Genomic DNA, 111,596 nt, shown 5'->3' with positions numbered 1-111,596 from the left:
AATCTGGACGGGGAAGCATATGGCAAGGGCCCACGGGGCCGTCCCACAGCCCAGGCACCGATCCCGACGCCGAGACTTGGAAGCGCCGGAACCTAAGGACTACAGCCTGCCGCCGGCAAGCAGGAAGGAGTCTTCAAGCAGTTCGGCGAGCTGGTCGCCGTCGATCCTTGAAAGCCGGACGAGGACCAGCTGCGGCGACCGCTCATGGTGAGGCGTCCAGAAGTACGTCTCCGGATCCGTGCCGGCCAAAGCCTCGCGCTCCGCGGTCTTGACCGTGAGCACGCCCGTTTCCCAGATGCGCGCCATCAGGGTCTTGGCAAACCAGGCGGGCTGGTTCCAGCTGGGGCGCTCGGTCACGCCTGGCAGGGCAAGGCAGATCCTGCGGACATCTGCTTCGTTGGCCATGGCCTCAGTCCGGGGTATCTGCTTTGGACAGCTCACCGGTAACCCGCTCGCCGGGCACGCGGGCGGTGCGCCAGGTGTCCACGGCAATCACGGCGCCGAGCACCACCAGGGAGAGCGCAACGGAGGCCACGGCGTCGCTCACCCAGTGGTAGCCGAGGTACAGCCGGCTGACGGACGCCAGGATCACACCGATGATGGCGCAGACAAAGCCAACCACCGTTGTCTTTGGTTTCCGGAGGCGTGAAAAGACCAGGAACGCCGTTATCAGCAGGAAGTCCGAGGCCCCCAGAACGTGCCCCGACGGAAAGGAAAAGGTGTGGTCTGCACCAAACAGCATCTGGTCCACCGGAGGGCGCTGCCGGTCTACCGACCTGCCGATGAGCTGCGCCAGCCCCACACCGGTCAGCATTGCCGCCGCCAGCAGAATCGGCCGCCAGGCATGCTTCGCCAGAATGCCCCAAGCCACCGTGACAATGAGGACGATGATGGGCAGCGCCACGGGCCCGAAGATGACGGCCAGGACAATCATCACCACGGTCAGCAGCTGCGTGCGCGTAGTCAGGAGCCACCTCCATGACGCCTCATCGGCGCTGGCCAGCCCGTCATGGTCCTGAACACCTGAGAGAGCAAAGAAAAAGACGGTTGCCCCCACCACGGCGAGGACGGTCGCCGTCACGTAGAGGCCCTTCCTGGCCCCAGGGTCCATATAACGTTCCTCGACCACGAACTTGTCATGGAAAACCCGCCACCGGCCATGCTTGTCCGCTGATTCTTCTACCACCTGAAAGACCGCCTGTGCGCTGAGGAAACTGTCTAGAAGTGAAGGTTATCCCCGGTGGCAGAAAATCCTAAGCCCCCTTACGGATGCCCTCCCGCGCTGTTACGGTGAAACTTCCAGCCCCACAAGGTCTCAGGAGTCAACATGAGCACTGAAGGAACCGGCCAGGATTCACCGCAAACCCAGGGCGACGGCGTCCCCGACGACGGCGCCGGCGTCGCGGTGGGAGCGGGCGAGCCGAACACGTTCGAGCCGGAAGAGGGCACGGACAGCACGGGAGCCAAAACCCCCAGCGACAGCCAGATTGCCACGGCGGAGGACACACCGGACGTGGAGGAAACACCGGTGGACACCACCGAACCCAGCTGACCCGGCTGGAGCCCCGGAGCCGCCCGGCAGAACCGATAGACCCGTTCCGGTAGCCCTGTCAGGAATGACAGGCGCGGTGGATAATTAGTCACACATTGAAGTGGCAACGGGGCTACGGAGGCTGCCGTGAGGATCATCGGAACGCTTGTGGTCATCTGGCTCATCGTCGGCGTGTTCGCCGCATTTCAGCGGGGCTACTTCAGCGGCTCCCCGGACTCCTGCACGGAGGCCGGAACCGTGGCCATCACCATCGCGGCCGGACCGCTGAACTACATGGGCGCCAACCCCAAGCTAACCTGCGAAGTGCCCCAGCCCTCCAAGTAGCGGCCCCAGATCGCCAAGCGGCCATCGCCGGGCGGCGTTACCGCTCACTCGCGATTCAGCGCGCTACCAAGCCTTCCTTCCGGATCGGCGACGGCGTGCCCAGCCTGCAGCCCCTCGCCTGACCATCCGCTTCCCGGGACAGCGCGAACGAACACTTCAGTCCCCTTTCAGCCTCACAGCAGGGGCCTCAAGTGTCCGTTCGCGCCCAGTCCTGCGGGCGCTCAGTCCTCCGTGGGCGTCCTGCGGTTGGAGTGGTAGGTCCGCCAGCTATGTTCGGGTGCATAGCCAAGGAGGCGCTTGGCCTTGTCGATGGACAGCAGGGTCTCGTGCTCGCCCAGCTCCTTGGTGACCTTCACCCGCGGGAACACCTCTTCCGCCAGGCTCGCACTGGAGCGGCCCATGACAGTGTCCTCATTGGCGACGATGAAGGCCTCGAATCCCGGCGTGCGGTATTCCAGCGCGCGTGCCACCGCCTGGGCACCGTCGCGCGCGTCGATGTAGCCCCAGAGGTTCCATTTGCGCAGGGCGGCGTCCGCGTCAAAGGACGGAAACTCCTCGTAGTCCTCCGGGTCCATGACGTTGGAGAACCGGAGGCCAACGATGCTCAGCTCCGGGTCCCAGCGCGTCAGCTGGATGGCCATCTGCTCCTCCAGATGCTTCACCAGCGAATAAGTGCTCTCCGGGCGGGCCGGATACTCCTCGTCCACCGGGATGTAGGGAGGGTCGACGTCGAACGGCAGTCCCAGCACGGTCTCACTGGAGGCGTACACGATTTTCTTGATGCCGGCCCTGCGGGCCGCCTGGAACACGTTGTAGGTGGACAGCATGTTGTTTTCAAAGGTGGCGGCATCGGGCACCAGGCCCGGAGCCGGGATGGCGCCCAGATGGACGACCGCGTCGAAGCCCTGGTGCCTGTCATCGAGGCCCAGGATGACGTCCACAACCTGCCCGTAATTCCTCAGGTCCACGGTGGCGAAGTCCGGGCTCCGGCTGCCTGTCCGGTCCAGGTTGAGAACCGAATGCCCGTCCGCCACAAGCCTGCGGACAACGTTCCGTCCAAGCTTTCCGCTGCCTCCCGTTACGGCAATCCTCACCGCGGCCTCCTCCTGTTGGTTGGCCGGCCCTGGCCCGGGCGGCCGTACTCCGATGGCCGCAGCGGCTTCCGCCGCCCGGCACCTTTCCCCCAGCCTAGGGCCCGAGCCCGTAACGGCAACCATGACGCAAGTGGTTGTGGTGTATATTTTCTCGGTACGGTTTAGCAGAAGGCCGTTGGATTGTTGTTCGATCCGGCACCTTGCTCGCTGCTATCCGCCCCGGCCACGGGGTCCCCCTGCGCTGCGCCCGCCGGTTCGTCTTGACCCGAGCGAAACGGTACCGAAAGATCGTGGCCAGCGAGTCGACCGCAAAACCTGAAATCTCAATCACGGAGCACCTCAACGAGCTGGTGCTCACCAGCTCCGACGTGGGCGAATTCCTTCACGAGCTTGCCCGGATTTCCGCACGCAGCCTGTCCGAACCCGGCGACGAAGTCCTCTGCGGTGTAACCCTGCTGCGGCACCGCAAGGCAGCAACCGTGGCGAGCAGCAGCCCCGAGGCGCAGGCCATGGACGAGATCCAGTACGACTTCGGTGACGGCCCCTGCATGACCGCGTCGCGCGACCAGGTCACCATCCACATCACGGATCTCGAGAAGCACGACCGCTGGGACAGCTACGCGGAGAAGGTGCTGGGGCAGGGCGTCCGCTCCATCCTCGCCATCCCGTTTGTGCTCGAAGGCGAGACCCGGGCAGCACTGAACCTTTACTCACACCGTCCGGGCCGGTTCGAGGGCCGCGTCCTGGAACTGGCGCAGGACTTCGTCAGCCAGACCTCCATGGCCCTGCGGCTTGCCGTGCGCTTCGCCCACTACAGCGACGCTGCCGCCAACCTCAAGGCCACGCTGGAAACCCGTACTGTGATCGACGTCGCCGTCGGAGTGATCATGGCGCAGAACCGGTGCAGCCAGGAGGAAGCCTTCGAGCTGCTCAAGGCAGCATCGAGCACCCGTAACATCAAGCTGCACAGCGTTGCAACCTCGATCGTTGACTCACTCGGGCAGGGCCCGGCGAGGACCCACTACGAGGGCTGACGTGGCGGCCTAGGGCCCACCAAAACTCTGGCCCTCGGGATCCTGCCCCATGGTGCGTGACGTTTCATCGGTACCTGAACTACTGGCTCCGGCGCCGCGGGAGACGCGGATCTTGTGGCCGCCCGCAGCTGGCTCCTCGGCCAACGGAACACGTACTTCGAGGACGCCGTCCGTGTACGAGGCGTGGATGTCCTCCTGGTTCACCGGGCCCGGAAGGCTTACGGTCCGCGAAAACGTGCCGAACCGGAACTCCGAACGGTACCCTTCCCTCTCCCTGTGCTCCGACTTTTCCTCACGGCGGACCGTGATCTGCAGCTGGCTGCCGGCGAGGGTGATGTCCACGTCATTGTCGGGATCGATACCCGGCGCCTCGGCCCTGACCACCAGGGAGCCTGACTCACGGTATTCCTCCACCCGCAGCCAGGCGTCCAAATCCCCCTCCAGGAACCGGCGGAAGGGTTCCGGGATATCCACACCGGCACGCCTGAATATGTTGGTCATCGCTGTTACCTCCTGTCAGCTTCCGGCCCCGTTGCAGGATGCGGAGGACCGGAGCGGGTCCCGACACCAACAAAGCTACGCCGTTGCGGAATGCTTGTCTCTTGCCGATCGCTTGTGAGCGCGGTGGTCAGGCCTTGCTGCAGCCAACCAGCCGCGGGCCCTTTCGTCCCGGTCGGATCCTGAGAGTTTCCTTGTGAAAAACCGGGAACCTCACAGGCGTCAGCGGGCCGGCCTCCGGCAGTGAGCACCCCTTTCGCTGGATGGACCCCCCATTTCCGCAGGGCGTGCCCATCAAGGGGGTCCCCCGCGACGAGTTTTTCACAGGAGACGTGCCGCACATTGGCACCATGCAAGAGTCACGCCGCCAATGAAGGAGCCGCGATGAAGAACGCAATGAAGACGCCGGCGGAAAGCGCGAACCTTTCCGGAGGTCCCGATGGACGCTAATGTCCCCACCCCCGCTGAGCCTGAATGGCTGAAGACTGCCGCCGAACCGGGACGGTGCACCCAGGATGCAGCGGACGCGCTGGAGGTTTTCTGCAGTGACTCGCTGAGGTCGATTGACCGGACCGTGATGCGGGCCCAGGTTATCGAACTCATCCTGGACATCCTCGCCACCACGGATGTGCAGTCGGAAGCCCGGCGCCGGCTGCTGCAGCATCTGGCCTCACATCCGGGTTCACCCGAGCAAGCGCTGCTGTGCCATTTGAGCGAGAACGCCTGCCTACCGCCGGCAACAGGCGGGGGCAACCTCACGGCCGGTGATTATCTTCCGGCCGGCGGGGACTACTTCGCCGCCGGCACCGCGGAGCCGTCATTGGCCGGGTCCGAGAACGCCGCTGACGGACCGAAGCCGAAGTGGCTCCCGGCTCCGCTGCGGAACCTGCTGCGGCTCGACTGAACGGGGCCGGCCTGTCAGCTTCGGTGGTGCGCGATCAGCCAGCCGGCCATCTGCTGCGCCCGCTTGTTGGCGAGGAAGTCACCTTCGGTCGCGGAAATGATGGAGCCCTTCATCAGGATGTGCCACGAGCGGGCAAATTCGTCGGGGCGTTCCAGCCCTGCCTCCTCTGCGAGCGCCTGGATGTGGCCGCGGATCCTGGCGAGGTAGCCGATGCTGGCCTCTCCCAGCGGATGCCCGGGACCCATCTCCAGCAGGACATTGATGAACGTGCACGCCTCGAAATCGTCCCGCTGGAACCAGTCGCCGAAGACGTCGAAGATGGCCAGCAGGCGTCCTTCGGGAGTGGCTCCCCGGCGCCGGGCCTCGGAGACAATCAGGTCCACGGTCCAGACCTGGTCGCGGAGTGCCAGGAATGCCAGGAATGCCAGGACCAGTGCGTCCTTGGACGGGAAGTGGCGGTAGAACGTGGACTTGGCCACTCCGGACTGCTCGATCAGTTCATTGATTCCGACGTCGCGGACACCGCGGTGGGAAAAAAGTTCGTAGGCGGTAGCGAGAATCCGGTCCACTGGTTCACTATGGCCGGTGCGCACCTCTTCAGGCAGCAAGGCATCCCCGGTTGCATCAGGAGCACTCATCAGAGATTCAGTGTACCTTGGCACTGGCAGAGACAGACTTGTCTGTCTTATTGTTTTAGGAACATGACACTTCGTCTGGGGAGCAGTTGCTGTTCTCCTGCCGCGCGTGTCACTGCAATGGGGCAGAAACAGGAGGGTACCGATGGACGACGATATCCGCGCGGTGGAAGAAGCCGTGGCGACGCTGGAATCCGCAGCAGTAGAGCATGACCCCGCGGCTGCAACCCTGCAAAGTGCGGTTGCCGCGGCCGTAACCCACGGCAAGCCAATCCGTGAAGTGGCGGCAGCCGCGCACATGACCGCGCTGGAGGTGCTCGACGCCGCCGACGCCGTCACGTATCCGCAGCACTCGCTCCAGCCCTGGATGATGGCCCCATAGCCACAGGACACCGGCCGCAGAACATCTTGCGGAAACTTGATTGGATCCCGGGGTAAACCTGCGGCAAGCCTGATCGGCCGGCGCCACCCTTAATGCATCAGCCCCTGGAGGAGCGATTTCCAGGGAAAACATGCAACGAGGACCGCAAGGAAGCCGGGGGGCCGCCATGAACCAGTCAGCAACTCTCGAGGAAGTCGTCGAGGTCGGCGGTGTCATCACCGACCGTCAGCCGCTGGACTTTTACCGGCTGGGGCTTGCCGGCTGCATCGACAGGCTCACGGTTCCCCTGCGCCGCCAGGGTACCTGCGTCCGCTGGGAGACGCCGCACCACGGCGTCGAGATCTCATCCGGCTGCGCCTCCCTGCTCTACCAGTCCGCGCAGGAGGCGCTGAGCAACACGTTCAAGCATGCGCATGCCACGGATGTGACCGTCCGGCTTGCCGCAGTCTTCCACGGCATCCGCCTCATGGTCGCGGACAACGGCACTGGGTTCGAATCGGTTCCGCCGGCGGCGGGAGAAGTCAACGGCCACGGACTGAGGACCATCTCACAGGCGGTCGAGGAGGCGGGCGGCACCGTGAACATCATCTCGTCCCCCGGTACAGGCACGGCGATCACCATCACCATTCCGCTCGACTGAACGCTCACGCGCCACAACACACTCCGGCGTCCCGGGCCTCGCCTAGGATGCTGTGCATGACCCTTCCGAACGTTGAGCCCCAGTCCCTCCTGGCTTTCGAATCCGCGGAAATCCAGCAGGCCGTCGCCCAACTGCGCAGCCGGCTGACCTCCGGAAGGCGGCTTCTCCTCGGCGTGGCCGGCTCACCGGGGTCCGGCAAGTCCACCTTCTCGGCCTGCCTCGCGGACGCGCTCGGCCCAGATACCGCCCTCGTGGTGCCCATGGACGGCTTCCACCTGGGCAACGCCATCATTGACGGCACTCCGCTGCGGCAGCGCAAGGGCGCGCCGGACACGTTCGACGTCGGCGGTTACCTTTCGCTCCTGCAGCGGCTTGCGCGCCGGGACGAGGACGTTGTGTACGCGCCGGACTTCCGGCGGACGATCGATGAGCCGGTAGCCGCATCGCTGGCCGTTCCGGCCGCCATCCCCATCATCATCACGGAGGGCAACTACCTGCTCAACGACGATCCGCGCTGGCAGCAGGTGCGGGCACAGCTGGACGAGGTGTGGTTCATCGACACGCCGCGTGAATTGCGCCTTGCCCGCCTGGTCGAACGGCACATGCTCTATGGCATGGACCGTGCGGCGGCCGAGGCCTGGGCCAACGGACCGGACGCGGCCAACGCACGCCTGATCGAAGCCACGCGCTCCCGTGCCGACAGGATCATCGCCTGGCGTTAGCTACCTGTCCCCGGCGTCCCACATGCCGGATTCGCCCGCGGCCTCTTCCGGCTTGTGGCCGCCCTCCGGCGCCCCGCTGCCCACGTAGCCGGCGGGAACTGTGCCGCCGGCCTGTGTCATCTGTTCCTCACGAATGTTGTGCGCCGTGCCAGCCTCAGGATGGGGCTGCTCCTGTTCGACGGCGTCCGGGTCGTCAGGGCCGCGAAGATCACTGGGCTCTTCCGCATTGCGCTTGCTGTCGGTCATGCCACTGCCTCTCACTGGGAAATGCCGGTCGCATCCCAGTCTAGGCACAGCCGCCGGGAGCGGCGCCGGGACTAGGGCCGCCTCAGCGAACTTGCCAGGAGCCAAAGCGTCCAGACCAGGATGAGCGCGATGCCTGCCAGCGTGGGCACGGTGTTGCTGCCGGAGAAACCTATGGCTCCGATGATCCAGCCCTGGGCCAGGTATGCGGCTCCAGACAGTCCCATGAGGTAACCCACCGGCCGCGGGAACCCGGGCGAACTGGCCACCGCGACGCCAAGCAGGAGGAGCGCCGCCCCCAGCACGAAGCTTTGGTAGCTGCGCATCCCCCACTCCAGCCAGCGGATGTCCTCCGCAGCGGCAAAGCGAACCGCTTTGTCGGCGCCCTCGGAGGCAGCCCAGGCATCCACGGAATGCTTCAGCGCCACGCCGTCCACCGCCTGCAGTGCCCCATACAGGGCCAGCGAAGCGGCCGCCGCCCAGTTGCCCAACCGCGCGGCCCATGCGGAGCGTCCGGGCGGGCCGCCGGCCACGGTTCCCAGCACCAACAGCCCGCTGACAAGGGCTGCCATGCCCACAAACTGCCCCAGGTGCACCACCGTCCACGGCTCGCTGCGGGCATACTCAGCGAAGGCCGCTGCGTGATCGTTCGGATCAGCCTCTCCCGGATGCAGGGCGCCGAAACCGAGGGAAAGCACGACGCCGGCAACCAGCAGGACAGCAGCCAGCCGCCGGACGCCCGGACCGCCGCCGGAATATGGACCGCGGCCGGAATCCCGGCTTACAGGAACGTGATTCGGGTCCATGGCAACCGCCCCCTTGGGAGGAACCGTTCAATGCCAGTAGGTTACGCCTGCTCCCGGACATTCCACGGCGTCCACCCCAGGGCCGGGGCCACATGGCGGGCGATGTTTCCCAGCAGCTTGGCGTTGTACTCCACGCCAAGCTGGTTGGGGACGGTGAGCAGGAGTGTGTCCGCGGCCTGCACCGCGGCGTCGGCGGACAGCTCCGCGGCGATGACATCCGGCTCACCGATGTAGCTCTTGCCGAAGCGGGCCAGGGTTCCGTCGAGGGCGCCCACCTGGTCCCGGCCCTCGCGGAGCGCGCTCAGCCCGAAGTACTGCCGGTCCTCGTCGTCGGCCAGGGGCAGTACGCTGCGGCTGACCGATACCCGCGGCTCGCGGCCGTGTCCTGCCGCCGCCCATGCCTCACGGAACATGGCGATCTGCTCGGCCTGGAGCTCGTGGAACGGCACCCCCGTGTCCTCGGTCAGGAGGGTCGAACTCATGAGGTTCATCCCGCGCTCGGCCGCCCAGACCGCCGTCTTCCGTGTTCCCGCGCCCCACCAGATCCGCTCGGGAAGACCCTCGGAGCGGGGCTGGACGGGCAGCAGCCCGGTGGCTCCTCCGGCGTACCGCGGGTCGGCCTCCACCACGCCGGCACCGGCGATGGCCCGCCGGAACTCCTCAGTGTGCCGGCGCGCCATGTCCGCATCGGTCTCGCCCTCCCGCGGCGCATAGCCAAAAGCACTGGCCCCGTTGCGTGCGGGCTCGGGCGAACCACGGCTGATACCCAGCTGGAGCCGGCCGCCGCTGATAAGGTCCGTGGCCGCCGCCTCCTCCGCCATGTACAGCGGATTCTCGTAGCGCATGTCGATGACCCCGGTGCCAAGCTCAATCCGGCTGGTGCGCGCTGCGGCGGCAGCGAGCAGCGGGAAAGGCGACGCCTGCTGGCGCGCGAAGTGGTGCACGCGGAAGAACGCGCCATCGATCCCCAGGTCCTCCGCGGCCACGGCCAGCTCAATCCCCTGCAGCAGCGCATCACGCGCCGTCCTGGTACGGGAACCCTGCACAGGCCCCCAGTGGCCGAACGACAGGAAGCCAATTCTTTTCATGCCCTGCACAACATTCCGGCCCCTGCCGCCATTCCTGCAGGCTACATCCTGTGACGCGCCGCGCACCGGCCCGCAACCCCGCATGACCCGCGACCCCGATAGGTTGGTACCACCGCTTGAGGACGTCCGTTCTCATGAGACCGAAGGGAATGCTGGCATGGCTTACATCACCGTTGGACAGGAAAACAGCACCGACATCGAGCTCTATTACGAAGACCACGGAACAGGGCAGGCTGTTGTCCTCATCCACGGCTATCCCCTGGACGGATCCTCCTGGGAGAAGCAGACCGCCGCCCTGCTGGACGCCGGCTACCGCGTCGTCACGTACGACCGCCGCGGCTTCGGGAAGTCCAGCAAGCCCACCACCGGCTACGACTACGACACCTTCGCAGACGACCTCAACACCGTCCTCACCACCCTGGACCTCAACGACGCGGTACTGGTGGGCTTCTCGATGGGAACCGGCGAGGTGGCCCGCTACCTCTCCACGTTCGGATCGGCACGTGTTGTCAAGGCCGCCTTCCTCGGGTCCCTGGAACCCTTCCTCCTGCAGACCGACGACAACCCCACAGGCGTGCCGCAGTCGGTCTTTGACGGCCTGACCGAGGCGGTTACAGCGGACCGGTACGCCTTCTTCACTGAGTTCTTCAAGAACTTCTACAACACCGACACTTTCCTGGGGACCCCCCGCCTCAGCGAGGAGTCCCTCAGGGCAAGCTGGGACCTCGCCGCCAGTTCCGGCGCATTCGCCTCCGTGGCCGCCCAGCCCACCTGGATCACCGACTTCCGCACCGACATCCCGAAGATCGACGTCCCGGCGCTGATCGTGCACGGCACGGCGGACAACATCCTGCCGATCGACGCCACCGGCCGGCAGTTCAGCAAGGCCCTGCCGGAGGCTGACTACGTGGAGATCGACGGCGCCCCGCACGGCCTGCTCTGGACGCACGGGGCAGAGGTCAACGAGGCGCTGCTCGCCTTCCTGGGCAAGTAGCGCGGCGCAGGGTGAGGCGGCCGCCGCCGGGACAGCCCGCCGTCGGCCCTCTTCCTGCAGCCGCCGCGGCGGCTCCCGACGGCAGTAATGCAACCGCTACCGGTTGACAATTGCGGTAAATAAGTGTTGACACCCACTTATAGGCGTACACTTTGAATCACCGGATTCCAGCAGTATCACCGAGAACGGGTCCGGTTCCAAGCCCACCCGGCACGTCCGGGTGGACGATCATAAAGCGGACATAAGTGGTTGATAGGTCTCCACGCGTCACGTGATCGGCCAATGATGCCCGAACACATCTCGCGGGAGAAACAATGAAAATCACTGCGCCAACACCCCGCCGCACGGCTAAGGTCGCGTTGGTTTCCTCCATGTCGATGGGTCTGCTTGCCGGACCGTTTGCGTTCGCTGCGCCAGCCAACGCAATGCCGGATTACGGCAATAAGGACAACTGTCACGTCACCGCCTACAAGCCGGACAAGGCCGACTATGGCAAGAAGGACCGGGACTACGGCAAGTCAGTCAAGGTCGACTTCAAGTTCAAGATCCACTGCGACAAGGGCACCAAGGTCTACTTCGACCAAAAGATGTTCCAGCGCCACGGACGCTGGGACAAAGAGATCGGGCATGACCACGGCTGGGTCTGGGTCCACGGTGACAAGTGGGTCAGCAACAAGGAGAAGGTACACGCCGACCGCGGCGACAAGGATGTCAAGGTATCCCATACCGTCAAGATCCGGTTCCAGGACAAGGACAAGAAGAACCATTGGACTTGGAAGTCGGATTCTGACCACGCCTACGCAACCATCAAGCTTGACAAGGGGCGCGGGTACTAGCGGACCACATCAGTTGATTAAGTCCTAGCAACTGTCACAGAGGCCGACGGCGGCACGTGAGTGCCGCCGTCGGCCTCCGTTTTCCCCGCCCGGGTTGTTATGGCTCAGAGTGAACCGGTGGTGAACGTCCAGCTGGCGGACTTCAGCGGGTTGCCCGCCAGGTCGCGGACCGCGGCGGCGCCGCCGGTCACGCCGGCCGTGTACACGGTCCGTGCGGCCAGGGTCGCCGACGGGTTCAGGATCCACTGGTTCGTGGTGCCGTTGCGCGACAGGGCGGCAGTCACCCGGGCGCCGGTGGCGGTGTTCTTAAGCGTGAGGGTGCCGGTCCCCGCACCCTGGATGGCCTCGCTGAACGTCACCACGATGTTGCTGGCGCGGCGAACCAGCGTGGCGCCCGGGCGCGGCGTCATGGCCGTGATGACGGGGGCCGGGCCGGTGGTGAAGGTCCAGCTGGTGGTGGCCAGCGGCGTGCCTGCGGCGTCGCGGACAGCGGCCGCTCCGCCGGTCAGAGTCGCCGTGTACTTGGCGTCGTTGGCGAGGTTGGCCGTGGGATTCAGCGTGGCGGTCCGCGTGGTGGCGCTGTAGGTGACGGCCCCCGGAACAGCGGTGCCGCCCGGGCCGTGCAGCACGAAGCTGCTGCCGCTCAGGCCAAGCATTCCGGTGCTGAAGGTGGCCGTGACGTTGCTTCCTGCCGCAACGGAGTTGGCGTTCGCGCCGGGCGTGCGTGCAGTGACCGTGGGGGCCACGGCGGTGGTGAAGGACCAACTGCCCGTCACGAACGGGGTGCCGGCGGCGTCGCGGATGGCGGCAGATCCGCCGGTCAGCGTCGCCGTGTATTTCTGCGACGCACCGAGCAGGCTCTCGGGGTTCAGGGTTGCGGTGTGCGTTGCGGCGTCGTAGCTGACTGCGGCGGGCACTGTTGCTCCGGACGCGTTCCGGAGGACGAAGGTGGAGGCGCTGACGCCCTGGACCGCGGAACCGAAGGCTGCGGTGACGTTGGCGGCCACGGCGGCGCCCGCAGAGTTGGCTGCCGGGCTGAGCGCCGTCACGGCTGGCGCGCTGAGGAGCGCGGCGGCGGGATCGGTGAATAGCAGGCGGTTGGGGGTTCCCGCGGTGGCGGCGGAGATGGCACCGGAGGTGGCCGCGGACAGCAGCCTGGCATTCACGTCCGCGGGCTGCAGGCCCGGCGAACGGGAGAGCAGCAAGGCTGCGGCGCCGGCCACGTGCGGGGATGCCATCGAGGTTCCGCTCATCAGGGCCGTGGCCGTGGTGGAGGCAGGGGATGCGGACTTGATTCCCACACCCGGCGCATACAGGTCAACGCAGCTGCCGTAGTTGGAGAAGGACGCCTGCTTGTCCGCGGAATCGCTCGCGGCGACGGTCAGCGCACCGGCAACGCGGGCCGGGGAACTGTTGCAGGCATCGGCGGCGGAGTTGCCGGCGGCGACCACGGCGGTGACGCCGTCGTTGATGATGCCCTGCACCGCGGCGTCCACCATCGGGCTGGCGGTGCTGCCAAGGCTCAGGTTGGCCACGGCCGGGGTTCCGGCCCGGTGGTTGGAGGCGACCCACTCGAGCCCGGCGATGACGTCCGAGTTGAAGCCCGATCCGCTGCAGTCCAGCACGCGGACGGGGATCACGGTGGCCGCCTTGGCCACGCCGTAGGTCTTTCCCGCGATGGTGCCGGCAACGTGCGTGCCATGGCCATTGCAGTCCCCGGTGCCCAGCCCGTCGGAAACGGCCGTCCAGCCCTGTGCGACGCGGCCGCCGAACTCCGCGTGCGCAGACAGCACGCCGGAGTCAATCACGTAGGCGCTCACGCCGGCGCCGGAGGATGCCGAGGTGTAGGTCCTGGACAGCGGCAGGGCGCGCTGGTCGATGCGGTCCAGCCCCCACGTTGCGGACTGCTGGGTGCCGGCGGCCGTCACCGGGGCATCCAGTTCGACGGCGGCGACGCCGGCCGAGCGCTTCAGTTCCGCAGCCTGCCCCGGCGTGGCCGTCACCACTGCCCCGCGGATGGCCTTGGCGAAAGTGCGTCCAACGCCGATGTTCCGCGAGCGCAGGTTCCGGACGGCCGAGGATACGTCGGTCCCGGCGGAATAGCGCACGATGTAACGGGCAGGAGCAGCCGCCTGGCTTTCCGCGGCAGTGCTTGCGGCGGCGCCGGTGGCGGCAGTGCCGGGCGAGACGCCCGCGAAGGCGGCGGCAAAGCCCGTGAGCAGCAGCGTGGCCAGGGCAGGACGGAGAACAGACGAAGAGCGAATTTTGGGGTTCCTTCGAAAGCTGAGGGGCCGGCGGGAAGAGCCAGTGGACGGCTGATTCCAGTGTATTTTCCGCGGCCCCGGGCGGGACCGCAGCTGCACGGAAGCTTCGATGAAGCTTCGGCTCCTGCGGAAAAACCGGCGTAAAACTGTGCTTTCCCTAGATCCAGTTGTTGCGTTTGAAGGCGGCATACAGGATCAGTCCCATGCCGATCATCAGCCCCAGAGCCATGGGATACCCGAAGATCCAGTCGAGTTCCGGCATCGTGTGGAAGTTCATGCCGTAAATCGTTCCGATGAGCGTCGGCGCGAAGAGGATGGCGGCCCACGACGAGATCCTCTTGACCTGCTCGCTCTGCGCGAAGCTGGACTCGGTGAGGCGGCGCATCTCGTCGTTCTGCCGCTGGGCCACGAGGGCTGCGTTCACGGCGAGCGCGTTCTGCAGCAGCGCCCGGAAGGACGCGATCCGGTCGTTGAGGCGCAGGACGTGGTCCAGCACGTCGCGGAGGTGGTCCTGGAGTTCGGGGCCGGGGTGGTGGTCCGGCGTTCCGGTGATCAGGGCCTGCAGGATTCCGGCGAGCGGTCCGGTGGCGCGCTGCACGGTGATGACCTGGCGGGAGAGTTCGTAGATGCGGCGGGACACTTCCGGGTCCGCACCGAACAGCTCGTCCTCGATCTCGTCGATGTCGTTTTCCAGGCCGGCCGCGACAGGTTCGTACTCGTCGACCACCTGGTCCAGGATGGCGTACAGCACGGCGTCGGGACCCAGGGCGAGGAACTCCGGCTGGGATTCCATGCGGCGGCGCACCCGCGCCAGGTCCGGTGATTCAGCCCGGCGGACGGTGACCACGAAATCCGGCCCGGCAAAGACGTGGATCTCGCCGAACTCCACCTTTTCGACGTCGTCGAGGTACCGCGCCGGTCGCAGGACCAGGAAGAGCGTTTCACCGTAATGCTCAAGCTTGGCGCGCTGGTGTCCGGTCAGCGCGTCCTCGACCGCCAGTTCGCTGAGTTCGAACTCGTCCGCCACCGAGCGCAACTCATGGGGGTCGGGCCGGTAGAGCCCGATCCAGGCCATGCCCTCGCGCTGCCGCAGCAGGAAGTAGGTCTCCTCCAGCCCCTCAGGATCAGCCGTCCGGCGGCCGGCCACGTACACCGCGTTATCGATAATGGCCACGACAGCGACTCCTCAGCTGGACCGGCATCCCATGGCAGTGACGTTATCCCTTCCGGGACGCCGTGCCAATAAGAGGACGCGTGGCCAAGCCGCCGCAGGGGCCCGTCAGATCCTGGCGTGGAGGCCCCGGCTGACCGGCCGCCCGAACGACGCCGCACCAAGGAATTCAACGGCCACGAACGGCTCGGAACCCGCCACCCATTCATCGTGCCCGGGCGGAATCGCATAGGTGTCGTTGGCACGGATGAAGGAGCGGGTCCCCTCCGGCGTCTCTACCTCCATGGCACCGGAGATGCAGAACCCGAGGTGGTTGTGCTCGCAGAAGGGAGTCTGTTCCGTGGGCTTGGTGCATTCGGACCAGCGCCAGCCGGGGGCAAGGATCAGCCGGGCCACGGAGAAGTCGTTGACGCTGACCAGGTCCACCTCGGCTTTGTCCGGGCACCTCTTCTTGTCCGGTTCATCGAAGGATTTGACGGCTAGGGCGGTAATGAAATTGGCGGTCATGGACTGTACCTGCAGATTTGGTTGAGACCTGGAATTTGAAGGTGGCTCCGGGGAGAAGCCCCACGCTGGCGAGGTGCGGACTGCCAACGGGGCGTGGCCGTGCAACAGCCGCATATGGTGGTGTGACTGCCCCCTCGCCGCACGCTCACGCAACAGATCAGTGTTGACGTAGTTCAACCGTAGACCTCCGCGGGCCGAAGTCAATGGGGAACGTTGACCCGCCACAGCCTGGCAGCTGACCGGAACGCTGCTGCGCTTACCTGCCGTAGAGTTTCACGAAGTTCCGCAGGATCTTCATCGGTTCGGTGGCGGTGAAGGTCCGGGCCGCCGCCATCAGCTCCTCTGCGGATTCGGGCGGGAAGTATCCGGCGTGGCGGTAGATGTCGATCCGGGTCACAAGGCCTTCAGCGTCGAGCTCGGGGTGGAACTGCGTGGCGTACAGGTTCTGCTTGATCCGGAACATGTGCACCGGGCAGGCCGCCGAGCTCGCCAGCAGGACCGCGTGCGGCGGCAGCACGGTGCACCCTTCCTTGTGCCCCGTGAAGGCGGTGAACTGCGCGGGCAGGCCGGCGAGCAACGGGTCCTCCAGGCCATCCGGGCTCAGGCTGATGGTCACGCCGCCCAGCTGCTCGCCGTAGGTCCGGTCAATCACAGCGCCCTGGTGCAGGCCAAGGGTGCCCACGCCGTAGCAGGCGCCCAGGAACGGGAAGTCCTCGGCCACGATCCGGTCCAGCAGCCCGGACAGTTCGCGTTCCACGCGGTGCTGGGCTTCGCTCTTCTTTTCGGCAGGGTCGCTCGAGGTGAAGGGGCTGCCGCCCACGATGACCCCGGAATAGCGGTCCAAATCCAGTTCCGGGAGGGGCCCGCGCTCCATCCGGATCCGTGTCAGCTGGTCAGGCTCCAGCCCGCAAAAGCGCAGGTAGGCCTCGTATTCGTCCTCCGCGGCGACGTCCTCGGCCCGCGAGGCGAGGAGCAGAAACGGCTTCACGTTCTTACTTCAGCAGGGCGACGTCGGACACGAGGGTGATGTGGTCCAGCATGGCCGCCGCGGCGGCCTCCGAATCCTGGGCCCTGATGGCGTCCGCGATCGTGCGGTGCGAAGCCAGCGACTGCTCCGGCCGGCCGGGCTGCCCCAGCGACTCGAGCCGCGTTTCGAGGATCATCCCGGCGATGAAGGTCATGAGCTGGGCCAGCACGCCGGAGTGCGCCGCCGCGGTAATGGCCTGGTGGAACAGTTCGTCGCCATGGGCCCCCTTCGCGCCCGAGGCCACCTCTTCCGCCATGACGTCGAGTGCCTTGTCGATCGCCTGCATGTCCTCGTCGGTGCGCCGCGCGGCGGCAAGCTCGGCCAGCTTGACCTCGAGCGTGCTGCGGGCTTCGACAATCTCTGGCAGCCGGCTCCGGTGCTCGCGCAGCCCCTTGAGCACGGAGGGCACGTTGGGCCGGTAGACCAGCACCGCACCCGTGCCGTGCTGGACGTCAATGACGCCGAGGACCTCCAGGGCCACCAGCGCCTGGGCAAGCGTCGCCCGCGAGACGCCCAGCCGTTCGGCCAGGTCCCGCTCGGCGGGCAGGGTGTCGCCCGGCCCCAGCTGGGCGGACTCGATGAAGTCCATCAGCTGCTCTACGAGCTGCTCGTAGAGCCGCGGGCGCGCGACGCGGGAAATCTGTTGCGTTGCGGTCTTCTTGGGCATGCGCATCCTTCCGGCGTTCTTGCATCAGCTTAGCGGAGGAGTATTGACAAAGTCACCTAGTGTCTAGGAGGCTAGGCCAGTGAGCCTGTAATCCCCATCACATCAACTCATCCCCGGAGGCACAACGATGTCCGCTCCCGTCCTTTCCATCATCATCCTGGCGGTGATGTTCCTGCTGGCCACGGTCCTGCCGCTCAATATGGGCGCCCTGGCCTTCGTAGGCGCCTTCCTGCTCGGCTCGGTGGTCCTGGGAATGTCCACCAGCGACATTCTTGCCAACTTCCCCGGCGGCCTTTTCCTGACGATCGTCGGCGTCACATATCTCTTTGCGATCGCCCAGAACAACGGGACCATTGACCTGCTGGTGCGGGGCGCGGTCCGGCTGGTGGGCAATAAAGTCGCGCTGATCCCCTGGGTCATGTTCGCCATCACCGCGCTTATCACCGCAGTGGGAGCCCTCTCTCCCGCCGCCGTCGCGATCATCGCCCCAATCGCACTGAGCTTCGCCGCGAAGCACAGGATTAACCCCCTGATGATGGGCATGATGGTGATCCACGGGGCGCAGGCCGGCGGCTTCTCCCCGATCGCCGTCTACGGCGTCACGGTCAACGGCATCATCGCCAAGACTGACCTCGAAGCCAGCCCGATGGCGATCTTCCTCGCCAGCTTCATCTTCAACCTCGCCATCGCCGTCGTGTTGTTCATCGTCCTGGGCGGCAGCAAACTGCTCTTCACCAAAACCGGCAGGCTCGTCGAGCAGGCCGCCGAGTCCCGGATGGCCGTGAGCGTCGGCGCCCGCGCCGCCGGTGTCACCCTGCAGGGCTCCGGCTCCGACATCCCGTCCTCCGGCGTTGCCCGCAAGGGAACCTCCGGTTCCACCTCATCAGCCCCTGACTCGGCCCAAACCTCCGGCGCCCGCGCCACCGTCCCGCAACTGGTCACCATTGCCGGCCTGATCGCGCTCGCCGTCATCTCGCTCGGCTTCAAGGTGGACGTCGGCTTCGTCTCCATCACCATCGCCCTGGTCCTGGCCCTCGTCTCCCCCGCCGCCCAGAAGGGCGCCATCAACAAGATCAGCTGGTCCACCGTCCTGCTGATCTGCGGCATGCTCACCTTCGTGGGCGTCCTCGAGGAAGCGGGCACCATCAAGTTCGTCTCTGACAGCGTCGCCCACCTCGGGATGCCGCTGCTGGCAGCACTGCTGATCTGCTACATCGGCGCCGTGGTCTCCGCCTTCGCCTCCTCCACCGCCATCCTGGCCGCCCTCATCCCGCTGGCCGTCCCGTTCCTGTCCACCGGCGAGATCGGTGCAGTCGGCGTCATCGCCGCCCTGGCCGTCGCCGCCACGATCGTGGACGTCTCACCGTTCTCCACCAACGGCGCGCTGGTACTCGCCAACGCCCCGGAGGACGTGGACAAGGACAGGTTCTACAAGCAAATCCTGGCCTACAGCGGCATCGTCGTCATTGCCGGCCCCGCCATCGCCTGGCTGGTCATGGTCCTCCCCGGCTGGATGTAGCCGCCGGACGTAAATGCCCGGGACCAGCACCAGCAGCCCCTCCAAGCAAGAGAAGGAACACCCAGCATGAGCCATGAATCCACGCCCCAGCCCGAAGGCCCCCTCGCCGGTTATCTTGTGGTGGACCTGAGCCGGGCCCTGGCCGGACCGCACGCCGGCATGATGCTGGCGGACCTCGGCGCCCGGGTCATCAAGGTTGAGAACCCCGGCACGGGAGACGATACGCGCGGCTGGGGGCCGCCGTTCGTCGGCCCGGAGGACGATCCCCAGGCCACGTACTTCCTCTCCTGCAACCGCAACAAGGAATCCATCGCCCTGGACCTGAAAAGCGACGACGGCCGGACGGTTCTGCGCGAACTGCTGGAACGGGCCGACGTCGTGATTGAAAACTTCCGCCCCGGCGTGCTGGACCGGCTCGGGTTCTCCGCCGCGCAGATGCACACGCTGAACCCTTCCCTGGTGGTCCTGTCCATCACCGGTTTCGGGCACGACGGCCCGGAGTCGCGCCGCAGCGGCTACGACCAGATCCTGCAGGGTGAGGCCGGGCTGATGTCCCTGACCGGCTCCGGCCCGGACGACCCCCAGCGGGTGGGCGTTCCCATCGCGGACCTCCTCTCCGGCATGTACGGGGCGTTCGGCACTCTCGCGGCGCTGCTTCAGCGCGAACGGACGGGCCAGGGGCAGATCGTGCGGACCTCGCTGCTTGCCGCCCTGATCGGTGTGCACGCGTTCCAGGGCACCCGTGCCACCGTTGCCGGCGAAGTGCCCAAGGCCCAGGGCAACCACCACCCGTCCATCGCACCGTACGGCCTGTTCCGCTGCCGGCAGGGCCGCGTGCAGATCAGTGTGGGCAGCGAGAAGCTGTGGCGCACGTTTGCCTCGGCGTTCGGCATCGACGCGGCCCGGCCGGAGTTCGCATCCAACGCCGAGCGCGTCCGGAACCGGGACAAGGTCATCGATGAGGTGGAACGCGCGTTCGCCGGGTACGAGGCGGAGCCGCTGCTCGCCATGCTGAACGAGGCCGGGATCCCGGCGGGCAAGGTCCGCACCCTGGACGAGGTCTACGAATGGGAACAGGTCCATTCGCAGGGCCTGGTGATCGACGTCGACCACAAGATCCTGGGCAACGTCACCCTGCCGGGGCCGCCGCTGCGCTTCTTCAGCGCCGCGGACACCGCGGAAACCACGCTGAAGGAGCACACGGCTCCGCCGCTGCTGGACCAGGACGGCGAGCAGATTCGGCAGTGGCTCGGCCTCGTTCCGGCAGACGCCGCTGCCGGCGTCGCCGGCTCCGCCGGGGAGGGCCGCCGAGCATGAGCGCAGCCCAGAAGGCCCGCCACCTGGACGCCACCGAACTCATCGCCGCCGTACTCGACCCCGGCTCCTACCGCACCTGGGACTCCCCCGTGGCGGACCCCGACCCCAGCCCGGAATACCGGCAGGAACTCGCGGCGGCCCGGGAGAAGACCGGCGTGGACGAGTCCGTCCTCACCGGTGAAGGCCTCATCCGCGGGCGGCGGGTGGCCGTCATCGTCAGCGAATTCCGCTTCCTGGCCGGCTCCATCGGCCTCGCCGCAGCGGAACGGATCGTGAACGCCGTCGAACGCGCCACCCGGGAGGGGCTACCGCTCCTGGCCGGACCGGCGTCGGGCGGAACCCGCATGCAGGAGGGCACCATCGCGTTCCTCTCCATGGTGAAAATCAGCGCGGCAGTCCGGGCGCACCGGCAGGCCGGCCTGCCCTACCTCGTCTACCTCCGCCATCCCACCACCGGCGGGGTCATGGCCTCCTGGGGCTCCCTCGGACACATCACCGTGGCCGAGCCGGGCGCCCTCCTCGGGTTCCTCGGGCCCCGGGTCTACGAGGCGCTGTACGGTTCCCCTTTTCCGGAGAACGTGCAGGTGGCCGAGAACCTCTTCGACAAGGGGCTCGTGGACGCGGTGGTCCCGCCGTGGCAGCTGTCCGACGTCGTCGACCGCGCCCTGAGCATCCTGGTCGCCGGCCCCCCTGCGCGGGTCCGGCCGCCGCGGACGCTGTCGGTGAAACCGTCCGGCGCCGGAGCCTGGGAATCGATCGGAATCTCCCGGAACCCGCGGCGCCCGGACCTGCGGCAGCTGCTGGCCTACGGAGCCCGTGACGTCCTTCCGCTCAACGGCACCGGCCAGGGCGAAAAGGACCCGGGACTCCTGCTGGCGCTGGCCCGCTTCGGGCAGAAGTCCTGCGTGGTGATAGGCCACACCCGGCCCCGGCCCTCGCAGCAGACGGCCATGGGGCCGGCGTCCCTGCGCGAAGCCCGCCGCGGCATGCGGCTGGCCGAGGAGCTCGGCCTGCCCCTGGTGACGGTGATCGACACCGGCGGCGCCGCCCTGTCCAGGGAGGCGGAAGAAGGCGGGCTGGCCGGCGAAATCGCCCGGTCCCTCCACGACCTCATCGGCCTGAACTCCCCCACCGTCTCCGTGCTGATGGGGCAGGGCACCGGCGGCGGCGCCCTGGCGCTGTTCCCGGCCGACCGCACCATCGCTGCACAGCATGCCTGGCTGTCCCCGCTGCCGCCCGAAGGGGCCAGCGCCATCGTGCACCGCAGCACCGAGTTTGCCCCGGCCATGTCCGAGGCGCAGGGCGTCAACGTCGCCTCGCTCTACGCCCACGGCATGGTGGAGCACATCGTCGACGAACGCGGCGACGCAGCGCTCGAGGGCCGGGCCTTCTGCCAGCGCCTCGGCCAGGCCATCGAGTACGAACTGGCCGCGCTCTCGGCCGCCGGGGTGGCGGACCTCCTCCCGCAACGGCTCGAAAAGTACCGCAACCTCGGCGGCCTGGTGCCCCTCCCCCTCTAGGAAGAACGAGGGGGCGGTTAGCGGGAGAGTTTCTGGGTGTCGGGTTCCGGGTCGCCGATGTGGCCCGGCGCGTTGGCCGCCAGGACCCGCTGGACGAAGGCGCAGTACTCCTCCATGTAGTGCCGCAGGAAGGCCTCCGTGGATTCGTCCTTGACCTCGCCGTCGCTGCCGAATACGTCCGGATTGAACTTCACGTAGGCCTCGGGCGCGTTCAGCTGCGGGGCATCGAGGAAGCTCAGTACGGCGCGCATGGAGGACTGCATCACCGCCGTGCCGATGCTCCCGGGCGAGGCGCCGATGATGCCGGTGGGCTTGCGGGCGAACGAGTTGGTGCCCCAGGGGCGTGATCCCCAGTCGATGGCATTCTTCAGCGCACCGGGAATGGAACGGTTGTATTCCGGGGAGACAAAGAGGATGCCGTCGGAGTCCTCGATGGCTTCCTTGAGGGCACGGCCTTCCGGCGGGAAGTCGGCGTCATAGTCATAGCTGTACAGGGGCAGGTCCTTGATGGGGATCTCGGTGAACTCGAGGTCCCCCGGGGCGAGCTTGATGAGGGCCTTGGAGAGCGTCCGGTTGATCGAGCCGCTGGCCAGGCTCCCTACGAAGTAGCCGATCTTAAACGTTGCCATAATGGTGTTCCTTCCCAGCAGCCGGCGCGAACCGGCTGGGCCGACGGTGCAAAGGGCGGTGCTGCGGCTGTTAGCCGCGGGGCATTCGGGTGCAACCCCAACAGTTCAACACAGAACAAAATCCACGGCCAGAGCGCGGGGCCGGTTCTTGACAGTCTGACGGGTGCGGTAGCTAGATGAACGTAAGCGATGGCACACAGCACACACCCGCAACAGAGGAGCGGCAGTCATGAGCGAGATCCCGGAACCGCTGCAGCGCATCCACAGCGAGGCCCCAGCCGAAGGGGACGAAACGGCAGACCCCACCGATATCCGCATGCATTCGCAGGATCCGGCGGAAGGTGCTGACGACGTCGTCGAACCTGCGCCCAAGCGTTCGGGGACACCCTGACGGAAGTCCCTGCCCGCCGTCGGGCAGTCCACGGCGGCTGAGAGAATAGCCGCATGGACGTCGCCCTGGGATTGCTGGCGCTCGCCGCCGTGGTATGCGCGGTCAGCGCGTTGGGCCGGAAGCTGGATGTGTCGGTCCCGCTGCTTCTGGTGCTCGCCGGGGTGGCCGGTTCCTTCCTCCCGTTCGTGCCGCGGGTGGACCTCAACCCTGAACTCGTCCTGGTGGGGCTGTTGCCGCCGCTGCTGTACGCCGCCGCCCTGCGAACCTCGCTGTTCGACTTCCGCTCCAACAAACGGGCCATCTCACTGCTCTCGGTGGGCTACGTCATCTTCGGCACCATCGCCGTTGGCCTGGTGGTCTGGTGGCTGTTCCCGGAGATACCGCTCGCCGCAGCCATCGCGCTCGCTGCCGTGGTGGCGCCGCCGGATGCGGTGGCCGCCACGGCCATTGCGCGCAAGGTGGGGATGCCGCGCAGGATCGTGAGCATCCTGGAAGGCGAGTCGCTGGTCAACGACGCAACCGCCCTGGTATGCCTCCGCGCCGCCGTGGCGGCCATCGCAGGAAGTGTTTCCGTGCTGGAGATCGGCGCCGACTTCCTGCTGGCCGCGGGCGGCGGCCTGATGGTGGGGCTCACCGCAGCCTACGTCCTCACCCAGCTGCGCCGGCGGATCCGCAACGTTGCCATCAACACCTCGACGTCGCTGATGGCACCCTTCGTGGCCTACCTGCCGGCGGAGGCAATCCACGCGTCCGGCGTTCTGGCCGTGGTGGTCACCGGCCTGATCATGGGCACCAAGGCCCCCTCCATGCCCAACGGGGCCGCCCGGCAGAGCCAGCGGAGCAACTGGGAGACCGTGCAGTTCCTGCTGGAAAACTCGGTGTTCCTCCTCATCGGGCTGCAGGTCCGGACCATCATTGACGGCGTCCAGGATGACTCCCTGGGCGCTGCAAGGACCTGGGCCGGGTGTGCGGTGATCCTGCTGGCCGTGCTCCTGCTGCGCCCGGTCTGGGTATTTCCGGCCACCTACCTGCCCCGGCTCATTCCGGCCGTGGCCCGGCAGGACCCTGCACCGCCCTGGCAATACCCGGCCATCATCTCGTGGGCCGGCATGCGCGGCGTGGTCACGCTGGCCGCAGCCCTCACGCTGCCCGAGGAGCTGGAGCACCGCACCGTCCTGATTCTGGCGGCGTTGGTGGTGGTGGCCGGCACCCTGGCGCTGCAAGGCTTCACGCTGCCAGCCCTGGTGCGGCTGCTTCGCGTGCAGGGCCCCGATCCTGGCGAGGACGCACTCTCCCAGGCCTCGCTGACGCAGCAGGCCACGGCGGCTGGAGTGGAGCGGCTGCACGAACTCCAGACCGACGATGACCCTCCGGAGGTGGTGGCCATGCTCAAGCGGAGGACGCTGGAGCGCGGACTGGCAGCGTGGGAACGTCTGGGCAGGCCGACGGCAGAAGCCGCCACCCCCAGCCAGCGCTATGCCCAGCTGCGGCTGGCCATGCTGGAGGCGGAGCGGGCGAAGGTCCTCGAACTCAGGAGCGGCGGGAACTACGCCCACGAGGTGCTCAGCAGCGTCCTGGAGCGGCTGGACGTCGAGGAGTCGATGCTGGACGCCGTCATCGAGGAGGCCGATGTTTCCGGCTCCCGCGCCGTCGCCAGGCCGGGCGGCGACTGCGAGCACCTGGAGCGGGCACACGATCCCGAGGTCCCCGGCGGCGCACGCTGTGACGCCTGCACCCGCGAGGGCACCGTCACGGTCCACCTGCGGATGTGCCTGGAGTGCGGGAACGTGGCCTGCTGTGATTCCTCGCCCGCCACCCACGCCTCCAAGCATTTCAAGGCCACCGGACACCCGGTCATGCGCAGCATCGAACCGGGCGAGGACTGGCGGTGGTGCTACGTGGACGACCTGCTCGGCTAACCACCGACACGGCCCGCTTCCTGGGACCGGAGGATGCCGGTGCGGTGGCCCGCCAGGCGGAAGTGGGCGTACCTCAGCCCGTGGGCAGGTGGTGGTCCCCCGACGTCATCGGCACGGCCGGCACCGCTTCACCGGCAATGTCCGACGCCGGGGTGAGGACCCAGCGCTCCCCGGCCTGTTCGTAGCTGATCACCATGGGCGTGGTGGCCGTGCGTGCCTCGTCGACGGCGAGCAGCAGTGCCGCCTGCATGCGGCCGGCATGCCCGAAGCGTGCGCCCGCCGTGCCCTCGAGGTCGCTGTTGTCGATCAGAATGTACGCCTTGCCTTCGGCCACGGCCTTGATCGAATACCCGCGCTCCTCGTGGACCGATCCGCGGGAGGCGGCAATCTCCGTGACCCTCTCGGCCCGCACCAGTCCATGGTTGATCGTGCGGATCCACACGTCACCCATGCCGACTCCTTTGCTGCCGTGCGGGCTGGAAATTGCCTCTACTTGCAAACGGTAGTCCGTGACAGGCCGGTTGTAAGCCCCCCAAACGGTGCAACCGCCGTCGGACTTCATCCCGGCAGCAGGTTTTCCCCAAGCTCCGGCAGGGTTTTCCCAAAGCTCGTTAGGAAATAGTAGGCCCGACCAGGGATTATCCCTGGCCGGTCTCAGAGCATCACCCAACGCACAGCGTTCGGGTGACGCCCGCGACCGCCGGGTTCTTAGGGGGAAAGATGTTTCAAACCTTTTGGCGGTTCCGCGGGGCGATAGCCCCGCATGTGTGGGCGCTTGCAGGCGGCGCCCTCCTGGTGGTGTTTGTCGCCGCCATGGAAGTGGCCCTGCCGTGGCCCATGAAGGTCATCGTCGACGACGTGCTGCAGCCGACGGGCAGCTCCAAGCTCCACGAGATGCCCTCCTTCCTTGGCCTGGCCGGCCTGAGCCAGCTCCAGCTGCTGCTGCTCGCCGCCTCTGCGCTGCTCGCCATGACAGTGCTGAATGCGGGGGCGGACTACCTCGGCACCCGCCTGCTCAACGGCGTGGGTGAGAGGGCGATGGCCACGATCCGGGCTGAAGTCTTCACCCATCTGCAGCGGCTGTCACTGGCCTTCCACGACAAGCAGCGGCTGGGCGACCTGGTCACGCGCACCACCACGGACGTCGACTACGTGCGGGCCCTCATGGTGTCCATCCTGTCGGTGCTGCTGCCCAACATCTTCATCCTCGGATTCGTCACCACCATCTGCATGCTGATCGATCCGACCTTTGCACTGATCGGCCTTGCGGTGTCCCCGCTGCTGTTCATCACCGTGCTGTTCTACCGGCGCCGCATCAAGGGTGCGTCGAAGGATGCCCGCAACAGGGACAGCGACATCGCGGCGGCGATGTCGGAGACGTTCGCCTCGGTCCGGGTGATGCAGACCTACACGAGTGAGGCGCGCCACGAAGAGGACTTCCGCAGCCGGAACGACGGACGGCGTGACGCCGGCCTGAGGGTCATCCGGCTGCAGTCCATGTTCTCGCCGCTGGTAGACATCATCGCGACCCTGGGCACGGTGCTGGTGCTCTGGATTGGCGCCCAGGGTGTGCTGGACGGATCCCTGACGCTGGGCCTGCTGCTCGTCTTCCTTGCCTACCTCAAGGCCCTGTACTCCCCCATGAAGTCGCTGGCCAAACTCACCACCGTCATCAGCCGCGGCCAGGCCAGCGCCGAGCGCATCCAGGAAATCCTGGACACCGCGCCGGCCATCTCGGACCTGCCCGGCGCCCAACCCGCTCCGCGTCTGGCCGGTGCCGTGGAGCTGCGCTCGGTAAGCTTCGGCTACCAGGGCGACCGGCACGTCCTGCACGGGATTGACCTTAAGGCGGAGCCCGGCAGCGTCGTGGCGATCACTGGCCCGACGGGTGCCGGCAAGTCGTCAGTGGTCAGCCTGATTCCGCGGCTCTACGATGCCGCCGAGGGGGAAGTTCTCCTGGACGGCATCGACGTGCGGGACCTGCAGGTGGCCTCTGTGCGCCGGCAGGTCTCCATGGTGCTGCAGGAATCCATCCTGTTCCGGGGGACCATCTACGACAACATCGCCTACGGCTCTGAGAACGTCACCCGGGAGCAGGTCCTGGCCGCGGCCGAGGCAGCCCACGTGGACGAGTTCGTCCGCAACCTGCCTCTGGGATACGACACCCCGGTGGCCGAGCGCGGCGTCACTCTTTCGGGCGGGCAGCGCCAGCGCATCGCCATCGCCCGTGCCCTCGTCCGGGACACCCCCATCGTCATCCTCGATGAGCCAACATCCGGGCTGGACGCCATCTCGGAGCAATACGTCATGCGCGGCCTCGAGCGGCTCATGGCCGGGCGCACGGTGATCGTCATCGCCCACCGGCTCTCGACACTCAAGCGGGCCGACCGGATCTACGTCCTGGACAAGGGGCGGATCGTGGAAAGCGGAAGGCATGGCGAACTCGCTGCGTCCGGCGGGCTCTACAGCCGGCTGGACAGCCTGCAACACGCCAAGGACGCCCCGGCCCTCACGCTGGTCCCTGCCGAGAACCTTCCTGCCGAGGACCTGCTTCCTGCCCAGAACCTGCTTCCTGCCGGAAACGGCAGCCTTCAGACGGAGACGAGCGCATGAGCAGGACGAAGCCCCCGACGTTCGGTGCACTGCCCTGGCGGATCGGAAAGCAAGGCACGCTTGAAGTGCTCCTGATCCACCGGCCGGCCCACGTCGACTGGTCCATTCCCAAGGGCAAGGCCGACCCCGGTGAAACCGGCCGGGAGTGCGCGGAGCGCGAGGTTCGCGAGGAAACGGGCCTGCGCTGCCGCCTGGGCGCCGAACTGCCCAGCATCCGCTACGAGGACAGCAAACGCCGAATCAAGACCATCCGTTACTGGGCTGCCGCGGCGGGGTCAGGCCGCTTCACCCCTAATGAAGAGGTCGACGCCGTCAGGTGGCTTTCGCTGCCGGCTGCCTTGCGCACGGTGACAGAACCGCGGGACAGGCCCGCCATCATCGCCCTGGGCAGCCGGCTCCAGTTGGAGCTGGGCGTCCGTCCTGCGCCGGAGCGGGAGAAAACGCTGCTGCTGGTGCGCGGGGGCGAGATGGTGGAACGGCACGAGTGGGATCCGGCAGCAGGCGTCCGGCCGCTGGCTCCTGCCGGCGTGCAGGCCGCCAGGTCGCTGGCCTCGCTGGGAGCCATGTTCGCAATCGAACGCATCGTCTCGGCGCCCTCGATCCGCTGCGTCGAAACCGTCGCTGAACTGGCACGCCGGCAATCCCTCGAAGTGCAGCGCACGGAGCACCTGACCGGCGGGAACCTGGCGGCCACGCTGGACCTCGTGGCCCAGGCCCGCGGGACGGGAACGGTTCTGTGCACGCACGAGGATGTCATGGCAGACGTTCTGGCCCACCTCATCCAACGCGACCGGACGGCCCTGACCAAGCGCTTCCGCGTCCGCAAGGGATCGGCCTGGGTACTGACCGGCGACCGCACCCGCTACCGCTCCGCGTATTACCTGCCGCTCTCCCCGGCGGACCTCAGCACCGAGCTGGATCTCAGCACGGCCGTGGACCTTCGGGCCGCCGTCTAGCCGCGTGTGCCCGCGTGGCGGCGGGCGTACGCTCAGACAGTGGACATTGTGGAGTTCCTGTCCGCGCGCATCGCCGAGGACGAAGCGGTGGCGCGCAAGCTGCTCGACGACCGCACGACGTCCGAAGCGGGCAGGTGGTACGAACGCCGCCTGCTGCTGGAATGCGAAGCCAAGCGGCGCCTGATCAGCATCGTCGAGGCGGCCAGGCAAACGGCACTGGCCACGCTTGTGAGCGATCCATTCGGGGACGAGTCCGAGTGGATCCCGCAGGCGCTGGAATGGACCACCCTGTCCCTCAATGCGCTCGCGGTCCCCTACAGCGACCATCCCGACTTCAACCGGGACTGGCTCTGGTACCCGTAGGTCCCGTCGGCGGTCGCGTCAACCGGGCGGTTCACCCACAGGGTCCGGGTCAGGTGCTGCCCAGGATGCGTCGGGCGTCAGCCTGGGCGTCCAGCTCCTGCTGTGACACCACGGATCCGCCGATGTACCCCGCCCGGGACCTCATGGCCCGCAGTTCCGCGACGGTGTAGGGGATCCGGCGCCGGTGCGCCATGGCGTGGCAGTTGGGGCACAGCGGAACGAGGTCGCCCACGGGGTCCAGCTCGTAGCCTGGCCCCAGCTGGGCTGCCGGCACCAGGTGATGGACGTGGATAAAGCCTTCGCCTTCCGGGCCGTAGGCGGCCTCGAAGGAAAACCCGCAGGCGGCGCACGAGGTCCCGTAGTGCGCCAGGCAGACGCGCCTGGCGTGGGGGTCGCGCTCGTACCGGCTTACGCCCACCCGGACCAGGGCGTCCTGCGGCAGGGTGCCCGGCACAGGCAGAACCGGATCCATCTCGTCGGCCGGCAGTTGCTCGGCCCAGACTTCCCGGATGGCGCGTGCCTGTTCCTCCGGTACCGCCTGGGAGCCAGCACTCGCGGCGGCAGACCAGTCGGTTAGCGGCGCGCGGGCTGCCAGGATATCCACCGCGATCTGGTCTCCGAGCGGCAGCAGCGCGTCGAAGTCCACGTCAACGCAGGTCCGCGGTTCGCCTTCAGGACCCGTCCCGGCAGCCAGATATGGCGCGGAGGCGACCACGCCGTGGCCAATCAGCCCGCTGCCCGTCTTTCCATGCAGCAGGAGCCAGGCGTCCGCACCCGGTTCCGGCAGGGCTTCGGCACCAGCGCCGGTTCCCGGTCCGGTGGGCCACGACCGGCGGTGCACGCCGGCAGCGCCCAGCTCATCCACCACCCGCGAATAACCCGGCCAGGTATCGCCTACGCCCGGGTTCCAGCCCAGCAGAACAGCCACCATTCCTTTATCGTGCCACCTCGCGGGGCTTCAGGGACCCCGGGGCGTCAGGACCCGCAAGGATTCAGGAGGAGCGGTTGCGCAGGCGCCGCCACCAGGGCGTCTTGGCTTCGGCAACAGGTTCCGGTGCAGCCGCGGCCGCCGCCGCCCGCCGTTCGCGCCACCGCTGCACCTCGACGTCGGCGTCGCGGGTTTTCGTCACCACCGGCGGCCCGCCCTGCAACTGGCGGCGGGCGTCGATGACACTGGCGTTGAAGTCCTCGACGATGTCGCGGACCTGCTTTTCCGTGTACTGGGCGTCCAGTCTGGCGTCCAGCTCTGCATCCTCGGTTCGCAGCAGGATCGCCTTTGGTCCCAGCCCGCTGAGGTGCTCGCGCTGGATGAGGCCCTTGACCCACCAGTCGGGGTCGTAGCCCTCGCCGAGCCCGGGAATCGGCTTGCCGGAGTATTTCAGGTTGTCGAACTTTCCCTGCGCCATCGCGTCCCGGATCAGGTAGTCGGCGCGGGCAGCGTCGCTGACCTTCCGGCGCTTTTCCCGCACTTCGGACTCGGCGGCGGACAGTTCCGCGTCTTCCTCCGCTGTCCCGCCGGCGGACCGGAGGGCACGGAGTTCGGCAGCGCGCTCCACCTTCCGCCGGAAGTCACCGCTCGTTGAGCCTGTCACCTTTCACCGCCTTGCCGCCGGACATCGTCCCGATTCCAGTATTCCGGCGCGTGCCTGACACTTCAACGGAGCGTTGCGGGGAACCGGACAGACCCCGGCAAGAACGACGACGGCGGGACCTCCCGCCGTCGTCCCCCTGCAGCGGTGCGTTCTTACGTCCGGTTCGGTTTACATCGGGTCCGGCCAGTTGCCGATATCGGCGCGCGCCGGAACTAATGCGTCGCCTTGTGGCCGCACAGCGGCAACGTCCGGGGCGGCGGCCGCAGCCAGGCCGGAAGGTTGGTCGGGGACCGCCTTCACAGGTGCCGTGTTCACAGCCGCCGTGATGACGGGAAGTTCAGACCTCGAAATGTTCATGGGGGCCCTCGCAGGTGGGGCGGCAACTTATGGCCGGAGCGGGTACTCAACCATGATTGCCGGCCGTTCGACGGGGCTTTGGCAAGCCCTGCGCCCAACTGGTCCGGCGATCACCGACGTGCCGAATCAGCCGGGGAGGACCGGCCGGTCCGACAACAACCGTGGCGGCCGTCCCAGCCCAGTGTCTGCCGGCCATTGGTAGCACCGGCACACTTTCCACCACCCAATAAAGCAACCCTATGCGCCACGGCATCGGGGGGCATCCGTAGCAGGTACTCGAATTTTCGCGGCTTCCGCTACTTGGGCACGCGCGGGCCTCCGGCAGCCCACGCCGCCGCCTGATGGAATCGTTGGGCGCAAGTCGTCTGGCGTAACGTGCGAAATACCTGCCGGCTGACCGCTGTTGGGCCAGATATGACAACAATCGGAATCATCGGTGCAGGACACATTGGAAGCCAGGTTGCGCGCAAGGCTGTGGAACTCGGCTATGACGTGGTGATCAGCAATTCGCGGGGGCCGGAAACCCTGGCAGGGCTCGTTGCGGAGCTGGGACCGCGGGCGAAGGCAGCCACCGCTGCAGAGGCCGCGGCAGCGGGCGACTTCGCGGTCGTCACCGTTCCGCTCAGGAGCTACCGGGCCGTTCCTGTGGAGCCGCTGGCCGGAAAGGTCGTGGTCGACACCAACAACTATTACTGGGAGCGGGACGGCCGCTTCCCGGCACTGGACAACGGGGAAGCCACCACGTCCGGGCTGCTGCAGGAGCACCTTCCGGAGTCCAAAGTGGCCAAGGGCTTCAACCACATCATGGCCAAAGAGATCACCTCGGACGGTACCCCGCCGGGCACGCAGAACCGCCGCGCGCTGGCCACGGCCAGCGACTACCCCGAGGCCAGTGAGCTGGTGACGAAGCTCTACGACGAGTTCGGCTTCGACACCGTCAACATCGGTCCCCTGTCCGACAGCTGGCGCGTCGAGCGCGACCGCCCGGCCTACGTGGTCCGGCAGAACGCGGCCGAGCTCGCCGAGAACCTGGCGAAAGCTCCGCGGACCATCTGAAACCGGCCATCTCAACACTCACGCAAGCGCCTCCCTGAGCCAGCGGTCCAAAACCGGGGCCGGTGCAGCGCCAGCCTGGCGGGCCGCGATCTTTCCATCGACGATCACCATCAGCGTCGGGACAGCCTGGATGGCGAAACGGGCGGAAAGCCGCGGCGCCTTGTCCACATCCACCTTCACCAGCTTCACTTCGCCCGCCCGCTCATGTGCCAGCCGGTCCAGCACGGGGCTCACCATGCGGCAGGGTCCGCACCATGTTGCCCAGAAGTCCACCAGCACCGGCACCCGGGACTGTTCGGCAATCTCGGCGAAGTCGTCGTCTCCCGCCTCCACCACCCAGGGCAGGTCACGGCGGCATTTCGCGCACCGCGGCCGGCCGCCGGCGGCAGCCGGCACGCGGTTGGCCTGGCCGCAGTGGGGGCATTTGATGATCGCGTTGTTCATGCCGTCTTGAACCTCCGTTGCCCAGTTTCCACGGCCCTTCCGCGCAAGGAAGATTGCCTTAGGAAAATTGTGCCAAAGGAAAGCGGACGACGGCGGGTGCGTCACGCCGTCGTCCTCCCGCCCCCGGCAGGTCAAGACAGGCCCGGCTCCCGGGAGCCCGGCGGCCGGAGGTCGATGATGGGCAGGTGCCCGTCCGTGCGGATGCTGTCTCCGCCGCCGTTGCGGTGGTGGTAGCCGGAGGAGAAGTGCCGGATGACATGCACTGATTCCACCGCATTGGCAGTTTTCAGCGTCCCGATGATGAAGTCGCGTTCCTCGTCGGTGCCGTCGGCGATCTTGTGCGTGATCTGGAACGTGAAGAGCGAGAGTCCCACGCTTTTGTCGTATGTTCCGGCGCCCACCCAGTCGACGGAGAAGCCGCCGGGAAGCATCCAGCCGTCCGGGCATTTCCAGAACCGCACATGGTGCCGCTTGCGCGGGTTGCCGTCGATTTCCCGCTGGAACGCCATGTCCTGCCTGTTGCCGAAAACGTACAAGGCACTGACCGGCGACTGCGGATAACTCCGGCCCAGCAGCGTCGCGGTGAGGGTGCGCCAGGCGGTGGCCGGGGTGACGGGGTCGGCCTCGATCCACCCCGCCGTGACCATCGCGGTGCGCAGCTCATCCGCCGGGCCGATCACGGCCAGATTGACCGGATCGCCCAGCACGCCGTCTCCGGTGCGGGCACGTCCGATGAAGTAGTTCGGCAGGTACAGGCCGCTGAGGATCTTGTGGACGCGCGGCAGGAAGGCATAAGCGGCAATCAGCCAGACGGGGAGGAACACCCACACCTGCTCCGGCCCCCTGGCCAGCCGGGCGAGCAGGAAGAAGTAGACGGCCCAGCCCACGGCGGCGGTGATGGCCACGTACAGCAGCCGCTGGAGGACGGCGACGACGGTGGCCCAGCGGGTGCCCCAGCGTGCCTTCCGGCTGTCCGGCCGGGAGTGCTCGGGCTCCTGGGTCGCCTCGGCTTCTTTCGGAACAGCCACTTACTTGGGCAGGTGCTCCAGCAGGTGCCCCGTGACCGCGCCGTACGCGACGTGCGGCACGATGTCACCGACCCAGTCCGCTGCACTCCAGGTCCGCGGGTCCGTCACGCCCAAGGCGGTCATGGGAACGTTCGAGACCAGCAGGGCGGCCACGGAGGCCACCGCCACCGACCCGACCGGCCCGGTGCGCACCCCCAATGATCCGGCCGCCCCCAGCACAGCGCCGAGGCCCATGCCGGTGGCGATCCCGAGCAGCGGGCCAAGGGCCTCTACCCGGTTCCCGCGCTGGGCCTCGGTCCCCGGGATGGTCACGCCTGCCCGTTCCGCCAGACGCTCCACCGAGTCGCTGGGGGTGGTGCTCGCCGCCCGGCCCCGCCACACCATGTCCAGGTAGCTCACGGCGTTCAGCGCCGTGGTTCCCGCGGCGCCGGCGAGCGCTCCGTTCACAAGTCCTTTGAACAGGCACATCCTCAACACTCCTTCTGGCCAACTCCCAAGCATGTTCTTCCCCGAAGCTACGTCAGGTCCGGTGACCGCGGCAACGGCGTGGAAGGTTGATGGCAGCCATTGTCGCCTGCGCGCTTATGCTTTGGGTGAGCCATTTCTCGCGATGGCGACGTGCAACAACCAGGGGGACACTGTTGCGTCCGGATTCCAACTGGCGGGAGGGCCCGCCCGCACCAGATTTTGGCGTGCCTGGTGGTTCTCCGATTCCCACCGAGGGACTGCAGCCGGGCGTCCGACGGTCCGCGAGCGGGCGCATTCCGCAGTGGGCCGTCGACGAGGCTTTCGGAGCGTTGCAGGACCCGGCCCCGTGGCGTACGGGACCGTCCGCCCCCATGCCGGCTCCGGCCTACGGCCGGCGCAGAAGGCGCCTCGGCAGGAAGTGGGCGATCGGTGCGGGCATCGCCCTGCTCGTGGGCCTATCCGCCGTGCCGATGGCATTCGAACGCTTTGTGCTGCCTGCAGTTCTGCCGTACCTCCCCGGAGCGCCGGTTCCGCCGCCCGGATTCGAGGCCGCCGGTGCGCCGCTCGGGCAGCCGCCTGCCAGCACAGGGTCAAAGGCGTACGCCCTGCAGGAATCCCCCGATCCCGGCCAGCTGTTCGCCGCCTACGATCCCTGCCGGCCCGTGCACTACGTGGTCCGTCCCGACAACGCCCCGCCGGGTGCCGACCAGATGATCCAGGAGGCAGTGTCCAGGGTTTCTGCCGCCACCGGGCTGCGCTTCGTTTATGACGGCCCCACGTCGGAGGCCCCCAGCGACGACCGCGAAACGTACCAGCCGGACCTGTACGGCAAGCGGTGGGCGCCTGTGCTCATTGCCTGGTCCAATCCTTCGGAGAGTCCCGACCTGGCGGGGGACGTCGACGGGCTGGGCGGCAGCGGATACGCGTACGTGGAGGGGCAGCCCTACGTTCTGGTGGCGGGCCAGGTGGCACTCGACGCCCCCGATTTCGCGGACATCCTGCGGTGGCCTGACGGATCGAAGTACGGCCGGGCCGTCATCATGCACGAGCTCGCCCACGTCGTGGGGCTGGATCACGTCAACGACCCCACCCAGCTGATGAACCCGGAAGGCACCGGCGTCACCGAATTCGCGGCCGGCGACCTCGCCGGCCTGGCCGTTCTGGGCGGCGGGGAATGCGTCCCGGAACTCTGAGCCGGCGCTAGTCCTGTCCGTTCTGTTCGGCGGAGGCGATGGCCCAGGCGGCGTTGACGAGCCCGATGTGGCTGAACGCCTGCGGGAAATTCCCCAGCAGTTCGCGGCCGTCGGCGGACACTTCCTCTGCCAGAAGCCCCAGATCCGTGGCGAAGCCGGCGGCACGGTCGAAAACCGTCCGTGCCCTTTTGGTCTGCCCGGCGAGCGCCAGGGCCTGGGCCAGCCAGAAGGTGCACAGCAGGAACGTCCCTTCCTCCCCCGGAAGCCCGTCGGCGGCCCGGTAGCGGTACACCAGGCCCCGGTCATCGGTCAGGTGCCGGTCCACGGCGTCGATGGTGGCCAGCATGCGCGGATCGTCGGCGGGCAGGAAGCCCACGATGCACAGCAGCAGGCTTGACGCGTCGAGCTCGGCCGAGCCGAATGCCTGGGTGTAGGCGTTCGCCGCATCGCTCCAGCCCTGGCCGCGGATCGTGGCAGCGATCTCCTCCCGTGCCTGCTCCCAGTCCCGGACCCGGTCCTGGGCGTCCAAGGCTTCGGCCAGCCGGATGGCGCGGTCGACGGCCACCCAGCACATGAGCTTAGAGTGCAGGAAATGGCGGGGCTCGCCGCGGACCTCCCAGATGCCGTGGTCCGGTGCCTGCCAGCGGGCAGCAGCGCGGTCCGCCGCGTCGGCCAGGAACCGTTTCGTCTCCGGTTCCAGGCCGGCGAGGAGTTCCGGCAGCCGGGCCGCGGAGTCCAGCAGCTCCCCGTAGATGTCGAGCTGGCGCTGCTGCCATGCGCCGTTGCCCACCCGCACCGGCCTGCTGGAACGCCAGCCCGGAAGGTGCGCAAGCTCGCGCTCGGACAGGTCCCGTTCGCCGCCGATGCCGTACATGATTTGCAGGTCCTCGCCGTCCTGCTGCGTCGCCACCGCGGCGGCCAGGAATTGGAAGAACTTTCCTGCCTCATCCGGGCACGCCGCCACCCACAACGCCTGCAGCGTCATGCTCGCGTCCCGGATCCAGGTGTACCGGTAATCCCAGTTGCGGGTGCCGCCCGCCACTTCGGGCAGCGACGTGGTGGCGGCGGCGATCATGGCCCCGGTGGGATAGTACGTCAGTGCCTGCAGGAACCGTCCGCTGGCGTTGACCAGATCCTGCCAGGGTCCGTGGTAGCCCTGGTGGAGGTCCGACCAGCTGCGCCAGCCCTCCAGCGTGTCCTCGAGCCGGCGTGCTGCTTCCGGCTGGTCCCACAGGGGCGGCCGGTCCTGCCAGCTGTGCCGGTGGTGAAGGACGAAGTGCACCACGTCGCCGGTCCGCAGGGACAGCCGGGCCCGGGCAGGTCCGCCGTCGAGCTCGAACGCGACCGGGCTGGACAGGGCCAGCACGTCGGCTCCGCCGCGGGCGAGCAGGCCGCCGGCGGTCTGTTGCAGCAGGGGCCGGACCAGGCCGTATTCGGGCCGGGGGTCGAAGATCACGTCCACCACGGCTTCGCCGCCTGTGCACCTGACGCTGCGCAGCAGGGCCCCGGGCGAGCCGGCACCCAACTCGTGGCCGCGGTTGCCGTCGCCGAGCAGCAGGGCATCGGTCACCGTCACCGTCCCGGCCCCTGTGGCGTACGCCGTTTCAAGGACCATGCTCGGCCCACGTAGCGCCGCGACGTGCCGGTCACGTCCGCCGGCCGGATCGCCCAGAAGCCGGCCTCCTCGCCGAGGATCCGGCCAAAAATTGAGGGGCTGTCAAAGCGCGGAAAACACAGCCAGTCCACCGATCCCCCGGCCCCCACCAGCGCGGCGGATCGGCAGTCGGAGAGCAGGGCATAATCAGCAATCGGGTCACTGGCCATGCCCGCACCATAACCGATTCGGCAAGGCTCTGCGAGGGCACGGATGCTGCCCGTCGCGGAGGCCCCGGCAGGGCTGCACGGTTCACATTGTCCGGAGCGGCGCAGCTGTGAAAACATGCCTCATGCGCGCCATGCAGAATTCCAGCCGATTGCAGGATGTCCGGTACGACCTCAGGGGTCCGGTGCAGCATGCGGCGAAGAAGATGGAGTCGGAAGGCCACAGCATCCTGCGCATGAACCTGGGGGATCCGGCGCCGTTCGGCCTGCATGCGCCGGAGTCCATCGTGGTGGACATGATCCACCACCTGCGCGAGGCGCAGGGCTACAGCGATTCGAAGGGCATCTTCTCCGCCCGGACCGCCATCTCGCAGTACTACGAGACCAAGGGCCTGATGGAGATCGGCGTCGAGGACATCTTCATCGGCAACGGGGTCAGCGAGCTCATTTCCATGACGTTGCAGGCCTTCCTGGAGGTCGGTGACGAGGTCCTCATCCCGTCACCGGACTATCCGCTGTGGACTGCTGCCACCGTGCTCTGCGGCGGCAGCGCCGTGCACTACATGTGCGATGAGGAGAACAACTGGTGGCCGGACATGGCCGACGTCGAGGCGAAGATCACCGACCGCACGCGGGCCATCGTGCTGATCAACCCCAACAACCCGACCGGCGCCGTCTATCCCCGGCAGATTCTGGAGGGGTTCGCCGATCTGGCCCGGCGGCACGACCTGGTGCTGTTCTCCGACGAGATCTACGAGAAGATCACGTTCGATGAGAACGTCCACATCCACACGGCCTCCGTGGCCAGGGACATTCCGGTGCTGACCTTCTCCGGCCTGTCCAAGGCGTACCGGATGCCCGGCTACCGTGCCGGCTGGGTGGCGGTTTCCGGTCCGCGCTGGGCCACCGCAGCCTACCGGGAGTCCCTCGAACTGCTGGCCTCGCTCCGGCTCTGCCCCAATGTTCCCGCTCAGCACGCGATCCAGACGTCGCTGGGCGGCTACCAGAGCATCACGGACCTAATCCGGCCCGGCGGCCGGCTGCGGGAACAGCGCGACCTCGCCTGCCGGCTCCTCAACGAGATTCCCGGCGTGAGCTGCGTGCCGGCCGCCGGCGCGATGTACCTCTTCCCGAAACTGGACGCGGAGATGTATCCGTTCGTGGACGACGAGCAGTTCGTCCTTGACCTGCTGCAGGACCAGAAAATCCTGGTCTCGCATGGAACGGCGTTCCACTGGCACGCCACGGACCATTTCCGGTTCGTCATCCTGCCCGCCGTGGACGACATCCGCGAGGCAGTGCGCCGCATCGCCACCTTCCTGTCCTCCTACCGGGCCAAGGCCGGCCGCGCCCGCGCAATGTCCGGCAACGCCCACCACAGCCCGGATGAACTGAGCGCCTGAGTTAGTAAGGCGGACGACGGCGGGTGGTTCCCCCCGTCGTCCGCTTTCCTGTTTCCGTGGACGGCTGCGCCCAACAACCAGTAAGGTTGCTTACTAAATGCCTTGCTGCCGATCGCAGTGCCGACGACGAGAGACAGGACCCTTGAATTGCCTGACGAACCGTTGGCCGACAGGCCGTTGACCGACACACCGCTGGCTGACACCCCGATGCCCGGCGGACCGCTGACCGACAAGCAGGGAACGCCGCAAACAGGCGTCCGCGGCGAGCTCCGCCAGGACACGACCGTGGGCGGCAAGGACCTCACCCGCTGGCAGAGCCGGTTCGGGCGCTTCCTGGTCGGCGCCGTCCAGCGGATCAGCCAGATCCTGGGGCCGCACGGCGCGTTGGTCCTGACCCTGATGGCGGGTGCTGTCATTGCCGCAATACTGACGGCCGCCTTCGCGGACGTGTACGAGTCCGTGGTCCAGGCTGATGGGGTGGCCGGCCTCGACCATCCAGTACTGGCGGCCGGCAAGAGCCTGCGCTCCCCCGGCCTGGACGTGGCCGTCACGGCCTTCACCGACGTGGGCGGCACCATCGGCATGCCAATCCTCGCCCTGACCGCCATGGGTGCATTGGCCTACCGCCGGCGGTCGTGGACGCCCGTCATCCTGGTCGTGACCGCAGGCCTGGGCTCCCTGCTGATGACCATCGCGGGGAAGCGGCTGATCGGCCGCGCCCGCCCCGACCTCAGCGACGCCGTACCGCCCTACGAGCACTCGGCGTCGTTTCCCAGCGGCCATTCCCTAAATGCGGTGGTGATCGCGGGAATCGTCGCCTACCTGATCATCCTGCGGCTGAAGACAACCCGCAGCCGGGTTCTCACCGGGGCGGCGGCCGCGGTTTTCGCCGCGGCCATGGGCCTGAGCAGGGTATACCTGGGCCACCACTGGCTCACGGATGTCCTCGCCGCGTGGTCACTCGGCGCGGCCTGGCTGGCCCTTGTAGTCACAGCCCACCGGCTCTACCTGACGGTGCGGAAGAAGAGGGCGGCGTAAGCGTCAGCCGATCGGCTCGGCCATCTGTTCCACGACGTACCGGACGTCCACGGAGGTGCCGGTCACGGGATCGGCCATCTCCACCTTCCAGCTGCGGGCGAACTGGTTCACGCCGCCGGTCATGGCAACCGTGCCGGAGATGAGCACAGTTCCGGGGGCATTGAGTCCGCGTTGGGTGAGGACGTCCAGCCAGTAGTCAGGGGTCAGCAGGGCTTCGAGTGAGCTGTCCTGAATGAGGGTGTCGGGGGTGTCGCCCTCCCCCACCCAGGCCTTGAGGGTGATCTGGTCCAGGTGGTCCCGGACGTCATCGAGCCGCCACGCCTTCCGGCCCAGCACGTCCGGGCTCGCATTTTTGCTCCAGGCCACGCCGTGCACCTCGAGTGCGCGGTCCGTGTGGTCGCAGGCGGCCGTGAGCAGCACGCCTTCCTCGGTAATGACAAGCGCCCATTCCGCCTCTCCGGAGGTGCGTTCATGCTGCACCCGGACTTCCGATACCTGCTGGGCCAGATAGGGGGACACTGGATACAGGGCGGGAGTAGTAGCCGGGCCCGGAACGCCAAGTTCAGCGAGCTCAGCGATATGGGCCTGGACTTCATCCTGCTCACGCCCAGCGTAGCCCGCATTCAGGAGGTGCCTGACCTCCACATCCTGCGTGCGGCCGTCCGGTAGTTCAAAGCTAAGAGTCGTCATCGTGGATCCATCCTTTGCATGTGCTGCTGCAGAAATTTTTACAAGCGGAAACCGGAAACGGTCGCCAATGTACATCCAGTATGCGTAATGTATACATTTAACGCCAGCGTGACAGGCGTCACTAGAAAAACCTCGTGGAGGACAAACACCATGGCCAACGCTCCAGTTCCGGGTCCCGGCAGCACGCCCCATCCGCACGCCGCCCCGCACCCGACAGTTCACCCCAAGGGCCTGTACAAGGCCTTTGCCGCCAGCCTCACCGGCACCGCCCTCGAGTGGTACGACTTCGCCGTCTACTCGGCGGCGGCCGCCGTCGTATTTCCCGTCGTTTTCTTCCCGGCGACCGATCCCCTGACCGGGACCATCCTCGCCTTCTCCACTTACGCCGTCGGCTACGTTTCCCGCCCGGTCGGCGGGATCATCTTCGGCCGGCTCGGGGACCGCATTGGCCGCAAGAAGGTCCTGGTGACCACGCTGATGATCATCGGCGTGGCCACTGTGCTCATCGGCGTCCTGCCCGGCTACGCCAACATCGGCCCCGCTGCCGGAATCCTCCTGGTTCTCCTGCGGTTCGCCCAGGGCGTGGGTGTGGGCGGCGAATGGGGCGGCGCGGTCCTGCTCTCCAGCGAGTACGGCGACCCCCACCGCCGCGGCTTCTGGGCCTCCGCGGCCCAGGTGGGCCCGCCCGCCGGCAACCTGCTGGCCAACGGCGCCCTCGCCGTTCTGACCGTCACACTTACCGAGGAGCAGTTCCTGAGCTTCGGCTGGCGCATCGCGTTCCTGGTCTCGGCTGTGCTGGTCGGTTTCGGCCTGTGGATCCGGCTGAGGCTGGAGGACACCCCTATTTTCAAGGCCATCGCAGCCCACGGCGAACAGCCCCATGCACCCGTCCGCGAAGTCTTCAGCAAGGAACTCCGCCCGCTGATCGCCGCCATCCTGTGCCGCGTGGGCCCCGACGTGCTGTACGCCCTGTTCACCGTCTTCACGCTTACCTACGGCATCCAGGTCCTCGGCTACGAGCGCAACCAGGTGCTGACCGCCGTCCTGATCGGCTCAGCGTTCCAGCTGTTCATGATCCCGCTGGCAGGCGCCGTCTCCGACCGATTCAACCGCCGCCTGGTCTACGGCGTCGGCGCTGTGGTGGGCGCCGTCTGGACGTTCATCTTCTTCGGCGTCCTCGGCGGAAACAACCAGCCGATGCTCATCGTGGGCATCGTCCTCGGTCTGATGGCGCACTCCTTCATGTACGGTCCGCAGGCGGCCTTCATCGTGGAGCAGTTCTCCCCGCGCCTCCGCTCCACCGGCAGTTCGCTGGCCTACACGTTCGCGGGAGTCATCGGCGGCGCCATCGCGCCGCTGCTGTTCACGGTGCTGCTCGCCGAGTTTGGCACCTGGACTCCGGTGGCCATCTACGTGGCCGTTGCTTCGGCTGTGACCGTGGTGGGGCTGGCCCTCGGCCGGGACAACGACACCGTGGAGGACCTGGATTACCGGCTGCTCCTGGAAGGCTCGGCATCGGCCCGCCAGCAGTCCGGCGCCGTCTAGTCGGGTTTTTGTCCAGATATCGGCGGCTAAGGTCAGGTGCGGAGAAGGACGTCGCGGGTGACGGCCAGGTGATGGTCGATGGCTTCCTGCGCCTTTGCCGCGTCTCCGGACACCAGGGCATCGAGGATGTCCTGGTGTTCGGAGCACACCTGCTCGCGCCGGCCTCCCGTCCGGAACAGTGCGGAAACCCCGACGACGATCTGCCGGACATGCAGCTTGCTGTAGGTCCTGGAGATGAGCTCGTTGCCCGCGGCGTCAATGAGCTGCTGGTGGAAGAGGGTGTCCAGCCGGATGAACTCCTGCGCGGCCTCCGCACCTTCGTTTTCCGGCAGCCTGGCCTGCTGGTCGAGGGTGTCCTGCATCTGGTCCGCCGGCACGCTCCGGTGCTCAATGACAAGGCGGGCGGCGTGGCTTTCCAGCACGCCGCGCAGCTCCATGAGCTCCGAGATTTCGCGGCCGGTCACCGGCGGCACATAGGCGCCGCGTTGCGGGATGAGTTCCACCAGCCCATCGGAGACCAGCAGCAGCAGGGCCTCGCGGACAGGGGTGCGGGAGACCCCGATCTCGGCGGCCAGCTCCTGCTCGTTCAGGAAGCGCCCCTGCATCTCCGGGTCGGTCAGGATGTTCTCACGAAGGTAGGCGTACGCCTTCTCCCGGCCGGACGCCGCCGTCCCCGAATTTTTTCGCATACATCAGGTATACAACAGAGAAGAGCAGATCCATGCGTTTAGCAGTCGCCCAAATCGTCACCGGCGCCGACCCCACGGCCAACCTCGGGCTGATCCGAGGATACGCCACGCGGGCAAAGGCGGCAGGTGCCGAGCTGGTGGTGTTCCCCGAGGCTGCCATGCGCGCCTTCGGCAATCCGCTGGCCGAGGTCGCCGAACCGCTGGACGGGCCGTGGGCCACAGCGGTACGGGCCATTGCCCGGGACCTGGACATCGCCGTCGTGGTTGGCATGTTCACGCCCGGCGACGGCGGCCGGGTGCGGAACACGCTACTGGTCACCGGGCCGGGGCTCGACGCGTCCTACGACAAGATCCACCTCTTTGACGCGTTCGGATTCGCCGAATCCGATTCGGTGGATGCGGGAACGGCGCCGGTGACCTTCGACCTCAACGGCACCACCATTGGCCTTGCCACCTGCTACGACGTCCGCTTCCCTGCACTGTTCACGGCCAACGCCAGGGCCGGCGCGGCCATCAACATCGTCTGCGCGTCCTGGGGTGCGGGCGAAGGCAAGGCGGAGCAGTGGGACCTGCTGGTCCGCGCCCGGGCCGTGGACAGCACCACGTTTGTGGTGGCGTGCGGCCAGGGCGATCCGGGAACCCTCGGGCTGCCGTCCGCCGACGCCGCGCCCACCGGGATCGGCCACAGCGCGGTGGTGTCGCCGCTGGGTGCCGCGCTGGTGGCACTGGGCGCCAAACCCGAACTGGCCGTGGTCGACGTCGATCCCTCCGTCATCCCCGAGGTCCGGGCAAAGCTGCCCGTACTGGCCAACGCACGGAGCTTCTAGTCCTGCTCCCCTGCCCGCACCCGGTACGCGCTCTCCGGGACATCCGTAATGAACATGTACCCGGGAGCGTGGCTGATGGCGAAGGCCGGCCGGGATGCCATCACGGCGCTCTGCGGCGTTACCCCGCAGGCCCAGAACACGGGCACCTCGCCGGGCCGGATGTCCACGGCGTCACCGAAGTCGGGGCGGGAGATATCGGCGATGCCGAGCTCCCCGGGTGAACCGACGTGCACCGGCGCGCCGTGGACCTGGGGCACCTCGGCCGTGACCCGGATGGCAGTATCCACCAGTTCGGCCGGCATGGGCCGCATCGAGACGACCATCGGGCCGTGGATCCGCCCTGCCGGTGTGCACTCGATATTCGTACGGTACATGGGGACGTTGCGCCCCGTCTCGGTGTGGCGGAGCGGGATGCCCTCGGCGGCAAGCGCAGCCTCGAAGGTGAAGCTGCAGCCGATGAGCACCCCCACCATGTCATCGCGCCAGAGCGGGCGGACATCCTGGACCTCGGCGGCCAGGACGCCGTCTTCCCACACCCGCGTAGGCGGGGATGTCGGTGCGGATGTCGGAGCCTTTGGCGAGGGAACTTTCGTACTGCCCCGCGGGAATGACGTCGATGACCGGGCAGGGCTTGGGGTTCAGCCGGCAGAATTCGAGGAACTCGTCTGCGTAGTCCGCGGTCACGGCGATCAGGTTGGTCTGGGTATAGCCGTCGCTCCAGCCGGAGGTGGGTGTGACCAGGCCGTCGCGGAACTGGCGGCGGGCTTCCGACGGCGGCAGGGTGGCATTCGTCTGGATCATCGGGCTGCGCTTTCGGTAGGTTCCGCCGACGCCCGCAGGTATTCCTCGTCCTCGGCGACGTTTGAGTCGCGGCCGAGGGCAAGGCCCACTACTGTCAGCAGGCAGGCAACGGTGAGGTAGATGGCCACAGGAACCCAGCTGTGGAAGGTGCTCTGCAGCAAGGTGAACATGAACGGTGCGATGGCTCCACCGGCGATGCCGGCGAAGGTGTAGGCCAGGGAGCTGCCGGTGGAGCGGAGGCGCGGGGAGAACTGCTCGACGACGAACGCGGCCTGCGGTCCGTACATGAAGGAGTGGCACAGCAGGCCCAGCACGGTGCCCACAATCAGCATCACCGGGGAGCGGCCTTCCAGCACGATGAAGAACAGGTAGGCCCACACGGCGGTGGCGACTGCCGCGATGCCGTAGACGAGGCGCCGGTTGATCCGGTCGGAGACGGCGCCCGCCAGCGGCATGGTGAAGAGCTGGAGGCCGGAGCCGATGAGAACGGCGACGAGGACCTGCCCGCGGTCGAAGCCGAGTTCCTTCATGCCGTAGGTCAGGGTGAACACGGTGCACAGTGCGTAGAGGACGTCCGGGCCGATGCGGCTGAGCATGGCGGCCAGGAGCGGCCGGCGCTGGGTGGCGAGCAGTTCCCGGATGGGGGCCTTGGGCTGCTCGCCGCGGGCTTCCATGGCCTTGAAGATCGGAGTGTCTTCAAGCTTCAGGCGGATCCACAGCCCGAACGCCACCAGCAGGGCCGAGATCACGAAGGCGATCCGCCAGCCGTAGTCCAGGAATGCCTGCTCGGACAGCGTCAGCGTCAGGACGGCGAGCGCGCCATTGGCCAGGAGGTTGCCGGCGGGCGGGCCGATCTGCGCCGCGGAGGCCCAGAAGCCGCGCCGGCTGGGTTCCCCGAATTCGCTGGAGAGCAGGACGGCGCCGCCCCATTCGCCGCCGACGCCCACGCCCTGCGCGAAGCGCAGGAAGACGAGGATCGCCGGTGCGAGGATGCCGATGTTGCCGTAGGTGGGCAGCAGGCCGATGAGGAAGGTGGCCACGCCGATCAGCATCAGCGTGAAGACCAGGATCTTCTTGCGGCCGATCTCATCGCCCAGCCGGCCGAAGATGATGCCGCCGACCGGCCGGGAAATGTAGCCCACCGCGTAGGTCGAGAACGCCAGCAGGGTGCCGGTCACAGGGTCCGACGCCGGAAAGAAGATCAGCGGGAAAACGATGGCGGCCGCGGCGGAGTAGACCGCGAAGTCATAGAACTCCAGCGCGGTGCCGGTGAGGCTGGCCGCGAACGCCTTGTACATATCCTTGCGTCCGACGGCGGGCCTGTTCACTGCGGCGGCCATTGCGGGTTGATTGGCCATTTGTTCCTCCAGAAAGAGTATGGATGCCCATCCGTTGTGGCACGGATGCGCTGGTGCGCCCGTCTGCCCGGGCCTGCGACGTTGTCAGGGCGCGGGCATTGGGGCTGGTGGCGGCTTCCCCCGGGCAGCCGCCGAAAACGGAGCTTTCTGTTGGATTGTGGAAGTGTTGAACAATCCAACGGTTGACGAACAGGTTACGCGACCTGGATCACACCGTCAAGGGGTGGGATAGCTGCACGGCTTAAGCGCGAACGGACACTTGTGGCCCCCAGGAAGCGTTTCCCGGGGGCCACAAGTGTCCGTTCGCGCCGGATTAGGGGCGCTGGAGGGGGCCGTTGGTCAGGACGAGTGAACGGCGGTCTGGTGCTGCTCCGATTTGTCGAGGTAGGCGAGGAGGCGCCCGGCGGCACGCTCGTACTCCCCGGCCTCCAGCGCCTTGCAGATCTGCTCGTTATCCGGCAGGTAGTCCTGGTAGAAGCCGCCGTCAATGGAGGCCTTGTGGAAGAACAGCCTCATCTCAGCCAGCACCTGCGACATGATGATGTTGAGCCGTTCACTGCCGGCCATGGCTACGAGGGCACGGTGGAAATGCTGGTTGGCACTGCCCAGTCCCTCACTGTCGCCGGCCTCGGCCGCCTGCTTTCCCTCTTCCACTGCGGCCCGCACGGCCGCAATGCTCTCGGCACTGCCGCCGCCCCGGACGGCGCTGACTTCGATGGCGCGCCGGACGGCATACACGTCATGGATGTCGCTGGCTTCGAGGCTTGCCACAAAGACGCCGCGGTTGGGCAGCCGGACCACCAGCCGCTCGCTGGCGAGTTCGGCAAAGGCCTCGCGCACGGTGTTCCGGGAAACCCCGAGCTCTTCGGAAAGGGCTTCTTCCTTCAGCTTCGAGCCGGGCAGCAGCGCACCTTCGGCAATCTGGAGGCGGAGTTCGCTGGCCACGCGCGCGGCCACCGATGGCACAGCAACGCGGAGACGGGATGCACCTGAACTCGGATTCACTGTGGCCATACACCGAATTTACACGAACCACCCACAATCGGATTGTTGAATTGTTGAACATTTCCGCCGAAGGGTGCATCCTTATCTAAGGACAAGTTGAGATGAGGGTCACAATGCACGCAATAGATCTGAACAGCGACGTCGGTGAATCCTTCGGGCGATGGAGCCTGGGAGACGACGCCGCCATGATGGCCTCGGTATCGAGCGCCAACGTCGCCTGCGGGTTCCACGCCGGCGATCCCAGTGTCATCCGGTCCACCTGCGAGGCGGCCGCCAAGTCCGGCGTGGTGGTCGGCGCCCATGTGGGCTACCGCGACCTGGCCGGATTCGGCCGGCGCTACATGGAGGTCGACCCCCGCGAACTGGCCGACGACGTCGTTTACCAGATCGGCGCCCTGCAGGCATTGGCCGCGACGGCCGGCACCAAGGTCCGCTACGTGAAGCCGCACGGCGGCCTCTACAACGCCATCGTCCACAACACCGCCCAGGCACGCGCGGTGGTGGACGCGGTGAAGTCGGTGGATCCGGGCCTGCCCATCCTTGGTTTGCCCGGGTCCGAAGTGCTGCGGCTCGCCGAGTCCGCTGGCCTCCGCGCCGTTTCCGAGGCGTTCGCAGACCGCGCCTATAACCCGGACGGCACGCTGACCTCGCGCTCGCAGCCCGGTTCCGTGCTGGAGGACCCGGAGGCGGTTGCCGCCCGTGTCCTGCAGATGACCACCGGTGAGGCCATCACCGCGATCGACGGTTCGGATCTGGTGATCAACGCCGAATCGGTCTGCGTCCATGGGGATTCCCCGGGCGCGGTGGCCATGGCCGTCGCCGTGAAGCGCGCTCTCGACGCCGCCGGCATCACCATCAAGGCGTTCGTCTAGCATGAAGCGACTGTCCAGCATGAAGCGACGGATCCAGGACCCGATGGCAGACACCACAGACCACATGCCCTCCGCGTCATCCGCCGCCCGTCCCGGCAGGGTGCGCGCGGTGCGGCCGGTGGGAACACGCACCGTCCTCGCCGTGGTATCCGGAACGCAGGACGTGCTCGCCCTGCAGGCCGCGCTGCTCGAGTCTCCGCTGCCGGGCCAGCAGGACGTCCTGGCCGCCGCCGAAACCGTCATGGTCAGGGCCGAATCCCCCGCCGCTGCACGGCGGATCGGGCAGGCCCTCCTGGAGCTCGACCTCACGGCACCGGCGGAACAGGCCGGGGGCCTCGTCGTCATAGACACCGTGTACGACGGCGAGGATCTCGCCGAAGTGGGGCAGCTGACCGGCCTCGGTGCCGATGGCGTTGTTGCAGCCCACACCGGTCAGGTCTGGACCGTTGCCTTCGCGGGATTCGCACCCGGCTTCGGCTACATGGTGGGCGAAAACCAGGCGCTGGAGGTTCCGCGCCGGAGTTCCCCGCGCACCGCGGTCCCGGCAGGATCGGTGGCGCTGGCCGGCAACTATTCGGCCGTCTACCCGCGCAAGTCGCCCGGCGGCTGGCAGCTGATCGGCCGCACCGGAGCCAAGATGTGGGACCTCGACCGCCCCGAACCCGCGCTGGCCAGCCCGGGTCACCGGGTCCAGTTCCGCGCCGTCCGCGACGTCGTCACGCTCAACCCTGAAAGCTCCGACGAAGCAACACAGGAGAGCCGGCAAGCCGGCGGCCAGCAGGCATTCCCGGCAACCACCTCGGGACTCCGTATCCTGTCGCCCGGAATCCACAGCCTCATCGAGGACCTTGGCCGGCAGGGGCATTCGGCCTTAGGCGTCTCCGCTGCCGGAGCGCTGGACCGGGCCTCGCTCCGCCGGGCCAACCGCCTGGTCGGGAACGCGCCGTCCGCGGCCGCCATCGAGACCGTGGCCGGCGGGCTCAAAATCCAGGCCGTCGGCGACCAGGTCCTGGCCGTAACGGGGGCGCCGTCGGCACATAACGTCGTGACGCCGTCGGCCTCCCCCGACGAGGAAACCGGCACAGAGGATCGGCAGCGCACCGTTCCGGTGGCCGCGCCGTTCGCCCTCCTGGACGGCGAAATCCTGACCATCGGGGTTCCCGACGCCGGCTTCCGCAGCTACGTGGCGGTCCGCGGCGGCATCGATGTCCCGGAAGTGCTGGGCAGCCGCTCCACGGACACGATGTCCGGGATCGGGCCGAAGCCGCTGGCGGCCGGCCAGCTGCTGCCCTCCGGCGGCGCGGCCGAGTCCGGCGTTGTGGGCAGTCCGGAAATCCAGCCCGACTACCCGAGCAGCGGAATCACCGTGCTGGACATCGTTCCGGGCCCGCGCGCGGACTGGTTCGACCAGGCCGCCCTTGACTCCCTCTGCGCCCAGGACTGGACGGTCAAGCCGGAGTCCAACCGCGTGGGCATGCGGCTGCAGGGAACACCCCTGGAGCGCAGCCGCACGGGCGAGCTGCCCAGCGAAGGAACGGTGGCGGGTGCCATCCAGATGCCGCCGGAGGGCCTGCCCGTCCTCTTCCTCGCCGACCATCCCATCACCGGCGGCTACCCGGTGATCGGCGTGGTAGTGGACCACCAGCTCGACCTGGCCGCGCAGGTCCCGATCGGCGGGAGGATCCGCTTCCGCATCGCCCCCAACACAGACTTCACCCGAACAGACGTCACACGAACAGACTCCACCAAGAAAAGCGAGTAACTGATGCACAAGGTCCTTATTGCCAACCGCGGCGAAATCGCCGTCCGGATCGCCCGGGCCTGCGACGATGCACAGCTGGCCTCCGTGGCTGTGTATGCAGACATCGACGCCGACGCCATGCACGTTTCCGCCGCTGACGAGGCGTTCAGCCTTGGCGGCAACTCCCCGGCGGACACCTACCTGAACATCGGGAAGCTCCTCGGCGCGGCTGCGTCTTCCGGGGCGGATGCGGTCCATCCCGGGTACGGCTTCCTGTCCGAGAACGCGGACTTTGCGCAGGCGGTGTTGGATGCCGGGCTCGCGTGGATCGGGCCGTCGCCGGAGGCCATCCGCCAGCTCGGCAACAAGATCACGGCCCGCGAGATCGCCGTCCGCGCCGGCGCCCCGCTTGTCGCCGGCAGCGACGGTCCGGTGGAGTCCGCCGCCGAGGCCCGCGCCTTCGCGGCGGAGCACGGGCTCCCGATCGCCATCAAGGCAGCGTTCGGTGGCGGCGGACGCGGGCTGAAGGTGGTCCGGAACCTGGAGGAGGTGGAGGAGGCCTTCGATTCCGCAGTGCGCGAGGCGGTCGCAGCGTTCGGCCGGGGCGAATGCTTTGTGGAGCGCTACCTGGACCGGCCGCGCCATGTCGAAGCACAGGTGCTGGCCGATACCCACGGCAACGTCATCGTCGTCGGAACCCGGGACTGCTCCCTCCAGCGGCGCCACCAGAAGCTGGTGGAGGAAGCCCCGGCGCCGTTCCTTAGCGAGAGCCAGCGGACCCAGATTTACGACGCCGCCAAGGCAGTTTGCCGGGAAGCCGGCTACTCGGGTGCGGGGACGGTGGAGTTCCTGGTCGCCGCCGACGGCACGGTCGCCTTCCTCGAGGTGAACACGCGGCTGCAGGTGGAACATCCCATCACCGAGGAAACCACGGGCATCGACCTGGTCCAGGAGCAGTTACGGATCGCCGCAGGAGAGCGGCTCCGCCACACCGAAGATCCGGCCCCCCGCGGCCATGCGTTTGAATTCCGGATCAACGCCGAGGACGTGGGGCGCGGCTTCCTGCCCTCCCCCGGCACCGTCAGCGGGTTCACCGTACCTACCGGCCCCGGCATCCGGCTGGACACCGGAGTCCGCTCAGGTTCCTTCGTGGCGCCGCAGTTCGACTCGCTCCTAGCGAAGCTGATCGTCACCGGCGCCGACCGCCAGCAGGCGCTGCGCCGCGCCCGCCGGGCCCTGGCCGAAATCAGCATCACCGGAGTGGCCACCGTTCTCCCCTTCCACCGCGCCGTGGTGGAGGCTCCCGACTTCACCTCCGAGACCGGGCTGGATGTCCACACCCGCTGGATCGAGACAGACTTCGCGGACAGCGTCCCGGCCGATCCCGATTTCAGCCCCTCCGGCCCGGAAGGCCGCCGGCGCACCATCACCGTGGACGTGGACGGCCGCCGGCTTGCCGTTGGGCTGCCGGCTGACCTGCTGGACGGCTGGGCACGCTCGGGCCAGGCGCTTCCCGGCGGTCTGGACGCCGCAGCCGCCGGCTTGTCCGACGGCGGCCCCTCCGACGGCGGTTCAGGCGATGGCGCTGCCCGCGCCGCCGACCCGGCGGAACTCCGCGCCGCCATGAGCGGCACCGTGGTGAAGTGGCTCGTGGAGCCGGGCGCCGAAGTGACCGCCGGCGATCCCGTGGTGGTCCTGGAGGCCATGAAGATGGAAACCAGCGTCCCCGCCCACCGGGGCGGCGTTCTTTCCGGCGTGGCCGCCGGAGCCGGAGACCTGATCACCTCCGGCTCGGTGCTGGCGGTGATCCGCTAAGCCGGGCACGGGGGCCAACAGTAACGAGGACGACGGCTGACTCCGGCGCCCCCACCCTGCGCGAACGTACACTTGGGGCCCTCGGGAAGCGTTTCCTGAGGGCCCCAAGTGTACGTTCGCGCGGAGGGGCATGTGTCAAACCTCACCCGCCATTTGGGCCGTTTCCGGTTGAAAAGCCTTCCCGCGCCTGTGCATCATAGAGTGAAGCCTGCTTGGAATACGCTTTCCGACACGGGCTTAGAAGTTCAAACACAACAAAATCCTGGTGGACGCAATGAGGCCAAACCGGTGAGCTCGTCGAGCTGCCCCCGGCCTCCGAGCGTTCCTGGGCTGTCCTGTTCCGCGGCATCGCATAGGCGCCTTGCCCAGACACGAAAGCACTGAGAAATGACCTTTGACAACGCTGAATCAATGACGATCAAGATCTGGGACCGTTCCGCAGTGGACCACACACTGGAGTCGCTGGTGCACGATTTTTCGAGCCGGGCCAACGCCCACAAGAATGACGTTGCGGTCCACCTGACCGGCCCGAACACCTTCACGCTCAGCCTGAACACCGCGGGCCTCTAGCCAGCACCCGGATAGCCAGTACCCCGGACAAAACGCAAGAGGACGACGGCGGGACATTCCCGCCGTCGTCCTCTTGCGTTGTGCCCGAATAAGTCAGGCGCGGGCGGGCTCGGCCAGGAGGGCGTCGATCTGTCCGGCAGCCTCCCTCATTCCCTCTTCCATGCCCATCTCCATCATCTGGTTCATCTGCTCTTCGGACTCGAAGACGGAGTGGACGGTCATCCGGGTTCGCCCGCCGATGTCCTCGAGGGTGACCGTGGCGTGCGCGCTGCCCATGGCCTCCACCGGTGCGCCGTTGTCGTCAGCGAAGCCTTCGTCGAACTCGAGACGGTGCGGCGCCTCGATGTCGGTGATGCGCCACCAGCCGTATCCCTTCTCACCTTCCGGTCCGGTCATGTAATACGAAGCCTCGCCGCCGGGGGTGAATTCGTACTGGCTGAATGTTGCCGGCCAGGTGGGCGGGCCCCACCAGCGCTCGAGCTGCCGCGGGTCTTCCCAGATCTGCCAGACGCGTTTCACGTCGGCGTCCAACTCTGCCACGAGGACGAAGCTGAGTGCCTCGGGATTCTTGGTGGAACTGATGACCGTCATTGCCGGACCCTTCCTATTCTTCAGTGAGTTCTTCAGCGAGGATGTCTGCGATCCGGGCGACGCGCTGCCGCCAGATCGCCTCGTACTCGTCCAGCAGCCGGCGGGCCTTTTCCAGGCCGTCATGGTTGCCCCGCACGATCTGCTCCCTTCCGCGCTTCTCCTTGGTGACCAGGGAGGCGCGTTCCAACACCGCCACGTGCTTTTGAACGGCGGCAAAGCTCATGGCGTAGAGGGCCGCCAGGCCGGTCACCGAATACTCGCCCACCGTCACCCGGCGCATGATGTCCCGCCGGGTGGTGTCTGCGAACGCCTGGAAGAGGCGGTCGAGTTCGGCATCGCTAAGCTGATCTACAACCATTTGGTTGTAGGATATGGTCCGGCAGGACGGGTGTCAATGGGCTGACTTCTCAGCGGTTTCCGCCGGCACCGTCCCGTCGTCCTCGTACTCGACGGCGCCGGCGAGGTCGCGGCCGGCGACGTATCCGAACGCGAGGGCCGGGCCGAGGTTGATGCCGCCGGCCGGGTAGTGCCCGCCCATCACGCTGGCCTGGTCGTTGCCGGCGACGTACAGCCCCGGGATGGGCCGGCCGGCGCCGTCCAGGGCGCGGGCGCGGCCGTCCACGTCCAGCCCGGCGAACGTGCCGAAGCTGCCCGGCACCACGCGCACGGCGTAGAACGGGCCCTTCTCGATGGCGCCCAGCGATGGGTTCGGCGTCACCGTGGCGTCACCGCCGTACCGGTTGAAGGACGTGGAGCCGCGGCCGAAGTCGGGATCGACGCCGTCGGCCGCATGGCGGTTGAACCGCTCCACCGTTTCCCTCAGCCCGGCGGGATCGATGCCGCAGCGGGCGGCAAGTTCCTCAAGCGTGCGGCCCTTCTTCAGGTAGCCGGACCGCAGGTAGGGAAAGAGCGGGACGGGCAGCGGCTTGGCCATGCCCAGCGGGAAGCGACGCACAAAGCGGGAGTCGGCGATCTGCCAGGCCTCCGCTTGCTCCCCCGCCGGCGTGGCCGCCAGCATCGCGGCCACGTAGTCGTAGTACCCGTTGGCCTCGTTGACGAACCGCTTCCCGCTGCGCAGGACGCCGATGCTGCCCGGCTTGGCGCGGTCCATGATGTGCGGGAAGGTGCCGGTGCGGCCGTTGCGGTACGGCACCAGCGACACCGGGCACCACGCCGCCGCGGATTTCACGTCGCTCCGGAAGCGGGCGCCCACCTGCTGGCCCAGGCTGATGCCGTCGCCGCTGGCCTCGGCAGGCGCCAGCGTCCAGTGCTCTCGCCCGGTAGGCGTGTGCGGGAACAGCTCCTTCCGGCGCTCCATATCCTGCGGGAAACCGCCGGCGGCAAGGACCACACCGCGTGAAGCATTGATCTGCAGCTCCCCTTTGGGGGTTCCGACGACGGCGCCCGTCACCGCGCCTGCCCGGTCGGTCAGCAGGCGCCGGGCCGGCGTGGAGACGCGGATGTCCACGCCGAAGCGGTCTGCCGAGTGCAGCAGCCTGCCGGTCAGGGCCGTGCCGTTGACCAGCTGCATGTTGCGCCGGTGTATCAGCAGATCCAGCATGTGCCGGCCGAAGCGCCAGCCCGCATGGAAGATCCCGCGCGGATTGCCCCGGGACGCGGACAGGAATTTGGACAAGTCCGGTCCTGCCATGATGCCCATTCCCAGGAACGAGGTCTCGTACAGCTGGTGCCGAAGCTTGGCGCGCACCTCGGGACGGATCCGCCGGGCGTTCATCGGCTTGGGCCCCACCGAGCGGTGCCCGGTCCCGGCGCCGGGAAGCCCGCCGTAGATGTCGTTGATCCTGGCGCCGGGGACGAACTGCAGCGACGTCTTCTGGTGGAAGAAGCCCACCATGTGCGGCACGGCCTCCAGGAACGCGTCCACCCTGTCGGCTTGGTAGTCGGCCCCCAGGACGCTGCGGAGGTAGGTCCGGAAGGACTCCTTGTCCTCGGTGACGCCGGCAGCCCTGGCCAGCGGATTACCAGGCGCCCAGGCCCAGCCGCCCGACCATGCCGTGGCGCCGCCGCACACGTCCGCCTTTTCCACCACCACCACTTTCAGGCCGTGGTACGCCGCTGTTACGGCGGCGGCCAGGCCACCCGCGCCGGAGCCCACCACCAGGACGTCGCAGCTAAGGGCGTCGCAGTCAAGGGTGTCGGCGGTGGGTGTTGTTGCATCAGTCGGGAAGGTCATTTCTTGCTCCAGTGGTTCTTTCAGTGTCCGAATTGGTCCGAGTCGAGCCGCGGCGGCGCGCCCGTGTCCAGGGCGTCGATGCCGGCCATTTCCGCCTCGGTGAGCGCGAAGCCGAAGACGTCGAGGTTTTCGCGCTGCCGCCGGCCGTCGGCGGACTTGGGGATGGCCACCCGGCCGGACTGGACCTGCCAGCGGAGGACCACCTGCGCCGGCGTCTTGCCGTGCGCCCCGGCGGGGCCCGTGACGGCCGGGTCCGAGAGGAAGCCGCCGCTGCGGCCCAGCGGGCTGTACGCGGCGGTGAGGATGCCGTGCTCCCGGTGGAAGGCCAGCTGCTCCGGCTGCTGGGTTTCGGGATCGATCTGGACCTGGTTGAGCGGTGTTTCCAGGCCTGCCGCCTGCAGTTCCCGCAGGTGGGCCGGCTTGAAGTTGGAGACACCCCAGCACCTGATCAGCCCCTCACCGGCCAGCTCAAGGAGCTCCTCCGCCGCCTCGACGAACCGGCCTTTGGACGGATTCGGCCAGTGGACCAGGAAGAGGTCAAGGTATTCGGTACCGAGCCGCCGGGTTGCCGCGCCGAAGGCCTCACGCACACCCGTCCTGCCATGCCACTGGCTGTTGAACTTGGTGGTCAGGAACAGGTCGCCGCGGGCAATTCCGCTGCGGCGGATCCCCTCCCCCACGGCCTCCTCGTTGCCGTAGTTTTCGGCTGTATCGATGTGCCGGTACCCGTTGGCGATGGCGCGGGCCACCGCGTCGGTGGCCTCCCCGCCGGTCATCGGCCAGGTGCCCAGGCCGATCAGGGGAATGACGACGCCGGGCGCCGGTTCCGCCGTCGTGCTTTCCAGCGCTTCGCTTTCCAGTGCTTCGCTCACTTGGTTCCTGCTTTCTGGAAGTTGTCCGCTTCCTGCAGCACCCCGTCGGCTGCAGCTTTGAGCTTCCGTGCCCAACCGAGCTCCCCCAGCCGGGCCACCGTGGTGTCCGACGGCACCTCCACGCTCACCGGAACATCGGCGGGGAAAACATTGACCAGGGCGGCAAGGTCGAAGCCGCCTTCCCCTGGAACACCGCGCTCCGAGCGGGACTCGGCCACCAGCGCCGCACGGTCAGCCGGATGCGCGGCCGGCCCGTCGCACAGCTGCAGCATCGGCACCAGGCCACGGTTCGCCACAAGGTCCTGCCACTGCACGGAGCCCCGGACGGCCCCGAAGCGGTTCAGGTGGAGCGCGTCCGCCACGATGCTGCAGCCCGACGTGCGGGCCAGCGCCACCGCGGCGGGGATGGAGTTCACTGCCTGGTAGGAGATGGGTTCCAGCGTGGGGACGATTCCGTGGTTGCGGCCGTCCTCCGTCATGCGCGCCAGGGTGTCTGCGAGGCGGGCAGTGTCGGGATCGGACGCGGCCACCGTCAGGGAGGCCGCACCGAGGGCCTGCCCGGCCGCCATCATGGCCAGCCACGCGTCGCGCTGGTCGGTGCCGTCCAGCAGCAGGAACTCGATGTCGCGGACGGTGACCCCGGTGTCGTCCATCCGGGCCAGGGTCTCCCTCAGCATCGGCGACCCCGGCTGCAGGTCGTAGGGCCGCTCGTTCGGCGTGACGGGGCGGACGCGGGCGCCGATGAAGCCGAAGCCGGCTTCCCGGGCGATGGTTACCAGCTGCGGCGGGGCGGTGTTGAGCAGGGACAGCTGGGCCAGGCCCAGCTGCCGGCGCGGTGCGGTCATGATGCTGCTCCGTTCATGCTGAGTTCGAGGGGTCGGGACGGCGAGTGCCGCGGCGATGCGCTGCGCGGCGTCATACCCGCTTTTCACCGCGTTGGAGGCGATGGCCGAGGCCTGGTCCACCACTGTTCCGGCGTACGCCACCGGCACGCCGGCCGCCCGGGCCAGGCCTGCCTCGCGGCGCTCTGCGGGGACGGAACCGTCAAGCGGCAGCACCGAACGGGACACCAGCAGGCTCCCCGGGGCGTCCAGCCATTCCCGGGCGGCCCCGTTCGGGGACGTGCCGGCGATCCGGATCCGGCCGCCGTCGTACTCCTCGATCGTGGCACCCAGCCGGACCCGGACCCGGGGATTCTGTTCGAGCCGGGGCACGGCAAGGATCTTGGCCCGGCGCCCGGATTCGGGCGCGAGGACCTCCTGCTGCCCCACCAGCAGCACCGCGGTGCCGCGGTCCGCGAGGGTGTCGGCCAGGCTCATCGCCACCGAATCCGCACCCCAGATGGTCACGGCGTCCGGGACGCCGCCGCCGTTCAGCACTTCGGGGTGGGCGGCGAGCCAGTCGCGCACGTCCGTCACGCCGGGCAGATCGGCGCCGGGAAAGCCGGCGCCGGGCCGGGTCCCGCCGGTGGCCAGCACCACGGCGTCGGCCCCGGTTTCCCGGACCAGCGTCCCAACGTCGCTGGGATCCACCCGGCTGCCCAGCCGGACGTCAACACCCAAGCGGTCGTTCTCGGCGGCGGACCAGTCGGTGAAGCGGTGGAAGTCCGGCGTCGACTTCATCTGTTCGGCGAGGGAGAACTGCCCGCCCAGCCGGGCACCGTCGTCGAGCACGGTGACCTGCGCACCTGCCAGGGCAAGTTCCCGGGCGGCGGTGAGGCCCGCCGGGCCGGCGCCCACCACGGCCACCCTGGTGCCCGGCTTGACCGCCGGCGTCGGAACGGGAACCTGGGAGCGCCCGACGGCGGGGTTGACGGTGCACGTGACCTGCCCCTGGCCGAGGGTATCGATGCAGACGTTGCAGGCGATGCATGGACGGTACGCCTCACCGTGCAGGACGCCGCCCACAAAGGCGGGGTCCGCGTGGATGGCGCGGGCCAGGCTGACGAAGTCGCAGACGCCGTCGCCGAGGACCTCCTCGATCACGGCCGGGGAGTTCAGCCTGCCAGCCATGCCCAGCGGAAGCCCGAACTGCCGGTACGCCGCGGCGTAGTCCCGGAGCAGGCCCGGTTTCCACTCGCCGGGCTGCACGATCCATTCGCCGGCGTCGTAGCTGCCCGCGGACAGGTCCAGGAAATCCAGCCGGTCAAGGTGCGCTTTGGCCATGATGGCCACCTGCTGTTCTGCGCTGATGCCGCCCGCCGGGCCCTCCACGACGGACACCCGCACCCCCACAATGGCGTCCGGCGCCGCCTCCCGGACGGCGTCGATGACCAGGTTCAGGAAGTGCTCCGGGGCGGCGAACTCGTCCGTGCGGTGGTTGGAGATGGGCGACATGAACTGGTGGATCAGGTAGCCGTGCGCGCCGTGGATATTGATCACGTCGAAGCCGGCGGCCACGGCCCGGCGGGCTGCCGCGGCGTAGGACGCCACCAGGCCGTGGCATTCCTCCGCGGTCAGTTCCAGCGGCACTTCCCCGCCCGCCACTGCGCACGGCACCGGCGACGGCGCCACGTTCTTGTGCCCGGACACGGCCGTCTGGGCGGTCCGGCCGCCGTGGTTAAGTTCGACGGCGGCCAGCGCACCTTCCGCGTGCAGCGCGTCGGTGAGCCTGCGCAGCCCGGGAACCACGGCGTCGGTGTGCAGGCCGAGCTGGTGGGTGCGGCCCTTGCCGTCGGCCCGCACGTAGGTGGCTTCGGTGGTGACCAGTCCGAGGCCGGCCCTGGCCCGGGTGACGAGGTAGTCGATGTACTGCTCGGTGATGTGCCCGTCGGTCGTCCCGTAGTTGCGTTCCATCGGGGCGGAGGCGAGCCGGTTGCGGAGGGTCCGCGGCGTGCGGCCGTTCCGGCCCAGGGTGAGCGGGCGGGCAGCGTAGCGTTCCGTCATGGCCTAGCCCGCCGCTTCCGCCGGAACGCGGGTTTCGGCTGAAACCTCGACGTCGGCCGGCACCTTGACTGCCGACGGAACCTGGACGTCCTTGAAGCGGACGGGCCGCCCGGTGCGCGAGGACTCGTAGACCGCCAGCAGGATCCGCAGCGATTTGAGGGCGTCCTTGCCGGTGATGGCGGGCTCGGTGCCGGCGTCCAGCGCCTGCACGAAGTCGCGGACCTGGCTGGTGTGGTGCGGAATCAGCTGGCCGTTGATGGTGGAGAGATCGACGTTCGGCTCCACGCCCTCCGGATGGACGGGCTCCACGGCGATCTTCTCCCCGACGGCCCACAGGTCCAGCCGGCCGTCGCTGCCCTCGGGAAACTCTGTCAGCGATGCCGAGGCACCCGTTTCGCCCGTGATCCGGAGCTGGATGCCCAGGTTGGGGGACACTGCCGTCGACGCCTCCAGCGTTGCCATGGCGCCGGAGGTGAAGGTGATGACCGCAGTGGCGGAATCCTCCACCTCGATGTAGTCGCCGTGCCTGAAGGTGTTGACCTTCCCGTAGACCTCCGCCACGTCGCCGAGGTACCACTGCAGCAGGTCGATCTGGTGGATGGCCTGCGTCATGAGGACGCCGCCGCCGTCGTTCTCCCAGGTGCCCCGCCACGCGTCGCGGGAATAGTATTCCGGCGCGCGGTGCAGCATCACCGAGCACTGGGCCATGAGGGGCCGGCCCAGCGTCCCGTCGTCGATGGCGGAGCGGATCTTCTGGGCGGCCGGCCAGAAGCGGCGCTGGAACAGCGCCCCGAACTGCACGCCGGCCTCCTCGCACGCCTCCACCATGCGCCGCGGCCGGCTCGAGCCGTGTGGCGATCGGCTTCTCGCACAGCACGTGCACCCCTGCTGCCGCAGCCTTGAGCACCACCTCTTCATGGGTGGGGTGGGGCGTGCAGACCGAGACGATGTCCACGCCCAGCGCCAGGAGCTCGTCCACGGTGTTCACCGCGTTCGGCACGTCCCAGTTCCGGGCGGTGGCGCGTGCCCGGTCCATGTCGATGTCGCACACCCCCACCACCTGCACGTTGTCCAGGGCGCCGAAGGCCTCGAGGTGGTTGCGGGAGATGGCGCCGCAGCCCACGATGCCGGCTCGGTACGTGCGGGGGGCGGTTGATGGCGGGGTCATGGTTCCAACTTTCTTTCTGAGAGGGGCGAGGTGGTTCTGAGCGGGGCCGGGGCGTCAGGCGGACATCCGGCCCTGGCGCGGCAGGCCGAGCTCCTCGAGCGGTGTCTTGTGTGTTTCGCGGGCCGTGGCGATGGCGACCGCGGAGACTGCCAGGCAGGCCACGGTGAAGACTGCCACCGGAATCCAGCCGCCGGGACCCGGCTGGGCCAGGACGGTGGCGATGGCGGGAGCGAAGCCCGTGAGGATCAGGCCCACCTGGCTGCCGATGGCCATTCCGGAGTAGCGGACCGGCGCCGGGAACATCTCGGGGAAGAAGACGGTCCACACACCGTTCCAGCAGGAGTAGAAGACGGACATGTTCAGGAAGCCGAAGACGAAGATCAAGGCGACGTTGTGCTCGCTGATGGCCCAGAAGTAGCCGAACGAGGTGACGGCGCAGCCGAGGGAACCCACCAGGAGCACCTTCTTGCGGCCGACCCGGTCCGAGATGATGCCGGCCAGCGGGATGGTGAACATGGACAGGCCTATGGTGACGGCGTTGACGGTAAGCATGAGGGTCCGGTCCAGGCCGATGCCCTTGCCCGTGGCGTAAGCCAGCGCATAAACCGTGAAGGTGGTCTGCATGACGGAGAACAGCATCACGAGGGCCACGCGCAGGACGTCGCGCCACTGCGTCTTCAGCACCTCGGCTGCCGGGATGCCGTTGGGCTTCTTCGCTTCCACTGTCTCCTCGAACACGGGCGGCTCCTCAAGCCGGGTGCGGATCCAGTAAGCGACCAGCAGCACCACAGCGGACAGCCAGAACGGGACGCGCCAACCCCAGCCGAGCAGCTGCTCCTCGGGAAGGGCGGCGAGGGGAATGAACACCACCGTGGAGAGCACCATGCCGGAGGCGTAGCCGGTCATCACGAAGCTGGTGAAGAAGCCGCGGCGTCCTTCCGGGGAGTGCTCCATGGTCAGGGTGGACGCGCCGGCGGACTCGGCACCGGCGGAGAATCCCTGCGCCAGCCGGCCCGCCAGGAGCAGCGACGTGGCCCAGTAGCCGATCTGGTCATAGGTGGGCAGGAAGCCGATGCCGATCGAGGCCACGCCCATGATCACCAGCGTGATCATCAGCGCCTGCTTCCGGCCGATCCTGTCGCCGAAGTGGCTCATGATGACGCCGCCGAGGGGCCGCGCAAGATAGCCGACGCCAAACGTGGCCATCGCGCCAAGCAGGGCCACCACCGGGTCTCCGCCTGGGAAGAAGATCTTCGGGAAGACGAGCGCGGCTGCCGTGCCGTAGATGAAGAAGTCGTAGTACTCCAGCGTGGAGCCGAGGAAGGAGGCCAGGGCGGCCTTCCGCGGGGTCTTCGCCGGAAGGCTCTCCGCGCGTTCCAGGACGGCGGTCTCCACGGCGGGGGTTGGGGGCTGGACAGGTCCCATAGGTTCTCCTCATTGAGTTTCCAGGGCGGCCGGCACCGAGGTTGGTGGGGGCCGAAGGGTTGAGCCTGCACCGTGTCAGGTGGCTGTCGCTCTGGAGGAAAACACTAGGAGCAGGGACAAGCGCTGCGGCGAAATTTCCCGTTCAACGGGACGGCGGTGTGCCGCAGACGCGCCGGGTAGGCCGTTAAGCGCCGACGTCAGGTGCCCTGAAGCCAGGGCCGTGTGCCGTACGGGCGGCGCTCTGCGCCCATGGTCCGGGACAGGCCGCGGCCTGCGGCCACCAGGACCGGAAGGACCACCTTCGGGTCCTCGTCCGCCGTCGGAATTACGACGGCGATCGCTCCGATCACGCTGTTGCCCTCGCCAAAGACGGGGACGGCGTAGGCAGTGTTTTCCTTGACCAGGACGCCGGCCATGCGGACGTACCCGCGCTCGCGGATCAGGGCGAGCTGGGCGCGCAGCCGCACCGGGTCGGTCTCCGTGGCGGCCGTGGTTTTCTCCAGCGGCCCCGCCAGGAACCGCTCCTGCACGTCGCGGGGCATGTGCGCCATCATGGCCATGCCGGAGGATGTGTTGTGGATCAGGAGCCGGCCGGCCACAGCGGCCAGGTTGGTGGCGGTGCCGTGCCGGTCCAGCTGTTCCAGGTAGAGCACGGTGCCGGAACCGACGTCGGGAATGGAGAGGGAGACCTGCTCACGGACAGCGGCGTGGACGCCTTCGAGGAACGGAAGGCCCCGCCGCCGGAATTCCTCGAGCGGGTTGCTGCGTGATGCCAGTTCCCACATCTTCATGCCCACGCCGTAGTCCCCTGCCTCACTGCGGTTCAGCAGCCCGCTGTCCACCAGATCGTTGGCCAGCCGGTGGGCGGTGCTGCTGGACATGCCGGTAGCCCGGGCCAGTTCGCTCAGCGACATCCGCGGCCTGCCCTTCGAAAAGGCATCCAGGATCTTCACCACGCGCTGAATGACGGATTCGCCGGAGGGCGAGTTGGCCATCAGGCCCGCCGCAGCCCGGACGCGTCCCCGCCGTAGTCCAGGCCGATCTGCCGGGCTGCCTCCTGCAGGCCCGGCACCACGGACTTTTCAATGTCCTCGGCAGGTGACCGGTGCGTCTGCAGGGAAACATTGACGGCCGCCACCACCTCGTGGCCGCGGCACACCGGCACCGCCACGCCGCGCAGCCCCTCTTCCAGTTCCTGCGAGACCATGGCCCACCCTTTGGACCTGGCCCGCTCGATTTCAGCCCGCAGCTGCTCCAGGCTGGCAACGGAGTGCTCGGTCAGCTTCTGCAGCCGCACGGTTTCGAAGTAGGCCTGCAGATCCGCCTCAATCAGGGCGCCCAGCAGCACGCGCCCCATGGAAGTGGCCCACGCCGGGAACCTGGTGCCCACGGTGATGGTCACACTGAGCAGCCGGGGCGAGGGCACGCAGGCGACGTACACGACGTCGGCCCCGTCCAGAATGCAGAGGGACGTGGTCTCGTTCAGTTCGGCAGCGAGCGCCTTCAAGTGACGGTCTGCAATGGCCGGAAGCTCGAGGTTGGCCAGGAAGGACCGCCCGATGTCCAGCGAGCGCGCGGTCAGCTCGAAATGCGCCCCGTCCGCCCGCAGGTAGCCAAGGTCGGCCAGGGTGAGAAGGAACCGCCGGGCGGAAGCCCGGGTCATATCCGCCGCCGCGGCCACCTGGGACACGGTCAACCGGGGAGTGTCCGGGGTGAAGGCACGCAGCACGTCAAACGCCTTCTCGACCGATTTCACAAAGTAGGCCGGCTGTTCGTCCATGAGCTCCCTGCACCTCCCGGCAACCTCCAGCGATGACCGCCCGGACGTATGGAAGCTGCGCACTGTTCCTGACGTACCAAGAATACGGGCCGCCATCCGGCCGGGTGCGGACAAACAAAACCGGATTGTGAGCAGCTTCACTCTGCGCTATCCTTTTTCTAGTCGCATATCGCACGGCTGTTCGCGATACGCACAAATCAACAATTCGGACCCCGTCTTTCAGTGCGGAAGGACCCCTTGCAATGACCGATCTCGCCCCCACCCAGACCGCTGAGGCGAAGCAGTACCAGCTCAAGCGGGCCAAGAAGGCCGCCCTCGCCGCCTTCCTTGGCGGTGCGCTGGAGTACTACGACTTCTTCATCTACGCCACCGCGGCGTCACTGGTCTTCTCCAAGATCTTCTTCCCGGCGGGCGATGCCACCGTCGCCCTCATCGCCTCGTTTACCACCTTCGGCGTGGCCTACGTGGCCCGCCCCTTCGGCGCCGTCGTCTTCGGCCACCTTGGGGACAAGATCGGCCGCAAGAACACCCTCGTCCTGACCCTGGTGCTCATGGGATCGGCCACGTTCCTGATCGGCGCCCTGCCGGACTTCAACACCGCCGGCTACTGGGCCCCCGCCCTGCTGGTGCTCCTGCGTCTCATGCAGGGCCTGTCAGCCGGCGCGGAAACCGCCGGCGCCTCCGCCCTGTCCACCGAGGAGGCTCCCGAGGGCCGCCGCGGCTTCTTCGCGAGCTTCGCCATGAGCGGCATCTCCGCTGGCATCGTCCTGGCTTCGCTCGCGTTCCTTCCCGTGGCCGCAATGAGCGAGGCGGACCGCCTCGCCTGGGGCTGGCGCATCCCGTTCTGGCTGTCCCTCGTGGTGCTGGTGGTCGCTTACCTGGTCCGGCGTTCCCTCGAGGAGCCCGAGGTCTTCGAGGAAAAGCACGATCACGGCGAACTGGTGAAGCTCCCCTTCGCCAAGATGTTCAAGACCCACCCGGCGCAGTTCTTCCAGGTTGCCCTGATGTCCTTCGAGACCGTCACCAACACCTTCATGCAGTCCTTCGGCCTGGCTTATGCCGTGTCCGTCGGCGTCCCGGCGTCCACCATGCTGTGGGTAAGTATCCTGGGCAACGTCATCGCCATGTTCAGCCAGCCGCTGCTGGCCCATCTTTCGGACCGCTTCGGCCGGCGCCCGGTGTTCATCGCAGGCGTCCTCGGATCCGGGCTCATGATCTTTGTGTACTTCTCCGTTATCTCCACGGGCAACATCCCCATGATCTTCCTCGCCAGCACCGTGATCACCGCCGGCACGTACTCCATGTCCAACGCGATTTACCCGGCCTGGTTCTCCGAGCTGTTCAACGTCAAGGTCCGCTACTCGGGCATGGCAATCGGCCTGCAGGTCGGCATCCTCTGCGCCGGCTTCACGCCGCTGCTGGGCACCGCGCTGGTCGGCGCGGACAAGGCCAACTGGGGTCCCCGCCGCCTGGATCGTCGCGGCCTCATCCCTGCTGGCTGTGGCCGGTGCGTACTGGGCCCGCGAAACACACAAGACCCCGCTGCGGCAGCTGGGCAACCCGGTCAAGTAGCACCCAGCGGAGCGCGAACTGGCAGATAATGCCCTCAAATTGCCGATTTGAGGGCATTATCTGCCTTTTCGTGGGATAGTTCTGCCGTTTCGAGGGCACAGGAGGAACCGGATGGAGCTTCGGCAGATTGAGGCGTTCCTTGCCGTGGCCGAGGAACTGCACTTCGGCCGGGCAGCGCACCGCCTCCGCATGGCCCAGTCGCCGCTAAGCCAGACCATCAGGAAGCTCGAGAAGGAGCTGGGCTCGGATCTGTTTGAGCGCAACACCCGCTCGGTGGCCATGACGACGGCGGGTGTCGCCTTTCTCCCCCACGCCCGCCGGATTATCGACGAACTTGATCTCGCCCGCCGTTCCGCCGTCACCGAACCCGGCACGTTCTACGGCCGGCTCAGCATCGGTTTTTCCGGAGCGCTGAATCATCGAACGCTTCCCCCGCTGACCCGGGCGCTCCGCCACCGCTACCCGTCCCTGGATCTGACCCTCACCGGCGGCCTGCTGACCCAGGATGCCCTGCAGCAGCTCCGCAACGGTTCGCTGGACCTCGCCTTCGTCGGACTGCCACTCGATGCCGGCCCGCTGTCCACGCGCAGCATCGCGCTCGAACAGCTCGGCGCCACCGTTCCCGTGGACCACCCGCTGGCCGAACGGCCGGCGGTCAGGCTTGCCGAATTGGCCGACGACGGTTTTGTCACCATGCGCGCCGCTCAGGGATCCACGCTCCGCGAGGCCATCTTCGCCGCCTGCGCGGCCGCCGGGTTCCGGCCAAGGGTGGCACAGGAAGTCACGGATCCGTACACCGCGCTGTCGCTCGTTGCCGGCGGCGTCGGGGTCAGCCTGATGCCCTCCTCCGTCGCCAGCATCATGCCGGGGGGCACCGTGTTCATCCCGCTGAACGGCACCGCGCCCCTGCTGGAATCAGGCCTCGCCTGGAACCCCGCCGGCATCTCCCCCGCCCTGGCACTGGCTCTGGCCATCGCCGAGGAAGTCCTCCCGACGCCGGCCGGCTGAGCCGGTATCCACGGGCTGGCACCCAGGTCAGCTGAGGCACCCAGCCCCGGTTCCCGCCGTCGTACATTATGTGCTTTCCACACATACTCATTGACCAAATAAGTGTTGGACGCGGCACAATCCCGGTGGCCACGATGGAGGGAACATCCACTCAACGATGAGGACACACCATGGGAACATTCGCCGTCACCTACGCCTACACCGCCGACTCGTCCGCAGGCCGGGACGAACACCGCCCCCGCCACGTGGAATTCCTGCAGGAGCAGTTCGACGACGGCACACTGATGAAGAGCGGTCCGTTCGGGCCGGAGGAGGAACCAGGCGCGCTCCTGATCATCGAGGCTGACTCGAAGGCCGACGTCGAGGCCCTGATGGACCAGGACCCGTTCTATCGCAACGGCCTTGTGGAGCAGCGCAGCATCCGGCAGTGGAACGTCTTCTTTGATGCCGACGCCGGCGCCGGCACCACGCGGAACTAGGAGCGCGCCATGCTGATCGCGCGCACCATCTCCAAGGAGACGCTCCGGTACGAGGACGTTCCGCAGCCGGCCCTCGAGCCGGGCCATGCCCTGGTCCGTGTCCACAACGTCACCCTCTGCGGGACTGACCTGCACATCTGGGAGGACGACTATCCGGCCGGGCTGCCGGTCATCCAAGGCCATGAATTCGCCGGCATCGTCGAGGCCATCGGAGACAACGACGCCGGCATCCGCGCCGGCGACCGCGTTGCCGTCAGCCCGGTGGTCTACTGCGGACGCTGCCGCCCGTGCCGCCTGGGCCGGTTCAACGTCTGCGAGAACATCGGCTGCATCGGGTGCTATTCGGACGGCGCGCTCGTGGAGCTGGTCAGCGTGCCGGCGGAGAAGCTCTGCCCTGTCCCGGACGGCCTGGAACTGGATCTCGCGGCCGTGGCCGAGCCCGCGTCCATCGCCATGCAGGCGGTGAACCGGGGGCGGCCATCTCCGGGAGAAACAGCCCTGGTGCTGGGCAGCGGTCCGATCGGGCTGCTCGCCACGCTGTACCTGACCGATCTGGGTGTGAACGTCGTTTGCGCCGACACCGAGCCGGACCGGCTGGCGCTGGCTTCCATGTTTGGCGCCGTCGATACGCTGCTGGTGGATCCCCGTGCGGATTTCCCCGGCGCGGACCAGGCCGCCCGGCTGGATGCGCTGACGGATTCGTCCCGCCCGGAGCTGGTCATTGAGGCCACAGGCGTTCCGTCCTCGCTGGAAACCGCCATACGCCTGGTGGCGAGCGCCGGACGGATCGTGCAGGTGGGGATTTCGGCGCGGACCGCGTCCGTCCCGATGAACGCCATCCCTTTCAAGGAGATCGACCTGCTGGGCAGCCGGAACAGCCTGAACCTCATCCCGGCAGGGCTGGAACTGCTGGCCCGGCACCGCGACCAGGCCCGCGCGCTACTGACCCACCGTTTCCGCTTCGAGGACCTGCAGCAGGCCTTCGAACTGATGCGCAGCCGATCCGAACCGGTGGGGAAGATCGTGGTGGACATGCCGTCCGCGCAGTCGGCCCGCCCAGCGGGGACTGCCGCAATGACGGAGGCCCGGGCGTGAGCGGAGGCGACGCCGTGAGCGGCACGGCGTCGGGCCCGCTGCTTACGCCCGCACGGAACATCGAGGGCACCTACGACGTGGTGGTTGCGGGCAGCGGTGCGGCCGGCCTGGTCGCCGCGGTCCGGGCGGCCGATGCGGGGCTGAGGGTGCTGGTGGCGGAGAAGGCCGCACTGCTCGGCGGCACTACTGCGGCCGGGGGCGGCGTGATATGGGCGCCGAACAACCACCTCGCCCGGCAGGCCGGGTACCGGGACAGCCGTGAGGACGGCGTCGCCTACCTGACCGAGGCCGCCGGGCACGGGCTGACCCGTGAAGAAGTGGAGTGGTATGTCACCATGGCGCCACGCGCCGTCGCCTATCTCGACGCCGAAACCCGGCTGTCGCTGACACCGATCGCCCGCCCGGATTACCACATGGAATGGCAGGGCGCGGCCGACGGCGGGCGCAGCCTGGACAACGGTGCCTTCGACCCGTCGGGGTACCCGGGCCTCGCGGAGGCGATCCGGCCGTCGTCGTATTTTCCGCTCCTGACCATGACCGAGCGCGACCAGCTTAACGGCCGCGCGGCTGATCCGGAGCTGCTGGCCCGGCGGGCCTCCGCGGGCGTGCGGACGATGGGCGGCGCCCTGGTGGGGTCGCTGCTGGCGAGTGCGCTGGACCGCGGCGTGGAGATCGCAGTCTCCGCGCCGGTCGATGACCTGGTCCGCGATGGTGACAAGTGGACGGTGACCCTCGGCGGCGTTGCAGCCGGCAAAACCATCTCAGCGGGCGCCGTCGTGCTCGCTTCCGGCGGTTTCGAATGGAACCCGGGCGGTTGCGCCGGGCGTTCCTGCCGTTTCCGGTGACGCCTATCAGCGCGCCGTCCAACGAGGGCGACGGCCTGGAGCTGGGGCTGAAGGCCGGCGCCGCGGTGGCGGACATGACCGCCATCTGGGGTGTGCCGGTGATTTCCGAGGCCTCGCACGAGTACGACGGCGTGCGGTCCGGCCGGATGGGGAACGTGGAAATGACCCTTCCCGGCTCGATCACGGTGAACGCGGCCGGGAAGCGGTTCGTGAATGAGGCCCTGAACTATCACGATGCCTGCCGGGTGTTCGCCTCCGTTGACCCGCTGACCGGCCGCCAGCAGAACAACCCGGCATGGCTCGTGTTCGACGCTGCGTACTTGGCGAAGTACCCGGTGGCCGGCTCGGGCGCGGGCTCTCCGGCCGCGTGGATGACGGCGGCGGATTCGCTGGACCAGCTGGCCGGCAAGGTGGGGATTGATCCGGTTGGACTGGCAGCCACGGTTTCCAGGTTCAATGCCGACGCCTCGGAGGGGGTGGACACGGAGTTCCACCGGGGCGCCACGCCGCAGGACCGCTTCCTCGGCGACGCCGCCAACACCCCCAACCCGTGCCTGGCCCCGCTCGCGACGGCTCCGTTCTACGCCGTCCGGATTTCCGCCGGCGTGCTGGGAACCTCCGGCGGCCTGGACACCGACTTCAACGGCAGCGTCCTGGACCGGCGCCGGCAGCCCCTCCCGGGCCTCTACGCCGCGGGCAACGTCTCCGCCGGGGTTTTCCGCAACAACTACCCCGGCGGCGGCGCAACTCTGGGCTCGGCCATCACCCGGGCCTTCGCAGTCGGGGAGCACCTCGCCGCAAACCTCTAAGCCGCCCACCTTGGAGTTTTTGTCCACGTGCCGCGACTTCAAGGGGCGTTTAGCGCCCATTATCTGTACAAAAACTCAGGCAAACGAAGGACGACGGCGGGACCACCCGCCGTCGTCCTTCTTGCGTTATCGCGGTCCTTGGCAATCCAGGCCCATCCATTCAACCCTGTGATGCAACTCATGGAAAACCCTTGACAACTTTGTACAACTCTTTCCATAATTGAGGAGAAGGGTTTCAACGAAGCAACTGGAGGACCGATGCCGGCCAAACTTACGGACGTCGCAAAGCTCGCGGGCGTCTCACTCGCCACAGCGTCACGGGCGTTCGGCGACCCCGGCAGACTCGCCGCCGAAACCCGGCAGAAGGTCATGGACGCTGCCACTCAGCTTGGCTACGACGTCCCGGGACTCAGCGGCAGCCGGACCTTCGGCGTCGTCGTTCCGGACATCTCCAACGCGGTGTTCGCCGCCCTCATCAAGGCCATCCAGGATCAGGCCTGGCACGGCCGGCACCGCATGGTCCTGGCCGACACCGGCGAGTCCTCCGGCCGCGAGCGCGACCACCTCGCGGCCTTCGCCACCGGCGTGGACGGCATCATCCTCTGCTCTCCGCGGCTCCCGTCGGAGCAGATCCACGACCTGGCCGGCAACGCGCCGCTCGTCGTGATCAACGGCGAGGCAGACCAGGCCGCCCGCGTGCTGATGGAAGCAGGCGAGGGGATCCGGCAGGCCGTCGAGCACCTGCACGCCCTCGGCCACCGCAAGCTCGCCTACATCCCCGGCCCGGCCTCCTCCTGGGCCAACGGCCAGCGTCTTGCCGCCATCACCCGACTCTGCGAAGAGTGGGGCATCGAACTGGTCACCGTGGGCAACCAGAATGCCACGGTCGACGGCGGCCTGGCCGCCGCCGCTTCGGTGGTGGCCAGCGGTGCCACCGCCGTCATCGCCTACAACGACCTCGTCGCCATCGGCATGCTCGCCGGCGCCCGGACGCTCGGCTACCACTGCCCTGAGGACATCAGTGTGGTGGGCATCGACGACCTCGACATCGCCGCAGCCGCCGAACCCGGGCTCACGTCCGTCCGCGTTCCCATCACCCGCAGCGGCTCCCTCGCCCTCGAACTCCTCCTCGAACAGATCGCCGGCAAACCGACCGCCACCGAGGCCGTCCACCTCAACTCGCAGCTCATCGTGCGCGGCTCTACCTTCGCCGCCCGCACCGCCGACCACACCCTCCAGGGAAAGTAACCATGAGAATCGTCATCGCAGACTCCAACCTGATGCCCCAGCGCGCCACCTTCGAGGCGGCGCTGCCGGAAGGCACCGTCACTTCCTGGCACGACAGCTGGAACGAACACTCAGTCCTGACCGACCTCAAGGACGCCGACGTCTACGTGGGGCCCAAGTTCACCGCAACCATGGGCGCCGAGGCACGGAACCTGAGGCTGGTCCACGTGGCCGGCGCCGGCTACGACGGCATCGACGCGGACGCCCTGCCCGCCGGAGCCGTCTGCGCCAACACCTTCCACCATGAGGGCTCCATTGCCGAACACATCGCCACCGTGCTCGTGGCCCTCCGCCGCAACCTGCTGGGCCAGGATGCCGCCCTGCGCACCGGCGTCTGGTCCTCCTCGGTCTACTCCCCCGACATCCGCCAGCCAGAAACGCTGCGCGGCGCGGTGGTGACATTCCTCGGCTTCGGCCACATCGGCAGCGCCGCCTGGAAACTGCTGCAGGCCTTCGGCGCGGAGGGCATCGCCATCACCCGCAGCGGCTCAGTCAACGCGGAAGAACAATCCCTGCGGTGGACCGGCACCACGGACCGCCTGGGCGAGGCCCTCAGCGAATCCGACGTGCTGGTCGTCAGCATCCCGCTCGACGCCGGAACCACCTCCCTGATCGGTGCGGCCGAACTGGACGACCTCGGCCCCGACGGACAGCTCGTCAACGTCGCCCGCGGCCCTGTCGTCGACGAAGCCGCACTCTACGAGGCCCTGAAGGAGCGCCGGATCGCCGGCGCCGCCATCGACGTCTGGTACCAGTACCCGGGCACCGACGGCCGCGGCGAACCGTCATCGCTGCCGTTCGGCCGGCTCGACAACGTCATCATGACCCCGCACTCCTCCGGCGTCACCGCCGAAACCTTCCGCGGACGCGCCCTCGAGATCGCCGAAAACATCGCCCGCCTGTCCGCGAACCAGCCACTCAAGAATGTAGTGATTTCCCGATGACCCGAAAAATCGTCGACGTCGACGTCCTCGTCACCAGCCCCAGCCGCAACTTCGTCACCCTGAAGATCACTACCGACGATGGGCTGATCGGCTGGGGCGACGCCACCCTCAACGGCCGCGAACTCTCGGTCGCCAGCTACCTCCGAGACCACCTCGCCCCCGCCCTGCTTGGCCGGGACGCTGACCGGATCGAAGACACCTGGCAGTACTTCTACCGTGGCGCCTACTGGCGGCGCGGTCCGGTGACGATGGCCGCGATCGGCGCCATCGACCTGGCACTGTGGGACATCAAGGGCAAGGCCCTGGACGTTCCCGTCTACCAGCTGCTCGGCGGCGCCGCCCGGGACAAGATCCTCACGTACACCCACGCCACGGGCTGGGACGTTCCCGAGCTCCTCGACTCCGTGGACCGCCGCCGGGAACAGGGCTTCCGGGCGGTGCGCGTCCAGTCCGGCGTTCCGGGTCTGGACAAGGTCTACGGCGTTACCCGCGGAGCGGCCAGCTACGAACCGGCGGGCCGCGGCGCCGGACCCGTCGAAGAGGACTGGGACACCTCCGCCTACCTCCGCCACGCCCCGAAGGTCCTCGCCGCGGTCCGCGAGCACGTGGGCCCGGAGCTCAAGCTCCTGCACGATGTCCACCACCGGCTCAACCCCACCGAAGCCGCCCGGCTGGCCAAGTCCCTCGAGGACGTGGACCTGTTCTGGCTCGAGGACGTCACGCCCGCGGAAAACCAGCGCCTGCTGCGCACCCTGCGCCAGCAGACCACCGTCCCGCTGGCCATCGGCGAGGTCTTCAACACCGTCTGGGACTGCGAGCACCTCATCACCGAACGCCTCATCGACTTCATTCGGACCGCCGTCGTGCATGCCGGAGGCATCTCCCACGTCCGCAAGATCCTGGCCCTGGCGGAGGTTTACCAGATCAAGGGCGCGCCGCACGGCCCCTCCGACGTCTCGCCGATCAACCTCTCCGCCTCCCTCCACCTGGGCCTGGCCACGTCCAACTTCGCCATCCAGGAATACATGGGTTACGACCCCCTGGTGTCCGAAGTGTTCCAGTCCAGCTTCCGCTTCGAGGACGGCTACCTCCATCCCGGCGACCAACCTGGCCTCGGCGTGCACGTGGACGAGGACGCAGCCGCCCGCTTCCCCTACAAACAGGCCTACCTGCCCGTCGCCCGCGAGCTCGACGGCACCATGAAGGACTGGTGACCATGACTTCCGCTCCCCCGCTCTCCGCGGCCCTCCCCGGGATCCTGCGGCGGCCGGCAGCACCGGCCGCAGGGATCGTGCACCTGGGCCTCGGCAACTTCCACCGCGCACACCAAGCTGTCTACACCGACGCCGCCGTCACCGCCCACGGCGGCGACTGGGGCATCATCGGCGTCGCCAGCCGCTCCTCCGCCATCCCGGACGCCCTGCACGCCCAGGACATGCTCTACACCGTGGTGGAAATATCACCCGAGGGTTCGACGTTTTCCGTTCCCCGGGTCCACACGGATGCCTTCACCGCCGCCGCCGACCCGGACCGCGTGGTCAGGGCCATCGGCGACGCCGGCACCCGCATCGTGTCCCTCACCGTCACCGAAAACGGCTACAACTACACCCCGGCCACCGGCTCCCTGAACCTGCAGGACCCGGCCATCCGGCACGACCTCGCCCACCCCGGCTCGCCCCAGACCCCGATCGGGCAGATCGTCCGCGGCCTGCAGCACCGGTCCGGGACCCACGCCGAACCCGTCACCATCCTCAGCTGCGACAACCTCGCCGACAACGGCCACCACACGCAGCGGCTGGTCCGCGAATTCGCCGCGCTTCTCCCGCCCGCCGAAGCCGCCGAAGCACTGGCCTTCATCGACACCCGCACTAGCTTCCCCTCCTCCATGGTGGACCGGATCGTGCCGGCCACCACCGAGCACTACCGCAGCCTGGTCTCATCCCGGCGCGGCTACAGGGACCGGATCCCGGTCCCGGCCGAGCCGTTCACCATGTGGATCGTCGAGGACAACTTCATGGCCGGACGCCCCACCTGGGAAGCCGGCGGCGCGGTGTTCTCTGACGAGGTGGCCGGCTACGAGCAGCTGAAGGTCCGCCTGCTCAACGGCACGCACTCCCTCATCGCCTACCTCGGAGCCCTCACCGGCGCCGCCACCATCCCCGACTCCGTGTCGCACCCGACCATCGAACTAGCCGCCCGCTCCGTCCTGCGCAACGAGTACCTGCCCAGCGTCACGGTGCCCTCCGGAGTGGACGTGGAGGCCTACGAGGAACAGCTCTTCTCCCGCTGGCGCAACACGGCCCTGGGCCACCGCACCAGCCAGGTGGGCTCCGACGGGTCCGTCAAACTCCGCCAGCGGATCCCGCTGCCGGCGCTGCAGATGCTCGACGACGGCGGGATGCCACAGCTGCTGGCCCTCACCACCGCCGCGTATCTCGCTTGCATCGCCCCCCTGGCCGGGTTCGACCCCGGCCCCCAGGCCCACGACATGGCGGACCCGGCGCGCGGGCTGCTGGCCGGGCTGGCGGCAGGATCCCGCTCGGGCCAGGATCTCGCCCGCAGGGTCCTCGGCGACCACCACCTCCTCGGCGAGGAACTGGCCGACCGGGACGGATTCATCCTGCGCACCGGCGAGCTCATCGACATCATCCACTCAGCGGGACCGCTGGCCGCCATCGCCGAGGCCGGCACCGCCGCTTCCCTCACTCCAGCACCGTTCCTCCAAACCGTTCGGAGCACGCCATGACCACCCAAGCCATACCGTCAACCAAAACAGCCGGGCTTCCCACCGGCACCCAGGCCGCCGTGCTGCACGGCGCCCGCGACCTGCGCATCGAGCACAAGCCGCTGCCCGTCCTCGGCCCGCAGGACCTGCTGGTCGAAATGCGCTCCGGCGGGATCTGCGGCTCGGACATGCACTACTTCGCCGAAGGCCGCAACGGCACCAACGTGCTGCGCCAGCCCACCGTTCTGGGCCACGAAGGTGCCGGCGTCGTCATCGCCGCCGGACCGCAGGCCACCGTCGCCGCGGGCACCGCCGTCGTCATCGAACCGGCCCTGCCCTGCCGGGAATGCCCCACCTGCCTCGCCGGGCGCTACAACCTCTGCCCCGCCGGAACCTGCTTCGGTTCCCCGCCCACCGACGGGCTGTTCGCCCGCCACGTCGTGGTGCCCCAAGCCGCCGTCCACCCGCTGCCGGACAGCATCCCGGCCGAAATCGGGGCAGCGATCGAACCGCTCGCCGTCGCCGTCTGGGCTGTGGAACGGGCGCAGGTCCGGAAGGGCCACCGCGTGCTGATCACCGGCGCCGGCCCCATTGGGCTGCTGGTGGCCCAGGTCGCGGCAGCCCGGGGCGCGGCCGAGATCGTGGTGACGGACGTGAACGACGACCGTCTCGCCGTCGCTACGAAGTTCGGCGCCACCAGAACCATCAACACCGCAACCACGCCGCTGGACCTAGCGGGCATGGACCGGCTGATCGAATGCTCCGGCAATCCGAGGGCCCTCGCGGACGGCATCCAGACCTTGGCCCCGGCAACCCGCGCCACCGTCGTCGGCCAGGCCAAACCCACGATGGACGGCATTCCGCTCGGGTTCCTCCAGCGCTACGAGATCGACCTCGTCACTGCCTTCCGCTACGCCAACGCATTCCCGACGGCGATCGACCTAGCCTCCTCCGGCGTCGTGGACCTGCCGTCCATCATCACCAGCACGTTCCCGCTCGAAGACGCCGCGGCCGCCCTCACCGCCCCGGTGACCGACCCCACCAACCTCAAAGTACTCATCACCTACTGACCCTCCCCAACCGCTCCCTAGCCTCGCAAGCTCGGCCAGGGAACCCGGCGGTCGTGGCCCCAGCCCGATCACCACAGGACATCCATTCAAAGGAGTTTGGAAATGACCACAGCAGCACACGTTCCCCCGGGGGAAGTCGATCAAAGCAAAGTCCGGAAGGCCGCCGTCGCCGGCCTCATCGGCACCACCCTCGAACTGTATGACTTCGTCATCTACGGCACCGCCTCCGCGCTCGTCTTCAGCAAACTGTTCTTCCCCAACGTCTCCCCCGCAGCTGCGCTGATCGCCAGCTTCACCACCTTCGCCGTCGGATTCCTGTTCCGTCCCCTCGGCGGCATCTTCTTCTCCCACTTCGGCGACCGCCTCGGCCGCAAATGGATCCTCGTGGTCACGCTGCTCCTGATGGGCGGCGCCACGCTGGCCATCGGCCTGCTGCCCACCTTCGACCAGATCGGCCTCTTCGCCCCGGTCCTGCTGTGCGTGTGCCGTGCAGCCCAGGGCTTCGGCGCCGGCGCCGAACAATCCGGCGGCGCCACACTGCTCACCGAATCCGCTGCCCCCGGTACCCGCGGCAAGCTGGCCTCGCTGATCATGGTCGGCGCGGCTGCCGGCACCGCCCTCGGGGCACTGGTGTGGATCGCCGCCCAGTCCCTGGCTCCGAACGACATGCTCACCTGGGGCTGGCGGCTGGTCTTCCTCTCCAGCATCTTCGTCACCGTCGCCGCGCTCATCATCCGGCGCAAGCTGGACGAATCCCCCGTGTTCGAAGAGATCAAGCAGGCCCGCACCGAGCCGCCAGCCCCGCTCAAGGAAGTCGCCAGGCACGGCAAGGCCAACGTCCTGCGCGTCATCCTCATGAACTTCGGCGTCAGCACCCAGTCCTACACCATCCAGGTCTTCATGGCCTCGTACCTGATCACCGTCGTCGGCACGGACCCCAAGTTCATTCCGCCGGTGCTGCTCATCGGTGCGCTCTGCGGCGGCGTCGCCGCTGTGTCCTTCGGAATCTTGTCCGACAAGATCGGCCGTCGGCGGGTCGTCTCGCTGATCACCGGAGCGCTCATCCTCTTCCCGGCACCGGCCTTCATGCTCCTGACCACCGGCTCCCCCGTGGCCATCGTGCTCGTGATCATCGTGGGCTTCATGCTGGCCTGCCAGGGCGTGGTGGGTGTGCACATGAGCTACTTCCCGGAGATCTTCGGCAGCCGCTACCGCTACGCCGGGGTCACCCTGGGCCGCGAGTTCTCCTCCATCATCGGCGGCGGCATCGCGCCGATGGTCTGCGCCGGACTGCTGGGCCTCTTCAGCAACTCCTGGATCCCGGTCGCCATCTACATGTCGCTGACCATGCTCGTCAGCTTCATCGCCACGCGACTCTCCCCCGAGACCGTCAACCGCGACCTGACCGATCCCGAGGACGCCCGCCCTGCCGGCGGTGTGGTTGCCACCCCTACGGTGGCGGCTGAGCTGGCCGCCGCCCGCCCCGTCAAGTAGCACCCAGTGCACGACGCCGGCACGCGCCGCCGTCGTGCACTGTCAGTTCCGTTGTATAGCACTTCGACCGCAAAGGAATCCCATGCTCCGCCTCGAAAACCCCGGCACGGCGTCCCGGCCGGCACCGTCCGCAGTCCTCCGTGAGACCCGTGCCGTGGCCGTCCTCCGGGCCGGGCACGCCTCGGACTACGCGCCGGTCATCGAGGCCCTGCAGCGCGGCGGCGTGCTCAGCATCGAACTCACCCTCAGCACGCCCGGCGTCTGGGAGGAGCTTCCCCTCCTCCGTGAGCGGTTCGGTGGCTCCCTCGAGATCGGCGTCGGGACGGTCACCGAAGCAGAGGACGCCGAAACGGCCCTCGATCTGGGCGCAGCCTACATCGTCACTCCGGTCACGGATCCGGGCGTCATTGAGGCGTGCATCCGCCGCGGCGTTCCGGTCTACCCCGGCGGCCTGACCCCCACCGAACTGCACACCGGCTGGAAACTGGGCGCCACCGCCGTCAAGATCTTCCCGGCCTCCACCGTCGGCGCCGGTTATGTCTCGCAGCTGCGCGGCCCGTTCCCGGACATCGAGGTGATCCCGTCCGGCGGCGTCACTATTGAGGACGTGCCGGCCTGGATCAGGGCCGGCGCCCTGGCCGTCAGCCTCGGCGGGCCACTCCTGGGCGACGCCTTCAAGGGCGGCGACCTGCAGGGCCTCACGGCAAGGGCACGGCGTGTACGCCAGCTGATCGACCAGACCGCCGAGCAGCTGGGAGCGGTCAAATGAACGCGGGCAATCCGGTGAGCACGGGACCATACGTGCTCACGTTCGGCGAGACCATGGCGCTGATGCGCGCCGACCAGGTCGGCCCACTCGCGCACGCCTCCACCATGAGCCTGGGCATCGGCGGCTCCGAGTCCAACGTTGCCATCGGTCTCCGCCGCCTCGGCGTGCATGCTGTGTGGTGCGGACGGATCGGGGCGGACTCCCTGGGCCAGCTCGTGGAGCGCGAGATCCGGGCTGAAGGCGTGGACGTCCGCATCGCCGTCGACCCTTCCGCCCCCACCGGGCTGATGATCAAGGAACGCCGCACACCTGATACGCAGCGCGTCAGCTACTACCGCGCCGGGAGCGCGGGTTCCCGGATTGCACCGGCAGACATCGACGACGAGCTCATCTCCGGAGCCGGGCTGCTGCACGTCAGCGGCATCACCCCGGCGCTGTCGCCCCAGGCGGAGGCTACGCTTCGGCATGCCATCCGTGTGGCCAGGACTGCGGGTGTCGCCGTCTCCTTCGACCTGAACTTCCGCGGCAACCTCTGGTCCGCCGAGGGTGCCGGCAGCGTCTACCGCGACATCATCCCGTTGGCGGACATCGTGTTCGCCGGCCAGGATGAGGCAGCGATCGCCGTCGGTCCGGGTGAACCCGAGGAGCTGGCCCGGAGAATCGCGGACCTGGGGCCGGGCCAGGCCGTGATCAAGCTTGGTGCCGGCGGTGCCCTCGCCCTGGTCGACGGGAAGCTCTTCCGGCAGGCCGCTGTTCCCGTTTCCGTGGTCGACACGGTCGGTGCCGGCGACGCCTTCGTGGCCGGCTACCTGGCCGAACTCGTGGAAGGCCGCAGCCCCGCCGAACGCCTCCGCACCGCCGCCGCCACGGGAGCCTTCGCCTGCCTGGTCCCCGGCGACTGGGAAGGCTTCCCCCGCCGGCACGAACTCGCGCTGCTGGAAGCAAAGGAGCCGGTCTCCCGCTAGCACCGGGCTGCGGCGTTTGGCCCCCATTATCTGTACAAAAACTCCAAGCAAACGAAGGACGACGGCGGGACCTCCCGTCGTCGTCCTTCTTGCGTTAACGCTGTGCCTGCTGCTGTCCCTTATGACTCAAGATAGCTACGAACGCTGCTGCGCAAAATGTCTGCGTTCTCGTAGATCTCGTCCAGCGAGTTGATCGGGATACGCGTCTCAGTCTTGCTTTCATCGAACACACCCAAATACTTCTGGACACGGTTGAAGTGCAACCTGGCGATCGGCTTCCGGTTGTTGTCATCGAGCAGAACCGCAAAGTAGGACTTCGCGTCGCGCTGTACGACGCGTGCAGGCTTGACGTCGCCGCACACAATCGCCCGGACGATATGGAAGCCTTCCAACTCCTCCAGCGTGGTCTCGATCCCGGTCTCGACCAGGTCGTCCTCCGCCGATTTTTCGCTGGTGACGGTAGCCGCGATCTCCGGGTCACTCGCCATCGGGAAGTTAGGAGCGCCCAAGGCTGTCTTCAGTCGTTCGTTGACCTGTTCATTAAGGAACTGCTTAGTCGCCTTGGTTACAAGGCCCGTGAACTGTTCCCTGACCTTCTGGGTGTACGGCCCCTCATAGACCTTCGCCGTCAGGAATTTGACCCAGTCATCCTCGGGCAGCTTAAACTCCGATGCGATAACTCGCTTGATGGCCCCTATGTACTTCAGTTCACCCGCCGCACTGATGATCGAGTCAAGATCAAAGACGTCCTTGGACAGTTTCATCAACTCGGGGATGAGGGTCTCGTCAACCTCGTTGAGGTCCAGGACGAGGAACGGCTTCGCGTCCATGCGGTTCGGTGCATCCAGGTCAGTAAAGAACTGATACACCTCGCCGTTGGTCAGAATGGCGATACGGGCGTTCGTCACAGCGAAGTAGCGGAAGAGCTGGGAGGCGTGCTCAATACGCAAGGGCTCTTTGGATTTTTTGCATTCGATGAGGATCTGGACCGTACCACCATGCATGATGGCATAGTCGATCTTTTCCCCTTTTTTCACTCCGACGTCAGCAGTAAATTCGGGCACGACTTCCAAAGGATTGAAAACGTCGTAACCAAGAATCGTTGAGATGAAGGGCATCACGAAGGCGTTCTTCGTTGCCTCTTCCGTCTCGATCTGAGATCTCTGCTGTCGCACTTTTGCTGCCAGCGCGGTCAGTCGTTCAGCAAACTCCATTGTTCCCTCCAGATTCATTTCCACTTCAGCCCGGCCAAATGCACACGAGATATGCGTAAAAGCTATGTGGTATTGCAGCTGGCAGCAAGATATTCCAAGGCACCTGATGATTCAGGCCCTCTGAACGTCTAGTTGCCGGAGCCGGATGCCGCGGCGATGAAAATCAGGAGGAAGACCAGTAGCGAAAGAACCCCCGCAATCGTGTCAATCCAACCGAGAACCTTTCCCAACGTTGCGGAGTGGTGCAAGGCTTCCGCCTTCCGGGCATTGGAAATCGCCAGCGGGCCGAACACGATGCCGAGGAAAAAGAATCCGATGACACCGAAGATGACGGATTTTTCCTTGAATTTGCTGCCATGGAAGAACTCAAGAGAGTTATTCTGCTGCACATTCGGATAGTTCGGATACTGGTACGGCTGGTTGCTGGGGTAGGACATGCGGGCCTTTCTCGACGCGGGGATATTTGATGACGGGAGTGGTTGCGGCCGGCGTGCATTGCAGGCCACCGGTTTCCCCTGTTGAAAAATATCTCTCGTGAACGACTCAAAGAGGCCTTTTAGCCGATCTTGCGGAAATCCTCCCTATAATCTGTGATGACGTTGAGGCTTGGTCCAATATCTGGACAAATATGCCGGAACCGTCGGTGAATCTAGCCGACGCGGGGCAGCGTCTCCTCCGCGGACATACCCGCGGAGATCGTGGCGGGGAGGTTAGCCGGGTGCGACTGCAGCCACGCCGGGATCCGGTCGGCAGGAAGCGGCTTGCTCCAGAGGTACCCCTGGGCGAGGCGCACTCCCAGCCGGCGGAGTTCGCTCAGCTGCACGGCGGTCTCCACGCCTTCGGCCACCACGTCCAGCCGCAGGCTCTCTGCCATGCCGAGGACCAGTTCGATGATCGTGGCCCCGTGCGGGTCGGTCCCCAGCTCCTCGACAAAGGTGCGGTCAATCTTGAGGGTCCGGGCCGAGAGCCACTTGAGATAGCTGAGCGATGAGTAGCCTGTGCCGAAGTCGTCGATGGACAGGCCCACTCCCAGGCGGGCCAGCCGCTGCAGCGTTTCCTTGGGCAGGTCCGGCTGGTCCATGAGCACGGTTTCGGTGATTTCCAGGTGGACGGCGGCCGGGTCGATGCCGGTGTCGCGGATGGCCGCCTCCACGACGTCCGGAAAGTCGCCGGCCACGAGCTGACGGCCGGAGATGTTGACGGCCGCAGTGAAGTTTTCCGCCCCCGGGACCTGCGTGCGCCACTGCTGCACCTGGCGCAGCGCCTCCCGGAGCACCCACGTGCCGATCGGCAGGATCAGGCCCGTCTCCTCGGCAATCGGGATGAAGGCGTCGGGCATGATCGGGCCGTGCTCGTGGTGGTGCCAGCGCAGCAGCGCCTCGAAGCCCACGGCACTCTCGGTGGAAACGTCAATGATCGGCTGGTAGTTCAGTGTCAGCTCATTGCGCTCCAGCGCAAGCCGCAGGTCGGATTCGAGATCCAGGCGCCCAGTGGCCCGTCCCGTCATGCGCACGTCGTAGATCGCGGACGAATCCCCGCCGGCGGATTTGGCCCGGTACATGGCGGCGTCGGCCCCCTGCAGCATCGATTCCGCGGTGTCCTCCTCGTCCGCCAAGGCGATGCCCACGCTGACGTTGAGGTAGATCTGGCGGCCGTCCACATCGAACGGCCGCCGGGTCGCCGCCTGGATCCGTTCGGCGACGGCCTGAGCCCCGCTCATCTGCAGGTTCTCGCAGATCACCACGAATTCGTCGCCGCCAAACCGGCCCACGGTGTCGGCTCCCCTGACTGAGGCCTTCAGCCTTTCCCCCAGTTGCACCAGAATCTTGTCGCCGGCACTGTGGCCGATGCCGTCATTGATCAGCTTGAACCGGTCGACGTCGACGAACATCACCACCGGGCGGGCGCTCCGGTCCAGGAACCCTTGCAGGACCTCGGTGACCATGTACCTGTTCGGCAGGCCGGTCAGGGCGTCATGGCGGGCCTGCCACTCCAGGATCTGTTCCGCATTCTTCCGATCGGTGATGTCCAGGACGGTGTCGAGGAACCGGATCGGCTTGCCGTCGGCGCTCGTCATACTCCTGATGCGTGAGTGCAGCCACCGCTGTTCGCCGGTGGGCCGGATAATCCGGTATTCGAAGTCGGCGAAACCAAGCCCGCGGTCCAGGCTCGCCCACACGTCGCGGACACGGTCGCGGTCCTCCGGGTGCGTCCGCGCCAGGATGGTTTCCCTGTCCTTCGGGCCGTCCGCAGGCATTCCCAGGATCCGGTCGAATTCCTCCGAATGCCACGTCTCACCGGTGGCCACCGTGTGCTCGACGCTTCCGACATGGGCCATCTCCTGGGCTGCAAGCAGGCGTTCGCGTTCCGCTTCGGCCGCGGCTTTCAGCCGCTGGATCTCCGTGATGTCCCTGGCGATGGCGGACGCACCCACCCGGATTCCGTCCTGGTCGTAGACGGGGGACACGGTCAGTTCGACGTCGATCACCGACCCGTCCTTGCAGCGCCACCGGGCTTCCACACCGGTAACGAACGTTCCGCTCCCCGACCGGGAGGTGACGTCCGTGCCAAAGTAGGCTCCGTCGTCGGCGGTCACCAGCCCGTGGCCGTGTCCCACAGCCTCCCAGGAGCTCCAGCCGAGCATCCTCGCCGCCCCCGCGTTCCAGCTGGTGATCTTGCCGGTGAGGTCCGCGCCGATGATGGCATCCCCGGAGGATTCGACCATGGCCGAGAGCCGGCGCAGGATGGCCTCGGTGTGCTTGCGGTCGGTGATGTCCTTTGAAATCGCCACGACTGCCACAGGCACGGTGTGCCGGCCCCTGATCCGGCTGACTGTCGCGTGGACCGGGAACTCGCGGCCGGTGCTGTGGCGCACCCACAGCTCGCCGGCCCAGTCCCCGCCGCGGGCGATTCTGTGCGCAATTTCCAGGTCCGTGGCAGCCTGGCCCCGCTCCTTGGCGCCGTCCACGATTCCCAGGTCACTGATCCTCAGCCCCAGCGCCCTGTCCGGGCCCAGCCCGTACAGACGCTCCGACGCACGGTTCCAGTAGGTGATGCGCCAGTCGCCGTCCATGCCGATGACCGACTGGCCGATCTCGTCCAGCAGCAGCGACTGCATCACTAAATCGTCGCGATGTTCCCCAGCCATAACCCCTCCGACAGGTGCTCCCCCAAATGGCAGCGCGCTATGCACTCGGACCCGTTTGCTTAGGGAACCGTGCTGGCAGTAAATCAGCAGGCTGGATTTCCTGCAAGGGTATCGGCTACGTGGCGGCCTCCGCCTCCGCGAGACGGATCATGCGGAGCTCATCCCGGACCGCACGGGAAGGCCAGTGCTCACCGGTCAATTCCTGGAGCCGGGCCGGACCGGCCCCCGGGAAAAGCTTGTCCATCAGTCCTGCCGCGTGCAGCAGGCCAATGAGCGCAGCCGTTCTGGCGTCCGACGCCGATCCGTTCAGTACGCTTTCGATCCTCGCCAAGAGTGCCGCTTCCGGAGCATGGTCCTTCTCCGGATAGCGCGTGGTCCTGAAGACGCCAAGGTGCTTTTCGCCCACATGGGTCACGACGCCGAGAGCCGCCATCCCCTCATAGATGCGGTGCAGTTCGGCGCGGCTTTCCAGCATGGCAACCCACCGCCGGGGGCTGTGCGGCCGGGACTTGTCGTGAATCAGTTCCCACTGGTGCCGGAAGTCAGATTGCGGAGGGGCTCCCGTGGCCCGCACGTATTTCCCCTGCAGCTGGATTGCGCCCAGCAAGTCCAGCTCGGCCAGGATGGCTCCGGACAGTGCAGCCTTGAGGACGCTTGGCGGCACTTCGGGCTCGCCGTCCTTCTCATTCGTCGCCAGCAGAAGGAACGCCTGCGGGAGATTGAGCTCCCCGGCGCCCGGTATTTCGGTGCTCATACCCTCATGGTCGCGCGGTCCCGCCACCGCTGCAATGGACCGGCCGCACCCGGTTTTCCACTCCGGAAACCAAAAGCACTTCCCGCAAACAAAATTGCAGAGTACATTTGATGCAATGATTCTTGCAGAGTGATCTGGGTTACAGATGACCTGCGCGCCACAGATCCTCTCCACAGAAAGAGGTCCGACTTGAACGCCAACACCGCCGGCCTGGAAGCCGGCACAGAAACCCGCACGGGCCCCGCCTCCCATGCGTGGCTCGGCGACGCGCTTCCGGACCTTCCGCTGTCCAAAGCCCAGAGCCGGGTGGTCGATGTGATTGCGCGCAACCCGCAGCTTTCCTCATATGCGGACATCGCTGAGATCGCCCAACGGGCCGACGTCAACAACTCAACGGTGGTCCGCGCGGCCCAGCACCTGGGCTACCGCGGCTGGCCGGACCTGCAGCGGGAACTGCGGTCCCGCTACCTGGTGATGATCTCCACCGAGGACACCCTGACCGAACACGGTGAACACCGCAGTCCCCTGCATGATGCGCTCAACCACGACATCGAGAACCTGCGCCTGACGCTGGACTCCAACACGGCCGACGACGCCGAGGCAGCCATCGCCACCATGGCCGCGGCCAAGTCCATCATCGTCCTGGGGCTGGGCTCGTTCGCCGGACCCGCCAGCGTGATGGCCCATCTGGGCTCCACCATGGGATACCCCATCACCCTCGAGAACCGCGGCGCGGTCCACCTCGCCTCCAGCGCCAACGCCCTCGGGCCGGGCGACGTCCTGGTGGTCATCAACATGTGGCGCACGATGCGGCAGATCATCGTCACCGCCGAAGCCGCGAAGCAGGCAGGCGCAAAGGTCATCGCCATCAGCGACATGCGCCGGGGCCGCCTGGCGGCCGTCGCCGACCACCTCCTGGTGGTGGCCTCAGAGGGCATCTCCTTCTTCCAGTCCGTAACCGCCGCAAACTCACTGGTCTACGGCCTGCTCGCGGGCATGGAGGCCGCGCACCCCGAGCGCAGCCGCGCAGCCATCCGCCGCACGCAGCAGCTCTGGAAAGACCTCGACATCTACCTTGACTGACCGGCAACTCCCCTGGCTGCACTCCATCCGTCTTCTTCAAGGAGCAACTATATGAACACCAGCACCGAACGCCGCATCGCCGTCATCGGCCTCGGTTCCATGGGCGGGGCGATGGCAGCCACCCTCCACAAGGCGGGCTGGGAGGTCACCGGTTTCGACCCCTCCGAGGCGGCACGTACCGCCGCGGCCGGCGCCGGCATCGCCACCACCGCCAGCGTGGAAGACCTCGCCGGCACCCCCTACGCGGTGCTCTCGCTGCCCGCCGCGGCCGTCGTCGAAGCAACCGTGCCGCAGCTCCTGGCCTCACCGGGAACCGTCGCGATCATCGACACCACCACCTCCGAACCGGCAACGAGCAAGCAGATGGCCGACCTCGCCGAAGCCCAAGGCGCAGCCTTCGTGGATGCTCCCGTCTCCGGCGGCCGCGACGGCGCATCAACCGGAAGCCTGAGCGCCTTCGTCGGGGCAACCGACGCCGCCCTTGCCGCCGCCGAACCCGTCCTGCTGGCACTCACCGCCGGCAGGTACAACCACATCGGCGGCCCCGGCAGCGGCAACGTCGTCAAGCTCCTCAACAACGTCCTGGCCGCGGCCAACCTGGTCTCGGTGGGCGAGGCCCTGGGCGTCGCCAAGGCCTACGGCATCGACCCGGCCAAGGCCGCAGCCAGCATCAGCGACGCGTCCGGCGGCAGCAAGGTCTCCGCGAACATGTACCCCAACTGGGTGCTGTCCGGGACACACGATTCCGGCTTTTCGCTGGGGCTGATGGCCCGCGACGCCGCCCTCGCCGTTGACGTCGCCGCCCAGATCGGCGAAAAGCCGGCGCTGTTGGCCGCCGTCGCCGGCCAATGGCAGGAAGCCCTGGCCGCCCTCGGCCCCGGCGCGGACTTCACCGAGATCGCGCGGACCGTCGCTCCGGCCATTACCCCTGCCGGTGCACCCGGCACCACAAACGGCCCCACCAACGACGCCACCGCCGTCGTCTAAGCCCCCCCAACAAAGAGGACCACCACCTTGAGCACCGCCACAGCACCCACCTCCTCGTCAGCGGCAACCGCCCGCGCCGTCCTGGACGCGGCCTTCCCTGCCGGCCTCGAAGCATTCCTTGACGGCAGGACCGTCCCCGGCAGCGGCGAGAACATCACCCTCACCGCTGCGGCCACCGGCGAACCATTCGCCACTTACGCCGACCCCGGCGCCGAGGGCGCCAACGCCATCCTGGAAAGCTCCGTCGCCGGGGCCAAAATCTGGGGTGAACTCAACGGCTTCGAACGGGCCGCCATCCTCCGCAACGTCAGCCGCACGGTTGAAGCGCATGCGGAGGAACTGGCCATCCTCGAGTCAGCCACCACCGGAAAGCCCATCCGCGACGCCCGCGTGGAAGCCGCCAAGGTCGCCGAGATGTACGGCTACTACGCCGGCTGGGCCGACAAGTTGACCGGCCAGACCATCCCCGTCCCCGGCCCCTGGCACACCTACACCGAACGCGTTCCCTGGGGCGTCGTCGTGGCCATCACCCCCTGGAACGCGCCCCTGTTCACCGCCGGCTGGAACTCCGCCGCGCCGCTGGCCGCCGGCAACGCCGTGATCATCAAGCCCAGCGAATTCACGCCCGCCTCGTCCGTCCGCCTCGCCCAGCTCGCGCACGAGGCCGGACTGCCGGCAGGTGTCTTCAACGTCGCGGCCGGGCTGGGACAGACAGTGGGCGCGGCCCTCACCAGCGACCGGCGCGTGGGCAAGGTCAGCTTCATCGGCTCCGTCCCCACCGGGCGCCGGGTGGCCGTCGCGGCCGCGCAGGCCGGCATTCCCGCCCTCCTGGAACTCGGTGGCAAGAGCGCCAACCTTGTCTTCGCCGACGCGGATCTGGAACGCGCCGCCGACGGCGCCATAGCCGCCATCTTCTCCGGCGCCGGGCAGTCCTGCGTGGCCGGGTCGCGGCTCCTGGTGGAGCGCAGCGTGCACGCACAGTTCGTGGAGCTGGTCGCCAGCAAGGCGGCCCGGCTGCGCGTCGGCGACCCGCTGAGCGCGGACACCGAAGTCGGCCCCATCATCACGGCCCAGCAGTTCGCCACGGTCACCTCGCTCATCGAGGCAGGAATGAACGACGGCGGACGCCGGGTCACGGGCGGAACGCTTCCCGACGCCCTGGCCGGGTCGCCGCTGGCCGGCGGCCACTGGGTGATGCCCACCCTGCTCGACGGCGTGACGCCGCAGAACCGCCTGGAAACCACTGAGGTCTTTGGGCCCGTCGTCGGGGCGGACGCCTTCGACACGGAAGCCGAGGCGATTGCCCGGGCTAACAACACCAACTTCGGCCTGGCCGGCGCGGTGTGGACCTCGGACATTTCCCGCGCCCACCACGTGGCACGCCAGGTGAGGGCAGGCACATTCTGGATCAACTCCTACAAGACCATCCATGTGGCCGTTCCGTTCGGCGGCTTCGGCGACTCCGGCCACGGCCGCTCCTCCGGTCCCGGCGTCCTGGACGAGTACACGCAGACCAAAGCCGTCTGGGTGCCCACCCGTGCAGCCGGCGCCCCGTTCCCGTCCCTCTCCTACTAGGCAGGCATGTTGATGGAAGCGAAAGAACCAGCGCCTGCCGTGCAGAGCCTCCGCGCCGCCCTTGCCGAGGGCGTCACCACCTGGAAACCGCGGGTGCTGGCCATGGCCCGGCAGATCCACGCCCTCAAGGAGGTGTCCTTCGAGGAGGTCCACTCGGCGGCCGCGGCAGCCGGCCTGCTGGCTGAGGGCGGCTTCGAGGTGGAACGCGGCACCGGCGGACTACCCACGGCGTTCACCGCCACGGCCGGCAGCGGCGACCTTACGGTGGCGCTGTGCGTGGAATACGACGCACTCCCGGACATCGGCCATGCCTGCGGCCACAACCTGATCGCGGGCGCCTCCGTGGGCGCGGCCCTTGCCCTGCGGCCGCTCGTCGATGAGCTTGGCATCACCCTGAAGACCATCGGAACGCCCGCCGAGGAACACGGCGGCGGCAAGGCGCTCCTGCTGGAACGGGGCGCGTTCGACGGCGTCAGCCTCGCCCTGATGGTTCATCCGGTCCAGGACGGGGTGACGTACAACCCGGCGGGCACCAGCGCCCAGGCGGTGGGCCGGTACCGGGCCGTCTTCACGGGAAAGGCAGCCCATGCTGCGGCCGCCCCGCACCAGGGCGTGAACGCCGCGGACGCCGCCGTACTGAGCCAGGTGGCGGTGGGACTGCTGCGCCAGCAGATTCCCGGCGACCACCGCGTCGCCATGTACGTCGCAGAGGGCGGCCACGTTACCAACATCATTCCGGAGCGGGCGGTGGTGGAGTTTGAATGCCGGGCCTTCACGCTGATGGAATTCGAAGCACTGCTGAAGCGCGTGCGCCGCTGTTTCGAGGGGGCGGCCCTGGCTACCGGCGCCACGCTGGCCTTCGAGGACACGGAGCCGCTCTACGAACCGCTGATCCAGGACGACGCCCTGGCAGCCCACTGGACCGAGGCCATGGACGTGTTCGGCAAGGACACCTCGCCCTCGGCGGGCATCAGCGGCGGCTCCACGGACATGGGCAACATCTCCCAGGTCATCCCGAGCCTGCACCCTTGGCTAAGTATTCCCGGTGCGGACGTCCCCATCCACTCCCACGCCTTTGCCGCACTGGCAGACTCCCCGGAGGCCTACGCCGTGATGTTCGAGGCTGCCACCGCGCTGGCCTGGACCATCGCCGCTGCGGCCACCACCCCCACCGAAAGGGCACGCCTGAGCAAAGCGGCTTACCGCCGTCAGACCGTCACACAGGAAGGCACACCATGAGCACCAGCACAACACCCGCGCGGACAGACAAAGCCGGTACCCGGCTCACGCTTCCCATCGCAGCGCTGGCCTTCGTCATTGCGCTGGCGGTCCAGCTGATCGGCCAGGCGAAGATCGACGTCGGCATCGGCGCGATCGTCATCTTCCCCATGGTCTGGGGCCTCATCCTCGGCCTGCTGGTATCCGTCCAGAAATTCAAGCCGCTGGGACTGGACCTGCAGCGGGTCGCCGCCGCCCTGGTCGGCGTTGCCGTGCTGTTGCTTGTGGCCCGGCTGGCGTTCAACATCGGGCCCAGCCTGCCCACCCTGCTCAAGGCCGGCCCGGCACTGCTGCTGCAGGAGGTGGGCCACCTGCTGGGCACCATTGCGCTGGCCCTCCCGCTGGCCGTGGTGCTCCGTATGGGCAAGGCGACCGTCGGGGCCACGTTCTCGCTTGACCGCGAACCGTCCTTCGCCATGGTCTCCGAAAAATACGGCCCCGACTCGGACCAGTACCGCGGCGTCCTGGCCATGTACGTCTTCGGCACCCTGTTCGGCGCCGTGTACATCACTTTGCTGACGTCCCTGATCTCCAACTGGAGGATCTTTGACCCCCTGGCCCTGGCCATGGGTGCCGGCGTGGGGTCCGGGTCCATGATGGCGGCGTCCTCCGCCAGTATTATCGCCGCCTACCCCGGCGACCAGGAGGCCATCCTGGGCATGGCGGCCATCTCCAACCTGATCACCACCATCCTGGGTGTCTACGTCGGCATCTACCTGGCCCTGCCGCTGGCGGACCGTTTCTACCGGGTCCTCACCCGCAGGCAGACCCGGGAGGAAGCCGCCGTTCCGGCCGGCGCCCCAGCACAGCGTGCGGAAACGGAGCTCCGCGGCACCGGCAGCGGAGAAGGCGGCACGGACGCCGCCCGGGAGGCAGCCCAGGCCGAGGAGAACCGCCGCTTCCGCGAACGGGTGGCCGCGTCTTCGGCGGCCATGCACTTGCCGCTGTGGCTGTCCCTTTCGGTCCTGACTGTCCTCGGCATCGGCACGGCCTCGATCGCGGCCAAGGGGTTCAGCCTCACCATCGTCGCCGGGTACGCCATCATGCTGGCCCTCGTCCTGGTCAGCATTGCCCTTGCCAAGCTCACCAAGAAGATCTCGGCCATCGTCTACATCACCACGATCGGCGCCTACATCTCCAGCCCCTGGTTCTTCGGATCGGCGGCACTGAATGGCCCCATCAAGTCGGTGGACTTCCTCTCGATCGCCACGGTCATGCTGACGCTCGCCGGCCTGTCGCTGGGCAAGGACATCCCGCTGCTGAAAAACATCGGCTGGAAGATCATCCCGGTGGGCCTGCTGGCAGTCACCGCATCGTTCCTGCTGTCCACCGTGATCGCGGAGTTCGCCCTCGGGCTGTGGCATTAAGCCTCTGGCGCCAGCCAATAACGCACAAAAGGAAGCGGACGACGGCGGGACCTCCCGCCGTCGTCCGCTTCCTTTATATTTGGCTCTTGTCAGCGCGACCGGGACATGAGTACTGTGCGGCCAGCCGGACTTTCGCCCGCGCCGGATGTTTGGCAGTGTCCGATGTTTGGCTGTACAGCGCGGCACCCCAATCGGCGCCGCCGTCAGGGGCCATGAACCGTACAACCATGGGCCCGTTTTTTCAGGCGCCCGGTCGCCGCGCCGGCACAACCCACGGCAGGCAGGGCGCCACGCTTCGATTAACGCCACCCTTTATCCAGGGGAGAACCTGATGTTAGGCACCAGAAGCCGCCTCACCGCCGTCGCACTCGCCGCCGGCCTCATGGGCATCGCCGCCCCCGTCCACGCAGCCCCCGCAACGCTCGTCAGCGCGGGACCCGGAATCCTCGTCGCCGACGGCGCCGCCGTCGATATTCCCGTCTCCTTCGTCTGCGACACCGACCCCGCCCTGTTCACCGCGGTACCCGTCATCCAGCTGACCCAAAGGGTCAGCGACGGCCGGATCGCCGGCGGCCTTGGAAACGCGGAGCTCACCTGCACCAGGAAGGCCCAGACCGCCACCATCCGGGTTGTTCCCAACGTGATGGCGTTCAACGAGGGCACGGCCGCGGCCACCATCGTGCTGCAAAGCTGCAACGCGCAATTCCAGTGCTCTGCGGAAATCATCAACACCGAGGTGAAAATCGCCAAGGGCGCCGGCAACGGGATCCAGCCGCAGCGCTAGCCTCAGACCCGACTCAGCTGCAGCCCGCGCCGTTCCAGCTCACGGACGTTGCCTCCCACCGGCGAAGTTGAGGAGGACTTTGCCGGATTGGGCGGAGTTGCGGGCGATGTCGAAGGCGGCGAGGGCCTCGGTGACGGGGTAGTCGTGGGTGATGACCGGGCCGATGCTGAGGGTGCCGTCGGCGAGGGCGGTGATGACCTCGTCGATTTCGTCGTTGAACCGGAACGAGCCTTTGAGGTCCAGTTCGCGGGTGATGGCCAGGGAGATCAGGACCGGCTGGGGACCGGTGGGCAGCAGCCCGACCATGACCACGGTCCCGCCCCTGGCCGCGCCCTGGATCGCGGAGGCCAGGCCGTGGTGGTTCCCGGAGGACTCGATCACGACGTCGGCCTGGACCGCGTTGATCGCTTCCGTGTCGGTGGCGGTCAGGACCTCGTCCGCGCCCACCGCCGCGGCGATCTCCAACGGTTTGGCGTGCATGTCGACCGCGACGATCCGGGCCGCGCCGGCGCGTTTGAGGACCGCGACCGCCAACGCCCCGATCGGGCCGGACCCGATCACCAGCGCGGTCTTGCCGGCCACGTCCCCGGCCCGCGCCACCGCGTGCCACGCCACGGACGCCGGTTCGATCAGCGCAGCGGTGCGCAGGTCCAGGGTGTCCGGCAGGGGCCGGAGCATCCGCACCGGCAGGTTCACGTACCGGCTGAACGCCCCGTCCGTGTGCGGATACCGCGCCGCGGACCCCAGGTAGGTGCAGCCCGGGGACAGGTTCGGCCGCTCCGCCGGATACCGGGGCGCGTCCGGACCCGCACCGGGGCCCGGGGTGGCCGGGTGCACCGCCACCGGCGTCCCCGCCACCGGCCCCGCACCGTTGGCCGCGGCCCGGACCACCCGGCCGGAAATCTCATGCCCCAAAACCAGGGGCGCCTTCAGGATCGACTCGCCCGCCGCGCCGTGCAGCCAGTAATGCAGGTCCGACCCGCAAATCCCCCCGTACAGCACCTCGACCACCGCCTCATCCGGCCCCGGGGCCTTCAGCGGCAGGTCATCGACCCGCAGGTCCCCCTTGCCGTGCGCGACCACCGCCGGACCCGACACCGGCAACACGGCATCCGCCGCCGAAGCATTTTCTGTTGCTGCTGGGTGCGTCATCAGACCACCACCGTCATTCCGCCGTCGATAAAGATCGTCTGCCCGTTCACAAAATCAGAACCCGCCGAGGCCAGCCACACCGCCGGCCCGGCCAGATCCTGCACCGTGCCCCACCGCGCGGCCGGGGTCCGGCCCAGGATCCAGGCATTAAAGTCCGGGTCATCGACCAGGTTCTGCGTCATCTCGGTATGGATATACCCCGGCGCGATCCCGTTGATCTGCAACCCCGAGCCCGCCCACTCCGCCGTCATCGCCCGGGTCAGGTTCCGCAGCCCGCCCTTCGCCGCGACATACGGGGCGATCGTGGGCCGGGCCAGATCCGTCTGCACCGAACAAATATTGATGATCTTCCCGTGACCCCGCCCGATCATGTGCCGGGCCGCCTCCCGCCCCACCAAAAAAGCGCTGGTCAGGTCAGTGGAGATCACCCGCTCCCAGTCCGCCACGTCCAACTCCAGCATCGGCACCCGGTGCTGGATCCCGGCATTGTTCACCAGCACCTCCAACGGACCCACCTGCTCCTCCACCCACGCCACACCCGCCGCGGCCTCAGCATCGGAGGTAACATCAAACGCCACACTGTGCACCCGGCCCGGCGCATAGTCGGCCGCCATCGCCGCCTCGGCAGCCTTCAACCGCTCCGCATTCACACCGTTCAACACCACCGTCGCACCAGCATCCGCCAACGCCCGCGCCAACGCATTACCAATCCCCCGGCTCGAACCCGTCACCAACGCAACCCGCCCGGACAAATCAAAAAGTGAAGTCATGCGAAGGGGCCCTTCTGAACCAGGTTGGCGGGGGCTTCTCCCGCGGCCAGTGCTTCGAGCTGGTGCCGCAGGAGCTTCAGGATCCGCGGCTCGAAGGCGGACGTGTTGCCGCCGACGTGCGGCGTGATCAGGGCGTTGGGCGCGGACCACAGCGGATGGTCCTGCGGCAGCGGTTCGGGATCGACGACGTCGAGGGCGCACTGCAGCCGGCCGGACAGGACTTCCTTGGTCAGGGCCGCCGTGTCCACCACCGGGCCGCGTCCCACGTTCACCACGAGGGCGCCGTCGGGGAGGGCGGCGAGGACTTCCTCGCCGATCAGGTGGTGGGTGTGGTCGTTCAGCGGCAGCACCGTGACCAGGACGTCGTGCGTGGCGGCAAGGGCGGGCAGGTCCGCGGAGGCGTGGACCTCGCCGTGCTCGTCGGTCCGCGCCGTGCTTCCCACCCGGGTGACCGTGACCTCGAAGGGCTCCAGGCGGCGGGCAATTTCGTGCCCGATCCCGCCGACGCCCACCAGCAGCACGCGGCGGTCCGCGAGGGACTGGCGCCGCTCCGGCCGCCAGAGGCCGTACTGCTGGTCGCGGACGGCCTGGTCGATGCCCCGCAGTTTGGCGAGGATCAAACCCACCGCCAGTTCCGCCGTCGCCGCCGCATGAACGCCCGAGGCGTTTGCGACGCCGGCCGCCGGACCGGCGGCCTCAATCACGCCGTCGTATCCCGTGGACTGCGTCTGGACGAACTTCAGTTCGTCCACTTGGGCGAGGGATCCCAGAACCGCGCCGGCGTTGATGTACGGGAGGATGACGCCGTCGATCTCTCCCAGCGTCGCGTCCTCGGGATCCGACTTCATGTCCCAGACGACACCCCGCAGGCCCTCGGGAAGGGGTGCGAGATCGGCGAGCAGTTGCCGGTCGGGGAAGCTGACGGTGCGTACTGGTTGCATCGGAAACCTATCGATTCTGGTGGGCTGGGGGTGGACAGGGCGGGGCCAGTTTTGGGCTGGCCCCGCCTTTGCAGCTTAGGCCGGGCGCCGGTCGAACGTGAGGCCGCCGGGGACCTGGAACGTGGGCATGAGTTCCAGCATGCCCACGTTCACGTGGCGGGGTGTTTCGATGGCGTAATCCATGGCGTTGACGATGTCGTCGGTAGTCAGGGATTCGTAGCCTTCGTAGTACGTCTTCCAGGCCTCTTCCATGGCCTCGGGCGAGCCGCCCATGTTGCGGCCGAAGATCTCCGTCTCGACGCGTCCGGGGCAGATCTCGGTGACGCGGATGCGCTTGCCCACGGTGTCGTTGCGCAGCTGGCGGGAGATCTGGTGCACGGCTGCCTTGGTGGCGTGGTACACGGTGTGGCCGTAGAAGTTGTACAGGCCTGCGATGGAGCTGATGTTGATGACGTGGCCGCGGTCGCGCTCCACCATGCCCGGCAGGACCAGCCTGGTGAGCTGGAGCAGGCCGCGGAGGTTGACGTCCACGAGCTCGTCGATGTCGCTCGCCGAGGAGTCCAGGATGTTGCCGGGCCGGGACACGCCGGCGCAGTTCACCAGGACGTCGATTTCGAGATGTCCGACGGCGGCCGTCAGTGCCGCGGTGTCGGTCAGGTCGACGATGTGGGGAATGGCGCCGGTCTTGTCGGCCAGGTCGTTCAGGCGTTCCTCGTTGCGGGCCACGGCGTGGACGGTGAGTCCGCGCTTGGCGAGGCGCTCGGCGATGGCGGCTCCCATCCCGGTTGAGGCGCCGGTGACGAGGGCGGTTGAGTAGTCTGAAAACGGCATGTAAGTCTCCTGGTGAGGTAGTAAGTGTTAGGCGTCGCGCAGCGGAAGGTGTGCGCGGTCCTTGACGGTGCTGACGGCGGCCAGCGTGCCCAGCGCGGTGATCACCGCGTAGAAAGCAGGCATGTAGATGTTGCCGGTGGACGAGATCAGCCAGGTCATCAGCAGCGGGGCGGTTCCGCCGAAGAGTGCCGAGGAGATGTTGTAGCCCAGGCCATAGGCCGAGTAGCGGACGCGGGTGGGGAACAGTTCCACGATCAGGATGTGGATCACCGCAGTGTGCCCGGCGAAGACGACGGCCATGAGGCAGGCACCCAGGATGGCCAGGGCCATGTTGCCGGTGGCGATGAGGGCGTAGGAGGGGATGCCGAGGACCGCCATGGCGATGGCCGAGCCGGCGATGACCTTCTTGCGGCCGATGCGGTCGGAGAGGGCGCCCATGAACGGGATGGCGATGCAGATGACCACGAGGCTGCAGGCTGTGACGAGGAGGGCCTCACCGATGGTGAAGTTGAGCTGCTTGCCCTTGAGGAACGTGGGCATGTAGGAGAAGAGAACGTAGTAGCCGGAGCCGTTCATGAGCGGGATGAACAGGGCCAGCAGCATGGCGCGGCGGTGTTCGGCGGAGGCAAAGGCTTCCTTGAGGGGGTTCTTGGACAGGCCGCCCTCTTCCTTCAGCTTCACGAAGTTGGGGGTGTCCGCGATGGCCTTGCGGATGTACCAGCCGATGACGCCCATGGGGATGGCGACCAGGAACGGGATGCGCCATGCGAACGAACCGAAGCCGCCGCCGTCGATCGCTGCTGCCGTAAGCCAGGGTGACATGGAGAAGGCAACCAGGGTGCCGGTGAGGAGGGCGGCGAAGGAGGCGATCTGGGCGTACGAGGTGATGATGCCGCGCTTGCCTTCGGGGGCGTGCTCGGCGAGGAAGGTCATGGCGCCGGCAGCCTCGCCGCCCACGGAGAAGCCCTGGAGCAGGCGGAGCAGCACCAGCAGCACGGGGGCCGCGACGCCGATGGCCGAGTAGGCGGGCAGGAGCCCGATGCCTGCGGTGGCGATGCTGATCAGCAGGATGACGAAGACCAGGAGCTTTTGGCGTCCGATCTTGTCTCCCAGGATGCCGCAGACGACGGCGCCGAGGGGGCGGACGAAGAAGGACACGGCGTAGCCGGCGAAGACGAACAGCAGGGCGTTGTCAGGGTTGCCAGGTGCCAGGAACACGAGCGCAAGCGTTCCAGCCATGAAGGCGAAAATGCCGTTGTCGTAAAGCTCCACAAAGATTCCGACGCACCCGGCGGTGACGACTTTCCGGGTCTGCCTCGCATCGAGGCGGTCATGCTGCGGGGCACCCGCACGCGTTGATGTAGACATTTTCATTCCTAACTTGGACTTAGTTCGAGGAGAGGTCATCGGTGGTCCTTAGCTGCCGGCTGCCGGTACGAGTTCCGGCCATCCGGGCTCTTTGTCGATGCCAAGGAGGGCGAAGACAGTGCTGACTCGGGAACGGAGGTTTTCCAGTTCCCGTAATGCGGCCCGATGCTTTGCGGTGGCTTCGGGCACTGTGGTCTTGCGGAAGGTGATGGTGTGCCCGGGCCGGGCCTGGGCGAGGGTGTCGAGCGAGCGGCTGGTGACCACTGCCAGGACGGGATACCCGGCGGTGACGCCGCGTCCCCGGTGCAGCACCAGCAGCTCTTCCCTGGACGGAACCTCGATGGCTCCCACCGGAACGCCGCGCGACAGCACTTCGGCTGACGACTGGCGTTCGGGAAGCGCCCCGCCGAGGCGCAGCCCGATGTGGTTGCTCCGGGCGCTGACGGTGTATTCGGTGTTGTACAGCAGCTCTGCTGTCTCGCCGAATTCTTCAACGTCCGGACCGTCCGTGACGTCAATGACCGCCCGGCTGCTGAACTCCGGCCGGGTCAGGCCCAGCCGGAACAGCGGAAGGTCAAAGTATGGCTGCCGGATGGGTCCGACGCTCCGGGAGGTTTTCAGCTCGGTGCCTTCGGAGAGCCGAAGGCCGAAGCCGATGACCGTATCGGGGGCGCAGCTTCCGAGCAGTTCCGGAGCCTCTACCGAACCGTGGACGGCAAGGTAGGCGCGGAGGCCCCCGGTGATGCGGCGTACCACCACGGTCTCCCCTGCACGGACGGACACTGGTTCCCACGGGGGGCAATCGCGGCCGCCGACCGTGAGGGTCAGCGGTGCGCCGGTGACGGCGATGAGGAGGTCCGTGGTGGCCTGCATCCGGAAGTCCAGGGCGGTGATTTCCAGCAGCGGGGCGTTGTCGGCGTTGGCAGCCAGGATGTTGGCCGCCCGTGCCGAGAACTGGTCGAGTGCCCCGTTGACGGGAAGCCCGAACCGGGGTCCGCGGAAGCGGCCCAGGTCTGTAACCACCGAGTTTCCGGGCTGCTGGATGATCAGTGACCCGCTCATCGTGCTGCCTCCAGTTTCCGTCCGGCGTAGTCTGCAAACTCTTCCGGCTGGATCTGGCGGAACGTCAGGCGGTCGCCGGGCAGGTAGGGAACCAGCGGTTCGCTGGCGGCATCGAGGACGGTCAGCGGGGTCTGGCCGATGACGCACCATCCGCCGGGTGCCACCGCCGGGGCGATGACCGCCTGCCGGCCGGCGACGGCCACGGCACCTGCCGGCACGGACAGCCGGGGATCCTTCAGCCGCGGGACGGGGACCGGAAAATCCGGGCCGTCCATCATGGGTGAGCCCGCAGGCGCACCCAGGCAACGGATGACGTAGGACTTGGCCGTGTGGAGCGCGATGATCTCCTTCACGGAGAGCTGCTCGTGCTCGGCAACGCGCTCCAGGTCGGGACCGTATTCGCCGCCGTAAACCACCGGGACGCTGAATTCGCGGGGCGTGCGGGCAGGTGCTCCCACATGTTCAAGCTGCCGCAGGCCGAGGAGGACAAATGCCCGGACCTGGCGCGCGGAGGTGACCCCGGGGTCAAATTCCACGAGCAGCGAGTCGTACGTCGGCACTGCGCCGTGCACGCCGTCAGCCCCTGCAGTCTCAAGCCACTGCGCGAGCGAGTGGACGGTGCTCCAGTTGGCCTCCGTGTCAGCGGAGGAGGCGAGGACCCGCAGGGCCGAATCCCCGGACTCGAAGATCTCCACGGAGGTGGGATTTGGGGTGGCAGCCATGTCAGGCGGCCTTCACTTTGCCGGCCAGAACCTTGGCGAGCGGGGCGATGGTCACGCCGGCGTTCTCCAGTTCGGCGCGGACCTTCCGGGCCAGCTGCACCGCGCCGGGGGTGTCACCGTGCAGGAGAACGGTGTCGGCAACAATCGGCAGGTCCGTGCCGGCGACGGTCTCGATGAGCCCTTCGCACACCATCCGGACGGTGCGCTCCACGATGGCGGCCGGATCGTGGATCACGGCGCCGGGACGGCCGCGGGGAACGAGGGTGCCGTCGGCTTCGTAGGCGCGGTCGGCGATGCCGACGATGCCCACCGGGAGCTGCCGTTCGGCGGCGGCATCGGCGAGTTCGCCGTCCTGCGCCAGGACGATGAGGCCGGGGTTCAGGCGGGCGGCGGCATCGGCCACGGCTGCTGCGTAGTCGGGGCGGGTGGCGACGAGGTTGCCCAGGCGGCCGTGCGGCGCAATGTGGGCGATGCTCGTGCCGTGGTACGCGGCGAAGGCGCTGAGCGCACCGAACTGGTACAGGACGTCGTTTCGGACCTCGTCGGCCGTCAGGTCCATGGCGCGCCGGCCGAAGCCACGCAAGTCCGGGAAGCTCGGGTGCGCCCCGATGCTGACGCCGCGGCGGACACATTCAGCGACCGTGGCGTGCATGATGTCCGGGTCACCGGCGTGGAAGCCGCAGGCGATGTTGGCACTGGAAACCACCTCGAGCAGGGCAGCGTCGTCGCCCATCGAGTAGGCGCCGAAGCCTTCTCCGAGATCTGCGACGAGATCAACTGTGAGTCCCATTATCTGCCTTCCTGGGGTGGTTGGCAGCGGTCCTGCCCGCCGGGGCGAAAGGATCAGCTGCGCTGGTGATGAAGTGTGTCCGAACGGGCCCTGGAGAGGATTCCCAATTCGGTGCCGCCGGGCTACCGGCTTCTGCAAAAAAGTCTGGCACCGGGATTTGACTCACACAAAGACGTAATCGGTGTCACGGGATAGGTGGTGGTTATGACCGCCGCCGCAGTGGTGTCCATGACCGTCTCCTTCCCATTTAGGAGGGTTCAGCCCTTGGCGGCCCGCCCTCTTTGCACTGAACATATGGAGCGTTTATTTCCGGAATGTAAAAGCGACCGGCAATTCCGGTAAAAGCGAATAGCATGCAAAATGCATCTGCCCCCATTGGAAATTTGCATGTCACCGGAGGGGATAGAATGTACGCCTAGTGAAATAGCGTTCTGGGTTCAACCTAGTGTCAGCGATGCGGATCACACAAAGACCTATTGCGTATCCCTGCATAGCGACCCGTTATGACCTTCCGTGGGTTCAGGACGCCGCAACGAGAGAGGGCGGCCGTGGATACCAGGAAACTGGCGTACTTCGTACAGATCGTGGATTCGGGGAGCATCACCAAGGCCGCGGCGGCTTTGCATGTGGCCCAGCCGGCCCTGAGCCAGCAGGTTTCGGCGCTGGAAACTGAACTCAAGCAGCGCCTGCTGATCCGCAGCAAGCAGGGCGTGCAGCCCACGGCGGCGGGGCACACGCTTTACCGGCACGCCCAGTCCATCCTGCGGCTTGTCGCGCAGGCCCGGCAGGACGTTGCCAAGTCGGGGGCCGCACCGTCCGGGCGGGTGTCCATCGCCATTGCGCCCTACAGCATGGCGTCGAGCCTGACCCCGCAGATCATCAGCGAAGTGGCCCGGCGGTACCCGGATATCGTCCTGCATGTCACGGAAATCTACGGCGGTGTCCTGAGTGAGGCCATCAAGAACGGCCGGCTGGACATGGCCCTCATTTACGAGCCGGGCCCCATCCGCGGCGTCCTGTTCACCACCATGATCGTCGAGGACCTGCACCTGGTGGTCAATGCGGCCAGGACGGATATTGACGCCGGAAAGGGTGAGATCACGCTGGAGGAGGTGGCCCGCCTGGGGCTCTTCCTTCCCGAGAAGATCCACACCCTTCGCCAGACGGTTGAGGCCGGCTTCGACAGCAAGGGCCTGAAGCTCCAGCTCGTGGGCGAGGTGGAGTCGGTGCCTTCCCTCACCCGGCTGCTGCGTGCCGACCTGGGGGCCACCATTTTGCCCAGGTCCGCTGCCGATGCACTGTTCCATGAGGAGGACTTCTGCGTCCTGCGGATCGTGGATCCCGCACTGCAGTGCAAGATCGCACTGTGCACGCCGGACCACGATCCCCTCTCAGAGGCGGCGTCGGCTGTACTCCTGGTGCTGAAGGAAATGCTGCATGAAATGCTCGGCAATAAGTATGGCCGCTAGGTGTTCATAGGTTCCGCTTATTAGGGCACTCAGCATTTGTCTTAGTAACCGGCTCCTCCGGGATTCTAATATTGGCAGCAAGCCAAGAAATTGCGGAAAAGCACTTTCCGCAATCAGAATCAACGGGGAGTCTGCCGTGAAAAAGCTCAGCACCATCAGGAGAACTACGGACCCGCGTCTGGGACTCATGGCGAAAACCGGGTCCCATTGCCCCACCAACGGTTTCTGGCGGCCGGAGGACCGGTCCGCAGCTCCGATCTTCGTATTCGAGGGCAGCATCATGCCGGTCAGCGGCGGCGGCTCGACGGTCTGGTACCTGGAGGACCCCGTCTTCGGCGCCCCGGCCTACCCGGTCACCCACCGCGTCTAACCGGCTCCCCAACTGGGGTAGCACTTCAAGGCGTTCTCAGGGCTGGGAAGGCCCTGAGCTGCTAGCCGGTTTTCGTTCTCAGATGACCACAAAAAAGTTTTTTGATTCCGCCCCCTTCTGATGCCGATTCGGCCCTTTAATGTCAGTGGCCCTTGGCAGACTGTGTTCATGGACGGGTTTGGGACTTCAGCACTGACTGCAGCGGCGCCGCACGGCGACGTTCGTCAGGCTGCTGCCTCTTTCCCGACGGCGATTTCCACTTCGATACGTTCGCGGACGACGCGCTTCCGTACGACGATGATCTCGGCGCCGCGTTTCCGGAGTCGTTGCCTGAGGACCCGTTTCCCGAGGTCCTGTTCGCCGATCGTCCTTTCGACGGGGACCTCCTGGACGACGGCGTCCCCTCCGGCAACGGCACCTCCTGGCACGTCGCACCCGGTTCCGGCGTCCACGACCGTGGAACTACAACAACCTTGGGGTGTTTTCTTCCGGCGGCTGACCTTACCGCTGACAGTGCCGGGCTGATCGATCAGGTCCGCGGGTACGAGAACGTCAAGTGCTGGGCGGCCGGGCAACAGGCGCGGCTTTCGGTGGCCTTCGAGTCCCGGCTCCGGCAGGAACCCACCGACCGGCCGCCCCTGGCCGCGGAGGAACTGTGCAAGGACCGCGGCACAAACCGGGACCTGGGCGCGGCCGAGCAGATCGCCCTGGCCCGGGGTGAGTCCCCAAACCGCGGGCACCGGCTGCTCGGCACGTCTAAGGCCCTGGTCACCGAGATGCCGCACAGCCTGGCGGCTTTGGACACCGGCCAGCTGAACGAAGAGCGCGCCATGCACGTCGTGAAGGAGACCGCCTGCCTGACGGCCGAAGACCGGGCTGCCGTCGATGAGGAACTGGCCGCCGACACCGGCACCTTCAACGGCGCCGGAACCCGGGCCGTCATCGCCGCTGTAAAGGCCGCCGCGATCCGCCGAGACGCCCGGTCCGTGGCCCAGCGCGCCCGCCACGCCGCCTCGGAACGCAGGGTGAGCCTGCGCCCGGCACCGGACTGCATGACCTACCTGACAGCACTGCTGCCCGTCCACGAAGGCGTCGCCGTGTACACGGCACTGACCCGGAACGCCGACACCCTCCACGCCGCCGGCGACCCCCGCTCCCGCGACCAGATCAAAGCCGACACCCTGGTCGAATCCACCACCGGCACCCCCGGCGGCATTACCGGCGTCGAACTGAACCTGGTCATGACCGACCGCACCCTCCTCCAAGGCGACACCGAACCAGCCCGCATCCCCGGCTACGGCATCATCCCCGGCGCCTGGGCACGGGAACTCATCACGCAAGGACAGGGACAGGGACAGGGAGAGCCGGGCCGGGTCCAACCCGCAGCGCGCGGTTCAGCCGAGGTCGATGCGTCCGGGATGAAGGAACTCAAGATCTGGGTCCGGCGCCTCTACACCGCCCCCGGGACCGGCGACCTCGTCGCCATGGATTCGAGACGGCGCCTGTTCCCGGCACTGCTGCGGCGCTTCATCCAGGTCAGGGACGACACCTGCCGCACCCCCTACTGCGACGCCCCGATCCGCCACCACGACCACATCATCCCCTGGCACAATGACGGCCCCACCACCCTGACCAATGGTGCCGGGTTGTGCGAAGCCTGCAACCACACCAAAGAACTCCCCGGCTGGAAAGTGAAACCCCGGCCGGGACCGAGACACACCATCGAAATCACCACACCCACCGGCCACACCTACCAATCCACCGCACCACCGCTACCAGGAGCTGGACTGACCGGAAGCGGGATGCGCGAAACGCACCACTCCAAACAGCCCGGCCCGGCGGCGAAAAAGGCGAGGCCACGGGAAGTAAGCCGCGCGGAGCTGTGAGCGGCAGCAGGGCATAGGTTCGGGAATACACGTCAGGCGGGACAGTAGTTGTGCCCCGCGTGAGGTGCTAGCCAGCGCCGGTCAAAGCAGTCAACCCGCCTGCGCTACCCAGCTACGCGTGCTCGACCAGCAGTCCCTTGGCCTTCAGGACCTCGGTGAGGTTGCACAGCTCGATGGTGGTGCCGCCGGCCTTGTAGAGGCCGATGAGCTCGCGTTCGGCGTCGTCACGTTCCTGCGAAAGGCGGATGACTTCCTCGATCTCGTCCTTGCGGACCACAACAACACCGTCGGCATCGCCGCGGAGGACGTCGCCCGGATAGATGATCTCGTCACCGAAAACCACAGGGTGGTTGATCGGGCCGATGGTTTCCTTAACGGTGCCCTTGATAGAGACGCTGCCTGAGAAGACGGGCAGGCCCAGCTCGATCAGGTCCTGGGTGTCGCGGACGCCTGAGTCGGTCACCAGGCCGGCGAGGCCCTTGGCTTTCATGGCGTTGCCGAGGACGTCGCCGAACGTGCCGGCTTCCTCGTACTCGCCGGCCGCGGCCAGGACAACGTCGCCCGCCTCGGCGTAGTGGATGGCCACCTGCAGCATGAGGTTGTCGCGCGGGGCGCAGCGCACAGTGGTGGCGGGGCCGCAGAAGGACATGCTGCGGTCGATCGGCTTGATCTTGGAGCTGAGTGCTCCCTTGCGGCCCTGTGCCTCGTGGATCGTGGCCGAGGAGAACTGCGCCAGCCGGCGGACGGCGTCGGCGTCGGGTCGTTCGATGTTGGTCTTTACGTGGATCACGGAATTTTCCTTAATTTTGGTGGGGTGGCTGTGGCCCGGTTGGCGGTTAGCTGAGGGCCCGGACGGCCTTGTCGATGGCTGCGATGGACTCTTCGATGATGTCGAGGCTGGTGGCGTATGAGATGCGGAAGTACGGCCCCAGGCCGTAGGCCGAGCCTTGGATGACAGCGACCGAGCCTGCCTCGAGAAGGTAGAGCGTGAAGTCCTCGTCGTTGCCGATGACCTTCCCCTCCGGGGTGGTCTTGCCGATGGCACCGCCGCAGTTGACGTACGCGTAAAAGGCGCCTTCCGGCGTCGCGCAGGAAAGGCCGTCGACGGCGTTCAGCGCAGCCACCGCCGCGTCGCGGCGGCTGCGGTAAACCTCGACGCTCTCCCGCACGAAGGTCTGGTCGCCGGTGAGCGCTGCGGCGCTGGCGGCCTGGCTCACGGAGGACGGGCAGGAGGAGATCTGCGACTGCAGCTTGTTGATCGCCGCGATCAGCGGGGCCGGCCCGGCGGCATAGCCCAGCCGCCAGCCGGTCATGGCGTAGGCCTTGGACACCCCGTTGACGGCGAGGACGCGGTCCTTCAGTTCCGGGGCAACCTCCACCAGGCTCGAAATCTTGCCGGCCCCGAAGTAGATCTGGTCGTAGATCTCGTCCGTCAGGACGTAAACCCGCGGGAAGTTGGCGAGGACATCCGCCAGGGCACGGAGTTCGGACCGGGAGTACACGGCGCCCGTGGGGTTCGACGGGGTGTTCAGGATGACCCACTTGGTGCGCTCGTTCAGCGCCCCGGCCAGTGCTTTGGGCGTCAGTTTGAAGCCCGACTCCTCGCCGCAGGTGACGACCACCGGGGTGCCCTCGTTCGCGAGCACCATGTCCGGGTAGGAAACCCAGTACGGGGCGGGCACCACAACCTCGTCACCGGCGTCCAGCGAAGCCATGAACGCCGTGAAGATCACCTGCTTGGCGCCGCCGCCGATGGTGATCTCCGCTGGGGTGTAGTGGATGCCGCTGCGCAGCTCAATGGTCTGGAGGATCGCCTTCTGGAGTGCAGGCGTGCCGGTGACGGAGGTGTACTTTGTCTCCCCCTTGCTGATTGCCTCAACCGCCGCCGCCTTGATGTGCTCGGGCGTATCGAAGTCCGGCTCGCCGACCGTCAGGTCCAGGATCCGGCGCCCTTCCGCCTGCAGTTCGCGAACGCGGGCAGCTGCGGCCACGCTGGCGGAAGACTTGATGCGGGACACTCGCGATGCAGGTTCAAATACAGACATGTGGTCTCTTCCTAGGGAGTCAGGAGGGAGCGAAACTCGTTCCTTCGACCCTAGGGAATCCCGGCCGGTATGGATAAGACCTAATCTGCGTGGACGGATAAGCGTCCCTTATGGACCGCCGTCGGACGTCCTGCAAAAGAACACAAGCCAAACTTTTTGGTTATGGCTCCACGCACTATAGGTATTTCCGCGGGTCCGCGGGTGCTGCCTAGCCTTCTAGGTAAGTCCTGAACCCGAACCGAGGAGTGCTGTTGGCTATCCTGCACCGTGATGACCGCGGGGACGGCTATTACCGCTACCGGGGAACGGCGAAAGCCGACAAGGCCGCTGTCCAGGCGGAAAAGACGCGCAAACTGCTCCGGGACAGCCGGCAGCGGATTTCCTTCAACGCCACCAGCATGCGCGCCCTCTCCGTCCGGCTGAACCAGCAGATCGCGCAGGCGCTCTGCGACGGCATGAAAGTCACCCGCCTCGCCGACGCCGCGGAGCTCTCCCGCCGGGCGGTCCACACCGTGGGCCTGTCGGCCGACGACCTGCTCCCCTCCGGGCAACCGGCCGAGCAGCACCTGGCGGCGATCCACGAACTCAAGGCGGAACTGGCTGAACTTGAGGAGTCCAGGACCGCGCTGGAAGACCGCCGCCTGAACCTCCTGGTGGCAGCACGACGCCGGGGAGTTCTGGATGACTATGAGCTCGCCGCCCTCAGCGGCTTGCAGCGCGAAACGATCCGCAAGATGACCTGGGGCGTTCAGCCGGAATCCGGTGCGATTCCGGCGTAACTCTGCACCCGCCGTCGTACCCGTCAAGCCCTAGCAAGGCCGTGCGAGCGAGCGTAGCGTCGAACTGCACGCTGTTGCAGGTTGCTCGGAGGTGGTCCCGATGGCTGGATGGAATGCTGATACGGCGGCGGGTCCGCTGGGGGCCGGGACGGTCACGCTGGTTGAAGGATCGTCCTTCTGCATCTCCTTGCCGAACGGGGACATCAGCACAGAGCATCCGCATGGCCTCTTTGTGCAGGACGCCCGCATCCTCTCTGGCTGGAGCCTGACGGTCGATGGCCTGGCGCTGGAGCCGCTGGCGGCCGAGACCAAGGAGCCGTACCGGGCTCTGTTTGTGGGACGGGTTCCCCGCTCGGACGGGTACGCCGACAGTCCACTGATCGTGGAGCGGCTGCGGGAGGTGGGCGCCGGCATCCAGGAGCAGGTCACGGTCCGGAATTTCTCCCTCGAGCCGGTCCACTGCGTCATCGCGGTGAAGATCGGGGCGGACTTCGCGGACCTCTTTGAGGTGAAAGAGGCACGGATCCTGCGGCGCTGGGACGAAAAACGGCAGGCCGACGGCGGTTCGCTCACCATTCGCGCGGCGTGGCAGGACGTCCGGAAGGGCGTGGTGGTCCAGGCCCCGGGTGCTGATGTTTCGGCGGACGCCGTGACGTACCGGGCTACTGTTCCGGCGCACGGACACTGGAGCACGGTCCTGACAGTGCTGCCCAGCGCCGAGGGATCCGATTCGGCGATGGCTTTCGTGCATTCCGGGGGTGATGGCCTGTCTCCCCGGGACATACGCCGGCGGGAATGGGTGGCGAAGATTCCGGTCCTGCAGATGGGCAACCGCTCGGTGGAACGGACCCTGCGCCGCAGCTACGACGATCTGGGCGCCCTGCGGATCGAGGACCCCGACCATCCTGAGCGCGTGGTGGTGGCCGCCGGGGCGCCCTGGTTCATGACCCTGTTCGGCAGGGACTCGCTGTGGGCCTCGGTGATGGCGATGCCCGTGGACCCGTCCCTGGCGCTGGGGACGCTGCAGACCTTGGCCGACCGGCAGGGATCCGTAGTGGACCCAATGACCGAGGAGGAACCGGGCAAGATCCTCCACGAGGTCCGGCTCGACGTTTCCAGCGGGCTGTCCCTGGGCGGCAAGTCGGCCTATTACGGCAGCGTGGATGCGTCGCCCCTGTTCCTGATGGTGCTCGGAGCAGTCAGCCGCTGGGGATTCGCGGCGGACACGATCGCCGCCCTGCTCCCCCATGCGGACCGTGCACTCGAGTGGATCATGAAATACGGGGACAAGGACGGGGACGGCTTCATCGAGTACGAGCGTCTCAACGACCAGGGCCTGCTCAACCAGGGCTGGAAAGACTCCTGGGACGGAATCAACTTTGCCAACGGCAAACTGGCCGAGCCGCCGATCGCACTGTGCGAGGTCCAGGCCTACGTCTACGTTGCTTACCTTTCGCGTGCATGGCTGGCATACGAAGCCGGGGACACGGCTTTTGGGAATGAGCTCGCCGACCGCGCGGCACGGCTTAAGAAACAGTTCAACGAACAGTTCTGGATCCCGGAACGCGGGTACTACGCCATTGCCCTGGACGGCAGGAAGCGGCAGGTGGACGCGTGCGCGTCGAACATGGGCCACTGCATGCTGCAGGGCCTCATTGACGAGGACAAGGCCCCGCTGGTGGCCGAGCGGCTGATGTCACCCGAGATGTTCAGCGGCTGGGGCGTGCGCACCCTGGCCAGCGACATGGGTGCCTACAACCCGGCCAGCTACCACAACGGATCGGTGTGGCCGCACGACAACGCCATCGTTGCTGCCGGGCTCCTCCGCTACGGCTTCGTCGAGGAGGCGCAGCGGATCGCCACCGGCATGATGGACGCCGCCGAGTACTCCGATGGCAGGCTCCCGGAGCTGTTCTGCGGTTTCAGCCGGGACCAGCTCGCCGCCCCTGTTCCGTATCCGACGGCGTGCTCGCCGCAGGCCTGGGCAGCCACCGCACCGATCCAGCTGGTGACGAGCCTGATGCGGTATGACCCCGTCGTGTCCGCCGGCAGCGTCTGGTTGGACCCGGTTCTTCCAGCGGCCTTCGGGGATCTGCACATCACCAACGCGCCCCTGGGCGGTGGCCGCATCACCATCGACATTGCCAATTCCGTCCCCTCAGTCCAGGGGCTGCCTGACGGGATGACGTTCCTCCGGGGGCACCGTCCGTGGATGATCGAACTGGTGGAGCAGGCGGACCGCCGGCGCAGGGAGCGGTTGGAGAACTGGGGCCGGTAGCCGGTCTGTCGCGGGGAGTCAGTCCTGGTCCTCCGCGGGCTGCCACACGTCGTCGTTCGTTTCCGGCAGCGCGTGCCGACGGCCGCGCCGTCCGGACGTGGCCTTGACCCTGGCCACGCCGCCCCGTGTCATGCGACGCCCTCTAGGATCTTTTCCCGTGCCTGCACGGAGACGTAGTCGCCCTTGAAGAAGAGGAGGGGATCGACGCCGGTACGGGCGCTCAGCGCGCGGATCGCGGCCACCACGATGGTGTGGTCGCCGCCGTCGTACTCCTGGTGCAGCTCGCAGTCCACCCAGGCCAGGGCGCCGTCGAGGACGGGGTTGCCAAGGGGCGACGGCGAATGGTTGACGCCGGCGAACTTGTCCGCGCCGGAGCGGGCGAACTGGGCCGCGAGGTGCTGGTGGTCGGCGGGAAGGATGTTGACGGTGAAGCGGCCCGCCCGGCGCAGCAGCGGCCAGGTGCTGGAGGTCCGTGCCGGGCTGAAGGTGACCAGCGCCGGTTCCAGCGAGAGGGATGCGAAAGACTGGCAGGTGAACCCGGCAGGGCCGTTCTTGGTGGCCGCGGTGATTACGGTCAGGCCCGTTGCGAAATGGCCCAGGACGTTGCGGATCCGGCGCGGGCTGAGGTCTGAGAGTTCCGTCATGGCGAGTCCTTTCGAAGCGTGTAGACCCAATCAAGCACCTTGCCGACCGCTTCCCAACCCGGGCTGCAACGAACTGACGCGCATGGAAACGCAGCTTCACGGCCCGAAGCGGGGCGTAACAAAGCAGGCCGAAATGCGTGCCTGGGGTGACGAGAACGCAACGTGGCGACCGAGTTCTACGCACGCGGGACACCGCGGCCAGGACGTGCCTAGGCTACCGGTACGTGGTGTGCCCGAGAGGCCAGGGAGCGGTCCGCAAAACCGTTGACGCGGGTTCGAATCCCGCGATCACGTCCAACGGAAACTCCGCCGGCGGTCCCATCGTTAGGCTGTCACTTTCCGAATTTGCGGATTTGTCGCGAAAGAATAACCGCAAATAGTGGATTATGGTGTCATGCCGACAATCCGCATCTCCGAAGCAGCGCGTTTCCTGGGCGTCAGCGACGACACCATCCGCCGCTGGACCGAGAACGGGACGCTCACGCCGGTCAAGGACTCCTCCGGCCGGCTGGCCGTCGAGGGGATCGAGCTCGCCCACCTCGCCCGCGCCCAGGCGCAGCTGCCCGAGGACCCCACCCGCGTGGGCAGCTCTGCGCGCAACCGCTTCGTTGGCCTGGTCACCGGCATCACCGCGGACAAGGTCATGGCCCAGGTGGAGCTGCAGTGCGGCCCGTTCCGCGTCGTCTCCCTGATGAGCAGCGAAGCGGTCAGGGAGCTCGGCCTGGAACTCGGCTCCGTGGCCACTGCCGTGGTCAAAGCCACCACGGTCATCATCGAAACACCGCAAGGAAAGAGCATCCTATGAGCATCACCCGCGTGGGCATCAGCGCCCTGCTGGCCGCCGGCGTCCTTGCCGCGGGGCTGTCCGGCTGCGCTGCCTCCAGTACCGCCACCGGCGCGGCCCAAGCCGGTTCCGAGGGCGCCAGCACGGGCGGCACCCAGGCAACCTCCGGCACCGTGAGCGTTTACGCCGCCGCGTCACTGAAGGCCACCTTCACCAAGATCGCCTCTGAGTTCGAGGCCGGGAACCCCGGCACCAAGGTCACGCTGAACTTCGCCGGGTCCTCGGACCTGGTCACGCAGATCACCCAGGGCGCCCCGGCCGACGTTTTCGCCTCCGCCGACACGATGAACATGGCCAAGCTCTCGGACGCCAAGCTCATCGACGGAACGGCAAGCAACTTTGCCACCAACGTCCTGGAGATCGCGGTTCCGCCGGCCAACCCGGCGTCGATCACTTCCTTCGCGGACCTGGCGAAGCCGGGCGTCAAGGTGGTGGTTTGCGCACCGCAGGTGCCGTGCGGCTCCGCCACCGAGAAGGTGGAAAAGGCCAACGGAACCACGCTGAAGCCCGTCAGCGAGGAATCCTCCGTCACCGATGTCCTCGGCAAGGTCACCTCCGGGGAAGCCGACGCCGGCCTGGTCTATGTCACTGACGTCAGGACCGCCGGCGGCAACGTCAAGGGCATCCCATTCGGCGAGTCGGACCAGGCCGTGAACACCTACCCGATCGTCACCGTGGGCAGCAGCAAGAACAAGGAGCTGGCCAAGGCCTTCATCGCCATGGTCACAAGCAGCGAAGGCAGGAAGGTCCTCAGTGACGCCGGTTTCGGCACCCCGTAGCAAGGCCTGGACAGCCAGCAAGACAAACCGGCGGGACACCGGCTACACAGGTGTCCCGCCGTGGGTCTTCGCCCTTGCGGCAGCAGGAGGCCTGTTTGTCCTGCTGCCGCTGGCCGCCATGGTTGCCAAGGTCAACTGGGGGCAGTTCATCCCGCTCATCACCTCGGAATCCTCACTCACCGCTCTGGGCCTGAGCCTGCGGACGTCGGCCGCCAGCACGGTGCTGTGCATCGTGTTCGGCGTGCCGCTTGCGCTCGTCCTGGCCCGCGCCAGCTTTCCCGGTCAGCGCCTGCTGCGGGCGTTCGTGCTCCTCCCCCTCGTCCTGCCGCCGGTCGTCGGCGGCATCGCCCTGCTCTACACGTTCGGCCGGCAGGGCCTGCTCGGGCGGAGCCTGGAGCTGGCGGGAGTACAGATCGCCTTCTCCACCACCGCCGTCGTCCTCGCCCAGACGTTCGTGGCGCTCCCGTTCCTGGTGGTCAGCCTCGAGGGTGCCCTGCGCACCGCCGGCACCAGGTACGAGGCGGTCGCCGCCACCCTCGGCGCACGCCCCACCACGGTGCTGCGCCGCGTCAGCATCCCGCTGGTCCTGCCCGGCCTGGCCTCCGGCGCCGTACTGTCCTTCGCGCGCTGCCTGGGCGAGTTCGGTGCCACCCTGACCTTCGCCGGCAGCCTGCAGGGCGTTACCCGCACCCTGCCGCTGGAGATCTACCTCCAGCGCGAAACCGACGCCGATGCCGCCGTCGCGCTGTCCCTGGTGCTGGTGGCGGTGGCCGTCGCCGTCGTCGGGCTTTCCTTCCGGCGCCCCCGGTCGCTGGCGGCAGAGGCAGGACCAGAATGACCCTCGAACTCAATGCCGCGCTGCGCGCGCGCAACTTCGACGTCTCCCTGACCCTCGGAGCCACGGAAACCGTGGCCGTGCTGGGACCCAACGGCGCCGGCAAGTCGACGCTGCTGGGGATCATCGCCGGGCTCCTGCGCCCGGACAGCGGGCACGCCGTACTCGGACAGAAGACGCTGTTCAAGCTCGACGGCGGGACGCACCGCTTCCTGCCGCCGCACACCCGCGGAACAGCGCTGCTCGCTCAGGAGCCGCTGCTGTTTCCGCACATGACCGTGCTGGAGAACGTCGCCTTCGGCCCACGTGCGGCCGGCGCGAACCGGGCCAGTGCGGTGCAGACGGCGCGGCACTGGCTGGCCGAGGTGGAAGCAGCAGAGTTCGCAGACCGGCGGCCGGGCCAGCTCTCGGGCGGACAGGCGCAGCGCGTCGCGATCGCGCGTGCTCTGGCCACAGACCCCGAACTGCTGCTCCTCGATGAACCCATGGCGGCCCTCGACATCCATGCCGCCCCCATGCTGCGCCGGCTCCTCAAGCGGGTGCTCGCCAACCGCCGCGCCATCATCATCACGCACGATGTCCTGGACGCGCTCATGCTCGCCGACCGGGCCATCGTCCTCGAAGGCGGCCGGATCACCGAGGAAGGGCCCACCCGCGTCGTCCTGGAAAAACCGCGCAGCAGGTTCGCCGCAGGGCTGGCGGGCATGAACCTCCTCACCGGCACCATCACGGACCGCGGGCTTACATCCGACAGCGGGCTGGAGATCACCGCGCATCCCGAGGACGGTGCCGTCCCCGGCCAGGACGGCGTCGCCGTCTTCTCCCCGACGGCGGTCTCGGTCTTCCTGAACGCTGAGCACGGCAGCCCGCGAAACTCGTTCACCGTCACCATCACGGACCTGGAACCCCACGGCGACCAGATCCGCGTCCACGCCGGCGGCTTGTCCGCGGACATCACCCCGGCGGCCTCGGCCGACCTCGGACTCACCCCGGGGATGACCGTTTACTTCGTCATCAAGGCCACGGCCGTCGCTGTCTATCCGGCGTAGGCACGCAAAGCCGCAAGGGACGCACGACGGCGGGACATTCCCGCCGTCGTCGTCTCGCCTCTAGTTCTTGACCGCGTCCAGCTCGACGACGGCCCAGGACAGGGCGGGCAGGCTCAGCCGGAGCTCCGAGCCGCTGGCCTTCGCCCCGTCCAGCGGCTTCAGGCCAACGCGGTCCGGGTTGCCCTGGCTGTTGATGGTGAAGCGGCTCCCGTCCTCCGGGATTTCCAGGACCTCGGCGCGGAGCACCTGGCGGGCGTCGAAGCCGCGCAGGGCCACCTCGACGTCGGCCGCCTCCTCCAGGCCGCGGTTCGCGAAGAACAGCGCCACCCGGCCGGTTTCCTCGTTCCATGTGGCGCTGACGTCCACCAGGTCGGTGTCGCCGAACCGGGCGTTGCCGTACTTGTCCGAGTCGACGGACAGGCGCAGGATCTGGCCCTTCGCCAGCTCCGCCATCCGGGCAAACGGGTGGAAGATGGTCTGCCGCCAGGCCGGTCCGTTTTCCTCGCTGAAGATCGGCGCGATCACGTTGACCAGCTGCGCCTGGTTGGCGATTTTGACCCGGTCACCGTGCCGGAGCAGCGAGTTGAGCAGGGTACCGACGACGACGGCGTCCGTCACGTTGTACTTGTCCTCGATGACCCGGGGGTGCTCGCGCCAGCCGGCCTTGGTGACGTTGTGCGGCTGGTCCTCGGTGTTGAGGCCGCGCTGGTACCAAACGTTCCACTCGTCGAAGGACAGGTTGATGTGCTTCTTGTGCTTGCCCTTGGCGCGGACCGCGTCGGCGGTGGCGATCACCGATTCGATGAAGTAGTCGGTGTCGACGGCGCTGGCGAGGAAGCTGCCGACGTCGCCGTCGTGCTCCTGGTAGTAGGCGTGCAGCGAGACGTAGTCCACTTCCTCGTAGGCGTGGGTCAGGACCGTCTGCTCCCAGGCGCCGAACGTGGGCATTCCGGAGTTGGAGCTGCCGCAGGCCACCAGTTCGATGTCCGGGTCCACGAACCGCATTGCCTTCGCGGCCTCCTGGGCCAGCCGGCCGTACTCTTCGGCGGTCTTGTGGCCGATCTGCCACGGGCCGTCCATCTCGTTGCCGAGGCACCAGAGCTTGATGTCGAACGGGTCCTTGTGCCCGTTTTTGGCGCGCAGGTCGGACAGGTAGGTGCCGCCGGGGTGGTTGGCGTATTCCACGATTTCGCGGGCCGCGTCCACGCCCCTGGTGCCCAGGTTGATGGCCTCCATGATTTCGGTGCCGGCCTGCCGGGACCAGTCCACGAACTCGTGCAGGCCGAAGGCGTTGGTCTCCAGGGTGTGCCAGGCGCCGTCGAGCCGGCGGGGGCGGTTCTCCCGCGGGCCGATGCCGTCCTCCCAGTTGTAGCCGGAGACGAAGTTGCCGCCGGGGTACCGGATGACGGTGGCGCCAAGCTCCTTGACGAGCTTGAGCACGTCCTGCCGGAAGCCGTTCTCGTCGGCCTCCGGGTGGCCGGGCTCGTAGATGCCGGTGTAGACGCAGCGGCCCATGTGCTCAACGAAGGAGCCGAAGAGGCGGCGGGGTACTTCCCCGATGGTGAAGTCGCGGTCGAGGGTGATCCTTGCGCGGGACATGTGGGGTATCTCCTTGGTTGTGTTCAGAACTGTTGTTGAAGCAAAGGTGCCGGTCAGGTGCCGGCGAGTCCCGTCGTCGCCACGCCCTTGATGATCTGGCGCTGGAAGAACAGGAAGACGAGGATGAGCGGCAGCGCCGCGAGCAGCCCTGAGGCCATGTTCTGTGCGTACTGGATGCCGTAGGCGCTCTTGATGGTCTGCAGGCCCACGGGCAGGGTCAGGATGGAGCCGTCGTTGGTGGCGATGAAGGGCCAGAGGAAGTTGTTCCAGGCGCTGATGAACACGAAG

At 67.5% G+C, this 111,596-nt stretch carries 108 protein-coding genes, 1 tRNA gene and 2 pseudogenes (1 of these 111 running past the window's edge); 57 read left to right on the top strand and 54 right to left on the bottom strand.

The features are described 5' to 3' along the window. Positions 1-99 precede the first annotated feature (99 nt). Together ABIE00_RS02605 and ABIE00_RS02600 are read right to left on the bottom strand one after the other, a co-directional pair. Positions 100-405, bottom strand: a complete 306-nt coding sequence (locus tag ABIE00_RS02605) for an MmcQ/YjbR family DNA-binding protein (RefSeq protein ID WP_331575391.1) — start codon at positions 403-405, stop codon at positions 100-102. A gap of 4 nt (positions 406-409) precedes the next feature. Then, a complete protein-coding gene (locus tag ABIE00_RS02600) occupies positions 410-1,111 on the bottom strand; it encodes a phosphatase PAP2 family protein (protein WP_354256365.1) in 702 nt (233 codons plus the stop codon). Positions 1,112-1,327: 216 nt separating this feature from the next. On the opposite strand from ABIE00_RS02600, the gene ABIE00_RS02595 reads away from it, so the two are divergent. Continuing rightward, the gene (locus ABIE00_RS02595; protein WP_354256362.1) at positions 1,328-1,552 is read left to right on the top strand and encodes a hypothetical protein; all 225 of its coding nucleotides are present in this window, start codon (positions 1,328-1,330) and stop codon (positions 1,550-1,552) included. A 126-nt stretch (positions 1,553-1,678) separates the two neighbouring features. Beyond that, positions 1,679-1,876 (top strand): hypothetical protein, encoded by a 198-nt coding sequence (locus ABIE00_RS02590; RefSeq protein WP_331575395.1) that lies wholly within the window; start codon positions 1,679-1,681, stop codon positions 1,874-1,876. A 221-nt stretch (positions 1,877-2,097) separates the two neighbouring features. On the opposite strand, the gene ABIE00_RS02585 is transcribed toward ABIE00_RS02590, so the two are convergent. Continuing rightward, the gene (locus tag ABIE00_RS02585; RefSeq protein ID WP_354256359.1) at positions 2,098-2,970 is read right to left on the bottom strand and encodes an NAD-dependent epimerase/dehydratase family protein; all 873 of its coding nucleotides are present in this window, start codon (positions 2,968-2,970) and stop codon (positions 2,098-2,100) included. A gap of 290 nt (positions 2,971-3,260) precedes the next feature. On the opposite strand from ABIE00_RS02585, the gene ABIE00_RS02580 reads away from it, so the two are divergent. Further along, positions 3,261-4,004 (top strand): GAF and ANTAR domain-containing protein, encoded by a 744-nt coding sequence (locus tag ABIE00_RS02580; protein WP_354256355.1) that lies wholly within the window; start codon positions 3,261-3,263, stop codon positions 4,002-4,004. Between the two features lie 9 nt (positions 4,005-4,013). On the opposite strand, the gene ABIE00_RS02575 is transcribed toward ABIE00_RS02580, so the two are convergent. Then, a complete protein-coding gene (locus ABIE00_RS02575; protein ID WP_354256352.1) occupies positions 4,014-4,505 on the bottom strand; it encodes an Hsp20/alpha crystallin family protein in 492 nt (163 codons plus the stop codon). 436 nt (positions 4,506-4,941) lie between these two features. Here ABIE00_RS02575 and ABIE00_RS02570 point away from each other — a divergent pair, with 436 nt between their 5' ends. Then, positions 4,942-5,406 (top strand): hypothetical protein, encoded by a 465-nt coding sequence (locus ABIE00_RS02570; protein ID WP_354256350.1) that lies wholly within the window; start codon positions 4,942-4,944, stop codon positions 5,404-5,406. Positions 5,407-5,420: 14 nt separating this feature from the next. On the opposite strand, the gene ABIE00_RS02565 is transcribed toward ABIE00_RS02570, so the two are convergent. Further along, the gene (locus tag ABIE00_RS02565) at positions 5,421-6,044 is read right to left on the bottom strand and encodes a TetR/AcrR family transcriptional regulator (protein ID WP_354256347.1); all 624 of its coding nucleotides are present in this window, start codon (positions 6,042-6,044) and stop codon (positions 5,421-5,423) included. A gap of 142 nt (positions 6,045-6,186) precedes the next feature. Between ABIE00_RS02565 and ABIE00_RS02560 the strand changes: the two genes are divergently transcribed. The 3 genes from ABIE00_RS02560 (at position 6,187) to ABIE00_RS02550 (ending at position 7,785) form a co-directional block, all read left to right on the top strand. Next, the gene (locus ABIE00_RS02560; protein WP_331575407.1) at positions 6,187-6,423 is read left to right on the top strand and encodes a hypothetical protein; all 237 of its coding nucleotides are present in this window, start codon (positions 6,187-6,189) and stop codon (positions 6,421-6,423) included. 166 nt (positions 6,424-6,589) lie between these two features. Then, the gene (locus ABIE00_RS02555) at positions 6,590-7,063 is read left to right on the top strand and encodes a sensor histidine kinase (protein ID WP_354256343.1); all 474 of its coding nucleotides are present in this window, start codon (positions 6,590-6,592) and stop codon (positions 7,061-7,063) included. A gap of 56 nt (positions 7,064-7,119) precedes the next feature. After that, the gene (locus ABIE00_RS02550; RefSeq protein WP_354256340.1) at positions 7,120-7,785 is read left to right on the top strand and encodes a nucleoside/nucleotide kinase family protein; all 666 of its coding nucleotides are present in this window, start codon (positions 7,120-7,122) and stop codon (positions 7,783-7,785) included. Here the strand turns inward: ABIE00_RS02550 and ABIE00_RS02545 are convergent, their stop codons facing one another. From ABIE00_RS02545 to ABIE00_RS02535, 3 genes are all read right to left on the bottom strand, one after another. Beyond that, on the bottom strand, positions 7,786-8,031 hold the full coding sequence (locus ABIE00_RS02545; protein WP_354256337.1) for a hypothetical protein: 246 nt from the start codon (positions 8,029-8,031) through the stop codon (positions 7,786-7,788). Positions 8,032-8,102: 71 nt separating this feature from the next. Further along, complete coding sequence (locus ABIE00_RS02540) at positions 8,103-8,834, bottom strand: DUF4386 family protein (RefSeq protein WP_354256334.1); 732 nt, start codon at positions 8,832-8,834, stop codon at positions 8,103-8,105. 41 nt (positions 8,835-8,875) lie between these two features. Continuing rightward, positions 8,876-9,922, bottom strand: a complete 1,047-nt coding sequence (locus ABIE00_RS02535) for an LLM class flavin-dependent oxidoreductase (protein ID WP_354256332.1) — start codon at positions 9,920-9,922, stop codon at positions 8,876-8,878. Between the two features lie 157 nt (positions 9,923-10,079). Between ABIE00_RS02535 and ABIE00_RS02530 the strand changes: the two genes are divergently transcribed. Together ABIE00_RS02530 and ABIE00_RS02525 are read left to right on the top strand one after the other, a co-directional pair. After that, complete coding sequence (locus tag ABIE00_RS02530; protein WP_354256329.1) at positions 10,080-10,916, top strand: alpha/beta fold hydrolase; 837 nt, start codon at positions 10,080-10,082, stop codon at positions 10,914-10,916. A 314-nt stretch (positions 10,917-11,230) separates the two neighbouring features. Continuing rightward, positions 11,231-11,752, top strand: coding sequence for a hypothetical protein (locus ABIE00_RS02525; RefSeq protein WP_354256326.1), 522 nt, complete (start codon positions 11,231-11,233; stop codon positions 11,750-11,752). A 104-nt stretch (positions 11,753-11,856) separates the two neighbouring features. On the opposite strand, the gene ABIE00_RS02520 is transcribed toward ABIE00_RS02525, so the two are convergent. The 5 genes from ABIE00_RS02520 to ABIE00_RS02500 all read right to left on the bottom strand — a co-directional run bounded on the left by ABIE00_RS02520 (position 11,857) and on the right by ABIE00_RS02500 (position 17,388). After that, a complete protein-coding gene (locus ABIE00_RS02520; protein ID WP_354256324.1) occupies positions 11,857-14,115 on the bottom strand; it encodes an Ig-like domain-containing protein in 2,259 nt (752 codons plus the stop codon). 58 nt (positions 14,116-14,173) lie between these two features. Next, entirely contained in the window at positions 14,174-15,190 is a 1,017-nt protein-coding gene (locus ABIE00_RS02515; protein ID WP_354256321.1) for a magnesium and cobalt transport protein CorA, read from the bottom strand. 105 nt (positions 15,191-15,295) lie between these two features. After that, positions 15,296-15,694, bottom strand: a complete 399-nt coding sequence (locus ABIE00_RS02510; protein WP_331575424.1) for a cupin domain-containing protein — start codon at positions 15,692-15,694, stop codon at positions 15,296-15,298. Positions 15,695-15,950: 256 nt separating this feature from the next. Beyond that, the gene (locus ABIE00_RS02505; protein WP_354256317.1) at positions 15,951-16,682 is read right to left on the bottom strand and encodes a glutamine amidotransferase; all 732 of its coding nucleotides are present in this window, start codon (positions 16,680-16,682) and stop codon (positions 15,951-15,953) included. Positions 16,683-16,686: 4 nt separating this feature from the next. Then, positions 16,687-17,388, bottom strand: a complete 702-nt coding sequence (locus tag ABIE00_RS02500) for a FadR/GntR family transcriptional regulator (RefSeq protein ID WP_331575428.1) — start codon at positions 17,386-17,388, stop codon at positions 16,687-16,689. A gap of 127 nt (positions 17,389-17,515) precedes the next feature. Between ABIE00_RS02500 and ABIE00_RS02495 the strand changes: the two genes are divergently transcribed. From ABIE00_RS02495 to ABIE00_RS02485, 3 genes are all read left to right on the top strand, one after another. Beyond that, the gene (locus ABIE00_RS02495; RefSeq protein WP_354256313.1) at positions 17,516-18,907 is read left to right on the top strand and encodes an SLC13 family permease; all 1,392 of its coding nucleotides are present in this window, start codon (positions 17,516-17,518) and stop codon (positions 18,905-18,907) included. A gap of 66 nt (positions 18,908-18,973) precedes the next feature. Further along, positions 18,974-20,224, top strand: a complete 1,251-nt coding sequence (locus tag ABIE00_RS02490) for a CaiB/BaiF CoA transferase family protein (RefSeq protein ID WP_354256311.1) — start codon at positions 18,974-18,976, stop codon at positions 20,222-20,224. Continuing rightward, on the top strand, positions 20,221-21,744 hold the full coding sequence (locus ABIE00_RS02485; protein WP_354256308.1) for a carboxyl transferase domain-containing protein: 1,524 nt from the start codon (positions 20,221-20,223) through the stop codon (positions 21,742-21,744). Before ABIE00_RS02490 ends, ABIE00_RS02485 begins: the two co-directional genes overlap by 4 nt. A gap of 17 nt (positions 21,745-21,761) precedes the next feature. Here the strand turns inward: ABIE00_RS02485 and ABIE00_RS02480 are convergent, their stop codons facing one another. Next, positions 21,762-22,373 carry an NADPH-dependent FMN reductase gene (locus ABIE00_RS02480; RefSeq protein WP_354256305.1) on the bottom strand — a complete coding sequence of 204 codons (612 nt, stop codon included), beginning with the start codon at positions 22,371-22,373 and terminating at the stop codon, positions 21,762-21,764. A 229-nt stretch (positions 22,374-22,602) separates the two neighbouring features. Here ABIE00_RS02480 and ABIE00_RS02475 point away from each other — a divergent pair, with 229 nt between their 5' ends. Both ABIE00_RS02475 and ABIE00_RS02470 read left to right on the top strand, forming a co-directional pair. Then, positions 22,603-22,764 carry a hypothetical protein gene (locus ABIE00_RS02475; RefSeq protein WP_354256302.1) on the top strand — a complete coding sequence of 54 codons (162 nt, stop codon included), beginning with the start codon at positions 22,603-22,605 and terminating at the stop codon, positions 22,762-22,764. A gap of 53 nt (positions 22,765-22,817) precedes the next feature. Further along, entirely contained in the window at positions 22,818-24,683 is a 1,866-nt protein-coding gene (locus ABIE00_RS02470) for a Na+/H+ antiporter (protein ID WP_354256299.1), read from the top strand. Between the two features lie 73 nt (positions 24,684-24,756). Here the strand turns inward: ABIE00_RS02470 and ABIE00_RS02465 are convergent, their stop codons facing one another. Next, a complete protein-coding gene (locus ABIE00_RS02465; protein WP_354256296.1) occupies positions 24,757-25,134 on the bottom strand; it encodes a hypothetical protein in 378 nt (125 codons plus the stop codon). A gap of 269 nt (positions 25,135-25,403) precedes the next feature. Here ABIE00_RS02465 and ABIE00_RS02460 point away from each other — a divergent pair, with 269 nt between their 5' ends. From ABIE00_RS02460 to ABIE00_RS02450, 3 genes are read left to right on the top strand one after another with little or no spacing between them, the layout of a single operon-like run. After that, positions 25,404-27,296 carry an ABC transporter ATP-binding protein gene (locus ABIE00_RS02460; protein WP_354256294.1) on the top strand — a complete coding sequence of 631 codons (1,893 nt, stop codon included), beginning with the start codon at positions 25,404-25,406 and terminating at the stop codon, positions 27,294-27,296. Next, positions 27,293-28,252: an NUDIX hydrolase gene (locus ABIE00_RS02455; RefSeq protein WP_354256291.1), complete on the top strand. Its 960-nt coding sequence runs from the start codon at positions 27,293-27,295 to the stop codon at positions 28,250-28,252. The genes ABIE00_RS02460 and ABIE00_RS02455 overlap by 4 nt, the downstream gene beginning before the upstream one ends. A 39-nt stretch (positions 28,253-28,291) precedes the next feature. After that, positions 28,292-28,615 carry a DUF6221 family protein gene (locus ABIE00_RS02450; protein ID WP_354256288.1) on the top strand — a complete coding sequence of 108 codons (324 nt, stop codon included), beginning with the start codon at positions 28,292-28,294 and terminating at the stop codon, positions 28,613-28,615. 49 nt (positions 28,616-28,664) lie between these two features. Here the strand turns inward: ABIE00_RS02450 and ABIE00_RS02445 are convergent, their stop codons facing one another. Next, positions 28,665-29,546: an HNH endonuclease gene (locus ABIE00_RS02445; protein WP_354256284.1), complete on the bottom strand. Its 882-nt coding sequence runs from the start codon at positions 29,544-29,546 to the stop codon at positions 28,665-28,667. Between the two features lie 61 nt (positions 29,547-29,607). Further along, on the bottom strand, positions 29,608-30,207 hold the full coding sequence (locus tag ABIE00_RS02440; RefSeq protein WP_354256281.1) for a DnaJ family domain-containing protein: 600 nt from the start codon (positions 30,205-30,207) through the stop codon (positions 29,608-29,610). 750 nt (positions 30,208-30,957) lie between these two features. Here ABIE00_RS02440 and ABIE00_RS02435 point away from each other — a divergent pair. Continuing rightward, positions 30,958-31,620, top strand: a complete 663-nt coding sequence (locus tag ABIE00_RS02435; protein WP_502914266.1) for an NADPH-dependent F420 reductase — start codon at positions 30,958-30,960, stop codon at positions 31,618-31,620. Between the two features lie 18 nt (positions 31,621-31,638). Here ABIE00_RS02435 and trxA read toward each other — a convergent pair whose 3' ends face one another. From trxA to ABIE00_RS02420, 3 genes are all read right to left on the bottom strand, one after another. Beyond that, positions 31,639-32,064 carry a thioredoxin gene (gene trxA / locus ABIE00_RS02430; protein ID WP_354256275.1) on the bottom strand — a complete coding sequence of 142 codons (426 nt, stop codon included), beginning with the start codon at positions 32,062-32,064 and terminating at the stop codon, positions 31,639-31,641. 131 nt (positions 32,065-32,195) lie between these two features. Beyond that, positions 32,196-33,092 carry an LssY C-terminal domain-containing protein gene (locus ABIE00_RS02425; RefSeq protein WP_354256272.1) on the bottom strand — a complete coding sequence of 299 codons (897 nt, stop codon included), beginning with the start codon at positions 33,090-33,092 and terminating at the stop codon, positions 32,196-32,198. Beyond that, on the bottom strand, positions 33,093-33,560 hold the full coding sequence (locus ABIE00_RS02420) for a hypothetical protein (protein WP_354256269.1): 468 nt from the start codon (positions 33,558-33,560) through the stop codon (positions 33,093-33,095). It lies immediately after the preceding gene. 224 nt (positions 33,561-33,784) lie between these two features. Here ABIE00_RS02420 and ABIE00_RS02415 point away from each other — a divergent pair, with 224 nt between their 5' ends. Continuing rightward, positions 33,785-34,753 (top strand): M10 family metallopeptidase domain-containing protein, encoded by a 969-nt coding sequence (locus ABIE00_RS02415; protein ID WP_354256266.1) that lies wholly within the window; start codon positions 33,785-33,787, stop codon positions 34,751-34,753. 7 nt (positions 34,754-34,760) lie between these two features. On the opposite strand, the gene ABIE00_RS02410 is transcribed toward ABIE00_RS02415, so the two are convergent. Continuing rightward, entirely contained in the window at positions 34,761-36,368 is a 1,608-nt protein-coding gene (locus tag ABIE00_RS02410) for a glycoside hydrolase family 15 protein (RefSeq protein ID WP_502914187.1), read from the bottom strand. Continuing rightward, positions 36,326-36,577, bottom strand: coding sequence for a trehalase-like domain-containing protein (locus tag ABIE00_RS25920; RefSeq protein ID WP_502914186.1), 252 nt, complete (start codon positions 36,575-36,577; stop codon positions 36,326-36,328). The genes ABIE00_RS02410 and ABIE00_RS25920 overlap by 43 nt, the downstream gene beginning before the upstream one ends. 122 nt (positions 36,578-36,699) lie before the next feature. Here ABIE00_RS25920 and ABIE00_RS02400 point away from each other — a divergent pair, with 122 nt between their 5' ends. Then, entirely contained in the window at positions 36,700-37,977 is a 1,278-nt protein-coding gene (locus ABIE00_RS02400; RefSeq protein ID WP_354256263.1) for a pyridoxal phosphate-dependent aminotransferase, read from the top strand. A 207-nt stretch (positions 37,978-38,184) separates the two neighbouring features. Then, positions 38,185-39,015, top strand: a complete 831-nt coding sequence (locus ABIE00_RS02395) for a phosphatase PAP2 family protein (RefSeq protein ID WP_354263243.1) — start codon at positions 38,185-38,187, stop codon at positions 39,013-39,015. 3 nt (positions 39,016-39,018) lie between these two features. On the opposite strand, the gene ABIE00_RS02390 is transcribed toward ABIE00_RS02395, so the two are convergent. Next, positions 39,019-39,705, bottom strand: a complete 687-nt coding sequence (locus tag ABIE00_RS02390) for a DUF2848 domain-containing protein (RefSeq protein ID WP_354256260.1) — start codon at positions 39,703-39,705, stop codon at positions 39,019-39,021. A 150-nt stretch (positions 39,706-39,855) separates the two neighbouring features. Between ABIE00_RS02390 and ABIE00_RS02385 the strand changes: the two genes are divergently transcribed. Beyond that, on the top strand, positions 39,856-41,250 hold the full coding sequence (locus ABIE00_RS02385; RefSeq protein WP_354256257.1) for an MFS transporter: 1,395 nt from the start codon (positions 39,856-39,858) through the stop codon (positions 41,248-41,250). A gap of 32 nt (positions 41,251-41,282) precedes the next feature. On the opposite strand, the gene ABIE00_RS02380 is transcribed toward ABIE00_RS02385, so the two are convergent. After that, entirely contained in the window at positions 41,283-41,939 is a 657-nt protein-coding gene (locus ABIE00_RS02380; protein WP_354256254.1) for a GntR family transcriptional regulator, read from the bottom strand. A 32-nt stretch (positions 41,940-41,971) separates the two neighbouring features. Between ABIE00_RS02380 and ABIE00_RS02375 the strand changes: the two genes are divergently transcribed. Then, complete coding sequence (locus ABIE00_RS02375; RefSeq protein ID WP_354256252.1) at positions 41,972-42,766, top strand: carbon-nitrogen hydrolase family protein; 795 nt, start codon at positions 41,972-41,974, stop codon at positions 42,764-42,766. Here the strand turns inward: ABIE00_RS02375 and ABIE00_RS02370 are convergent. The 3 genes and pseudogenes from ABIE00_RS02370 to ABIE00_RS02360 all read right to left on the bottom strand — a co-directional run bounded on the left by ABIE00_RS02370 (position 42,763) and on the right by ABIE00_RS02360 (position 45,939). Next, positions 42,763-43,567, bottom strand: a pseudogene (locus tag ABIE00_RS02370) (putative hydro-lyase). The gene ABIE00_RS02375 and the pseudogene ABIE00_RS02370 overlap by 4 nt on opposite strands. Continuing rightward, the gene (locus tag ABIE00_RS02365) at positions 43,564-44,925 is read right to left on the bottom strand and encodes an MFS transporter (RefSeq protein ID WP_354256250.1); all 1,362 of its coding nucleotides are present in this window, start codon (positions 44,923-44,925) and stop codon (positions 43,564-43,566) included. The pseudogene ABIE00_RS02370 and the gene ABIE00_RS02365 overlap by 4 nt, the downstream one beginning before the upstream one ends. A gap of 339 nt (positions 44,926-45,264) precedes the next feature. After that, entirely contained in the window at positions 45,265-45,939 is a 675-nt protein-coding gene (locus ABIE00_RS02360; protein WP_354256248.1) for a GntR family transcriptional regulator, read from the bottom strand. A gap of 104 nt (positions 45,940-46,043) precedes the next feature. On the opposite strand from ABIE00_RS02360, the gene ABIE00_RS02355 reads away from it, so the two are divergent. From ABIE00_RS02355 to ABIE00_RS02340, 4 genes are all read left to right on the top strand, one after another. Next, complete coding sequence (locus ABIE00_RS02355) at positions 46,044-46,802, top strand: LamB/YcsF family protein (RefSeq protein WP_354263242.1); 759 nt, start codon at positions 46,044-46,046, stop codon at positions 46,800-46,802. A 64-nt stretch (positions 46,803-46,866) separates the two neighbouring features. Beyond that, complete coding sequence (locus tag ABIE00_RS02350; protein WP_354263241.1) at positions 46,867-48,564, top strand: 5-oxoprolinase subunit B/C family protein; 1,698 nt, start codon at positions 46,867-46,869, stop codon at positions 48,562-48,564. A gap of 3 nt (positions 48,565-48,567) precedes the next feature. Continuing rightward, positions 48,568-50,358 (top strand): ATP-binding protein, encoded by a 1,791-nt coding sequence (locus ABIE00_RS02345; protein ID WP_354256246.1) that lies wholly within the window; start codon positions 48,568-48,570, stop codon positions 50,356-50,358. Between the two features lie 387 nt (positions 50,359-50,745). Further along, entirely contained in the window at positions 50,746-50,928 is a 183-nt protein-coding gene (locus tag ABIE00_RS02340; protein WP_331575490.1) for a hypothetical protein, read from the top strand. Between the two features lie 93 nt (positions 50,929-51,021). Here the strand turns inward: ABIE00_RS02340 and ABIE00_RS02335 are convergent, their stop codons facing one another. The 10 genes and pseudogenes from ABIE00_RS02335 to ABIE00_RS02290 form a co-directional block, all read right to left on the bottom strand. Then, positions 51,022-51,519: an SRPBCC family protein gene (locus tag ABIE00_RS02335; protein ID WP_354256243.1), complete on the bottom strand. Its 498-nt coding sequence runs from the start codon at positions 51,517-51,519 to the stop codon at positions 51,022-51,024. 13 nt (positions 51,520-51,532) lie between these two features. Then, complete coding sequence (locus ABIE00_RS02330) at positions 51,533-51,877, bottom strand: ArsR/SmtB family transcription factor (RefSeq protein WP_354256241.1); 345 nt, start codon at positions 51,875-51,877, stop codon at positions 51,533-51,535. Between the two features lie 33 nt (positions 51,878-51,910). After that, complete coding sequence (locus ABIE00_RS02325; RefSeq protein ID WP_354256239.1) at positions 51,911-53,713, bottom strand: FAD-dependent oxidoreductase; 1,803 nt, start codon at positions 53,711-53,713, stop codon at positions 51,911-51,913. Between the two features lie 20 nt (positions 53,714-53,733). Further along, on the bottom strand, positions 53,734-54,585 hold the full coding sequence (locus ABIE00_RS02320; RefSeq protein WP_354256236.1) for an aldo/keto reductase: 852 nt from the start codon (positions 54,583-54,585) through the stop codon (positions 53,734-53,736). After that, the gene (locus tag ABIE00_RS02315) at positions 54,582-57,470 is read right to left on the bottom strand and encodes an oxidoreductase (protein WP_354256234.1); all 2,889 of its coding nucleotides are present in this window, start codon (positions 57,468-57,470) and stop codon (positions 54,582-54,584) included. Before ABIE00_RS02315 ends, ABIE00_RS02320 begins: the two co-directional genes overlap by 4 nt. Positions 57,471-57,473: 3 nt before the next feature. Further along, on the bottom strand, positions 57,474-58,271 hold the full coding sequence (locus ABIE00_RS02310; protein WP_354256231.1) for a Gfo/Idh/MocA family protein: 798 nt from the start codon (positions 58,269-58,271) through the stop codon (positions 57,474-57,476). A 91-nt stretch (positions 58,272-58,362) separates the two neighbouring features. After that, positions 58,363-58,638: pseudogene (locus ABIE00_RS02305) on the bottom strand (Gfo/Idh/MocA family protein); the annotation flags it as partial. Between the two features lie 54 nt (positions 58,639-58,692). Then, positions 58,693-60,063 carry an MFS transporter gene (locus ABIE00_RS02300; protein WP_354256228.1) on the bottom strand — a complete coding sequence of 457 codons (1,371 nt, stop codon included), beginning with the start codon at positions 60,061-60,063 and terminating at the stop codon, positions 58,693-58,695. A 197-nt stretch (positions 60,064-60,260) separates the two neighbouring features. Continuing rightward, entirely contained in the window at positions 60,261-61,058 is a 798-nt protein-coding gene (locus ABIE00_RS02295; RefSeq protein WP_354256225.1) for an IclR family transcriptional regulator, read from the bottom strand. Next, positions 61,058-61,843: an IclR family transcriptional regulator domain-containing protein gene (locus ABIE00_RS02290; RefSeq protein ID WP_354256222.1), complete on the bottom strand. Its 786-nt coding sequence runs from the start codon at positions 61,841-61,843 to the stop codon at positions 61,058-61,060. The genes ABIE00_RS02295 and ABIE00_RS02290 overlap by 1 nt, the downstream gene beginning before the upstream one ends. Before the next feature lie 242 nt (positions 61,844-62,085). On the opposite strand from ABIE00_RS02290, the gene ABIE00_RS02285 reads away from it, so the two are divergent. The 14 genes from ABIE00_RS02285 to ABIE00_RS02220 all read left to right on the top strand — a co-directional run bounded on the left by ABIE00_RS02285 (position 62,086) and on the right by ABIE00_RS02220 (position 76,905). Continuing rightward, complete coding sequence (locus tag ABIE00_RS02285; protein ID WP_354256220.1) at positions 62,086-63,444, top strand: MFS transporter; 1,359 nt, start codon at positions 62,086-62,088, stop codon at positions 63,442-63,444. A gap of 82 nt (positions 63,445-63,526) precedes the next feature. Continuing rightward, the gene (locus ABIE00_RS02280; protein ID WP_354256217.1) at positions 63,527-64,423 is read left to right on the top strand and encodes a LysR family transcriptional regulator; all 897 of its coding nucleotides are present in this window, start codon (positions 63,527-63,529) and stop codon (positions 64,421-64,423) included. A gap of 170 nt (positions 64,424-64,593) precedes the next feature. Beyond that, positions 64,594-64,902 (top strand): YciI family protein, encoded by a 309-nt coding sequence (locus ABIE00_RS02275; RefSeq protein WP_354256213.1) that lies wholly within the window; start codon positions 64,594-64,596, stop codon positions 64,900-64,902. 9 nt (positions 64,903-64,911) lie between these two features. Further along, on the top strand, positions 64,912-65,997 hold the full coding sequence (locus tag ABIE00_RS02270) for a zinc-dependent alcohol dehydrogenase (RefSeq protein ID WP_354256211.1): 1,086 nt from the start codon (positions 64,912-64,914) through the stop codon (positions 65,995-65,997). Further along, positions 65,994-66,842 (top strand): FAD-dependent oxidoreductase, encoded by an 849-nt coding sequence (locus tag ABIE00_RS02265; RefSeq protein WP_354256208.1) that lies wholly within the window; start codon positions 65,994-65,996, stop codon positions 66,840-66,842. The genes ABIE00_RS02270 and ABIE00_RS02265 overlap by 4 nt, the downstream gene beginning before the upstream one ends. Next, positions 66,839-67,651 (top strand): FAD-binding protein, encoded by an 813-nt coding sequence (locus tag ABIE00_RS02260; protein ID WP_354256206.1) that lies wholly within the window; start codon positions 66,839-66,841, stop codon positions 67,649-67,651. The genes ABIE00_RS02265 and ABIE00_RS02260 overlap by 4 nt, the downstream gene beginning before the upstream one ends. A gap of 258 nt (positions 67,652-67,909) precedes the next feature. Further along, entirely contained in the window at positions 67,910-68,899 is a 990-nt protein-coding gene (locus ABIE00_RS02255) for a LacI family DNA-binding transcriptional regulator (protein ID WP_354256203.1), read from the top strand. A gap of 2 nt (positions 68,900-68,901) precedes the next feature. Continuing rightward, positions 68,902-69,882, top strand: a complete 981-nt coding sequence (locus ABIE00_RS02250) for a 2-hydroxyacid dehydrogenase (RefSeq protein ID WP_354256200.1) — start codon at positions 68,902-68,904, stop codon at positions 69,880-69,882. Continuing rightward, entirely contained in the window at positions 69,879-71,096 is a 1,218-nt protein-coding gene (gene manD, locus ABIE00_RS02245; RefSeq protein ID WP_354256197.1) for a D-mannonate dehydratase ManD, read from the top strand. Before ABIE00_RS02250 ends, manD begins: the two co-directional genes overlap by 4 nt. 2 nt (positions 71,097-71,098) lie before the next feature. Beyond that, entirely contained in the window at positions 71,099-72,628 is a 1,530-nt protein-coding gene (locus ABIE00_RS02240; RefSeq protein WP_354256194.1) for a mannitol dehydrogenase family protein, read from the top strand. Next, positions 72,625-73,677: an NAD(P)-dependent alcohol dehydrogenase gene (locus ABIE00_RS02235; RefSeq protein WP_354256192.1), complete on the top strand. Its 1,053-nt coding sequence runs from the start codon at positions 72,625-72,627 to the stop codon at positions 73,675-73,677. Before ABIE00_RS02240 ends, ABIE00_RS02235 begins: the two co-directional genes overlap by 4 nt. A 102-nt stretch (positions 73,678-73,779) precedes the next feature. Continuing rightward, a complete protein-coding gene (locus ABIE00_RS02230) occupies positions 73,780-75,171 on the top strand; it encodes an MFS transporter (protein ID WP_354256189.1) in 1,392 nt (463 codons plus the stop codon). Between the two features lie 82 nt (positions 75,172-75,253). Continuing rightward, on the top strand, positions 75,254-75,940 hold the full coding sequence (locus ABIE00_RS02225; protein ID WP_354256186.1) for a bifunctional 4-hydroxy-2-oxoglutarate aldolase/2-dehydro-3-deoxy-phosphogluconate aldolase: 687 nt from the start codon (positions 75,254-75,256) through the stop codon (positions 75,938-75,940). After that, entirely contained in the window at positions 75,937-76,905 is a 969-nt protein-coding gene (locus ABIE00_RS02220) for a sugar kinase (RefSeq protein ID WP_354256183.1), read from the top strand. Before ABIE00_RS02225 ends, ABIE00_RS02220 begins: the two co-directional genes overlap by 4 nt. A gap of 119 nt (positions 76,906-77,024) precedes the next feature. Here the strand turns inward: ABIE00_RS02220 and ABIE00_RS02215 are convergent, their stop codons facing one another. The 4 genes from ABIE00_RS02215 to ABIE00_RS02200 form a co-directional block, all read right to left on the bottom strand. Next, the gene (locus ABIE00_RS02215) at positions 77,025-78,119 is read right to left on the bottom strand and encodes a type I restriction endonuclease (RefSeq protein ID WP_354256180.1); all 1,095 of its coding nucleotides are present in this window, start codon (positions 78,117-78,119) and stop codon (positions 77,025-77,027) included. 128 nt (positions 78,120-78,247) lie between these two features. Next, complete coding sequence (locus ABIE00_RS02210; RefSeq protein ID WP_354256177.1) at positions 78,248-78,556, bottom strand: hypothetical protein; 309 nt, start codon at positions 78,554-78,556, stop codon at positions 78,248-78,250. A 212-nt stretch (positions 78,557-78,768) separates the two neighbouring features. Then, on the bottom strand, positions 78,769-81,267 hold the full coding sequence (locus ABIE00_RS02205; protein WP_354256174.1) for a sensor domain-containing protein: 2,499 nt from the start codon (positions 81,265-81,267) through the stop codon (positions 78,769-78,771). 115 nt (positions 81,268-81,382) lie between these two features. Further along, a complete protein-coding gene (locus tag ABIE00_RS02200) occupies positions 81,383-82,021 on the bottom strand; it encodes a GOLPH3/VPS74 family protein (protein WP_354256172.1) in 639 nt (212 codons plus the stop codon). A 189-nt stretch (positions 82,022-82,210) separates the two neighbouring features. Between ABIE00_RS02200 and ABIE00_RS02195 the strand changes: the two genes are divergently transcribed. The 6 genes from ABIE00_RS02195 to ABIE00_RS02170 all read left to right on the top strand — a co-directional run bounded on the left by ABIE00_RS02195 (position 82,211) and on the right by ABIE00_RS02170 (position 89,095). After that, positions 82,211-83,104 (top strand): MurR/RpiR family transcriptional regulator, encoded by an 894-nt coding sequence (locus ABIE00_RS02195; protein WP_354256169.1) that lies wholly within the window; start codon positions 82,211-82,213, stop codon positions 83,102-83,104. A 51-nt stretch (positions 83,105-83,155) separates the two neighbouring features. Further along, entirely contained in the window at positions 83,156-84,091 is a 936-nt protein-coding gene (locus ABIE00_RS02190; protein WP_354256166.1) for an NAD(P)-dependent oxidoreductase, read from the top strand. A gap of 27 nt (positions 84,092-84,118) precedes the next feature. Next, positions 84,119-85,666, top strand: coding sequence for an aldehyde dehydrogenase family protein (locus ABIE00_RS02185; protein ID WP_354256164.1), 1,548 nt, complete (start codon positions 84,119-84,121; stop codon positions 85,664-85,666). Between the two features lie 6 nt (positions 85,667-85,672). After that, complete coding sequence (locus tag ABIE00_RS02180; RefSeq protein ID WP_502914185.1) at positions 85,673-86,905, top strand: amidohydrolase; 1,233 nt, start codon at positions 85,673-85,675, stop codon at positions 86,903-86,905. Further along, positions 86,902-88,311: a DUF3100 domain-containing protein gene (locus ABIE00_RS02175; RefSeq protein WP_354256160.1), complete on the top strand. Its 1,410-nt coding sequence runs from the start codon at positions 86,902-86,904 to the stop codon at positions 88,309-88,311. The genes ABIE00_RS02180 and ABIE00_RS02175 overlap by 4 nt, the downstream gene beginning before the upstream one ends. Before the next feature lie 331 nt (positions 88,312-88,642). Then, positions 88,643-89,095: a hypothetical protein gene (locus tag ABIE00_RS02170; RefSeq protein WP_354256157.1), complete on the top strand. Its 453-nt coding sequence runs from the start codon at positions 88,643-88,645 to the stop codon at positions 89,093-89,095. Between the two features lie 39 nt (positions 89,096-89,134). On the opposite strand, the gene ABIE00_RS02165 is transcribed toward ABIE00_RS02170, so the two are convergent. The 8 genes from ABIE00_RS02165 to ABIE00_RS02130 all read right to left on the bottom strand — a co-directional run bounded on the left by ABIE00_RS02165 (position 89,135) and on the right by ABIE00_RS02130 (position 96,731). Next, positions 89,135-90,247 (bottom strand): L-idonate 5-dehydrogenase, encoded by a 1,113-nt coding sequence (locus ABIE00_RS02165; RefSeq protein WP_354256154.1) that lies wholly within the window; start codon positions 90,245-90,247, stop codon positions 89,135-89,137. After that, positions 90,247-91,017, bottom strand: a complete 771-nt coding sequence (locus tag ABIE00_RS02160) for an SDR family oxidoreductase (RefSeq protein WP_354256151.1) — start codon at positions 91,015-91,017, stop codon at positions 90,247-90,249. The genes ABIE00_RS02165 and ABIE00_RS02160 overlap by 1 nt, the downstream gene beginning before the upstream one ends. Beyond that, a complete protein-coding gene (locus ABIE00_RS02155) occupies positions 91,014-91,958 on the bottom strand; it encodes a 2-hydroxyacid dehydrogenase (RefSeq protein WP_354256148.1) in 945 nt (314 codons plus the stop codon). Before ABIE00_RS02155 ends, ABIE00_RS02160 begins: the two co-directional genes overlap by 4 nt. 75 nt (positions 91,959-92,033) lie before the next feature. Beyond that, positions 92,034-92,789 (bottom strand): SDR family oxidoreductase, encoded by a 756-nt coding sequence (locus ABIE00_RS02150; protein ID WP_331570360.1) that lies wholly within the window; start codon positions 92,787-92,789, stop codon positions 92,034-92,036. Between the two features lie 27 nt (positions 92,790-92,816). After that, the gene (locus ABIE00_RS02145; RefSeq protein WP_354256145.1) at positions 92,817-94,157 is read right to left on the bottom strand and encodes an MFS transporter; all 1,341 of its coding nucleotides are present in this window, start codon (positions 94,155-94,157) and stop codon (positions 92,817-92,819) included. Positions 94,158-94,205: 48 nt separating this feature from the next. Then, positions 94,206-95,219, bottom strand: coding sequence for a 5-oxoprolinase subunit C family protein (locus ABIE00_RS02140; RefSeq protein WP_354256143.1), 1,014 nt, complete (start codon positions 95,217-95,219; stop codon positions 94,206-94,208). Then, complete coding sequence (locus ABIE00_RS02135) at positions 95,216-95,941, bottom strand: 5-oxoprolinase subunit B family protein (RefSeq protein ID WP_354256141.1); 726 nt, start codon at positions 95,939-95,941, stop codon at positions 95,216-95,218. Before ABIE00_RS02135 ends, ABIE00_RS02140 begins: the two co-directional genes overlap by 4 nt. Position 95,942: 1 nt before the next feature. Further along, on the bottom strand, positions 95,943-96,731 hold the full coding sequence (locus tag ABIE00_RS02130) for a LamB/YcsF family protein (RefSeq protein ID WP_354256138.1): 789 nt from the start codon (positions 96,729-96,731) through the stop codon (positions 95,943-95,945). Positions 96,732-97,279: 548 nt separating this feature from the next. Here ABIE00_RS02130 and ABIE00_RS02125 point away from each other — a divergent pair. The 3 genes from ABIE00_RS02125 to ABIE00_RS02115 all read left to right on the top strand — a co-directional run bounded on the left by ABIE00_RS02125 (position 97,280) and on the right by ABIE00_RS02115 (position 100,456). Next, the gene (locus tag ABIE00_RS02125; protein ID WP_354256136.1) at positions 97,280-98,200 is read left to right on the top strand and encodes a LysR substrate-binding domain-containing protein; all 921 of its coding nucleotides are present in this window, start codon (positions 97,280-97,282) and stop codon (positions 98,198-98,200) included. A 136-nt stretch (positions 98,201-98,336) separates the two neighbouring features. Further along, complete coding sequence (locus ABIE00_RS02120) at positions 98,337-98,570, top strand: hypothetical protein (protein ID WP_354256134.1); 234 nt, start codon at positions 98,337-98,339, stop codon at positions 98,568-98,570. Between the two features lie 473 nt (positions 98,571-99,043). Beyond that, complete coding sequence (locus ABIE00_RS02115) at positions 99,044-100,456, top strand: HNH endonuclease (protein WP_354263240.1); 1,413 nt, start codon at positions 99,044-99,046, stop codon at positions 100,454-100,456. Positions 100,457-100,568: 112 nt separating this feature from the next. On the opposite strand, the gene ABIE00_RS02110 is transcribed toward ABIE00_RS02115, so the two are convergent. Together ABIE00_RS02110 and ABIE00_RS02105 are read right to left on the bottom strand one after the other, a co-directional pair. Beyond that, complete coding sequence (locus tag ABIE00_RS02110) at positions 100,569-101,246, bottom strand: 4-carboxy-4-hydroxy-2-oxoadipate aldolase/oxaloacetate decarboxylase (RefSeq protein WP_331570380.1); 678 nt, start codon at positions 101,244-101,246, stop codon at positions 100,569-100,571. A gap of 46 nt (positions 101,247-101,292) precedes the next feature. Then, positions 101,293-102,501: an aspartate transaminase gene (locus ABIE00_RS02105; RefSeq protein WP_354256131.1), complete on the bottom strand. Its 1,209-nt coding sequence runs from the start codon at positions 102,499-102,501 to the stop codon at positions 101,293-101,295. A gap of 251 nt (positions 102,502-102,752) precedes the next feature. Here ABIE00_RS02105 and ABIE00_RS02100 point away from each other — a divergent pair, with 251 nt between their 5' ends. Continuing rightward, the gene (locus tag ABIE00_RS02100; protein WP_354256128.1) at positions 102,753-103,280 is read left to right on the top strand and encodes a hypothetical protein; all 528 of its coding nucleotides are present in this window, start codon (positions 102,753-102,755) and stop codon (positions 103,278-103,280) included. A gap of 100 nt (positions 103,281-103,380) precedes the next feature. Continuing rightward, on the top strand, positions 103,381-105,558 hold the full coding sequence (locus tag ABIE00_RS02095; protein ID WP_354256125.1) for an amylo-alpha-1,6-glucosidase: 2,178 nt from the start codon (positions 103,381-103,383) through the stop codon (positions 105,556-105,558). Between the two features lie 128 nt (positions 105,559-105,686). Here the strand turns inward: ABIE00_RS02095 and ABIE00_RS02090 are convergent, their stop codons facing one another. Continuing rightward, on the bottom strand, positions 105,687-106,202 hold the full coding sequence (locus tag ABIE00_RS02090; protein WP_354256122.1) for a flavin reductase family protein: 516 nt from the start codon (positions 106,200-106,202) through the stop codon (positions 105,687-105,689). A gap of 223 nt (positions 106,203-106,425) precedes the next feature. Here ABIE00_RS02090 and ABIE00_RS02085 point away from each other — a divergent pair. From ABIE00_RS02085 to ABIE00_RS02065, 5 genes are all read left to right on the top strand, one after another. Further along, positions 106,426-106,499 (top strand) — tRNA-Cys (locus tag ABIE00_RS02085). Positions 106,500-106,596: 97 nt separating this feature from the next. Continuing rightward, positions 106,597-107,007 carry a TOBE domain-containing protein gene (locus ABIE00_RS02080; protein ID WP_354256119.1) on the top strand — a complete coding sequence of 137 codons (411 nt, stop codon included), beginning with the start codon at positions 106,597-106,599 and terminating at the stop codon, positions 107,005-107,007. After that, on the top strand, positions 107,004-107,825 hold the full coding sequence (modA, locus tag ABIE00_RS02075; protein ID WP_354256116.1) for a molybdate ABC transporter substrate-binding protein: 822 nt from the start codon (positions 107,004-107,006) through the stop codon (positions 107,823-107,825). Before ABIE00_RS02080 ends, modA begins: the two co-directional genes overlap by 4 nt. After that, positions 107,800-108,663, top strand: a complete 864-nt coding sequence (locus ABIE00_RS02070) for an ABC transporter permease (RefSeq protein ID WP_354256113.1) — start codon at positions 107,800-107,802, stop codon at positions 108,661-108,663. Before modA ends, ABIE00_RS02070 begins: the two co-directional genes overlap by 26 nt. Continuing rightward, positions 108,660-109,709, top strand: a complete 1,050-nt coding sequence (locus ABIE00_RS02065) for a sulfate/molybdate ABC transporter ATP-binding protein (RefSeq protein ID WP_354256110.1) — start codon at positions 108,660-108,662, stop codon at positions 109,707-109,709. The genes ABIE00_RS02070 and ABIE00_RS02065 overlap by 4 nt, the downstream gene beginning before the upstream one ends. Positions 109,710-109,769: 60 nt before the next feature. Here ABIE00_RS02065 and arfA read toward each other — a convergent pair whose 3' ends face one another. Beyond that, a complete protein-coding gene (gene arfA, locus ABIE00_RS02060; protein ID WP_354256107.1) occupies positions 109,770-111,308 on the bottom strand; it encodes an arabinosylfuranosidase ArfA in 1,539 nt (512 codons plus the stop codon). Positions 111,309-111,361: 53 nt separating this feature from the next. Then, positions 111,362-111,596, bottom strand: the final stretch of a protein-coding gene (locus ABIE00_RS02055; RefSeq protein WP_354256104.1) for a carbohydrate ABC transporter permease. It continues 653 nt past the right edge of the window; only the last 235 of its 888 coding nucleotides appear in the window; its start codon lies beyond the right edge, outside the window; its stop codon occupies positions 111,362-111,364.

It is taken from the genome of Arthrobacter sp. OAP107, assembly GCF_040546765.1.
Taxonomy (GTDB): domain Bacteria; phylum Actinomycetota; class Actinomycetes; order Actinomycetales; family Micrococcaceae; genus Arthrobacter.
Note: the sequence above shows the minus strand (reverse complement) of the source record. Positions and strands in the feature narration are given on the sequence as shown.

Excerpts from the sequence above, each read along its gene's own strand:
- ABIE00_RS02365 (WP_354256250.1), bottom strand. The coding sequence starts at position 44,925 with ATGGCCAATCAACCCGCAATGGCCGCCGCAGTGAACAGGCCCGCCGTC.
- ABIE00_RS02105 (WP_354256131.1), bottom strand. The coding sequence starts at position 102,501 with ATGTCTGTATTTGAACCTGCATCGCGAGTGTCCCGCATCAAGTCTTCC.
- ABIE00_RS02295 (WP_354256225.1), bottom strand. The coding sequence starts at position 61,058 with ATGGCCAACTCGCCCTCCGGCGAATCCGTCATTCAGCGCGTGGTGAAG.
- ABIE00_RS02460 (WP_354256294.1), top strand. The coding sequence starts at position 25,404 with ATGTTTCAAACCTTTTGGCGGTTCCGCGGGGCGATAGCCCCGCATGTG.
- ABIE00_RS02345 (WP_354256246.1), top strand. The coding sequence starts at position 48,568 with ATGCACAAGGTCCTTATTGCCAACCGCGGCGAAATCGCCGTCCGGATC.
- ABIE00_RS02315 (WP_354256234.1), bottom strand. The coding sequence starts at position 57,470 with ATGACGGAACGCTACGCTGCCCGCCCGCTCACCCTGGGCCGGAACGGC.
- ABIE00_RS02145 (WP_354256145.1), bottom strand. The coding sequence starts at position 94,157 with ATGTCTACATCAACGCGTGCGGGTGCCCCGCAGCATGACCGCCTCGAT.
- ABIE00_RS02575 (WP_354256352.1), bottom strand. The coding sequence starts at position 4,505 with ATGACCAACATATTCAGGCGTGCCGGTGTGGATATCCCGGAACCCTTC.
- ABIE00_RS02205 (WP_354256174.1), bottom strand. The coding sequence starts at position 81,267 with ATGGCTGGGGAACATCGCGACGATTTAGTGATGCAGTCGCTGCTGCTG.
- ABIE00_RS02240 (WP_354256194.1), top strand. The coding sequence starts at position 71,099 with ATGACTTCCGCTCCCCCGCTCTCCGCGGCCCTCCCCGGGATCCTGCGG.
- ABIE00_RS02550 (WP_354256340.1), top strand. The coding sequence starts at position 7,120 with ATGACCCTTCCGAACGTTGAGCCCCAGTCCCTCCTGGCTTTCGAATCC.
- ABIE00_RS02605 (WP_331575391.1), bottom strand. The coding sequence starts at position 405 with ATGGCCAACGAAGCAGATGTCCGCAGGATCTGCCTTGCCCTGCCAGGC.
- ABIE00_RS02485 (WP_354256308.1), top strand. The coding sequence starts at position 20,221 with ATGAGCGCAGCCCAGAAGGCCCGCCACCTGGACGCCACCGAACTCATC.
- ABIE00_RS02380 (WP_354256254.1), bottom strand. The coding sequence starts at position 41,939 with ATGCGAAAAAATTCGGGGACGGCGGCGTCCGGCCGGGAGAAGGCGTAC.
- ABIE00_RS02555 (WP_354256343.1), top strand. The coding sequence starts at position 6,590 with ATGAACCAGTCAGCAACTCTCGAGGAAGTCGTCGAGGTCGGCGGTGTC.
- ABIE00_RS02300 (WP_354256228.1), bottom strand. The coding sequence starts at position 60,063 with ATGGGACCTGTCCAGCCCCCAACCCCCGCCGTGGAGACCGCCGTCCTG.
- ABIE00_RS02420 (WP_354256269.1), bottom strand. The coding sequence starts at position 33,560 with ATGTGCCTGTTCAAAGGACTTGTGAACGGAGCGCTCGCCGGCGCCGCG.
- ABIE00_RS02225 (WP_354256186.1), top strand. The coding sequence starts at position 75,254 with ATGCTCCGCCTCGAAAACCCCGGCACGGCGTCCCGGCCGGCACCGTCC.
- ABIE00_RS02080 (WP_354256119.1), top strand. The coding sequence starts at position 106,597 with ATGCCGACAATCCGCATCTCCGAAGCAGCGCGTTTCCTGGGCGTCAGC.
- ABIE00_RS02475 (WP_354256302.1), top strand. The coding sequence starts at position 22,603 with ATGAGCGAGATCCCGGAACCGCTGCAGCGCATCCACAGCGAGGCCCCA.
- ABIE00_RS02150 (WP_331570360.1), bottom strand. The coding sequence starts at position 92,789 with ATGCCGTTTTCAGACTACTCAACCGCCCTCGTCACCGGCGCCTCAACC.
- arfA (WP_354256107.1), bottom strand. The coding sequence starts at position 111,308 with ATGTCCCGCGCAAGGATCACCCTCGACCGCGACTTCACCATCGGGGAA.
- ABIE00_RS02160 (WP_354256151.1), bottom strand. The coding sequence starts at position 91,017 with ATGACTTCACTTTTTGATTTGTCCGGGCGGGTTGCGTTGGTGACGGGT.
- ABIE00_RS02455 (WP_354256291.1), top strand. The coding sequence starts at position 27,293 with ATGAGCAGGACGAAGCCCCCGACGTTCGGTGCACTGCCCTGGCGGATC.
- ABIE00_RS02275 (WP_354256213.1), top strand. The coding sequence starts at position 64,594 with ATGGGAACATTCGCCGTCACCTACGCCTACACCGCCGACTCGTCCGCA.
- ABIE00_RS02540 (WP_354256334.1), bottom strand. The coding sequence starts at position 8,834 with ATGGACCCGAATCACGTTCCTGTAAGCCGGGATTCCGGCCGCGGTCCA.
- ABIE00_RS02400 (WP_354256263.1), top strand. The coding sequence starts at position 36,700 with ATGCGCGCCATGCAGAATTCCAGCCGATTGCAGGATGTCCGGTACGAC.
- ABIE00_RS02560 (WP_331575407.1), top strand. The coding sequence starts at position 6,187 with ATGGACGACGATATCCGCGCGGTGGAAGAAGCCGTGGCGACGCTGGAA.
- ABIE00_RS02285 (WP_354256220.1), top strand. The coding sequence starts at position 62,086 with ATGACCGATCTCGCCCCCACCCAGACCGCTGAGGCGAAGCAGTACCAG.
- ABIE00_RS02215 (WP_354256180.1), bottom strand. The coding sequence starts at position 78,119 with ATGGAGTTTGCTGAACGACTGACCGCGCTGGCAGCAAAAGTGCGACAG.
- ABIE00_RS02510 (WP_331575424.1), bottom strand. The coding sequence starts at position 15,694 with ATGACCGCCAATTTCATTACCGCCCTAGCCGTCAAATCCTTCGATGAA.
- ABIE00_RS02490 (WP_354256311.1), top strand. The coding sequence starts at position 18,974 with ATGAGCCATGAATCCACGCCCCAGCCCGAAGGCCCCCTCGCCGGTTAT.
- ABIE00_RS02525 (WP_354256326.1), top strand. The coding sequence starts at position 11,231 with ATGAAAATCACTGCGCCAACACCCCGCCGCACGGCTAAGGTCGCGTTG.
- ABIE00_RS02385 (WP_354256257.1), top strand. The coding sequence starts at position 39,856 with ATGGCCAACGCTCCAGTTCCGGGTCCCGGCAGCACGCCCCATCCGCAC.
- ABIE00_RS02165 (WP_354256154.1), bottom strand. The coding sequence starts at position 90,247 with ATGACGCACCCAGCAGCAACAGAAAATGCTTCGGCGGCGGATGCCGTG.
- ABIE00_RS02470 (WP_354256299.1), top strand. The coding sequence starts at position 22,818 with ATGGACGTCGCCCTGGGATTGCTGGCGCTCGCCGCCGTGGTATGCGCG.
- ABIE00_RS02495 (WP_354256313.1), top strand. The coding sequence starts at position 17,516 with ATGTCCGCTCCCGTCCTTTCCATCATCATCCTGGCGGTGATGTTCCTG.
- ABIE00_RS02155 (WP_354256148.1), bottom strand. The coding sequence starts at position 91,958 with ATGCAACCAGTACGCACCGTCAGCTTCCCCGACCGGCAACTGCTCGCC.
- modA (WP_354256116.1), top strand. The coding sequence starts at position 107,004 with ATGAGCATCACCCGCGTGGGCATCAGCGCCCTGCTGGCCGCCGGCGTC.
- ABIE00_RS02480 (WP_354256305.1), bottom strand. The coding sequence starts at position 22,373 with ATGGCAACGTTTAAGATCGGCTACTTCGTAGGGAGCCTGGCCAGCGGC.
- ABIE00_RS02130 (WP_354256138.1), bottom strand. The coding sequence starts at position 96,731 with ATGGGACTCACAGTTGATCTCGTCGCAGATCTCGGAGAAGGCTTCGGC.
- ABIE00_RS02235 (WP_354256192.1), top strand. The coding sequence starts at position 72,625 with ATGACCACCCAAGCCATACCGTCAACCAAAACAGCCGGGCTTCCCACC.
- ABIE00_RS02175 (WP_354256160.1), top strand. The coding sequence starts at position 86,902 with ATGAGCACCAGCACAACACCCGCGCGGACAGACAAAGCCGGTACCCGG.
- ABIE00_RS02330 (WP_354256241.1), bottom strand. The coding sequence starts at position 51,877 with ATGGTTGTAGATCAGCTTAGCGATGCCGAACTCGACCGCCTCTTCCAG.
- ABIE00_RS02355 (WP_354263242.1), top strand. The coding sequence starts at position 46,044 with ATGCACGCAATAGATCTGAACAGCGACGTCGGTGAATCCTTCGGGCGA.
- ABIE00_RS02410 (WP_502914187.1), bottom strand. The coding sequence starts at position 36,368 with ATGGTCCTTGAAACGGCGTACGCCACAGGGGCCGGGACGGTGACGGTG.
- ABIE00_RS02170 (WP_354256157.1), top strand. The coding sequence starts at position 88,643 with ATGTTAGGCACCAGAAGCCGCCTCACCGCCGTCGCACTCGCCGCCGGC.
- ABIE00_RS02065 (WP_354256110.1), top strand. The coding sequence starts at position 108,660 with ATGACCCTCGAACTCAATGCCGCGCTGCGCGCGCGCAACTTCGACGTC.
- ABIE00_RS02360 (WP_354256248.1), bottom strand. The coding sequence starts at position 45,939 with ATGGCCACAGTGAATCCGAGTTCAGGTGCATCCCGTCTCCGCGTTGCT.
- ABIE00_RS02530 (WP_354256329.1), top strand. The coding sequence starts at position 10,080 with ATGGCTTACATCACCGTTGGACAGGAAAACAGCACCGACATCGAGCTC.
- ABIE00_RS02270 (WP_354256211.1), top strand. The coding sequence starts at position 64,912 with ATGCTGATCGCGCGCACCATCTCCAAGGAGACGCTCCGGTACGAGGAC.
- ABIE00_RS02335 (WP_354256243.1), bottom strand. The coding sequence starts at position 51,519 with ATGACGGTCATCAGTTCCACCAAGAATCCCGAGGCACTCAGCTTCGTC.
- ABIE00_RS02325 (WP_354256239.1), bottom strand. The coding sequence starts at position 53,713 with ATGACCTTCCCGACTGATGCAACAACACCCACCGCCGACACCCTTGAC.
- ABIE00_RS02340 (WP_331575490.1), top strand. The coding sequence starts at position 50,746 with ATGACCTTTGACAACGCTGAATCAATGACGATCAAGATCTGGGACCGT.
- ABIE00_RS02230 (WP_354256189.1), top strand. The coding sequence starts at position 73,780 with ATGACCACAGCAGCACACGTTCCCCCGGGGGAAGTCGATCAAAGCAAA.
- ABIE00_RS02565 (WP_354256347.1), bottom strand. The coding sequence starts at position 6,044 with ATGAGTGCTCCTGATGCAACCGGGGATGCCTTGCTGCCTGAAGAGGTG.
- trxA (WP_354256275.1), bottom strand. The coding sequence starts at position 32,064 with ATGAACAACGCGATCATCAAATGCCCCCACTGCGGCCAGGCCAACCGC.
- ABIE00_RS02535 (WP_354256332.1), bottom strand. The coding sequence starts at position 9,922 with ATGAAAAGAATTGGCTTCCTGTCGTTCGGCCACTGGGGGCCTGTGCAG.
- ABIE00_RS02465 (WP_354256296.1), bottom strand. The coding sequence starts at position 25,134 with ATGGGTGACGTGTGGATCCGCACGATCAACCATGGACTGGTGCGGGCC.
- ABIE00_RS02445 (WP_354256284.1), bottom strand. The coding sequence starts at position 29,546 with ATGGTGGCTGTTCTGCTGGGCTGGAACCCGGGCGTAGGCGATACCTGG.
- ABIE00_RS02200 (WP_354256172.1), bottom strand. The coding sequence starts at position 82,021 with ATGAGCACCGAAATACCGGGCGCCGGGGAGCTCAATCTCCCGCAGGCG.
- ABIE00_RS02180 (WP_502914185.1), top strand. The coding sequence starts at position 85,673 with ATGTTGATGGAAGCGAAAGAACCAGCGCCTGCCGTGCAGAGCCTCCGC.
- ABIE00_RS25920 (WP_502914186.1), bottom strand. The coding sequence starts at position 36,577 with ATGGCCAGTGACCCGATTGCTGATTATGCCCTGCTCTCCGACTGCCGA.
- ABIE00_RS02600 (WP_354256365.1), bottom strand. The coding sequence starts at position 1,111 with ATGGACCCTGGGGCCAGGAAGGGCCTCTACGTGACGGCGACCGTCCTC.
- ABIE00_RS02570 (WP_354256350.1), top strand. The coding sequence starts at position 4,942 with ATGGACGCTAATGTCCCCACCCCCGCTGAGCCTGAATGGCTGAAGACT.
- ABIE00_RS02595 (WP_354256362.1), top strand. The coding sequence starts at position 1,328 with ATGAGCACTGAAGGAACCGGCCAGGATTCACCGCAAACCCAGGGCGAC.
- ABIE00_RS02255 (WP_354256203.1), top strand. The coding sequence starts at position 67,910 with ATGCCGGCCAAACTTACGGACGTCGCAAAGCTCGCGGGCGTCTCACTC.
- ABIE00_RS02500 (WP_331575428.1), bottom strand. The coding sequence starts at position 17,388 with ATGCCCAAGAAGACCGCAACGCAACAGATTTCCCGCGTCGCGCGCCCG.
- ABIE00_RS02390 (WP_354256260.1), bottom strand. The coding sequence starts at position 39,705 with ATGACGACTCTTAGCTTTGAACTACCGGACGGCCGCACGCAGGATGTG.
- ABIE00_RS02280 (WP_354256217.1), top strand. The coding sequence starts at position 63,527 with ATGGAGCTTCGGCAGATTGAGGCGTTCCTTGCCGTGGCCGAGGAACTG.
- ABIE00_RS02090 (WP_354256122.1), bottom strand. The coding sequence starts at position 106,202 with ATGACGGAACTCTCAGACCTCAGCCCGCGCCGGATCCGCAACGTCCTG.
- ABIE00_RS02545 (WP_354256337.1), bottom strand. The coding sequence starts at position 8,031 with ATGACCGACAGCAAGCGCAATGCGGAAGAGCCCAGTGATCTTCGCGGC.
- ABIE00_RS02350 (WP_354263241.1), top strand. The coding sequence starts at position 46,867 with ATGCCCTCCGCGTCATCCGCCGCCCGTCCCGGCAGGGTGCGCGCGGTG.
- ABIE00_RS02375 (WP_354256252.1), top strand. The coding sequence starts at position 41,972 with ATGCGTTTAGCAGTCGCCCAAATCGTCACCGGCGCCGACCCCACGGCC.
- ABIE00_RS02095 (WP_354256125.1), top strand. The coding sequence starts at position 103,381 with ATGGCTGGATGGAATGCTGATACGGCGGCGGGTCCGCTGGGGGCCGGG.
- ABIE00_RS02190 (WP_354256166.1), top strand. The coding sequence starts at position 83,156 with ATGAACACCAGCACCGAACGCCGCATCGCCGTCATCGGCCTCGGTTCC.
- ABIE00_RS02135 (WP_354256141.1), bottom strand. The coding sequence starts at position 95,941 with ATGGCTGCCACCCCAAATCCCACCTCCGTGGAGATCTTCGAGTCCGGG.
- ABIE00_RS02210 (WP_354256177.1), bottom strand. The coding sequence starts at position 78,556 with ATGTCCTACCCCAGCAACCAGCCGTACCAGTATCCGAACTATCCGAAT.
- ABIE00_RS02140 (WP_354256143.1), bottom strand. The coding sequence starts at position 95,219 with ATGAGCGGGTCACTGATCATCCAGCAGCCCGGAAACTCGGTGGTTACA.
- ABIE00_RS02220 (WP_354256183.1), top strand. The coding sequence starts at position 75,937 with ATGAACGCGGGCAATCCGGTGAGCACGGGACCATACGTGCTCACGTTC.
- manD (WP_354256197.1), top strand. The coding sequence starts at position 69,879 with ATGACCCGAAAAATCGTCGACGTCGACGTCCTCGTCACCAGCCCCAGC.
- ABIE00_RS02290 (WP_354256222.1), bottom strand. The coding sequence starts at position 61,843 with ATGGACGAACAGCCGGCCTACTTTGTGAAATCGGTCGAGAAGGCGTTT.
- ABIE00_RS02250 (WP_354256200.1), top strand. The coding sequence starts at position 68,902 with ATGAGAATCGTCATCGCAGACTCCAACCTGATGCCCCAGCGCGCCACC.
- ABIE00_RS02395 (WP_354263243.1), top strand. The coding sequence starts at position 38,185 with ATGCCCGGCGGACCGCTGACCGACAAGCAGGGAACGCCGCAAACAGGC.